89 protein-coding genes, 3 tRNA genes and 2 pseudogenes (1 of these 94 cut by a window edge) are annotated in these 83,846 nt (G+C 66.9%); 30 read left to right on the forward strand and 64 right to left on the reverse strand.

Translation table 11 applies throughout. The features are described from left to right. Positions 1–162, forward strand: partial view of an SDR family NAD(P)-dependent oxidoreductase gene (locus tag PARHAE_RS10580; RefSeq protein WP_126154580.1) — the 3' portion only. It extends 561 nt beyond the left edge of the window; only the last 162 of its 723 coding nucleotides appear in the window; its start codon lies beyond the left edge, outside the window; its stop codon occupies positions 160–162. 94 nt (positions 163–256) lie between these two features. Beyond that, the gene (locus PARHAE_RS10585; RefSeq protein ID WP_126154581.1) at positions 257–1,297 is read left to right on the forward strand and encodes an ABC transporter substrate-binding protein; all 1,041 of its coding nucleotides are present in this window, start codon (positions 257–259) and stop codon (positions 1,295–1,297) included. A gap of 74 nt (positions 1,298–1,371) precedes the next feature. On the opposite strand, the gene metH is transcribed toward PARHAE_RS10585, so the two are convergent. From metH to xdhA, 7 genes and pseudogenes are all read right to left on the reverse strand, one after another. After that, positions 1,372–4,086 (reverse strand): methionine synthase, encoded by a 2,715-nt coding sequence (gene metH / locus PARHAE_RS10590; RefSeq protein WP_126154582.1) that lies wholly within the window; start codon positions 4,084–4,086, stop codon positions 1,372–1,374. Continuing rightward, positions 4,079–5,125, reverse strand: coding sequence for a homocysteine S-methyltransferase family protein (locus PARHAE_RS10595; RefSeq protein WP_126154583.1), 1,047 nt, complete (start codon positions 5,123–5,125; stop codon positions 4,079–4,081). Before PARHAE_RS10595 ends, metH begins: the two co-directional genes overlap by 8 nt. 212 nt (positions 5,126–5,337) lie before the next feature. After that, positions 5,338–6,771 carry a mannose-1-phosphate guanylyltransferase/mannose-6-phosphate isomerase gene (locus PARHAE_RS10600; protein WP_126154584.1) on the reverse strand — a complete coding sequence of 478 codons (1,434 nt, stop codon included), beginning with the start codon at positions 6,769–6,771 and terminating at the stop codon, positions 5,338–5,340. A gap of 76 nt (positions 6,772–6,847) precedes the next feature. After that, positions 6,848–8,131, reverse strand: coding sequence for a guanine deaminase (gene guaD / locus PARHAE_RS21665; protein WP_241232773.1), 1,284 nt, complete (start codon positions 8,129–8,131; stop codon positions 6,848–6,850). A gap of 51 nt (positions 8,132–8,182) precedes the next feature. After that, a pseudogene (xdhC, locus tag PARHAE_RS21670) lies at positions 8,183–8,860 on the reverse strand (xanthine dehydrogenase accessory protein XdhC); the annotation flags it as partial. Then, the gene (xdhB, locus tag PARHAE_RS10610; protein ID WP_126154586.1) at positions 8,857–11,163 is read right to left on the reverse strand and encodes a xanthine dehydrogenase molybdopterin binding subunit; all 2,307 of its coding nucleotides are present in this window, start codon (positions 11,161–11,163) and stop codon (positions 8,857–8,859) included. The gene xdhB and the pseudogene xdhC, both read right to left, overlap by 4 nt. A 1-nt stretch (position 11,164) precedes the next feature. Then, positions 11,165–12,616, reverse strand: coding sequence for a xanthine dehydrogenase small subunit (gene xdhA, locus PARHAE_RS10615; protein WP_126154587.1), 1,452 nt, complete (start codon positions 12,614–12,616; stop codon positions 11,165–11,167). A gap of 114 nt (positions 12,617–12,730) precedes the next feature. On the opposite strand from xdhA, the gene PARHAE_RS10620 reads away from it, so the two are divergent. Continuing rightward, on the forward strand, positions 12,731–13,624 hold the full coding sequence (locus PARHAE_RS10620) for a LysR family transcriptional regulator (RefSeq protein WP_126154588.1): 894 nt from the start codon (positions 12,731–12,733) through the stop codon (positions 13,622–13,624). A gap of 42 nt (positions 13,625–13,666) precedes the next feature. Here PARHAE_RS10620 and PARHAE_RS10625 read toward each other — a convergent pair whose 3' ends face one another. The 8 genes from PARHAE_RS10625 to bhcA form a co-directional block, all read right to left on the reverse strand. Further along, positions 13,667–14,929 (reverse strand): urate hydroxylase PuuD, encoded by a 1,263-nt coding sequence (locus PARHAE_RS10625; protein WP_420899401.1) that lies wholly within the window; start codon positions 14,927–14,929, stop codon positions 13,667–13,669. A 3-nt stretch (positions 14,930–14,932) separates the two neighbouring features. Then, on the reverse strand, positions 14,933–15,286 hold the full coding sequence (uraH, locus tag PARHAE_RS10630; RefSeq protein WP_126154671.1) for a hydroxyisourate hydrolase: 354 nt from the start codon (positions 15,284–15,286) through the stop codon (positions 14,933–14,935). 174 nt (positions 15,287–15,460) lie between these two features. Then, positions 15,461–16,810, reverse strand: coding sequence for an 8-oxoguanine deaminase (locus PARHAE_RS10635; RefSeq protein ID WP_126154589.1), 1,350 nt, complete (start codon positions 16,808–16,810; stop codon positions 15,461–15,463). Continuing rightward, positions 16,794–18,272 carry a nucleobase:cation symporter-2 family protein gene (locus PARHAE_RS10640; RefSeq protein ID WP_126154590.1) on the reverse strand — a complete coding sequence of 493 codons (1,479 nt, stop codon included), beginning with the start codon at positions 18,270–18,272 and terminating at the stop codon, positions 16,794–16,796. Before PARHAE_RS10640 ends, PARHAE_RS10635 begins: the two co-directional genes overlap by 17 nt. Before the next feature lie 35 nt (positions 18,273–18,307). Beyond that, a complete protein-coding gene (bhcD, locus tag PARHAE_RS10645) occupies positions 18,308–19,270 on the reverse strand; it encodes an iminosuccinate reductase BhcD (protein WP_126154591.1) in 963 nt (320 codons plus the stop codon). Further along, positions 19,271–20,434, reverse strand: a complete 1,164-nt coding sequence (gene bhcC, locus PARHAE_RS10650) for a 3-hydroxy-D-aspartate aldolase BhcC (RefSeq protein WP_126154592.1) — start codon at positions 20,432–20,434, stop codon at positions 19,271–19,273. Positions 20,435–20,445: 11 nt separating this feature from the next. Then, positions 20,446–21,405 (reverse strand): beta-hydroxyaspartate dehydratase BhcB, encoded by a 960-nt coding sequence (gene bhcB, locus PARHAE_RS10655; RefSeq protein WP_126154593.1) that lies wholly within the window; start codon positions 21,403–21,405, stop codon positions 20,446–20,448. Beyond that, positions 21,405–22,592: an L-aspartate--glyoxylate aminotransferase BhcA gene (gene bhcA / locus PARHAE_RS10660; protein ID WP_126154594.1), complete on the reverse strand. Its 1,188-nt coding sequence runs from the start codon at positions 22,590–22,592 to the stop codon at positions 21,405–21,407. The genes bhcB and bhcA overlap by 1 nt, the downstream gene beginning before the upstream one ends. Positions 22,593–22,777: 185 nt before the next feature. On the opposite strand from bhcA, the gene bhcR reads away from it, so the two are divergent. Beyond that, positions 22,778–23,578, forward strand: a complete 801-nt coding sequence (gene bhcR, locus PARHAE_RS10665; protein WP_126154595.1) for an HTH-type transcriptional regulator BhcR — start codon at positions 22,778–22,780, stop codon at positions 23,576–23,578. A gap of 3 nt (positions 23,579–23,581) precedes the next feature. Here bhcR and PARHAE_RS10670 read toward each other — a convergent pair whose 3' ends face one another. From PARHAE_RS10670 to PARHAE_RS10680, 3 genes are read right to left on the reverse strand one after another with little or no spacing between them, the layout of a single operon-like run. Beyond that, positions 23,582–23,875, reverse strand: coding sequence for a type II toxin-antitoxin system RelE/ParE family toxin (locus PARHAE_RS10670; protein ID WP_164555215.1), 294 nt, complete (start codon positions 23,873–23,875; stop codon positions 23,582–23,584). Beyond that, positions 23,868–24,152, reverse strand: coding sequence for a type II toxin-antitoxin system ParD family antitoxin (locus tag PARHAE_RS10675; RefSeq protein ID WP_206436930.1), 285 nt, complete (start codon positions 24,150–24,152; stop codon positions 23,868–23,870). Before PARHAE_RS10675 ends, PARHAE_RS10670 begins: the two co-directional genes overlap by 8 nt. A 31-nt stretch (positions 24,153–24,183) precedes the next feature. Next, positions 24,184–25,485 carry an NCS2 family permease gene (locus tag PARHAE_RS10680; protein ID WP_126154597.1) on the reverse strand — a complete coding sequence of 434 codons (1,302 nt, stop codon included), beginning with the start codon at positions 25,483–25,485 and terminating at the stop codon, positions 24,184–24,186. 220 nt (positions 25,486–25,705) lie between these two features. Here PARHAE_RS10680 and puuE point away from each other — a divergent pair, with 220 nt between their 5' ends. Together puuE and PARHAE_RS10690 are read left to right on the forward strand one after the other, a co-directional pair. Further along, the gene (puuE, locus tag PARHAE_RS10685) at positions 25,706–27,112 is read left to right on the forward strand and encodes an allantoinase PuuE (RefSeq protein ID WP_126154598.1); all 1,407 of its coding nucleotides are present in this window, start codon (positions 25,706–25,708) and stop codon (positions 27,110–27,112) included. After that, positions 27,109–28,002, forward strand: coding sequence for a bifunctional allantoicase/(S)-ureidoglycine aminohydrolase (locus tag PARHAE_RS10690; protein WP_126154599.1), 894 nt, complete (start codon positions 27,109–27,111; stop codon positions 28,000–28,002). Before puuE ends, PARHAE_RS10690 begins: the two co-directional genes overlap by 4 nt. Positions 28,003–28,036: 34 nt before the next feature. Here PARHAE_RS10690 and PARHAE_RS10695 read toward each other — a convergent pair whose 3' ends face one another. From PARHAE_RS10695 to PARHAE_RS10705, 3 genes are read right to left on the reverse strand one after another with little or no spacing between them, the layout of a single operon-like run. Further along, the gene (locus PARHAE_RS10695; protein WP_126154600.1) at positions 28,037–29,509 is read right to left on the reverse strand and encodes a carboxypeptidase M32; all 1,473 of its coding nucleotides are present in this window, start codon (positions 29,507–29,509) and stop codon (positions 28,037–28,039) included. Beyond that, entirely contained in the window at positions 29,506–30,666 is a 1,161-nt protein-coding gene (gene ctaA / locus PARHAE_RS10700; RefSeq protein WP_126154601.1) for a heme A synthase, read from the reverse strand. Before ctaA ends, PARHAE_RS10695 begins: the two co-directional genes overlap by 4 nt. A 38-nt stretch (positions 30,667–30,704) precedes the next feature. Continuing rightward, the gene (locus PARHAE_RS10705; protein WP_126154602.1) at positions 30,705–31,433 is read right to left on the reverse strand and encodes an RNA methyltransferase; all 729 of its coding nucleotides are present in this window, start codon (positions 31,431–31,433) and stop codon (positions 30,705–30,707) included. 68 nt (positions 31,434–31,501) lie between these two features. Here PARHAE_RS10705 and PARHAE_RS10710 point away from each other — a divergent pair, with 68 nt between their 5' ends. Continuing rightward, positions 31,502–32,113 carry a thiamine phosphate synthase gene (locus PARHAE_RS10710; protein WP_126154603.1) on the forward strand — a complete coding sequence of 204 codons (612 nt, stop codon included), beginning with the start codon at positions 31,502–31,504 and terminating at the stop codon, positions 32,111–32,113. Here PARHAE_RS10710 and purN read toward each other — a convergent pair. Together purN and purM are read right to left on the reverse strand one after the other, a co-directional pair. Beyond that, on the reverse strand, positions 32,110–32,700 hold the full coding sequence (purN, locus tag PARHAE_RS10715) for a phosphoribosylglycinamide formyltransferase (protein ID WP_126154604.1): 591 nt from the start codon (positions 32,698–32,700) through the stop codon (positions 32,110–32,112). The genes PARHAE_RS10710 and purN overlap by 4 nt on opposite strands. Next, the gene (purM, locus tag PARHAE_RS10720) at positions 32,697–33,737 is read right to left on the reverse strand and encodes a phosphoribosylformylglycinamidine cyclo-ligase (protein ID WP_126154605.1); all 1,041 of its coding nucleotides are present in this window, start codon (positions 33,735–33,737) and stop codon (positions 32,697–32,699) included. The genes purN and purM overlap by 4 nt, the downstream gene beginning before the upstream one ends. A gap of 105 nt (positions 33,738–33,842) precedes the next feature. Here purM and PARHAE_RS10725 point away from each other — a divergent pair. After that, positions 33,843–33,918, forward strand: a tRNA-Ile gene (locus PARHAE_RS10725). An 83-nt stretch (positions 33,919–34,001) separates the two neighbouring features. Here the strand turns inward: PARHAE_RS10725 and PARHAE_RS10730 are convergent. Then, on the reverse strand, positions 34,002–34,454 hold the full coding sequence (locus PARHAE_RS10730; protein WP_126154606.1) for an Hsp20 family protein: 453 nt from the start codon (positions 34,452–34,454) through the stop codon (positions 34,002–34,004). Between the two features lie 180 nt (positions 34,455–34,634). After that, positions 34,635–34,880, reverse strand: coding sequence for an HP1242/YdcH family protein (locus PARHAE_RS10735; RefSeq protein ID WP_126154607.1), 246 nt, complete (start codon positions 34,878–34,880; stop codon positions 34,635–34,637). 91 nt (positions 34,881–34,971) lie between these two features. On the opposite strand from PARHAE_RS10735, the gene PARHAE_RS10740 reads away from it, so the two are divergent. Next, entirely contained in the window at positions 34,972–35,733 is a 762-nt protein-coding gene (locus tag PARHAE_RS10740; protein ID WP_126154608.1) for a DUF599 domain-containing protein, read from the forward strand. Here PARHAE_RS10740 and PARHAE_RS10745 read toward each other — a convergent pair. Beyond that, the gene (locus PARHAE_RS10745; RefSeq protein ID WP_126154609.1) at positions 35,654–36,838 is read right to left on the reverse strand and encodes an MFS transporter; all 1,185 of its coding nucleotides are present in this window, start codon (positions 36,836–36,838) and stop codon (positions 35,654–35,656) included. The genes PARHAE_RS10740 and PARHAE_RS10745 overlap by 80 nt on opposite strands. A 96-nt stretch (positions 36,839–36,934) precedes the next feature. Next, positions 36,935–37,333: a hypothetical protein gene (locus PARHAE_RS10750; RefSeq protein WP_126154610.1), complete on the reverse strand. Its 399-nt coding sequence runs from the start codon at positions 37,331–37,333 to the stop codon at positions 36,935–36,937. 56 nt (positions 37,334–37,389) lie between these two features. Here PARHAE_RS10750 and PARHAE_RS10755 point away from each other — a divergent pair, with 56 nt between their 5' ends. Beyond that, positions 37,390–38,163 carry an alpha/beta fold hydrolase gene (locus PARHAE_RS10755; protein ID WP_126154611.1) on the forward strand — a complete coding sequence of 258 codons (774 nt, stop codon included), beginning with the start codon at positions 37,390–37,392 and terminating at the stop codon, positions 38,161–38,163. Here PARHAE_RS10755 and PARHAE_RS10760 read toward each other — a convergent pair. The 3 genes from PARHAE_RS10760 to PARHAE_RS10770 are packed head-to-tail and all read right to left on the reverse strand — an operon-like array spanning position 38,141 to position 39,340. After that, a complete protein-coding gene (locus PARHAE_RS10760) occupies positions 38,141–38,467 on the reverse strand; it encodes a hypothetical protein (RefSeq protein ID WP_126154612.1) in 327 nt (108 codons plus the stop codon). The two genes, PARHAE_RS10755 and PARHAE_RS10760, sit on opposite strands and share 23 nt — an antisense overlap. Before the next feature lie 34 nt (positions 38,468–38,501). Beyond that, positions 38,502–38,864: a cell division protein ZapA gene (locus PARHAE_RS10765; RefSeq protein WP_126154613.1), complete on the reverse strand. Its 363-nt coding sequence runs from the start codon at positions 38,862–38,864 to the stop codon at positions 38,502–38,504. Further along, complete coding sequence (locus PARHAE_RS10770) at positions 38,864–39,340, reverse strand: hypothetical protein (RefSeq protein WP_206436931.1); 477 nt, start codon at positions 39,338–39,340, stop codon at positions 38,864–38,866. The genes PARHAE_RS10765 and PARHAE_RS10770 overlap by 1 nt, the downstream gene beginning before the upstream one ends. Before the next feature lie 117 nt (positions 39,341–39,457). Between PARHAE_RS10770 and hisB the strand changes: the two genes are divergently transcribed. From hisB to PARHAE_RS10785, 3 genes are all read left to right on the forward strand, one after another. Next, a complete protein-coding gene (gene hisB / locus PARHAE_RS10775) occupies positions 39,458–40,045 on the forward strand; it encodes an imidazoleglycerol-phosphate dehydratase HisB (protein WP_126154614.1) in 588 nt (195 codons plus the stop codon). Next, entirely contained in the window at positions 40,045–40,674 is a 630-nt protein-coding gene (gene hisH, locus PARHAE_RS10780) for an imidazole glycerol phosphate synthase subunit HisH (protein ID WP_126154615.1), read from the forward strand. The genes hisB and hisH overlap by 1 nt, the downstream gene beginning before the upstream one ends. A gap of 106 nt (positions 40,675–40,780) precedes the next feature. Then, positions 40,781–41,923, forward strand: coding sequence for a Hint domain-containing protein (locus PARHAE_RS10785; protein WP_164555216.1), 1,143 nt, complete (start codon positions 40,781–40,783; stop codon positions 41,921–41,923). 34 nt (positions 41,924–41,957) lie between these two features. Here the strand turns inward: PARHAE_RS10785 and PARHAE_RS10790 are convergent, their stop codons facing one another. Further along, positions 41,958–43,559, reverse strand: a complete 1,602-nt coding sequence (locus PARHAE_RS10790) for a bifunctional metallophosphatase/5'-nucleotidase (protein WP_126154617.1) — start codon at positions 43,557–43,559, stop codon at positions 41,958–41,960. A 123-nt stretch (positions 43,560–43,682) separates the two neighbouring features. Between PARHAE_RS10790 and PARHAE_RS10795 the strand changes: the two genes are divergently transcribed. Continuing rightward, positions 43,683–44,018 carry a DUF952 domain-containing protein gene (locus tag PARHAE_RS10795; protein ID WP_126154618.1) on the forward strand — a complete coding sequence of 112 codons (336 nt, stop codon included), beginning with the start codon at positions 43,683–43,685 and terminating at the stop codon, positions 44,016–44,018. Then, positions 44,015–45,079, forward strand: a complete 1,065-nt coding sequence (locus tag PARHAE_RS10800; RefSeq protein ID WP_126154619.1) for a quinone-dependent dihydroorotate dehydrogenase — start codon at positions 44,015–44,017, stop codon at positions 45,077–45,079. The genes PARHAE_RS10795 and PARHAE_RS10800 overlap by 4 nt, the downstream gene beginning before the upstream one ends. Here the strand turns inward: PARHAE_RS10800 and cysE are convergent. The 24 genes from cysE to nth form a co-directional block, all read right to left on the reverse strand. Continuing rightward, entirely contained in the window at positions 45,070–45,894 is an 825-nt protein-coding gene (gene cysE / locus PARHAE_RS10805) for a serine O-acetyltransferase (protein ID WP_206436933.1), read from the reverse strand. The genes PARHAE_RS10800 and cysE overlap by 10 nt on opposite strands. 73 nt (positions 45,895–45,967) lie before the next feature. Continuing rightward, on the reverse strand, positions 45,968–46,678 hold the full coding sequence (locus PARHAE_RS10810) for a DUF2793 domain-containing protein (RefSeq protein ID WP_126154621.1): 711 nt from the start codon (positions 46,676–46,678) through the stop codon (positions 45,968–45,970). Further along, positions 46,668–50,552, reverse strand: a complete 3,885-nt coding sequence (locus tag PARHAE_RS10815) for a baseplate multidomain protein megatron (protein WP_126154622.1) — start codon at positions 50,550–50,552, stop codon at positions 46,668–46,670. Before PARHAE_RS10815 ends, PARHAE_RS10810 begins: the two co-directional genes overlap by 11 nt. A gap of 21 nt (positions 50,553–50,573) precedes the next feature. Next, positions 50,574–51,002, reverse strand: coding sequence for an NlpC/P60 family protein (locus tag PARHAE_RS10820; RefSeq protein WP_126154623.1), 429 nt, complete (start codon positions 51,000–51,002; stop codon positions 50,574–50,576). Continuing rightward, the gene (locus tag PARHAE_RS10825; RefSeq protein WP_126154624.1) at positions 50,995–51,828 is read right to left on the reverse strand and encodes a DUF2163 domain-containing protein; all 834 of its coding nucleotides are present in this window, start codon (positions 51,826–51,828) and stop codon (positions 50,995–50,997) included. Before PARHAE_RS10825 ends, PARHAE_RS10820 begins: the two co-directional genes overlap by 8 nt. Beyond that, positions 51,825–52,457: a DUF2460 domain-containing protein gene (locus tag PARHAE_RS10830; protein WP_126154625.1), complete on the reverse strand. Its 633-nt coding sequence runs from the start codon at positions 52,455–52,457 to the stop codon at positions 51,825–51,827. The genes PARHAE_RS10825 and PARHAE_RS10830 overlap by 4 nt, the downstream gene beginning before the upstream one ends. A gap of 13 nt (positions 52,458–52,470) precedes the next feature. Beyond that, positions 52,471–53,127, reverse strand: a complete 657-nt coding sequence (locus tag PARHAE_RS10835) for a phage tail tape measure protein (protein ID WP_126154626.1) — start codon at positions 53,125–53,127, stop codon at positions 52,471–52,473. Positions 53,128–53,139: 12 nt separating this feature from the next. Then, positions 53,140–53,343: a rcc01693 family protein gene (locus PARHAE_RS10840; RefSeq protein ID WP_126154627.1), complete on the reverse strand. Its 204-nt coding sequence runs from the start codon at positions 53,341–53,343 to the stop codon at positions 53,140–53,142. Further along, the gene (locus PARHAE_RS10845; RefSeq protein ID WP_126154628.1) at positions 53,340–53,654 is read right to left on the reverse strand and encodes a gene transfer agent family protein; all 315 of its coding nucleotides are present in this window, start codon (positions 53,652–53,654) and stop codon (positions 53,340–53,342) included. The genes PARHAE_RS10840 and PARHAE_RS10845 overlap by 4 nt, the downstream gene beginning before the upstream one ends. Next, positions 53,654–54,067 carry a phage major tail protein, TP901-1 family gene (locus tag PARHAE_RS10850; RefSeq protein ID WP_126154629.1) on the reverse strand — a complete coding sequence of 138 codons (414 nt, stop codon included), beginning with the start codon at positions 54,065–54,067 and terminating at the stop codon, positions 53,654–53,656. The genes PARHAE_RS10845 and PARHAE_RS10850 overlap by 1 nt, the downstream gene beginning before the upstream one ends. A gap of 12 nt (positions 54,068–54,079) precedes the next feature. Beyond that, positions 54,080–54,499: a DUF3168 domain-containing protein gene (locus PARHAE_RS10855; protein WP_126154630.1), complete on the reverse strand. Its 420-nt coding sequence runs from the start codon at positions 54,497–54,499 to the stop codon at positions 54,080–54,082. Further along, positions 54,496–54,834 (reverse strand): head-tail adaptor protein, encoded by a 339-nt coding sequence (locus PARHAE_RS10860; RefSeq protein ID WP_126154631.1) that lies wholly within the window; start codon positions 54,832–54,834, stop codon positions 54,496–54,498. The genes PARHAE_RS10855 and PARHAE_RS10860 overlap by 4 nt, the downstream gene beginning before the upstream one ends. Continuing rightward, positions 54,831–55,448, reverse strand: coding sequence for a head-tail connector protein (locus PARHAE_RS10865; RefSeq protein ID WP_126154632.1), 618 nt, complete (start codon positions 55,446–55,448; stop codon positions 54,831–54,833). Before PARHAE_RS10865 ends, PARHAE_RS10860 begins: the two co-directional genes overlap by 4 nt. Before the next feature lie 188 nt (positions 55,449–55,636). Next, positions 55,637–56,800 (reverse strand): phage major capsid protein, encoded by a 1,164-nt coding sequence (locus PARHAE_RS10870; protein WP_126154633.1) that lies wholly within the window; start codon positions 56,798–56,800, stop codon positions 55,637–55,639. A gap of 104 nt (positions 56,801–56,904) precedes the next feature. Further along, positions 56,905–57,432, reverse strand: coding sequence for an HK97 family phage prohead protease (locus PARHAE_RS10875; protein ID WP_126154634.1), 528 nt, complete (start codon positions 57,430–57,432; stop codon positions 56,905–56,907). 3 nt (positions 57,433–57,435) lie between these two features. Further along, positions 57,436–57,669, reverse strand: a complete 234-nt coding sequence (locus PARHAE_RS10880; protein ID WP_126154635.1) for a GTA head formation protein, RCAP_rcc01685 family — start codon at positions 57,667–57,669, stop codon at positions 57,436–57,438. Positions 57,670–57,673: 4 nt separating this feature from the next. Further along, complete coding sequence (locus PARHAE_RS10885; RefSeq protein WP_126154636.1) at positions 57,674–58,858, reverse strand: phage portal protein; 1,185 nt, start codon at positions 58,856–58,858, stop codon at positions 57,674–57,676. A gap of 171 nt (positions 58,859–59,029) precedes the next feature. Continuing rightward, entirely contained in the window at positions 59,030–60,370 is a 1,341-nt protein-coding gene (locus PARHAE_RS10890) for a DNA-packaging protein (RefSeq protein WP_126154637.1), read from the reverse strand. Beyond that, the gene (locus tag PARHAE_RS10895; protein WP_241232770.1) at positions 60,321–60,746 is read right to left on the reverse strand and encodes a permease; all 426 of its coding nucleotides are present in this window, start codon (positions 60,744–60,746) and stop codon (positions 60,321–60,323) included. The genes PARHAE_RS10890 and PARHAE_RS10895 overlap by 50 nt, the downstream gene beginning before the upstream one ends. Positions 60,747–61,013: 267 nt before the next feature. Next, the gene (locus PARHAE_RS10900; protein ID WP_126154638.1) at positions 61,014–61,472 is read right to left on the reverse strand and encodes a hypothetical protein; all 459 of its coding nucleotides are present in this window, start codon (positions 61,470–61,472) and stop codon (positions 61,014–61,016) included. A gap of 120 nt (positions 61,473–61,592) precedes the next feature. Further along, positions 61,593–62,777: an endolytic transglycosylase MltG gene (gene mltG / locus PARHAE_RS10905; protein WP_126154639.1), complete on the reverse strand. Its 1,185-nt coding sequence runs from the start codon at positions 62,775–62,777 to the stop codon at positions 61,593–61,595. After that, positions 62,774–64,036 carry a beta-ketoacyl-ACP synthase II gene (fabF, locus tag PARHAE_RS10910; RefSeq protein ID WP_126154640.1) on the reverse strand — a complete coding sequence of 421 codons (1,263 nt, stop codon included), beginning with the start codon at positions 64,034–64,036 and terminating at the stop codon, positions 62,774–62,776. The genes mltG and fabF overlap by 4 nt, the downstream gene beginning before the upstream one ends. 164 nt (positions 64,037–64,200) lie before the next feature. Further along, a complete protein-coding gene (locus PARHAE_RS10915) occupies positions 64,201–65,214 on the reverse strand; it encodes an adenosine kinase (protein ID WP_126154641.1) in 1,014 nt (337 codons plus the stop codon). Then, positions 65,211–65,873 (reverse strand): endonuclease III, encoded by a 663-nt coding sequence (gene nth / locus PARHAE_RS10920; RefSeq protein WP_126154642.1) that lies wholly within the window; start codon positions 65,871–65,873, stop codon positions 65,211–65,213. Before nth ends, PARHAE_RS10915 begins: the two co-directional genes overlap by 4 nt. Positions 65,874–66,080: 207 nt before the next feature. Here nth and PARHAE_RS10925 point away from each other — a divergent pair, with 207 nt between their 5' ends. After that, positions 66,081–66,740: a YiaD family glycine zipper/OmpA-like lipoprotein gene (locus tag PARHAE_RS10925; protein WP_126154643.1), complete on the forward strand. Its 660-nt coding sequence runs from the start codon at positions 66,081–66,083 to the stop codon at positions 66,738–66,740. Between the two features lie 85 nt (positions 66,741–66,825). Here the strand turns inward: PARHAE_RS10925 and PARHAE_RS10930 are convergent, their stop codons facing one another. The 5 genes from PARHAE_RS10930 to PARHAE_RS10950 all read right to left on the reverse strand — a co-directional run bounded on the left by PARHAE_RS10930 (position 66,826) and on the right by PARHAE_RS10950 (position 69,453). Then, positions 66,826–67,386 (reverse strand): F0F1 ATP synthase subunit B, encoded by a 561-nt coding sequence (locus PARHAE_RS10930; protein ID WP_126154644.1) that lies wholly within the window; start codon positions 67,384–67,386, stop codon positions 66,826–66,828. Next, a complete protein-coding gene (locus PARHAE_RS10935; RefSeq protein WP_126154645.1) occupies positions 67,383–67,973 on the reverse strand; it encodes a F0F1 ATP synthase subunit B' in 591 nt (196 codons plus the stop codon). Before PARHAE_RS10935 ends, PARHAE_RS10930 begins: the two co-directional genes overlap by 4 nt. Before the next feature lie 76 nt (positions 67,974–68,049). Further along, complete coding sequence (locus tag PARHAE_RS10940) at positions 68,050–68,286, reverse strand: F0F1 ATP synthase subunit C (protein ID WP_089343169.1); 237 nt, start codon at positions 68,284–68,286, stop codon at positions 68,050–68,052. Between the two features lie 61 nt (positions 68,287–68,347). Then, on the reverse strand, positions 68,348–69,103 hold the full coding sequence (locus PARHAE_RS10945) for a F0F1 ATP synthase subunit A (protein ID WP_241232771.1): 756 nt from the start codon (positions 69,101–69,103) through the stop codon (positions 68,348–68,350). Between the two features lie 2 nt (positions 69,104–69,105). Next, positions 69,106–69,453 carry an AtpZ/AtpI family protein gene (locus PARHAE_RS10950; RefSeq protein ID WP_126154646.1) on the reverse strand — a complete coding sequence of 116 codons (348 nt, stop codon included), beginning with the start codon at positions 69,451–69,453 and terminating at the stop codon, positions 69,106–69,108. Between the two features lie 205 nt (positions 69,454–69,658). Here PARHAE_RS10950 and PARHAE_RS10955 point away from each other — a divergent pair, with 205 nt between their 5' ends. The 4 genes from PARHAE_RS10955 (at position 69,659) to PARHAE_RS10970 (ending at position 71,923) form a co-directional block, all read left to right on the forward strand. After that, positions 69,659–70,018: an ArsR/SmtB family transcription factor gene (locus PARHAE_RS10955; RefSeq protein ID WP_126154675.1), complete on the forward strand. Its 360-nt coding sequence runs from the start codon at positions 69,659–69,661 to the stop codon at positions 70,016–70,018. Then, a complete protein-coding gene (locus PARHAE_RS10960) occupies positions 70,002–70,883 on the forward strand; it encodes a PfkB family carbohydrate kinase (protein ID WP_126154647.1) in 882 nt (293 codons plus the stop codon). The genes PARHAE_RS10955 and PARHAE_RS10960 overlap by 17 nt, the downstream gene beginning before the upstream one ends. Further along, on the forward strand, positions 70,880–71,797 hold the full coding sequence (locus PARHAE_RS10965; protein WP_126154648.1) for a pseudouridine-5'-phosphate glycosidase: 918 nt from the start codon (positions 70,880–70,882) through the stop codon (positions 71,795–71,797). Before PARHAE_RS10960 ends, PARHAE_RS10965 begins: the two co-directional genes overlap by 4 nt. 43 nt (positions 71,798–71,840) lie before the next feature. After that, positions 71,841–71,923: transfer RNA gene (locus tag PARHAE_RS10970), tRNA-Leu, on the forward strand. 48 nt (positions 71,924–71,971) lie between these two features. Here the strand turns inward: PARHAE_RS10970 and PARHAE_RS10975 are convergent. Beyond that, on the reverse strand, positions 71,972–72,352 hold the full coding sequence (locus PARHAE_RS10975; RefSeq protein ID WP_126154676.1) for a translation initiation factor 2: 381 nt from the start codon (positions 72,350–72,352) through the stop codon (positions 71,972–71,974). 206 nt (positions 72,353–72,558) lie between these two features. On the opposite strand from PARHAE_RS10975, the gene PARHAE_RS22250 reads away from it, so the two are divergent. The 8 genes and pseudogenes from PARHAE_RS22250 (at position 72,559) to PARHAE_RS11015 (ending at position 81,638) form a co-directional block, all read left to right on the forward strand. After that, complete coding sequence (locus PARHAE_RS22250) at positions 72,559–73,158, forward strand: twin-arginine translocation signal domain-containing protein (RefSeq protein ID WP_126154649.1); 600 nt, start codon at positions 72,559–72,561, stop codon at positions 73,156–73,158. A 12-nt stretch (positions 73,159–73,170) separates the two neighbouring features. After that, complete coding sequence (gene fdnG, locus PARHAE_RS10985) at positions 73,171–75,645, forward strand: formate dehydrogenase-N subunit alpha (RefSeq protein WP_206436932.1); 2,475 nt, start codon at positions 73,171–73,173, stop codon at positions 75,643–75,645. Further along, positions 75,642–76,637, forward strand: coding sequence for a formate dehydrogenase subunit beta (gene fdxH, locus PARHAE_RS10990; protein WP_126154651.1), 996 nt, complete (start codon positions 75,642–75,644; stop codon positions 76,635–76,637). Before fdnG ends, fdxH begins: the two co-directional genes overlap by 4 nt. Continuing rightward, positions 76,637–77,323: a formate dehydrogenase subunit gamma gene (locus PARHAE_RS10995; protein ID WP_126154652.1), complete on the forward strand. Its 687-nt coding sequence runs from the start codon at positions 76,637–76,639 to the stop codon at positions 77,321–77,323. The genes fdxH and PARHAE_RS10995 overlap by 1 nt, the downstream gene beginning before the upstream one ends. Before the next feature lie 36 nt (positions 77,324–77,359). Then, the gene (fdhE, locus tag PARHAE_RS11000) at positions 77,360–78,274 is read left to right on the forward strand and encodes a formate dehydrogenase accessory protein FdhE (protein WP_126154653.1); all 915 of its coding nucleotides are present in this window, start codon (positions 77,360–77,362) and stop codon (positions 78,272–78,274) included. Further along, on the forward strand, positions 78,274–79,641 hold the full coding sequence (gene selA / locus PARHAE_RS11005) for an L-seryl-tRNA(Sec) selenium transferase (protein ID WP_126154654.1): 1,368 nt from the start codon (positions 78,274–78,276) through the stop codon (positions 79,639–79,641). The genes fdhE and selA overlap by 1 nt, the downstream gene beginning before the upstream one ends. Continuing rightward, a pseudogene (gene selB, locus PARHAE_RS11010) lies at positions 79,638–81,449 on the forward strand (selenocysteine-specific translation elongation factor); the annotation flags it as partial. The gene selA and the pseudogene selB, both read left to right, overlap by 4 nt. Positions 81,450–81,542: 93 nt before the next feature. After that, positions 81,543–81,638, forward strand: a tRNA-Sec gene (locus tag PARHAE_RS11015). A 131-nt stretch (positions 81,639–81,769) separates the two neighbouring features. Here PARHAE_RS11015 and PARHAE_RS11020 read toward each other — a convergent pair. From PARHAE_RS11020 to PARHAE_RS11030, 3 genes are read right to left on the reverse strand one after another with little or no spacing between them, the layout of a single operon-like run. Further along, entirely contained in the window at positions 81,770–81,958 is a 189-nt protein-coding gene (locus PARHAE_RS11020) for a hypothetical protein (protein ID WP_126154655.1), read from the reverse strand. Continuing rightward, on the reverse strand, positions 81,955–82,164 hold the full coding sequence (locus tag PARHAE_RS11025; protein WP_126154656.1) for a hypothetical protein: 210 nt from the start codon (positions 82,162–82,164) through the stop codon (positions 81,955–81,957). The genes PARHAE_RS11020 and PARHAE_RS11025 overlap by 4 nt, the downstream gene beginning before the upstream one ends. Next, entirely contained in the window at positions 82,161–82,481 is a 321-nt protein-coding gene (locus PARHAE_RS11030; RefSeq protein WP_126154657.1) for a hypothetical protein, read from the reverse strand. Before PARHAE_RS11030 ends, PARHAE_RS11025 begins: the two co-directional genes overlap by 4 nt. 141 nt (positions 82,482–82,622) lie before the next feature. Between PARHAE_RS11030 and PARHAE_RS11035 the strand changes: the two genes are divergently transcribed. Together PARHAE_RS11035 and PARHAE_RS11040 are read left to right on the forward strand one after the other, a co-directional pair. Then, on the forward strand, positions 82,623–82,802 hold the full coding sequence (locus PARHAE_RS11035) for a hypothetical protein (protein WP_126154658.1): 180 nt from the start codon (positions 82,623–82,625) through the stop codon (positions 82,800–82,802). Then, positions 82,795–83,070: a hypothetical protein gene (locus PARHAE_RS11040; protein WP_126154659.1), complete on the forward strand. Its 276-nt coding sequence runs from the start codon at positions 82,795–82,797 to the stop codon at positions 83,068–83,070. The genes PARHAE_RS11035 and PARHAE_RS11040 overlap by 8 nt, the downstream gene beginning before the upstream one ends. Positions 83,071–83,846 lie beyond the last annotated feature (776 nt).

The following is an 83,846-nucleotide window of genomic DNA, read 5'->3' on the forward strand; positions in this document are numbered from 1 at the left end:
GGGCTGCCCCAGGACGTGCAGGACGGGCTGGCCAGCGAAGTCACCTTCCCGCCCCGCCTGGGCGATCCGCAGGAATTCGCCCGCATGGCCGGCCATATCGTCGAAAACGCCTATCTGAACGGCGAGGTGATCCGCCTGGACGGCGCGTTGCGGATGCGGTGATCAACGGCCCGTCAGCGCCGCGCGATGCCCTTGCGCCAGGGTTTGGCCGCCGCTAGCGTTCGGGTCGAACCGCCCAACAGGAAGGCCCGATTTCATGCGCTTGCTGACCACCACCGCCATCGCCACCCTGATCGCCCTGCCCGCCTTTGCGGCGGACAAGGAACTGACAGTCTTCGACTGGGCAGGGTTCGAGGAACCGTCGATCTTCCAGGCCTATATCGACAAGCACGGCGACAGCCCGACCTATGCCTTTTACGGCGACGACGACGAGGCGTTCCAGAAGGTCGCCTCGGGCTTCAAGGCCGACGTGGCCCATCCGTGCAGCCAGATGGTCAGCAAATACCGCGACGCGGGCCTGATCGAGCCTTGGGACACCGCGAAAATTCCGAATTTCGACAAGATCGACCCGCGCTTCCTGGATTCGCCGGTCTTCAAGGATGACGGCGGCGTCTGGTTCATCCCGACCGACTGGGGCGCGGCGGCCATCGCCTATAACACCGAAACCGTCCCGGCCGAGGATGTGGCGACGCTTCAGGTCTTTACCAATCCGAAATACCAGGGCCGCACCTCGCTGCCGGATTCGTCGGACGACGTGTGGGCGCTGGCCTATCTGGCGACCGGCACGACCGACTGGACCGACGTGACCGACGAACAGTTCCAGGCCGCCGCCGATTGGCTGCGCCAGGCGCACCAGAACGTCGCCGCCTATTGGGCCGATCCCTCGGAACAGGCGCAGCTGATGGCGTCGGGCGCGGTGGATGTCACCTGGTCCTGGAACGATGTCCTGTCGCTGTTGCAGGCCGAGGGCTATCCGGTCGGCTTCCAGCGCGAGGCGACCGAGGGGTCGTCGACCTTCTTCTGCGGCTACGTGAACCTGAAGGGCGGGCCGGGCAGCGAAGACAAGGCCTATGACTTCATCAACGCCTGGCTGGAACCGTCAGCGGCCAAGGGGCTGCTGGACACGATCGGCTATGGCCATACCTCGACCGAGGCGATGGCGACCATTGCCGATGAACCCGCCGTCGCCATGGGCCTGGCCCAGATCGACGCCCCGGTCCTGGCGCAGACGCCCAACGATCCGGCGCAGCGCGAGAAGCAGTTGGCCGAGTTCGAGAAGATCAAGGCCGGGTTCTGAGTGGCGAAGGCCGGGGGACTTCACGTCCCCCGGACCCCCTGTGGGATATTTAAGCAAAAGTGAAAGGGCGAGGCTTACGCAGCCTCGTCCTTTTTTCGGGGCGTGTAGTTCAGGATCGGCGCCAGCCAGCGTTCGACCTCGGCCAGATCCATGCCCTTGCGCGCGGCATAGTCGCGGGCCTGGTCCTCCTCGATCTTCGCCACGCCGAAATAGTAGCTGTCGGGATGACCGATATAGAGGCCGGACACGGAGGATCCCGGCCACATCGCCATGCTTTCGGTCAGCCGCACGCCGGTCGCGCTTTCCGCGTCCAGCAGCCGGAACAGGGTCAGCTTTTCGGTATGATCCGGCTGGGCGGGATAGCCGGGCGCGGGACGGATGCCCTTGTAGGGTTCCGCGACCAGTTCCTGCGGGGTGAAGGTTTCGCCGGAAGCATAGCCCCAGAGATCCTTGCGGACCCGTTCGTGCAGCATCTCGGCCATGGCCTCGGCGATGCGGTCGGCAAGCGCTTTGACCATGATCGCGGCGTAATCGTCATTCGCGCGTTCATAGCGCGCGGCGATCTCGGATTCCTCCGGTCCCGCCGTCACCACGAAGCCGCCGACGTAATCAGGGCATCCCTCGGGGGCCACGAAATCGGACAGCGCCACGTTGGGGCGGTCGCCGCGCTTGGTCACCTGCTGGCGCAGGGTGTGCAGCGTCGCAAGGGGTGTCGTGCGCCCGTCATCCGTGAACAGGCGGATATCGTCGCCGACCGTGTTCGCGGGCCAGAAACCCACCACGGCGCGGGGCTTGAACCAGCCCCCCTCGACGATCCGGGCCAGCATCTCTTGCGCGTCGCGGAACAGGTTGCGCGCGGCCTCGCCCTGCTTTTCGTCGTCGAGGATCCGGGGATAGACGCCCTTCAGCTCCCATGTCTGGAAGAACGGCGTCCAGTCGATATAGCGCGCGATGTCCGCCAAGTCCCAATCGTCGATGATACGGGGGCCCAGGAATTGCGGCCTGGTCGCCTGATAGCCGGACCAGTCCACCTTCAACGCATTGGCCCGCGCAGCGGCCAGTGGCAGGCGCTGCTTGGCGGCCTCTGCGCGTTCGTGGCGCTCGGCCACGTCCAGATATTCGGCGCGAATGTTGTCGACATAGGCCGCCTGCTGCGAGGGCGACAGCAACGACGACACCACCCCCACCGCCCGGCTGGCATCGGTGACATAAACCGCGGCGCCCTTGTGATAGCGCGGCGCGATCTTGACCGCCGTGTGGATCTTCGAAGTCGTGGCCCCGCCGATCAGCAGAGGCACCTGAAAGCCCTCGCGCTCCATCTCGGAGGCGACATGCACCATCTCGTCCAGGGACGGGGTGATCAGGCCGGACAGGCCGATCACGTCCACCTGCTGTTCGCGCGCGACTTCCAGGATCTTCTGCGCGGGAACCATCACGCCCAGGTCGATGACCTCGTAATTGTTGCAGGCCAGCACGACGCCGACGATGTTCTTGCCGATGTCGTGGACATCGCCCTTGACCGTCGCCATCAGGATCTTGCCCGCCGCCTGCCGGTCGCTGCCCCCGTTGGCGGCCTTCTCGGCCTCCATATAAGGCAGCAGAACGGCCACCGCCTGCTTCATCACGCGGGCGGATTTCACCACCTGCGGCAGGAACATCTTGCCCGCGCCGAACAGGTCGCCCACCACGTTCATCCCCGCCATCAGCGGGCCTTCGATGACATGCAGCGGGCGTTCGGCGGCAAGCCGGGCTTCTTCGGTATCGGCCTCGATATATTCGGTGATGCCGTTGACCAGGGCATGTTCCAGCCGCTTCTCGACCGGCCATTCTCGCCAGGACAGATCCTTTTCGCGCTTTTGCCCAGCCCCGTCGCCCTTGAAGCGCTCGGCGATCTCCAGCAGGCGTTCGGTCGCGTCCGGGCGGCGGTTGAGCACCACGTCCTCGCAAGCCTCGCGCAGATCGGGGGCGATCTGGTCATAGACGGCAAGCTGCCCTGCGTTGACGATGCCCATGTCCATCCCCGCCTGGATGGCGTGATAGAGGAACACGGCATGCATCGCCTCGCGCACGGGTTCGTTGCCGCGAAAACTGAAGGACAGGTTCGACACCCCGCCCGAGACATGGGCATGGGGCAGGTTCTGGCGGATCCAGCGGGTGGCCTCGATGAAATCGACGCCATAGTTGTTGTGCTCCTCGATCCCCGTCGCCACGGCGAAGATGTTGGGGTCGAAGATGATGTCCTCGGGCGGGAAGCCGACTTCCTCGGTCAGGATGCGATAGGCGCGGGCGCAGATTTCGATCTTGCGGGCGCAGGTATCGGCCTGGCCCTGTTCGTCGAAGGCCATGACCACGACCGCCGCGCCATAGGCCAGGCACAGGCGCGCCTGCTGGCGGAACTGCTCCTCGCCCTCCTTCATGCTGATCGAGTTCACGACCGGCTTGCCCTGCACGCATTGCAGCCCGGCCTCGATCACCTCCCATTTCGAACTGTCGATCATCACCGGGACGCGGGCGATGTCGGGTTCGGCGGCCAGCAGGTTCAGGAACTCGACCATCGCGGCGCGCGAGTCGATCAGCCCCTCGTCCATGTTGATGTCGATGATCTGGGCGCCGTTCTCCACCTGGTCGCGCGCGACCTCCAGCGCCGCCGCATAGTCGCGGTTGGTGATCAGCTTGCGGAAACGGGCGGAGCCGGTGACGTTGGTGCGTTCGCCGATATTCACGAAGGGAATGTCGGGGGTCAGAACGAAGGGTTCCAGGCCCGACAGGCGCAACTGGCGTTCAAGCATATTCGGGAACCTTCCGGGGGCTGTATGGGGCCACGGCCTCGGCAATGGCGCGGATATGGTCGGGCGTGGTGCCGCAGCAGCCGCCGACGACGTTCACCAGCCCCTCTCGCGCGAAATCGGCAACCTGCACGGCGGTATCATCGGGGCCTTCGTCATATTGCCCGAAGGCATTGGGCAGGCCCGCGTTCGGATAGGCGCAGATATGGGTGTCGGCCACCGCCGACAGTTCCGCGAGATGCGGGCGCATGGCCGATGCGCCAAGCGCGCAGTTCAGCCCCACCGACCAGGGCCGGGCATGACGCACCGAATGCCAGAAGGCGGTCGGCGTCTGGCCCGACAGCGTGCGCCCCGAGGCGTCCGTGATGGTGCCCGAGATCATCAGCGGCAGCGCCCGGCCATGCGCCTCCATCGCCTGGATGCAGGCGAAGATCGCGGCCTTGGCGTTCAGCGTGTCGAAGATCGTCTCGATCAGCAGGATATCGGCGCCGCCCTCGATCAGCGCCCGCGCCTGTTCGTGATAGGCGCTGCGCAGATCTTCGAAGGTGACGGCGCGATAGCCGGGATTGTTCACGTCCGGGCTGATCGAGGCGGTCCGGTTCGTCGGCCCGATCGCGCCCGCGACGAAACGCGGCCTGCCGTCCTGGGCGGTGGCGCGGTCCAGGGCGCGGCGGACGATGCGCGCGCCTTCGACATTCAGGTCGCGCACCGCCGCCTGCATCCCGTAATCGGCCTGGGCGATGGTGGTGGCGGAAAAGGTGTTGGTTTCCACGATGTCCGCGCCCGCCATCGCATAGCGGTAATGGATCTCCTCGACCGCCTCGGGCTGGGTCAGGATCAGCAGGTCGTTGTTGCCCTGCTGGGGATGGTCCGAGTGATGGCGGCAGGCATGGCCCGACCCGTGGCCGGTATAATCGTCCTCGCCCAGCCGAAGCTGCTGGATCTGCGTGCCCATCGCCCCGTCCAGGATCAGGATCCGCTCGGCGGCCAGCCGGTTCAGCGCCTCGAAGGCGGGGGACGGGGTCAGTCTGCCGGTCATCATGTCATCCTTGCCAGAAGGCGCAGATATAGCGCGCCCCGCCCGCAACGACAAATTCATAATCCTACAGAAGATTATGAACGCCAGGCATGTCGTTTGCCTTGGTCCAAATATCCTCTGGGCTTCCGAGCGCCCGGAAAAAGGTCCGGTGGACCTTTTTCAGCGAGGAAGGGGCCGGCAGGCCCGAGGGGGGCGAAGCGCCACCGGCTTGCGGATCAGTCCGCGCTGCTGCGGGCATAGACATCCTCGTATCGGATGATGTCGTCCTCGCCCAGATAGCTGCCGGTCTGCACCTCGATGAGGACCATCGGCACCTTGCCGGGGTTCTCCATCCGGTGGACGGCGCCCAGGGGCACATAGATCGACTGGTTTTCCGTGACCAGCGTCACCTTGTCGTCCACTGTGACCTTGGCCGTTCCCGACACCACGATCCAGTGTTCGGACCGATGCACATGGCTTTGCAGCGACAAGGCCGCGCCGGGCTTCACGACGATGCGCTTGACCTGGAATCGGTCGGCCAGGGCCAGCGTCTCGAACCAGCCCCAGGGGCGGTGGTCGCGCGGAAAGGCCGTTGCCTGCTTGCGGCCCTTGGCCTTCAGCGCGCTGACGGCATGGCGCACGTCCTGGGCGCGGGATTTGTCGGCCACCAGCACCGCGTCGGCGGTGGCGACCACCATCACGTCGGTCAGCCCGATGCCCACCACCTCCAGATCCTCGCTGTCCGACCGCAGCAGCACGTCATGGCAGTCGATGGCGGTGGAATGGGCGTCCGTCACCACCCCGTTGTCCGAAGGCGCCTCCAGCAGCGCCTCGCGCCACACGGCGTCCCAGCCGCCCAGATCCGACCAGCGTTCCGAGAAGCGCACAACGGTCAGGTTGTCGGCCTTTTCCATCACCGCATAGTCGACGGACTGGTCCGGCAGGCTGTCCCACGGACCCTTGGCCAGCCGCAGAAAGCCGATGTCGTCCTTGGCCTCGTCCAGGGCGGCCAGGACGGGGGACAGGTATTCGGGGGCATGGGCGCGGAACGCATCGATCATCACCCCGGCCTTGAACACGAAAATGCCCGCGTTCCACAGGAAATTTCCCTGCGCCAGCATCTGCGCCGCCGTCGCCGTGTCGGGCTTTTCCACGAAGCGCGCCAGCGGCTGCGGGCCGTCGCCCTGCCCAGCCAGTTCCAGATAGCCGTATCCGGTTTCGGGCCGATCCGGGGTGATGCCGAAGGTGACGATCCGGCCTTCGGCGGCCGGTTCGACGCCCTGACGGACGGCGCGGGCAAAGGCGGCGGCATCCGGGATGACGTGATCGGACGGCGCGACCAGTAGCAGCCCCTCGGGGTCTTTCGAGGCGACCATCAGCGCCGCCACCAGGATCGCAGGCGCCGTGTTGCGCCCCGAAGGCTCGATCACGATGGCGCCGGGCTGGATGCCCGCCTGGTCCAGCTGCTCGGCCACGATGAAGCGGAAATCGGCATTCGTCATCACCACCGGATCGGCGAAATCCGGTCCCGCCAGCCGCAGCGCCGAGGCCTGGAACAGCGTCCGGTCCCCCACCAGAGGCGCGAATTGCTTGGGAAAGCTTTTGCGCGACACCGGCCACAGCCGGGTGCCCGAACCGCCTGCCATCAGGACGGGGGTGATCTTGGTCATGGAAGGCTGTCCCTCGAAGGCTGATTTGCGCCAAGGGATAGCCTGCCCGCGCGCGCCGGAAAAGCCCGCGCGGCGGTCAAACCGCGGTTTTCATCGCCTGTCCCGCCACATAGGTCTGCGCGACGGACCGATCGTCGCCCATGATCTGGAGGATGAACAGTTCCTGCTCCAACGTCTCGGCCCGTTCCATCCGCAGCGCCATCGCCGGGGTTGCGCGGCTGTCCAGAACCACCAGATCGGCCATGCTGCCGGGCGCCAGGGTGCCGATCCGGTCCTCCATTCCCAAGGCAAGGGCATTGCCACGCGTGATCCAGTGGAAGGCCGACAGCGGCGTCAGCTTCTGGCCGCGCAGTTGCAGGATCTTGTAGCCCTCGTTCAGGGTTTGCAGCATCGAATAGCTGGTGCCGCCGCCGACATCGGTGGCGATGCCGCTGACCACGCCCGCCGCGCGCAGCCCGCCTTCGTCGAACAGCCCCGATCCCAGGAACAGGTTCGAGGTCGGGCAGAACACCGCCCGGCTGCCGGTTTCCGCCATGCGCGCGATCTCTCGCGGGCGCAGATGGATGGAATGGCCCAGCAGCAGCCTGTCGGACAGCAGGCCGTGGGTTTCGTAGATGTCCAGATAGTCGCGCGCCTGGGGATAGAGGCTCAGCGTGAAGTCGATTTCCTCCAGGTTTTCCGACAGATGGGTCTGGACGTGGCAATCGGGATGCTCGCGGACCAGTTGCCCCGCCATAGCCATCTGCTCCGGCGTCGAGGTGATCGCAAAGCGCGGCGTGATCGCATAACGCTGCCGTCCGGTGCCATGCCAGCGGGCGATCAGCGCCTTGCTGTCGTCATAGCCCCGCTGCGGGGTGTCCAGCACCGCGTCGGGCGCGTTGCGGTCCATCATCACCTTGCCCGCGACCATGGCCATGTTCCGCGCATGGGCGGCGGAAAACAGCGCCTCGGCCGATTCCGGGTGGACCGAACAGAAAGCGACGGCGGTGGTGGTGCCGTGACCCGTCAGCAGGTTCAGGAAGGCATCGGCCATGGCGGGGGCGTGGCCCTGCTGGTTGAAGCGCTCTTCCTCGGGGAAGGTATAGGTGTTCAGCCAGTCCAGAAGCTGGGCGCCCCAGCTGGCGATCACCTGGACCTGCGGGAAATGGATATGCGTGTCGATGAAGCCCGGCAGGATCAGGTGCGGGCGGTGGTCGATCTCGACCAGGCCCTCGCGCGCCAACGCGGTGTAATCATCAACGGCGAGGATCTTGCCGTCCTCGATCAGGATGGCGCCGTCCTGGATATAGCGGTGGTTGTCGGCGGTATCGTGGGGGTCGGCGTGGAAGTCGAGGACGCGGCCCCGGATCAGCTGTTGCATGGGTATTTTTTTCAAAGAAGAAGCTGCGGTCAGCCGCGTGATCAGTTCGGCGGCGGTGAAGGCGGCGATGACCGCCGGGCGTTTGTCATGGGTGAAGCCCGCGCCGATGGGGCAGATCAGGGGCGCGGGGTCGATGCCCTTCGCCCTGACGAAGCGGGTGAACTGGGCCCGCTTCGTGGCGCTGCCGATCATGCCGACATAGGACAGGTTGCCCCGCGACAGCGCCTCGGCCGCCAGCAGGAAATCCAGCGCATGGTCATGGGTCAGGATCACAACGGCGCTGCCGGGGCGGGCGGCGCGGATCTCGGCCTCGGGCAAGGGGGTCAACTTTGTAGAGATGCCGGGGGCGGTCTGGGCCAGTTCCTCGGGGCGGCTGTCGATCAGGGTGGCGTCGACCGGCAAAGGGTGCAGCGCGAGCGCCAAGGCGCGCCCGACATGGCCCGCGCCGAACACCAGCACGTCAGGGTGATCTTCGGGCGTCGGCCCCTGGCGATCCAGATGCAGGACCACCCGGCCGCCGCAGCATTGGCCGATCTCTGGCCCCAGGGGGATGTCCATCCCCGCCTCGGCCTCTCCGGCGGCCAGCATCTGCCGCGCGCGGTCGATGGCCATGTATTCCAGCTGGCCGCCGCCGATGGTGCCCTCGACCGATGCGGGGCCGACGAACATCTCGGCCCCGGCGTCGCGCGGGGTGGATCCGCGGGCCGATATGACCCGGACGCGGATCATTTCCGCAGCGCCTCGATCGCCATCAGCACGCGTTCAGGCGTGGCCGGGGCGTCCAGCCGGGGGTGTTCGCGGTAATCGCTGAACGAGGCCACGGCCATGTTGATCGCCTCGAACACGCTGATGCCCAGCATGAAGGGCGGCTCGCCCACGGCCTTGGACCGCTTGATGCTGCGTTCGCTGTTTTCCGACCAGTCGGCCAGACGCACGTTGAAGACGCGCGGCCGGTCCGATGCCAGCGGCACCTTGTAGGTGGACGGCGCATGGGTGCGCAGACGGCCCTTGTCGTCCCACCACAATTCCTCGGTGGTCAGCCAGCCCGCGCCCTGGACGAAAGCACCCTCGACCTGGCCCTTGTCGATGGCGGGGTTCAGGCTGCGCCCGACATCATGGATCACGTCGGTGCGGTCGATGACGTATTCGCCGGTCAGCGTGTCGACCGAAACCTCGGACACCGCCGCGCCATAGGCGTAGTAATAGAAGGGCCGGCCCCGTCCGGTCGCCCGGTCCCAGTGGATTTTGGGGGTCTTGTAGAAGCCCGCCGCCGACAGGTGGATCCGCGCCATATAGGCCGCCGCGATCACCTCGGTGAAGGGGATCTCGTGATCGCCCGCGCGGATATGGCCCGGCACGAAGCGGATTGCGTCCCTGGGCTGCTGCCAGCGTTCTGCCACGAAGTCGACCAGCCGCGCCTTGATTTGTTCCGCCGCGTCCAGCGCCGCCATGCCGTTCAGGTCGGTCCCCGAGGACGCGGCGGTGGCCGAGGTGTTGGGCACCTTTTCGGTGGTCGTCCGGGTGATCTTGATCTGGCCGATGTCGCACTGGAAGGCCTCGGCCACGACCTGGGCGACCTTGGTGTTCAGACCCTGCCCCATCTCGCAGCCGCCATGGTTGAGCGCGATGGAGCCGTCGTTATAGACATGGATCAACGCGCCCGCCTGGTTGAACCAGGTCGCGGTGAAGCTGATGCCGAACTTCACCGGGGTCAGGGCGATGCCCTTGCGGATCACGCCGCCCTTCGCGTTCCAGTCCAGCACGGCCAGACGACGGGCATGGTAATCGCTGCTCTCCTCAAGCTCCTGGAAGATGCGGGGCAGGATCTGGTCGGTGACCTCTTGGTGATAGGGGGTCAGCTGGCCGTTCTTATAAAGGTTGCGCTTGCGCACTTCCAGCGGATCGAGGCCCAGGGCATAGGCGATCTCCTCGACCATGCGTTCCGCGACGATCACCCCCTGCGGCCCGCCGAAACCCCGGAAGGCGGTGTTGCTGACGGTGTGGGTCTTCATGGGATGGCTGCTGACGCGCACATCCGGGTAGAAATAGGCGTTGTCGCAATGGAACAGCGCGCGATCCGTGACCGGGCCGGACAGATCCGCCGAAAAGCCGCAGCGGGCATACCAGTCGCCCTGCACCGCCAGGATCTTGCCGTCATCGTCGAAGCCCACCTCGTAATCCACGACGAAATCGTGGCGCTTGCCGGTGGCGGTCATGTCGTCGTCGCGGTCGGGGCGGATCTTCACCGCGCGGTTCCAGCGTTTCGCGGCGATGGCGGCGACGCAGGAAAACAGGTTCATCTGCGTTTCCTTGCCGCCGAAGCCGCCGCCCATCCGCCGCACGTTCACCACCACCGCGTTGTTCCGGCAGCCCAGAACATGAGCCACCATGTGCTGCACCTCGGACGGGTGCTGGGTCGAGACGTTGATGGTTACGTCCTCGTCCTCGCCCGGAATGGCCATGGCGATCTGGCCTTCCAGGTAGAAGTGGTCCTGCCCGCCGATATTGAAGCGGCCCTTGACGCGCCGGGGGGAGGCCGCCATGCCCGCATCGGCATCGCCGCGTTTCAGCGTCAGGGGATCGGTCACATAGCCCATGCCCGCATCGCGCGCGGCCAGGGGGTCCAGTGCGTGGGGCAGCACGTCATAGCTGATGCGCGCCTTGTGCGCCGCGCGCCGCGCCTGGTCGCGGGTTTCCGCGATCACGGCAAAGACCGGCTGGCCCCAGAACAGCACCTCGTCCTCGGCGAAGATCGGGTCGTCGTTCTTGCCGTTCGGCGAGACATCGTTGACGCCGGGAATGTCCTTGGCGGTCAGGACGCCGACCACGCCGGGCATCGCCAGAGTTTCGTTGAAATCCATGCCGGTGATGCGGCCATGGGCGCATTGCGACAGGCCCAGATAGGCGTGCAGCAGGCCGTAAGGCTCGACCAGGTCGTCGGTATAGTCGGCGCGGCCGGTGACGTGCTTGATGGCGCTGTCGTGGATGGTGTCCTGATGCGCCTGTCCGCGGATGGTGGTGTCGTCTTTCATGTCACGCTCCTACGGCCTGGGTCAGGCGGACGGGCAGGCCCGGTTCGGATTGCTCCAGCCAGAAGCGGCGGAACAGGTTGGCGGCCACGGTGCGGCGGTAATCGGCGCTGGCGCGCCAGTCGGACAGCGGCTGGAAGTCGTCGGCCACGGCACGGGCGGCGGCCTCGAAGGTCTCGCGGGCGAAGGGTTGGCCGGTCAGCGCGGCTTCGGCCCTGGTTGCGCGCTTCGGGATGCCCGCCATGCCACCGAAGGCCACGCGGGCATCCGTGATGGTGCCATTTTCAACCGTCAGGCAAAAACCGGCGGCGACGGCGGTGATGTCGCTGTCGCGGCGCTTGCTGATCTTGTAGGCGGCGATCCGGGCGTCCGGGCGGATCGGGATGACGACTTCCTCCACGAATTCGCCGGGCGCGCGGTCCTGACGCCCGTATTCGATGAAATAGTCCTGCAAGGCCACCTCGCGCCGCGCCCCGCCCTTGCGCAGCACGATCCGTGCGCCAAGCGCGATCAGCAGCGGCGGCGTGTCGCCGATGGGGGATCCGTTGGCGATGTTCGCGCCGATGGTGCCCATGTTGCGCACCTGCCAGCCGCCGATACGCAGCCAATAATCGTATGCGGCGGGGATATGCTGGCGGATCAGGGGCGCGGCCTCGCTGTAAGTCACGCCCGCGCCCAGGCGGATTTCGCCATCCTCGACGCGCTTGCCCTTCATCAGGTGGCCGATGAACACGGCGGGGGAAATGTCGCGCATGAACTTCGTGACCCACAGGCCCACGTCCGTCGCGCCCGCGATGATCGTGGCCTTCGGCTCGGCCTCCAGCACCGCCGCTAGATCGTCCACATCGGCGGGAATGATGGCGCGTTCGCTGCCCTTGGACAGTTCGACCCGTTCGCCCGTCATGTCGCGCAGCGTTGCGGCCACCGCCTCGCGTTCGACCGCCAGGGCATCCGCCGCCTGCCCGCCCGCGCGGCCTGCGGCCAGGGCGGCCTTGATGATCGGCTCATACCCCGTGCAGCGGCAGATGTTGCCCTGAAGCGCCGTTTCGATCTCGGTCACGCCCGCGTCGGGGTTCGACATCCACAACCCGTACAGCGCCATCACGATTCCGGGCGTGCAGAAGCCGCACTGGCTGCCATGGTATTCCACCATCGCCGCCTGGATCGGATGCAGCCCGCCGTCCGGCCCGCGCAGATGTTCCACCGTCACCACATGGCAGCCGTGCAGCGAGGCCAGGAACCGGATGCAGGCGTTCACCGGCTCATAGACCAGCCTGTTGTCGGCCAGCCGCCCCACCAGCACCGTGCAGGCGCCGCAATCGCCCTCGGCGCAGCCTTCCTTGGTGCCGGTCAGGCGCCGGTCGATGCGCAGGAAATCCAGCAGCGTGTCGGACGCCCCGACTGCGGTCAGTTCGACCGGGCGGCCGTTCAGCAAAAAGCGCAGCGCGGGTGTCATGGCGTTCCTTTGTGGCTGTGGACCCGTAGGAAAAGGTATGGCGAAAATAAATGTTGCGAAATCCGTGCCGACCCGGAAGACTTTACACGAATCCTTGAAAGCGGCCTATCACCCATGTCCTATCTTGAAAGCCTGCGCGTCTTCGTCCGGGTGGTCGAACTGGGGTCGATCACCGCGGGCGGCAGGGATCTGCGGCTTTCCCCGGCAGTTGCGTCGAATCGCATCAAGGATCTGGAAAACCGCTTCGGCGTCAGGCTGCTGAACCGCACCACCCGCAAGCTGACCCCGACCGAGATCGGCCGCGCCTTCTATGACAACGCCCGCCGCGTGATCGACACGCTGGACGAGGCCGAGGCGCTTGTGTCCAGTTTCTCGGGCCGTCCGCAGGGGGTGATCCGCCTGACCGCGCCGCTGGGCCTGGGGCGGCGGCTGATCGCGCCGCTGATCCCGCCCTTCTGCGCCGAAAACCCCGGCGTGGATTTCCGGCTGCGGCTGTCGGACCGCAACGTCAACATCGTGGAAGACGCCATCGACCTGGCCTTCTTCCTGGGTGAACCCACCGATTCGGCGCTGAAATGGCGCAAGATCGCCGATTGTCCGCGCGTCCTGGTGGCCTCGCCCGATTACCTGGCGCAGCGCGGCACCCCGCAGGTGCCAGAGGATCTGGCGGGCCACAACTGCCTGTTGCTGCGCTATCCGCGCAGCCCGGAATATTTCTGGGTGCTTCAGGACGAGGACGGGCCGCGCAAGATGATGGTCGGCGGGCGCTTCGACACCGACGACGGCGACGTGCTGACCGCCTGGGCGCTTGGCGGCGAAGGCATTGCCAACCGCCCGCTGTACGAGGTCGCGGCGGACCTTCAGGCCGGGCGGCTGATCGAGGTTCTGCCCCGGAACCGCCCCCTGCCCGCCCAGTTCGGCTGCCTGACCCCGCACCGGCGGTTGCAGGATCCCAAGGTCAGGATGTTCGCGGATTTCGCGGTGCGGGAACTGAAAAAGGTGTTCTGATGAAAACGGCCCCTCGCGGGGGCCATGGTTCTTTGCGGTCCGCTACAGCCCTGCCAGGCTGGCCCCACCCGCCGACCGGAACCAGCGGATAACCTGCGCCCGCTCCTGCGGTTCCATGAAGCTGACATTGGCGGGGGGCATGGCGTCGGTCAGACCCGCCTGGACATAGATTTCCAGCGCGTGTTTCGCGATGTCCTGCGGCGTTTCCAGGAACACCCCCTTGGGGGCGTGCAGGATGCCTTCGTACACGGGCTCGCGCGCGTGGCACATGGAACAGCGGCCAAGAACCACGTCACTGACGGCGCCGAAGCCCTCGGCATCGGCGAATTTCCGTTCGACCGGGGTCATGGCCCGCGCCTCGGCCTGTTCCAGGGTATCCTGGTTCAACCCGGCCGAGGACAGCCAAATCACCATGATGAACAGCACCACGGTCACCGCCCAGGTCCACCACAGCATCCCCTTGCGGGCGTGCATGGTGTTGAAGAAATGCCGGATCGTGACCCCCATCAGGAAGATCAGCGCCGCGATCAGCCAGTTGTACTGGCTGGCAAAGGCCAGCGGATAGTGGTTCGACAGCATCAGGAAGATGACCGGCAGCGTCAGATAGTTGTTGTGCGTCGACCGCAGCTTGGCGATCTTGCCGTATTTCGGATCGGGCGCCCGCCCGGCCTTCAGATCCGCCACGACGATCCGCTGGTTCGGCATGATGATGAAGAACACGTTGGCGGTCATGATCGTCGCGGTAAACGCCCCCAGATGCAGCAGCGCCGCGCGGCCCGTGAAGACCTGCGTATAGCCCCAGCCCATCACCACAAGCGCCACGAACAAAAGCAGCATCAGCACCGTCGGCGTCTCGCCCAGCTTGGACTTGCACAGCGTGTCATAGATCAGCCAGCCAAGCGCCAGCGACCCGGCCGAAATCAGGATCGCCTGCCAGGTCGCCAGATCCGCCTTGGCGGTGTCGATCAGATATAGGTTCGCCCCGGCCCAATAGGTGACCATCAGCAGCGCCGCGCCGCTGATCCAGGTCATGTAGCTTTCCCATTTGAACCAGGTCAGATGCTCGGGCATCCGTTCGGGGGCGACCAGGTATTTGTTGATGTGGTAGAAGCCGCCGCCATGGACCTGCCATTCCTCGCCATGGGCCCCCTTGGGCAGACCCGGCGCCTTGGTCAGGCCCAGGTCGAGCGCCACGAAATAGAAGGACGATCCGATCCAGGCAATGGCGGTGATGACATGGGTCCAGCGGATGGCGAAGGCCAGCCATTCCCAGATGACGATATGGTCGGGGATCAGGTGCAGCATGGCTCAGCTTCCCCGATAGGTCGAATAGCCGAAAGGCGATACCAGCAGCGGGACGTGATAGTGGTCGTCCCGCGACATGCCGAAGCGGATCGGAATCACGTCCAGGAAACGCGGGCTTTCCGGGTCCACCCCGGTCGCGTCCATCCAGGCCCCGGCGTGGAATTCCAGCTCATAGGTGCCGGTCGCGAAATCCGCCTGCGGCAGGATCTGGCTGTCGGTGCGGCCGTCGTGGTTGGTGCGCAGCCGCGCAAGCTCGGTCCGCTGCCCGCCCTCCAGACGGAACAGCACCACCTCCATCCCTTCGGCGGGCTTGCCGCGCGCCGTGTCCAGCACATGGGTGGTCAGGTATCCTGGCATCATCGCCCTCCCCTCATTATCGTGGTTTTCCTGATAACCGATCCCCTCGCGTCCGCACGAGAGGGACCATAAGCAAGGTAGTCTCAAGATTCCGTAGAAAATGCGCTTTGCCTTGGACAAATATCCTCGGGGGGGAACGCGCAAGGCGCGTGGGGGGGGCAGACAGCCCCCCTGCTACCCCGCCAGACGCGCGACGGCCTTTTCGGCGCGCGCCCGCAGATCGCGCGGGTCGGCAGTCAGCAGCCGGTGATCGTCAACCACCGCCCGGCCCGCGACATAGACCGCGCGCGGTCGCACCGGAGCGCAGAAGATCAGCGCCGCGACCGGATCCCATTGCCCGGCCAGAGGCAGGTCCGACACATCCCACAGCACCAGATCGGCCTGCATCCCCGGCTTCAACGCCCCGATGTCGGACCGCCCCAGCACCCGCGCCCCGCCCAGAGTCGCGATCTCCAGCGCCTCGCGCGCGCCCATCGCGGCGGGACCGTCGCGCAGCCGCGCGACCAGCATGGCCTGCCGCGCCTCCAGCCCCAGATGGCTGCAATCGTTGCTGGCCGATCCGTCCACGCCAAGGCCGACCGGCACCCCCGCATCCCGCATCGCCCGGACCGGGGCGATGCCGCTGGCCAGCCGGGCGTTGGAACAGGGGCAATGCGCGACCCCGGTGCCGGTGCGGGCGAACAGGTCGATTTCCGGGGCCGACAGCTTGACGCAATGGGCGTGCCACACGTCGTCGCCGGTCCAGCCCAGGCTTTCCGCGTAATCGCCCGGCAGCATCCCGAAATTGTCCAGGGAATAGCGGATGTCCTCGTCATTCTCGGCCAGGTGGGTATGCAGGCGCACGCCCTTCTCCCGCGCCAGGATCGCCGCGTCGCGCATCAACTCGCGGCTGACCGAGAAGGGCGAACAGGGCGCAAGTCCCACCTGCACCATCGCGCCCTCGCCCGCGTCGTGGAAGGCGTCCACCACGCGTTCGCTGTCGCGCAGGATCGCGGCCTCGTCCTCGACCAGCGAATCCGGCGGCAGCCCGCCCTTGCTTTCGCCGATCGACATGGCTCCGCGCGTGGCGGTGAAGCGGATGCCGATCTTTTGCGCGGCCTCGATGCTGTCGTCCAGGCGCGACCCGTTGGGGTAAAGATACAGGTGGTCCGACGAACAGGTGCAGCCCGACAGGGCCAGTTCCGCCAGGCCCACTTCGGCCGACAAGCGGATGTCGTCGGGCGTCATCCGCGCCCAGATGGGATAGAGCGTGCGCAGCCAGCCGAACAGCGCGGCGTCCTGGGCCGCGGGCACGGCGCGGGTCAGGGTCTGGAACAGGTGATGATGGGTGTTGACCAGCCCCGGCGTGACCACGCAGCCCGAGGCATCGACCACCTCGGCGCCGTCGCGCGGCAGGTTTTCACCCGCCGCGACGATCTTTCCATTCTCGACCAGGACATCGCCGCCCCGGATCTCGCGCCGGGCGTCGTCCATGGTGACGACGACCTCGGCGCCCCGGATCAGCGTTCTAGTGGTCCGCGACATGGCCCGCCTCGCGGATCGCGGCTTCGTCCACATGGGCCGCGCCGTTATAGAACCAGTTGAGGATCACCGCCGTGATCGCCGCCAGCAGGATGCCGGAATGGATCAGCGGGTGGATCGCGTGCGGCATCCACTGGTTGAAGTTCGGCGCCACCAGCGGGATCATCCCCATGCCCACCGAGATCGCGACGATGAACAGGTTGTGCCGGTTGGTCGCGAAATCGACCCGCGCCAGAATCCGCACGCCGGTCGCCGCGACCATGCCGAACATCACCAGCCCCGCGCCGCCCAGAACGGTCGTCGGCAGCGATTCCACCAAGGCGCCCATCTTCGGGATCAGCCCCAGCACGATCATGATCGCGCCCCCCGCCACGCAGACGAAGCGCGACCGGATGCCCGTCACGCCGACAAGGCCGACGTTCTGGGAAAACGACGTATAGGGGAAGGTGTTGAAGATCCCGCCGATCACGGTTCCCAGCCCATCCGCGCGCAGGCCGGCGGCCAGGGATTTCTGCTCCAGCGGCTTCTTGCAGATGTCGGACAGCGCCAGAAACATGCCCGTGGATTCGATCAGCGTGACCAGCATGACCAGCACCATCGTGGCGATCATGATCGGGTCGAAGGTCGGCATCCCGAAATGGAACGGCTTGATGACCGCGAACCATTCCGCCGCGCCCACCTTGTCGAAGCTCATCATGCCCAGCAAGGCCGCGACCACGCCGCCGACGACGATGCCCACCAGCACGGCGATGTTCGACAGAAAACCGCGCGCGAATTTCGACACCAGCAGGATCGTGCCCAGCACCAGCACCGCGATCAGGATGTTCTGCCCCGCGGCATAAAGCGGGTTCTGCACCGTCGGCGCCAGGGTCACGCTGGCGGGGACATTGCCCGCCGCGCGGGCGGTCTCCAGCCAGGCGGCGGCTTCGGGGTCGACGATCTTCGGGGCGGTCGGACCGGCTTGCAGGCCGAAGATCCAGTTGATGCCGATGGGCATCAGGCTGATGCCGATGGTCAGGATCAGCGTGCCCGTCACCACCGGCGGAAAGAACCGCAGCATCTTCGAGATGAACGGCGCGATGACGATGCCGATCACGCCCGCCGCGATGATGGCGCCGAACAGCGCCCGCGCGCCTTCATGCCCCGGCGTCGAGGTGGCGACCGCCACCATCGGCCCGACCGAGGCGAAGGTCACGCCCATCATCACCGGCAGCTTGATGCCGAACCACTGGGTCGCGCCCAGGCTCTGGATGATGGACACGATGCCGCAGACGAACAGGTCGGCGGAAATCAGGAACGCCACCTCCTCGGGCGGCAGGTTCAGCGCGCGGCCCACGATCAGCGGCACCGCGATGGCGCCCGCATACATGACCAGCACATGCTGGAACCCAAGCGTCAGCAGCTTGGGCGCGGGCAGCAGTTCATCCACCGGATGAACGCCCCCCTGATAGGTTGCATCAGACATTGCGGACCTCCCTTTCCACGGCTGCCTTGTTTTGTTCAGATCTCGACCTTGGTGGCCTTTCCCTGTTCTTTCGCCAGTTCGACCACGGCCCTCGCGACGGCCAGATCCTGCAAGCCCACGCCGGTGCCGTCGAAGATGGTGATCTCTGCATTGCCGCGTCCCTCGTGCTGGCCGGTGATGACCTGACCCAAGGGGATGACATCGCTTTCGGAAATCAGTTTCTGCGCCGCCGCGTGCTGGAATTCACCGATGCTGAGCGATTGGGCAACTTCGTCGGTAAACAGGCGCGCACGGGCGACAAGGGCGGGGTCCAGCTCCTGCTTGCCCTTGGTGTCGGTGCCCATGGCCGCGATATGGGTCGGGCCCTTGACGTGACCGTCCAGCAGAAGCGGCTCAAAGGCCGAGGTGATGCTGACAATCACGTCCGCCTGTTCGCCCAGGGTCGGCAGGTCCACGGCCTCGAACGGCAGGCCCAGCTCGGCGGCGGTGTCGGCCAGGCGGGTCAGCATGTCGGGATGCGGGTTCCAGCCGATGACCTTCTCGAAATTGCCGAAGCGCACGGCGGCGCGCATCTGGAAGGCGGACTGGTGGCCCGCCCCGATCATGCCCAGCACCTTGGCGCCTTGCGGCGCCAGGTATTTGCTGCTGACCGCGCTTGCCGCCGCCGTGCGCAGGGCGGTGAGCAGGTTCCCTCCGACCGCTGCCGACACGCGTCCCGTATCCGGGTCGAACAGGAACACGGTGGACTGATGGTTGATCAGCCCGTGACCCGCGTTGTTCGGCCAATATCCCCCGGCCTTCAACCCCAGCGTCATGCCCGCCCCGTCGAAGCCGCCCTTGAAGCCGTAAAGCGCATCCTCGTGCCCGATGGCCTCGCGCACGACGGGGAAGTTGCGGGCATCCCCCCGCGCCATGGCGGCGAAGACCGCCTCGACCGCGTCGAACGCGGCCTCGGGGGTCATCAGCCCGGCGATCTCGGATTCAGGAACGACCCACATTCAGAAGGCTTTCCCGCGCGCGGACACCGGCCACAGGGCTTCCACCTTGCCGTTGCGGACGCCCACATACCAGTCATGGACGTTGCAGGTCGGATCGCAATGGCCCGGCACCAGCCGCAGCTTGTCGTTGACCTTGAGGACGCCGTTCGGATCCTCGACCACGCCGTGTTCGTCGCTGCACTTGATGTATTTCACATCCGTGCGGCCATAGACGAAGGGCAGCCCACTATCGACCGACTGCGCCTTGAGGCCCGCGTCCACCACCGCCAGATGCGGCTTGGCGTGGGACATGACCGAGGTGAGGATGAACAGCGCGTTTTCCCATTCGCCCTGGTCGATGCGGCGGCCGTCCTTGTCGTGGATGCGGCCATAGTCGGCATCCATGAAGGCATAGCTGCCACACTGCAATTCGTTGTAAACGCCCGAATTGCTTTCGAAATAATAGCTGCCGGTGCCGCCGCCGGAAACGAACTGCGGCTCCAGCCCCTCGGCCTTCAGCGCGTCCACCGCATCCTTGACCTGCGCGATAGCGGCGTCCAGCTTGGCCTTGCGGTCGTCATAGCTGTCCATGTGCTGCATCGCGCCCTGATAGGCCTGGATGCCCTTGAAGGTCAGGTTCGGCGCGGCGGCGACGGCCTGGGCGATCTCGACCACTTCGGGCGTCGTCTTGACGCCGCAGCGCCCTGCGCCGCAGTCGATTTCCACGAAGACGCCCAGTTCGGTGCCGTGCTTTTGCGCCGCCGCCGACAGATCGGCCACGTTCGCCACGTCATCGACGCAGACCGTCACGGTCGCGCCCAGCTTGGGCATCCGCGCCAGACGGTCGATCTTGGCCGCGTCGCGGACCTGGTTGCTGACCAGAATGTCCTTGATGCCGCCACGGGCAAAGACCTCGGCTTCACTGACCTTCTGGCAGCAGACGCCGATGGCGCCGCCAAGGGATTCCTGCAATTTCTGCACGTCCACCGACTTGTGCATCTTGCCATGGCTGCGGTGGCGCATGTTATGCGCCTTGGCGTAATCGCCCATCTTCCTGATGTTGCGCTCCAGCGCGTCCAGATCCAGGATCAGGCAGGGCGTCTGGATGTCCGCCTCGTCCATGCCCGGCAGCGCGGGCACGTCGAAGCCGACTTCCAGATTGTCGAAGTTCACGGGTGCGTTCATGGTGGCGCTCCTTAGATCCAGGGCAGCTTGTCGAGATCGACATTGCCGCCGGTGATGATGATGCCGACGCGCTTGCCGGCGAATGCGTCCTTGTTCTTCAGGATGGTCGCCAGCGGCACGGCGCTGCTTGGCTCCATCACGACGCGCAGATGCTTCCAGATCAGCTTCATCGCGTCGATGATTTCCGCGTCGGATGCGGTGTAGATCTCGGACACGTGGTTGCTGACGAAATGCCAGGTCAGATCCTTCAGCGGCACCAGCAACCCGTCCGCGATGGTCTTGGGTGCGTCGTCGGCGATGATATGGCCCGCCTTGAAGCTGCGATAGGCGTCGTCGGCCTGTTCCGGTTCCGCCGCGATCACCTTCACCTCGGGCGCCAGCGTGGAAAGCGTCAGGCAGGTGCCCGAGATCATGCCGCCGCCGCCAATGGGCGCCACAACCATGTCCAGCCCGTCGGTCTGCTCCATGAACTCGCGCGCGCAGGTGCCCTGCCCGGCGATCACGCGCGGGTCGTTGTAGGGGTGGACGAAATCGCCGCCGGTCGCCGCCTGAACTTGCGCAAAGGTCGCCTCGCGCGAGCTGGTGGACGGTTCGCATTCGGTAATGACCCCGCCATAGCGGCGCACGGTGTCCTTCTTGGCCTGCGGCGCGGTGCGCGGCATGACCACGTTGCAGGGGATCCCCCGGCGCATCGCCGCATAGGACAGGCAGGACGCGTGGTTGCCCGAGCTGTGCGTGGCAACGCCCTTGGCCGCCTGCGCCTCGTCCAGGCCGAAGACCGCGTTGGCGGCGCCGCGGACCTTGAAGGCCCCCGGCTCTTGGAAGTTCTCGCATTTGAAGAACAGTTGCGCGCCGGTCAGGTCGTTCAGGTAATCCGACACGCGGACCGGCGTGCGGCGGATATAGGGCTGGATGCGGTCATGCGCGGCCAGCATGTCCTCGTAAGTGGGAATATCCATGGCGTCCCTCATCACGCGGCCTTTTGCAGGGCGGCGGCGCTGTGGCGGTAATGGTCCTGGGCGGCGGCGACACCGCTGCCCAGCGTCACGGGCAGGCCCAGATCGGCCATGACCATTTCCGCCGTGGCGATGCCCGACAGAGCCATGACATCGGTCAGGCTGCCCAGATGGCCGATGCGGAACACCTTGCCCGCAACATCGCCAAGCCCGGTCCCGAAGGCCACGCCATAGGCGTTCAGCGCGTGGCTGACGATCTTGTTGGCGTCGAACCCTTCCGGCGTGCGGATCGCGCTCACGCTGTCGGAATAAAGCTCGGGGCGCTTGGCGCAAAGCTGCATCCCCCAGGCCCCGACCGCGCGGCGCACGCCCTCGGCGATGCGGTGGTGGCGGGCGAAGACGTTCTCCAGCCCCTCGTCCAGCAGCATGTCGCAGGCGACGTTCAGCCCGTTCAGCAGCCCGACCGGCGGCGTATAGGGATAGCCGTTGGCGGCATAGCCCCTGGCCATGTCGCGGATGTCGAAGAAGGTGCGCGGCAGCGTCGCGGTCTCGACAGCCGCCATGGCCTTGGGCGAGAAGCCGACGATGGCGAGGCCAGGGGGCAGCATGAAGCCCTTCTGGCTGCCGGTCACGGCAATATCGACGCCCCATTCGTCCATGCGGAAATCATAGCACGCAATGGATGAAACCCCGTCCACGAACAACAGCGCCGGGTGGCCTGCCGCATCCAGGGCGCGGCGAACGGCGGCGATGTCGCTGCGCACGCCGGTCGCGGTCTCGTTATGGGTGGCCAGGACGACCTTGATCTGATGCGCCTTGTCGGCGGTCAGGATTTCCTCGAAACGGTCGGCGGGAACGCCCTCGCCCCATTCCTGGGCGACGACCTCAACGTCCAGCCCGTGGCGCTGGCACATGTCGATCCAGCGGTGGCTGAACATGCCGTTGCGGGTCGCCAGAACCTTGTCGCCGGGCGACAGCGTGTTGGTGATCGCGGTTTCCCAGCCGCCGGTCCCGGTCGAGGGGAAGACGAAGACCTGCCCCTGCGTGGTCTTCAGCACCTTCTTCACACCCTCCAGCGCGGGATGCAGGATCCGCCCGAAGACCGGGCTGCGATGGTCGATCGTGGGCATGTCCACGGCCTTGCGCAGCACCTCGGGGATATTGGTCGGGCCGGGAATGAACACGGGATTCTGGCTGGTCATGGCTGTTCCTCCTCTGATAAGCGCAGGATACCCCCTGCGGCCAGATGCCACAATTTTTCTGGAAAACATTTCCATTTTGGCGATAAAAGCCGAAATAGCGGAGCAGTTCAGGGACTTGGCATTTTTCAAAGGTGCCGCCACGATTTTCGCGCTTTCGGATATGTATTCTTTAGGAAGGGACGAAAATGTCAGAACCGACACGTCGCAGGGGCCGCCCCCGCAGCGCCAAGGACACAGGCGGCACGGTGCAGGTGCTGGACCGCGCGCTGGACATGCTGGATCTGCTGGCCGCCCATCCCAGCCTGACGTTGAGCGAGGTGGCCGAGCGGATGGAGCAGTCGCCCTCGACCGTGCATCGCCTGCTGCATTCGCTGGCGGCGCGCGGCATGGTGGAAAGCGACCCGGCCACGCAGGCCTGGAACATCGGCCCCGCGACCTTCCGGCTGGGGTCTGCCTTCATGCGCCGGTCGGGCATCGTCGAACGCGCCCGCCCGATCCTGCAAGCTCTGATGAAGCATACCGGCGAAACCGCGAACCTGGGGATCCTGAACGGCGACGCGGTGCTGTTCGTCAGCCAGGCCGAAACGCAGGAAACCATCCGCGCCTTCTTTCCGCCCGGCACCCGGTCGCCCCTGCACGCGTCCGGCATCGGCAAGGCGCTGCTGGCCTTCGGCCGCCCCGAGATTCTGCGCGGCTATCTGGACGGTCCCGGCCTGACACGGTTCACCGACCGCACGCTGACCACGCCCGATGCCCTGTCCGAGGACATGGCCCGCATCCGCGCCCGCGGCTTTTCCTTCGACGACGAGGAAAAATCGCGCGGAATGCGCTGCATCGCCGCCCCGGTCTTCGACCTGACCGGAGAGGCGATCGCAGGCGTCAGCGTCAGCGGCCCGACCCACCGGATCGGGCATGAACACGTCAAGACGCTGGGTGCGGTCGTGGCGGCGGCGGCGGCGGAACTGTCTGCGGCGATGGGGGGCTGAACCCTAAAGGTGCCGCTGGAAATCCATGCGCTGATGCAGGATGCGCAGGATTTCCACGGTCCCGACAGGGTCGCGGCGGAAGAAGATGACATGGCGGTTGCAGCGGCAGGACATGACGCCCGGACGGATGGCGGACCGCTGCTGGCCCGCAACAGCGCCATCCCGTATTCGGTCGAACATCGTCGCAAAATCGCCGAGATAGTTGTTCCGCTGTGCCACGCCCCAGTTCTGCTGATTATAGCGGCCGATGCCTTTCAAATCCTCTCGTGCCAGCGACGAAATCAGCAAGTCAGGCACGCTTCCGGTTTTCCCCATCGAGTTCGGACAGGATCATGTCCATGTCGAAGGGCGCCAGCTCCCCGCGCTCTGCCTCTTGCCAAGCAGGTTCAATCGCCTCGCGCAACCGTTGCAACCTGGCCTCGTCGCTTTCCTCGGTGGCGATCTTCAGGCGCAGCGCCTCTCGGATCACCTCGGAGGCGTTGTTGTAAAGGCCCGAGGCGACCTTCCGGCGGACATAGTCTTCCAGCTTTTCCGTCAGCGATACATGCATGGCGCAGGCTCCGTGTTCTGACACGAAGCCTACAATCCTTGTCAAAGCCTGTCCATCAATGCCCCCCGAAGAACGCGAACTTGATCACGAACAGCGCCGCCACGATCCAGGTCGCCAGGTGCACCTGCGACGCCTTGCCGGTCAGCAGCTTGATCACCGCATAGCTGATGAAGCCGAAGGCCAGGCCGTTGGCGATGGAATAGGTAAAGGGCATCGCCAGGGCGGTCAGGACGGCGGGGGCGGCCTCGGTCACGTCCTCCCAGGCGATCTCGGCCAGTTCGCGGACCATCAGGGTCGCCACATACAGCAGCGCGGGCGCGGTGGCATAGGCGGGCACCGATCCGGCCAGCGGCGCGAAGAACATCGCCAGCAGGAACAGCAGCGCCACAACCAGGGCCGTCAGCCCGGTGCGCCCGCCCGCCTGCACGCCCGACGCGCTTTCGACATAGGCGGTGGTCGACGACGTGCCCAGCATCGAGCCGACGGTGATCGCGGTCGAATCCGCCATCAGCGCGCGCGACAGGCCGGGATTGGTATGGGCCGGGCCTTCCTTCAGCAGGCCCGCGCGCTTGGCGACGCCGATCAGCGTGCCGGTGGCGTCGAAGACCTCGACCAGGACCATGACCAGGATGACGTGGAAGATGCCGTAATGCAGCGCCCCCATGATATCCAGTTGCAGCAGTGTCGGCGCGATGGATGGCGGCATCGACATCACGCCCCCGAACTGGCTGACGCCCAGCAGGATCGACGCGACCGTGACCACCAGGATGCCGATCAGGATCGCCCCCGTCACCCGCAGCGCGTCCAGCGCCACGATGATGAAGAAGCCCAGGATCGCCAGCAGGGTGCCCGCGTTGGTCAGGTCGCCCAAGGCGACCAGCGTCGCCTCGCTGCCGACCACGATGCCCGAGGATTTCAGCGCGATGATGCCCAGGAACATGCCGATCCCGGCGGCGACCCCGCTGCGCATCGACAGCGGGATCCCCGCCACCAGCCAGCGGCGGATGCCGGTAGCCGACAGGATCAGGAAGATGATGCCGCTGATGAAGACCGCGCCCAATGCCTGCTGCCAGGTGAAGCCCATGGCGCCGACGACGGTAAAGGCGAAAAAGGCGTTCAGGCCCATGCCCGGCGCCATGCCGATCGGCCAGTTGGCCCACAGCCCCATCACCGCCGAGCCGATGGCGGCAGCCAGGCAGGTGGCGATGAACACGGCGTTGCGGTCCATCCCCGTGGTCGACAGGATGTCGGGGTTGACGAAGATGATATAGGCCATCGTCAGGAAGGTGGTGATTCCGGCGATCACCTCCGTCCTGACAGTGCTGCCATGCTGCGACAGCTTGAAGTAGCGTTCCATGGGTTCCCTCCCGCGCGGCTTCCTCCGGCCGCCATGCGCGCAGCTTACGGGGGCCGTGACGGACGCAACAATCGGCCCCAGCCCGCAAGTCTTTCAATGGTCATTTGAAAGCGCAGGCGATCTTTTCCGATTCGTTGATACAGAATTGTGCCACTGCCCGCTTGCCGCGCAGGCCGTCGCGCGGTTTGCTGTGGCAATGCCGCCACGGAAAGGATGCCCCATGCGCTATAGCCGCGACCTGCGAGGATATGGAGAAACAACCCCCGACCCGCAATGGCCCGGCGGCGCCCGGATCGCGGTGCAGATCGTCGTCAACTACGAGGAAGGCGGCGAGAACAGCATCGAACATGGCGACGCCGCCAGCGAGGCCTTCCTGTCCGAAATCATCGGCGCCCAGCCCTGGCCGGGCAAGCGGCACTGGAACATGGAATCGATCTATGACTATGGCGCGCGGGCCGGGTTCTGGCGGCTGCACCGGCTTTTGAAGGACATCCCCGTCACCGTGTATGGCGTCGCCACGGCGCTGGAACGCAGCCCCGAACAGGTCGCCGCGATGAAGTCCGCCGGATGGGAGATCGCGACCCACGGGCTGAAATGGATCGACTACAAGGACATCCCGCGCGAGGTCGAGGCCGACCACATCGCCCAGGCCATAGCCCTGCACACCGCCGTCACCGGCGAACGCCCGCGCGGCTTCTATCAGGGCCGCACGTCCATGAACACGGTGGCGCTTGGCTGCGAGGAAGGCGGCTTCGAATACCTGGCCGACACCATCGCCGACGACCTGCCCTATTGGCATGTCCACAATGGCAGACCGCAGCTGATGGTGCCCTATACGATGGACGCCAACGACATGCGGTTCTCCAGCGGCCAGGGCTTCGGCACCGGGGTCGAATTCTTCGATTACCTGCGCGACAGCTTCGACGTGCTTTATGCAGAAGGCCAGGCGGGCGCGCCCAAGATGATGAGCGTCGGCCTGCATTGCCGCCTTGCCGGGCGTCCGGGCCGGGCCATGGCGATCCAGCGGTTCCTGGACCACTGCCGCGCGCATGAAGGCGTCTGGTTCGCCAGCCGCCTGGACATCGCGCGCCACTGGGCCGAGGTGCATCCCTGGCAGCCGCGCCAACGCCCGTCCGAGATGGATCGCGACAGCTTCGTCCAGAAATTCGGCGGCATCTACGAACATTCCCCCTGGATCGCCGAACGCGTCTGGGACGGCGAGATGGGCGCGGTCCATGACAGCGCGGCGGGGCTTGCCGCGCGCATGGCGCAGGTGTTCCGCAGCGCCTCGGACGAGGAACGGCTGGGCGTTCTGAACGCCCACCCGGATCTGGCGGGCAAGCTGGCGCAGGCCAAGCGCCTGACCGCCGACAGCACCGCCGAACAGGCCAGCGCGGGCCTCGACAGCCTGACGGACGAGGAACGCGCCACCTTCACCCGCCTGAACGACGCCTATGTCGCCAAGCACGGCTTTCCCTTCATCATCGCCGTGCGCGACCATGACAAGCCCGGCATCATGCGCGCCATGCAGGCCCGCATCGACAACGACACCCCCACCGAACGCGCCGAGGCCGAACGCCAGGTCGCGCGAATCGGCGAGCTTCGCCTGAAAGAGGCCCTGAAATGAACGATCTTCCCCCCGCCGGCGCGCCGACCGGCGACATCGCCGAAGTCCCCGTCGCCCAGCCCAACCGCGTGCCCTATGCCGGGCCGGTCGCCGGCCTGCCGCCGCAGACCGGGATGACCACCGACACCGCCGTCTTTACGGAAGCCTATGCGGTCATCCCCCGCACCGTGATGCGCGATATCGTGACCAGCTATCTGCCCGGCTGGACGGGGATGCGCATGTGGATGATCGCGCGCCCCTTGTCCGGTTTCGCCGAAACCTTCAGCCAGTACATCGTCGAACTGGCCGAGGGCGGCGGATCGGACAACCCCGACGACGACCCGGAAATCCAGCACGCCCTGTTCGTCACCGGCGGAGAGATGTCCGTCACCATCGACGGCGCCGAGCATCTGCTGCGTCCGGGCGGCTTCGCCTATGTGCCCCCCGGCACCATCTGGTCCGTGAAGAACACCACCCCCGGCAACACCGGGTTCCACTGGTGGCGCAAGCGCTGGCAGCCGGTCGAGGGCGTCAGGCGCCCCGACCCGATCATCGCCCAGGAACAGGACATCGCGCCGTCCATGATGCCCGACACGGACGGCGCCTGGGGCACCACGCGCTTCATGGACCCGGCCGACCTGCGCCACGACATGCACATCACCGTCGTGACCTTCAAGCCGGGCGGATCCATTCCCTTCGCGGAAACCCATGTGATGGAACACGGCCTGTTCGTGCTGGAGGGCAAGGCCGTCTATCGCCTGAACCGCGACTGGGTCGAGGTGGGCCCCGGCGATTTCATGTGGCTGCGCGCCTTCTGCCCGCAGGCCTGCTATGCGGGCGGGCCGGGGCCGTTCCGGTATCTGCTTTACAAGGACGTGAACCGCCACGCGCCGATGTGGCCCAACAGATAGGCGAAAGGCCGGGCCTGGTGCCCGGCCTTTGTCGTCATAGATCGTAAATCTGCCCGAACTTCTGTTCCAGATAGGCCAGCAGCGGCTCGGGCGTCACATCTCCGCCGGTCGCCTCCTCGATCAGCGTGCGCGGGCGCTTCAACCCGCCATGGCGCTGCACGGTCTCGCGCAGCCATTCGACGGCGGGCGCGGCATCGCCCGCCGCCAGCGAGGCGTCCAAGTCCGGCACCGCATCGCGCATCGCCCGATTCAGGCAGCCCGCAAAGACGTTGCCCAGGGCATAGGTCGGGAAATAGCCGAACAGGCCCACTGCCCAATGCACGTCCTGCAAGACGCCATTCGCCGGGCGGTCCACCACAACGCCGAAATCGCGCAGGAAACGGGCGTTCCAGGCCTCGGGCAGGTCGTCCACGCCCAGGCGCCCGGCGATCAGGTCGCGTTCCAGGTCGAAGCGCATCATGATGTGCAGGTTGTATTGCACCTCGTCGGCCTCGGTGCGGATGAAGCCGGGGGTGACGCGGTTCACGGTCGCATAGAAGGCATCCGCGTCGGCGATGTTCAGCCCGTCGAAGGCGTCCGACATGCGGTGGAACAGCCAGCCGGTGAAGGCCCGGCCCCGGCCCATCTGGTTTTCATAGATGCGGCTCTGGCTTTCATGGACGCCCATCGACACGCCCCGGCCCAGCGGCGTGAAGGCGTAATCCGGGTCGATGCCCAGCTCATAGCTGGAATGGCCGACCTCGTGGATGGTGGAATAGAGGCAGTTGAAGGGATCGGTCTCCACCACCCGCGTGGTGATGCGGCTGTCCTGCCAGCGGCCGCTGCTGAAAGGATGGACGGCGATGTCCATCCGCCCCCGCGTCCAGTCATAGCCAAAGGCCGTCGCGCAGATGCGGGCCAGCCGGATCTGGGTTTCCTGCGGGAAATGGCCGGTCAGCGGCTGCGGCTGACTGTCCGCACCCAACACCTGTTCGCGCAGCGCGACCAGACGCGGGCGCATGGCGTCGAACATGGCGGCGATTTCCGCGCCCGTCATGCCCTGTTCGTAATCGTCCAGCAGCGCGTCATACAAATCGCCGCCCTCGGCCAGGGCGGCCGCTTCCTCGCGCTTCAGCATCAGCACCTGATCCAGCGTCGGCAGGAAATCCTCGGGCGCGTCCTTGGCCCGCGCCTCGGCCCAGATACCTTGCGCCAGCGATGTCGTCCGCGCCAGTTCCTGCGCCAGCCGCGCCGGGATGCGGCTGGCCCGGCCGAAATCGCGGGCGATCAGTTCGACCGAACGCGACTCGGCCTCGGTCTGCGGCTCGGCGACCTCCAGCCATTCGCCGATGCGCGGATCGGTGCGGCGTTCGTGCAGCACCGCTTCGATGGCGGCCATCTCCTCGGCCCGCTGTTCGACCGCGCCGCGCGGCATCACGGTTTCCTGGTCCCAGCCCAGCCGTTCGGCAATCGAAGACAGCGCCTCGGTCTGGCGTTGAAAGGCAAGCAGGTCGTTGATGGCCGTCATCGGATGGTCCCCCTGACCGAAGTTTCATGCGGGTAACGCGCGTGATGCCGCGCCCGGATGATCAGCGCGAACAGCGCCACCGCGCCCAACTGGTGCGTCAACGCCAAGGCCAAGGGCGAGGCGTGGATCACGTTCATGATCCCCAGGCCAACCTGCACCGCAACGGCCACCAGCATGACGGTAAAGGCCCCCCGCGTCACGGGATGCGGCGACCGGCGGGCGCGCAGCCAGACGACCACGGCAAAGATCGCCAGCAGATATCCCACCATGCGATGGACGAACTGCACCAGGGCCGGGTTCTCGAACAGATTGCGCCAGCCAAGCGCGGCATCCCAGATCAGCGACGGGATCCATTCCCCGCCCATGGTCGGCCAGCCGGTATAGGTGCGACCGGCGTCGATGCCCGCGACCAACGCGCCGATCAGGATCTGGCAAAAGGCCAGGTGCATCAGGCCGGTGGACATGGAAAACAGCTTGGCTTCCCCGGCGCGGCGGGCGCGCAGCAGGTCGGCCTCGGTCCGGCCCAGCAGCAGGACATACCACACGATCAGGCCCAGGATGACGAAGGCAAGGCCAAGATGCGTGGCCAGGCGATAAGAGGCGACGCGAACCATGCCTTCCGTCAGGCCGGAACTGACCATCCACCAGCCGATGGCGCCTTGCAGCCCGCCAAGCGCGCCCAGGCCCAGAAGGCGCGGCGTCCAGCCGGTCGGGATGCGCCTGGTCGCCAGGAAGAAGGCGAAGCCCGCCGCCCAGACCAGGCCGACCAGGCGGCCCAACAGGCGGTGCGACCATTCCCACCAGTAGATCTGCTTGAAGCCCGCCAGATCCATGTCCGGGTTGACCTCGACATATTGGGGGATCTGCTTGTAAGCCTCGAATTTCGCTTGCCATTCCGCCTGTGTGGTCGGCGGGATGGTGCCCGTCACCGGCGCCCATTCGACGATCGACAGGCCCGATCCGGTCAGCCGCGTGGCCCCGCCCAGGGCGATCATCGCCAGGACCATCACGAACAGCACCATCATCCAGATGCGGATCGCGCGCCGCGCGCCGCGAGAGGCGCCATTGCGGGCGGCGTCGATCATGCCGGTCCGGGCGACGGGGCGGCTGCTGGCGGTGGGGTCAAGGACTTCCTCGAAAACGGGGCGCTTGGCCATCGCTTGCTCCTTCAGGTCGGGCAGAGGGTAGGTGGGGGTCAGCGCCGGGTCAACTGCCGCAGCATCCCGTGCAGGATGCGCACGTCGCCCCGCGTCAGGGCCAGGCGCGACCACATGTTGCGCAGGTTCAGCCGCATGGAGGCGGCCTTGGTCTCGGGGAAGAAGAAGCCCGCCTCGGTCAGGCGTTCCTCGAAATGATCGCCCAGTTTTTCGATCTCCAGCCGGTCGGCCGGGGCGATGGCCTCGGGGCGGGCGTGGTGGGGGGACGGCTCGGCGGGCAGCAGATCGCGGCCGTATTCATATCCCATCAGCAGCACCGCCTGCGCCAGGTTCAACGAGGGGAAATCGGGGTTCACCGGCACCGTCACGATGGCGTTGGCACGGGCCACGTCGTCGTTTTCCAGCCCCGTGCGTTCCGGGCCGAAGATGATCGCGCAGCGCCCGTCATGGTCGCGCGCCATCTGCATTGCGGTGGCGGGGGTGTGGACGGGTTTCGACAGCTCCCGTCCCCGCGCGGTGGTGGCGAAGGCGAAGTCGATGCCTTCCATCGCCTCGGCCAGGGTCGGATAGATGCGCGCGCGGTCCAGAACCTGCCCCGCCGCGCCGGACGCCATGGCGACGGCGCGCGGGTTCGGCCAGACGTCGCGGGGATCGACCAGCCGCATCTCGGTCAGGCCGAAATTCAGCATGGCGCGGGCGGCGGCGCCGATATTCTCGCCCATCTGCGGGCGGACGAGGATGACGACGGGCTGGCGATTGCTGTGCATGGTGGCCAGATAGTCCGTCTGGCGGCGGGCGGCAAGCTGCGCTATGGGCGAGCGAAAGGAGTGCCGCCATGTCAGACGCCCAAGACGCCCCGCAGCTTTACCTGATGACGCCCGCAGGCGCCCAGGCCTCGGCCCTGGGACCGCAGCTTGCGGCGGTGATGGACGCCTTTCCGGTGGCCTGCCTGCGCATCCGCGCGGGCGCCGAGGAGGACGAGTTGGGCCGTCTGGCCGACCTGGCCCGAGAGATCGCCCATGCCCGCGACGTGGCGGTGGTGATCGACGATCACGTCGTGCTGGCGCAGCGGCACGGGTTGGACGGGGTGCATCTGACGGATGGCGCGAAGGCCGTGCGCTATGCGCGCAAGGAACTGGGCGCGGATGCCATCGTCGGCGCCTTCTGCGGGTCGTCGCGCCACGACGGCATGACCGCGGGCGAGGCCGGGGCGGATTACGTCAGCTTCGGCCCGGTGGGCGCATCGGCCCTGTATCGGGGCGATCCCGTGGATTTGGACGTGTTCCAGTGGTGGTCCGAGACGATCGAGGTTCCGGTCGTGGCCGAGGGCGCGATCACCCGCGCCTTGCTGGAGCAGCTGTCGCCGGTCAGCGATTTCATCGCCATCGGACCCGAGATCTGGTCGGCCGAGGATCCGGTGGCGGCGCTGATAGCCCTGTGGGGCTAGATGTCGAAACGTTCGCGCGCCCCGGACGCGAAGCGGCGCAAGATCAACGGGTAAAGCTGGTGTTCGCGTTGCAGCACGCGGGCGGCCAGCGTTTCTGGCGTGTCGCCCGGTTCGACGGGAACGCGCGCCTGGCCCAGGATCGGACCTGAATCCAGATCGGTCGTCACCTCGTGGACGGTGGCCCCTGCCTCGGCATCGCCCGCCTCGATGGCGCGGGCATGGGTGTGCAGGCCTGGGTATTTGGGCAAAAGAGAAGGATGGATGTTCAGCATCCTGCCTTCGAAGCGGTCGATGAAGCCGGGCGTCAGGATGCGCATGAAGCCCGCCAGGCAGAGGATGTCGGGGCGCGACTCCAGCAGCGGTTCCAGAAGGGCGGCCTCGAACGCGGCGCGGTCGCCCTTGAAGGCGCGGTGATCCACGGCGGCGGTCGGCACGCCCAGGGCTGCGGCTTTCGCCAGACCGGCGGCGGTGGGGTCGTTGGACGCCACCAGCACCGGCTGGGCTGGATGGTCCTCCGACCGCATGTCCTGAACCAGGCGGACCATGTTCGATCCGCCCCCCGAGATCAGGATGGCGACCCGCTTCACGCAAGCGTTCCGCTGTAGCGCAGGCCCTGCCCTGCGGTGACTCGGCCCAGGCGGTGCACGGTTTCCCCCTGCTCCGCCAACAGATCGGCCAGCGCATCGGCACGGTCGGCGGCAACGGCCAGGATCATGCCGATGCCGCTGTTGAAGGTCTTGAGCATCTCGGCCTGGTCGATCCCGCCCGCCTGCGCCAGCCAGTCGAAGACCGGCGGCAGGGTCCAGGAGGACAGGTCGATCTCGGCCCCCAGGTCTTTCGGCAGGACGCGCGGCAGGTTTTCGGTGATGCCGCCGCCGGTGATATGGGCCAAGGCATGGACGCCGCCCGCGCGGATCGCCGCCAAAGCGGGTTTCACGTAAAGCCGCGTGGGCGTCAGCAGCGCCGCGCCCAGATCGCCATCGCTGAACGGCGAGGCCGCGTCCCAGCCAAGGCCCGCGCGCTCCGCCACCTTGCGCACCAGCGAATAGCCGTTGGAATGTACCCCGTCCGAGGCAAGGCCCAGCAGCACGTCGCCCTCGGCCACGCCAGCGGGCAGCGCCGTGCCGCGCTGCATGGCGCCGACCGCAAAACCGGCCAGGTCGAAGTCGCCGTCGTGATACATGCCCGGCATCTCGGCCGTCTCGCCGCCGATCAGGGCGCAGCCCGCCGCCTTGCAGCCGCGCGCGATGCTTTCGACGACGCGGGCGCCTTCGTCCACCGACAGCTTTCCCGTGGCGAAATAATCCAGGAAGAACAACGGCTCGGCCCCCTGGCAGACCAGATCGTTCACGCACATGGCGACCAGATCCTGGCCGATGCCGTCCAGATGGCCGGTATCGATGGCGATGCGCAGCTTGGTGCCGACGCCGTCGGTCGCCGCGACCAGAACCGGATCGTCGTATCCCGCCGCGCGCGGATCGAACAGCGCGCCGAAGCCGCCAAGCGCGTCCATCACGCCGGGACGCGCGGTCGCGGCGGCGGCGGGCTTGATGCGTTCGACAAGCGCATTGCCCGCGTCGATATCGACACCCGCGTCGCGATAGCTGATCCCGTTCTTGGTCATGGCGGCCCCCGGCTGGATTTGCGCCCCCGATAGCGGATGGCGCCAACCGGGGCAACGGTGATCGCGCTTGACCCAGGGGGCGCGCGCGATTAACCGGAAACCGCTGGGCCTGTAGCTCAATGGTCAGAGCAGGGCGCTCATAACGCCTTGGTTGGGGGTTCGAGTCCCTCCGGGCCTACCATCCCCCAAGCGTCGCCCGATGCAAAATGCCCGCCGGGGAGACCGACGGGCATTCGGGCCTTTCCGAAGCGGCCGCGCGGAGTCTTACGAATCCAGCTTTTCGACCTTCGGGATGGATTTCGCGATCTCGATCCGGCGGGGTTTCAGCGCCTCGGGGATTTCGCGGACCAGGTCGATATGCAGCATCCCGTCGGCATGGCTGGCGCCGTCGACGCGGACGTGATCGGCCAGGGTGAACTTGCGTTCGAAGGCGCGGGTGGCGATGCCGCGATGCAGATAGGTGCGGGTGTCGTCCTCTTCCGCCTTGCGGGCCGAGACGATCACGGCGCCGTCGCGAACCTCGACATTCAGGTCTTCGGGCGCGAAACCGGCCACGGCGATCGAGATGCGATAAGCATCCTCGCCGGTTTTTTCGATGTTGTACGGGGGATAGGTCGGGGCGGACACGTCGGCCGACAAGGCGCGGTCCATCACATCGGCAAGACGGTCGAAGCCGACCGAGGCACGATACAGCGGGGTCAGGTCAAAATTGCGCATAGGTCACATCCTTTACAAGCGATGCAGGTTTGCCCCCCGATTGCCGGGCGGGCCGTCGAAACCGGCGCCATCATGGCCGCCGGTAACGAAGATCTAGGATTGGACCTGCCCCCTTCAAGAGGGAAATGCGCGCTTTTTGCGGCAGGCCCGCCGCGCAATCGCGACGGGCAGGACCGCCGGTCAGGCGGCGGAATGCGCAGACAGCATCCGCGCGATTTCATCCTTCAGATGCGCGCGCTTGCGGCGAAGTTCTTTCTCGGCGGCTTCGCTGGTCGGTTGAATCAGCGATTCGGCCTGATAAACGGCATCATTGACCTGATCGTATTCCTCCAGAAGCCGCGCGAAATGCGCGTCCTTCAGCTTCAGGTCGTGGATGCGCGCCGCATCCTGGGGAAATTCCTCGTGAATGGCGTGGGGTGCAGCCATGAAGTCCTCCGATCCTGCGCGCTCCGTCCGGGCAGACTAGGCGGGGCGGAAGGGGGTTTCAAGATGGGGCGGCCCGTCCTAAACCGGGGCCATGACCATCCCGCTTGCGCTTCCCGACCGCATCCCCATCGCCGATCTTGCGGCGGTGGCCCTGCTGTTCGCCGTCTGGTTCGCCATCGGCTGGTTCACCGAAAGGCCGCCTGCGGGCAAGCCCTCGGTCTCGGTCCTGATGGTCCGGTTCCGGCGGGAATGGATGCTGCATTTCCTATCGCGCGACCCGCGCATCTTCGACGGCAACATCCTGGCCAGCCTGCGCGAGGGCACCGCCTTCTTCGCATCGGCCTGCATGATCGCGACGGGCGGGATCCTGGCGCTGATCGGCAATACCGAAAAACTGCGCGGGCTGGCCCAGGAACTGGCGCTGGAGGGCGGCGGAGAGATCCTGTGGGAACTGAAGCTGCTGGTGACGATGTTCTTCGTCGTCAATGCCTTCCTGAAATTCGTCTGGTCGCACCGGCTGTTCGGCTATTGCGCGATCATGATGGCGGCTGTGCCGAACGACCCGGATGATCCGATGGCGCGCGACCGGGCCATGCAGGCGGCGGATCTCAACATCACCGCCGCGCGCAGCTTCAACGCAGGGCTGCGCAGCGTCTATTTCGCGCTTGGATCGCTGGGATGGCTGGGCGGGCCGTGGGTGCTGATGCTGGGCACCGCCGTGGTGCTGTTCGTGACCTGGCGGCGGGAATTCGCCTCCACGTCGCGGCAGGTGATCATGCGCAGTCTGCCACCGCCCCGCTGGCCCGATCATGCCAGATCGCCATCGTCAGCACCAAGGCCCCCGCAGCCGTAAGCGCGATGCCGACATAGCCGCTGGAGGCCCAGCCCCAGCCCGCCGTCAGCGCCAGACCGGCCAGAAACGGTCCCAACGCGTTGGCGGCGTTGAAGGCGGCGTGGTTCATCGCCGCGGCCATGTTCTGCGCGCGGCCCGCGACATCCATCAGCCGGGTTTGCAGCGGGATCACCAGCCCCGCCCCCGCCGCCAGCAGGAAGGACGACAGCACCATCATCTGCCAGTTGCCGACCGCCAGGGACGCAAAACCCTGCGTGGCGGCCATCGCGGCCAGGCTGATATAGGCGGCACGGATCTGGCCCACGCGTTCGGTCAGCCGCCCCGCGACCCAGGTACCCAGCGTGCCGCCGACGCCGAAGACGCCAAGCGCCAGCGGGATCGCATAGGCAGGGGCCTGGGTGGTGGCGATCATCGCGGCGGTCAGGAAGGCATAGACGGCGAAGAAGCCGCCGAACCCAATGGCCCCCACGGCCAGCAGCCACAGCACACGCGGATTGCGCAGGGCCTGGAGTTCGTCCCAGGGCCGGGCGTCGGGGTTGCCGCCCACGCGCGGGGCGACCTTCAGGATCAGCCAGGCGGACAGCAGCGCGATGAAGCCCGGCAACGCGAAGCCCCAACGCCAGCCGACGCTCTGGCCCAGCCATCCGGCCAGGGGAACGCCGACGATATTGGCGACGGTCAGGCCCATGATGACCTGCGCCGCGCCCCGCGCCCGATGCTCTCGCGGCAGGGCGTCGGCCGCATACAGCATCGCCACCCCCAGAAACCCGCCATGCGGCAGGCCCGCCAGAAAGCGCATCGCGGTCAGCGCCGCCAGCCCCGGCAGCACCGCCGCCGCAAGGTTCATCACCCCATAGAACGCCATCAGCGCGGCCAGATACCGCCTGCGCGGCAGCCGTGCGCCCATGATCGAGGTCAGCGGCGCGCCGATCACCACGCCCAGGGCATAGGCGCTGATGACATGGCCCGCCTGCGGTTCCGTAATGCCCAGATCGCCTGCGAAATAGGGCAAAAGCCCCATCGCCGCGAATTCCGACGTGCCGATGGCGAAGGCGCCAAGCGCCAATGCCAGAATGGCATAGCGGAGATTTCCGTGTTCAGTCATGCGCGCGTTCCTGTGGGGGTTTGCCCTAACATCCCAGCGAATGCTGGGAATGCAAGACCTGCGCGCAGTAAACCCGCCCTGCGGGAAATGCAACCGCTAGAGATGGCCGCGCTTCAGCATGATCCAGATCACGCCTGCCGCCAGAACCAGCAGACCCAGCGTAACCGAGGCTGCGAAGCCGATCGCCCTGCCCCGCCACCGCGACAGTTCCCCAAGCGGTTGCAGATGGGCGGTCAGCGCCTGATGGGCGTGCGACAGCCGGACCAGATCCAGTTGCCGCGCGATCTTGGGCTGGGCCGACATCTCGTCCGCCCGCGCCAGGGTCCAGGCCTGCTTGCGCAACCGGCGCGGCAAGGCCCCGCCCCGACGGCGCAGCATCGCGGACAAGGGCGGCCTTTCGCCCCGGCGCGCGCCGCCGAACCGGGCGGCGATCAGGCGCGACACCTCGTCCGCCATGTCGCGGATGTCATCGGCACTGGTTGCGTGTCGTGTCATGGCGCGCAGTCTAGACGCTCTGGTCCGGGGGCGCCAGACGATCTAGGATCGCCCCCATGAAACTGAATCACAGCATCACCGGCACCGACGACGGCCTGCCCGTCCTGATGGTCCACGGCCTGTTCGGCCAGGGCCGCAATCTGGGGGCGCTGGCCCGCAGGCTGGCCGAACGGCGCCGCGTGGTGACGGTGGACATGCGCAACCACGGCGACAGCTTTCACGACGCCGACCACAGCTATCCGGCATTGGCGGGGGATCTGGCCGAGGTGATCGGGGATCTGGGCGGGCGCGCGGATCTGGTCGGCCATTCGATGGGCGGCAAGGCGTCCATGGTGCTGGCGCTGTCGCAGCCGGGCCTGGTGCGCAAGCTGGCGGTGATGGACATCGCGCCGGTCGCATACGGCCATTCCCAGACCGCGCTGATCGACGCGATGGAGGGGCTGGATCTGTCCTCCATCGACCGGCGCAGCGCCGCCGACGCCGCCCTGGCGCGGCAGGTCGCCGATCCGGGCGTCAGGGCCTTCCTGCTGCAATCGCTGGATCTGAAATCCGATCCGAAGGCATGGCGGCTGAACCTTGGCGCCTTGCGCGACCAGATGGACCGGCTGGTCGGCTGGCCCGAGGGCCTTCCCCACGCAGCCTTCGACGGCTCCGTGCTGGAGATCGCGGGCGAACGGTCGGATTACGTCACCGATGCCGGGCAGGCGGCGCTGCGCACGTATTTCCCGCAGGCACGGGTGATGCGCGTGAAGGGCGCAGGGCATTGGCTGCACGCCGACGCCCCCGAGGCGGTAGCCCAGATCCTGATCAGCTATCTGGGCGACGGCTGAGGGCGCCCCAGCAATCCAGGTCGAATCGCACCACGCCGGTATCGCGCGGCGCCAGGGCCTTGCCGCTGAAGGCGATCACCTCGCACCCTGTGGCCTGGGCGGCGGCCTGGGCCATCAGCGCCGGAATGTTCCGGCGCGACGGGCGTGCGACAAAGGTCATCCGCACGACCTCGGCCACCTCGTCCTTGTGAAAGATCGCGAAGTCGATTCCTTCCAGCCGGACATCGTGCCGCGACGCCCCCAGCATCCGGGGCGAGGGACTGGCGCAGGCGCACAGGATCAGCAACAGGACAAGGGCACGCATGTCCCCTGTCTGGCACCGAATGCTTAAGGCCGGGTTAACGGCTGCCCTGATCCTCCAGCCGCTCGGCCAGGGATTCGGCCCGTGCGGCCAGTTCGGCCATGGCTTCCTTCAGGTCGGAGGGGATGACCGGAACCTCGACCCGCGGGGGATTGGCTTGCAGCCGGTTCAGGTGGCGTTCGGCCTTTTCGGCGCGCTCTTCCAGCGTCGCCACGCGGTCGGCCAGCATCAGCCCGGCCAGCAGCAACAGGCGCGGTTCGGGGGTGCGGCCGGCCTGGGCCAGGATCTGCTGCGCCTCGGCGTCCAGAAGCGCAGCGGCGCGTTGCAGCAGCCGTTCCTCTCCGTCCTGGGCGGCGACGCGATATTCCTTGTGCCCGATGGTGAAATCGACCTCGGCCATTACCTGTCCTCCTCGATGCCGCCGTCCTGGATGCTTTCGGGAACGCCGCCCGCGTCGCCTGCGGCTTCGGGGGTGGCGACGGGCGCGGCGGCGTCTTCCGCCAGCAGCCGTTCCACCTCGGCCATCAGGGCGCCAAGCTGGGCCGCCTCGGCCGCGCGGGCGGCGCGTAGGGCCTCGATCTCGGCCTCCAACGCGCGGCTGACCGCCTCGGCCATATCCCCGCCCGCTTCCTCGATCAGCGCGCGGTTGGCGGCGATCAGGTCGTCATTGGCGGCGGCCAGACGGGCGGCCTGTTCGGCCATGTCCTGCCGCCCCAACCGATCCGTCAGCATCCTGATCTGCGCCTGGGCCGTCGCGAGGTCTTCACGCAGGTCCGGGCCGTGCCCCGCATGAACCGGGCCGCCGCGATCCAGAAACTGGTCGATGCGGTCCAATGCGGCACTCAGGCGGCGTTCGCTGACAGAGATATCGCTCATCGGCGGTCCTTTCGTAGCGTTTCCCCGGTTGTCGCATTGCCTCTGGCCCATGACAAGCCTGCCGCTTGGCGCGCCCCGCACGGACGCCTATAAGGCACCCGACGAAAGGACATTGCCATGCGCGAAGCCACCATCACCCGCACCACCGCCGAAACCCAGATCGAGGTCGCGCTGAACCTGGACGGGACCGGCGTCTATGACAACCAGACGGGCGTCGGCTTCTTCGATCACATGCTGGACCAGTTGGCGCGCCATTCGCTGATCGACCTGACCATCCGCGCCAAGGGCGACCTGCATGTCGACGACCACCACACGGTCGAGGATACCGGCATCGCCATCGGCCAGGCCCTGACCCGCGCGCTTGGCGACAAGAAGGGCATCCGCCGTTACGGCAGCTTCCTGCTGGCGATGGACGATTCGCTGGTCCGCGCCGCGTTGGATCTGTCGGCGCGGCCGTTCCTTGTGTGGAACGTCGATTTCCCGACCGAGAAGATCGGGACGTTCGATACCCAGCTTGTGCGCGAATTCTTCCAGGCGCTGTCCACGCATGGCGGGATCACCCTGCATGTGGACCGCATCCACGGCATCAACAGCCACCACATCGCCGAGGCCGCCTTCAAGGCCGTGGCCCGCGCCCTGCGCGAGGCGGTGGAACCCGATCCGCGCATGGCGGGCGTGCTGCCGTCGACCAAGGGGGCGCTGTGATGCGGGTGGCGCTGATCGACTATGACAGCGGCAACCTGCATTCCGCGGAAAAGGCGTTCCAGCTGATGAGCCGAGAGGCCGGGGCCGAGGTCGTCGTGACCTCGGATCCGGCGGTGGCGGCGCGCGCCGACCGGATCGTGCTGCCGGGCGACGGCGCCTTTCCCGCCTGCCGCGCCGCCCTGGGCGAGGTCGACGGCATGGCCGAGGCGCTGCGCGAAGCGGTTCTGGGCCGCGGCGTGCCGTTCATGGGGATCTGCGTCGGAATGCAGATGCTGGCGACGACGGGCCATGAATACCGGGAAACGCCGGGCCTCGACTGGATCGGCGGGCAGATTCAGGCGATCGCCGCGCCCGGCCTGAAGGTGCCGCATATGGGCTGGAACGATCTGGCGATCGACCGTCCCCATCCGGTGCTGGACGGCATCGCCACCGGCGATCACGCCTATTTCGTCCATAGCTGGCAGTTCCAGGTGGACGACCCCGCGCATCTGCTGGCGCATGTCGATTACGGCGGGCCGGTGACGGCGGTGGTCGGGCGCGACAATATCGTCGGCACCCAGTTCCACCCGGAAAAATCCCAGGCGGTCGGTCTGCGCCTGATCGCCAATTTCCTGGCCTGGAAGCCGTGACGGATTACCTTGCGGTAAACCGACATTAACGCTTCGTTAACCATCGCCGGATATGCGTTTGGGGGACGGCCGCGTTTCCGGCCGTCCAGCCAAGGCGGCGAGGCGCATGGATTACCAGTTCACGATGCTGACCGTCAGTCAGCAGATCACCACGAAACCTACCGGCACCGACGAACCGGCACCGTGGTCGAACATCACCACGGCCATCTCGATGCCCGGCGCCACGCTGTCGACGATCACCCTCAGCGACGACGACGGAAATTTCCAAAGCGGCCGCTATGCCCCCGACAGCACGGGACAAACGCTGACCACGGCGGTGACGTTCGGCAAGGACGCGCAGCCCACCCCGGCGGGAACGCCGCTGTCTTTCCACACCGCGACCATCATCCGCAGCGCCACGGCCAATCCCGACGGCAGCCATGACGAATTCAGGGCGCTGTTTCCCCGCAAGCTGATCCCCAACGCCGTCGGCACCGAACTGGGCGGGCGGTATTCGGTCCTGCTGATGCCCGTCGCGCGCGCCGACGGCACCTATCCCACCTTCAGCCTGGCGAATTCGTACACCGTCAAGGGCGTGCAGATCCTGGGCCGGGCCAACGATTCCGCCGCCTATCCGGTGAACGTGACCTGCTTCGGCATGGGAACCACGATCGAGACCGGCACCGGCCCGCGCCGGGTCGAGGATCTGCGCCCCGGCGACATGATCCTGACGCGGGATCGCGGGTTGCAACCCTTGCGGTGGCTGGGCGGATCGCATCTCGGACCCGAGGGGCTGGAGATGCGCCCGAACCTGCGGCCGATCCTGATCCGGGCGGGCGCCCTGGGCGCGGACAGTCCCGCGCGCGATCTGGTCGTGTCGCCGCAGCACCGGCTGCTGCTGCGGTCCCGAATCGCCGACCGGCTGTTCGAAAACGGGGAAATCCTGGTCGCCGCCAAGCACCTGATCGGCCTGCCGGGGATCGAGGTGACGGTTCCCGCCGGGGGCGTCACCTATTTCCACCTGTTGTTCGACCGGCACGAGATCGTGCTGTCGAACGGGGCCTGGTCCGAAAGCCTGTTCACCGGATCCGAGGCGCTGAAATCCGTCAGCGACGCCGCGAGGAGAGAGATTTTCGCCCTGTTCCCCGATCTTGTCGGCGGCAGCCCCCCTCGGCCGGCGCGCCGCTTGCTGACCGGGCGCGAGGCGCAGCAGCTCGCCGAACGGCAGCGCCGCAACCTGGGCCGGCGCCGCCTGGTCGAACCCCTGTAAGGGACGTCCCCGGTCCGGCCGGGGGCGGCGGGCATCACTTGACGGTGATGCGCCCGTCAAGTGCAGGCTTGTAGGCCCCCTCCTGCGCGCCCAGATAGGCGGCCACCACATCGGCCAGGTCGGGACCGAAATCATAGGCGTTCTGCGCCTTGGTCTCGAACACCTCGTAACCGTCGCCGCCCGAACGCATGTAGTTGTTCGACACCACGCCATAGGTCGCGCCCGAATCGATGGGCGCCCAGGCCCCGTCCTTCATCACCATCACCTCGCTGATCCGGCTGCCCGGTTCGGCCGCCGGATCGACGGTGTATTTCAGCCCCGCCACCTGGGCAAAGCGCCCCGCGCCTTCCTCGTACTGGCTGGCGCCGTTTTCCAGGGCCGCGATCACATCCGCGCCCTTCAACTGGAAGGTCGCCAGCGTGTTCTGGAACGGCAGGACGGTATAGACCTCTCCCATCGTGACCGGCCCTTGGTCGATCGAGGCCCGCAGGCCGCCGCCATTGGCGATAGCCAGGGTAATGCCCTGGTCCTTGACGCGATCCAGCATCGCATCGGCGACCAGGTTGCCCATCTCGCATTCGCGGACACGGCAACTGGCGCGGTCGCCGTCGATGGGCGCCGCGGCCTCGGCCACGACCTTCTGGCGCAGTTCCTCGATGGGGGCGGCCATCTCCTTGACCCGCGCGGCGATTGCCTCGTCCTCGGGGACCGAGTTGTCCAGCAGGATCGGCTGCCCCTCGGCCTTGGTCAGGGTGCCGTCCTCGTCGAAGGTCAGGGTCAGGTGGCCCAGGTATTTCGAATAGGCATAGGCGGTCGCGATCGGAACCTCGGCCCCGTCAGGCCCTTCGACCATGGTGGGATAGGGCCCCTCGGCCCCTTCCATGTCACCCAGCAGCGTATGGGAATGCCCGCCGACGATGGCGTCCAGGCCCGGCACCTGCCTGGCGAATTCCTGGTCGCGCAGATAGCCGACATGGGTCAGGGCGATGATCTTGTTCACCCCCTGGTCGGTCAGTTCCTGCACATCGGCCTTGAGGCTTTCGATATCGTCCTGGAAGATCACATTGGGACCGGGGGACGCCGTTTCCGGCGTATCCATCGCCAGGGCCGAGACGATGCCGATCTTTTCCCCGCCGACGTCCAGCGTCACGACATTCTCGATCTTGCCCTTCAGCACGTTGGACTGCGACAGATCCAGGTTCCCGGACAGGACCGGGAATTCCACCCCGTCCGCCAGCACCGCAAGGCCCTCGGGACCGTCGTCGAATTCATGGTTGCCGACCGCCATCGCGTCATAGCCGATGGCGGTCATGAATTCGACGACATCCTTGCCCTTGTAGGTCATGTAGAACAGCGATCCCTGATACTGGTCGCCCGCGTCCAGCACGATCACCTTGCCCCCATCGGCGGTGATCTGGTCGCGCAGTTCCTTGACCTTTGCCGCCACCCGCGCGACGCCTCCGAAGCATTCCCCTGCCTCCAGGGTTTGCGCGTCGCAGGTGCTGTCGTATTTGTTGATCGCCTCGATGCGGCTGTGCAGGTCGTTGGTGTGCAGGATGTGCAGGACCGTCTCCGCCTGGGCCGCGCCCGCGAAAAGCGCCGCGGCCGAAACGGCGGTCAGAAGGCGAAATGGCATAGGTGATTCCTTTCTCGTTCCGGTGGGTCGGATCGGAAGGAAGCTTGGCCCAGGGCGCAGAAAGGGTCAAATGCGCCATCGCCGCCGCTTGACCCGGCGCAGGGACAGGCGGCAAATGCGGGCATGATGATCTACAAGGTTCTCCGCCCGGCCGAATGGACCGATCTGCAAGCCGCCGGCGTCACCCAGGGCGCGCCAGTCGATCTGGCCGACGGGTTCGTGCATTTCTCGACAGCGGCGCAGCTTGCCGTCACATTGTCCAAGCATTTCGGGTCCGAGGGGGATTTGATCCTGCTGGCCTGCGATCCGGCAGCCCTTGGCGACGACCTGCGGTGGGAACCGTCGCGCGGCGGGGATTTGTTTCCCCACCTCTATCGCCCGCTGGCGATGCAGGATATCGCCTGGTCGCGCGTCATCGGACGCGGCGACAACGGCCACGAGACGGGACCGCTGGAATGAACCTTGTGGAAAAACTCGGCCTGGCCGCGCTGCACCGGCTGGACCCGGAACGCGCGCATGACCTCTCGATCCGCGCGCTGTCGTCGGGGCTGGTGCCCCTGCCCGGATCGCCCGTCACATCGGACAGGCTGCGGGTCACGCTGGCAGGGCTGGATCTGCCGAACCCCATCGGACTGGCAGCGGGATATGACAAGAACGCCAAAGCCGTCGCGGCGCTGATGCGGGCGGGCTTCGGCTTCATCGAGCTGGGCGCGGCCACCCCGCGTCCGCAGCCCGGCAATCCCAAGCCGCGCCTGTTCCGGCTGCCCGAGGATCGGGCCATCATCAACCGTTTCGGCTTCAACAACGATGGCGCGCAGGCAATCGCATCGCGGATGGCGGCGCGCCCTGCGGGCATTCCGGTGGGACTGAACATCGGGGCGAACAAGGACAGCGCCGACCGGGCGGCGGATTTCGCGGCCGTGGTGGACGTGGCGGGGGCATCGGCGGATTTCCTGACCGTCAACGTCTCGTCGCCCAATACCGAACGGCTGCGCGATCTTCAGGGCGCCGATGCCCTGGCCGCGCTGCTTCGCGGAGTGCTGGAGGCCAGGGACCGGCTGCCCTCGCGCCGTCCGGTCTTCCTGAAGATCGCCCCCGACCTGAGCAATGGGGAAATCGGCGACATCGCTGCCGTAGCCCTGGACAGCGGCGTCGACGGCATCATCGCTACGAACACCACCCTGTCGCGCACGGGCCTTGCAAGCCCGCATTCGGGCCAGTCGGGCGGGCTGTCAGGACGCCCGCTGTTCGAACGCTCGACCGCAGTTCTTGCCAGGCTGTATCGCGCCACGGGCGGCGCCCTGCCGATCATCGGAGTGGGGGGAATCTCATCGGCGGACGACGCGTGGGAAAAAATCCGCGCAGGCGCCAGTGCCGTGCAGATTTATTCGGCCTTGATCTATCACGGCTTTTCGCTGGTGACGCAGATGGCGACCGCCCTGGACACGCGGCTGCGCGACCAGGGCGTCACGTTGGAGGATCTGCGCGGCAGCGGAGCCACCGACTGGGCTCAGAGATAATCCTCGCCCAGTCCCAGCAACTGGTTCATGCTCTGCGACGGCTCGGGACATCCCGCATCGCCGATCACACGGGCGGGAACCCCGGCGACGGTCTTGCAGGACGGCACTTCGTGCAGAACCACAGAACCGGCCGCAATCCGGGAATGGTGGCCCACATGGATATTGCCCAGAACCTTGGCCCCTGCCCCGATCATCACGCCGTCACCGATCTTGGGATGCCGGTTGCCGTCCTCCTTGCCGGTGCCGCCCAGGGTGACCGAATGCAGCATCGACACGTCGTTGCCGACCGTCGCGGTTTCGCCGATCACGATGGAATGGGCATGGTCGATCATGACACCCGTGCCGATGACCGCCGCCGGGTGAATGTCCACGCCGAAGCATTCCGAACAGCGCATCTGCACGAAATAGGCCATGTCGCAGCGCCCTTCCTGCCACAGCCAATGCGCCATGCGATAGGCTTGCAGCGCCTGGAAGCCTTTGAAGAAAAGGACCGGCTGCAACAGCCGATGCGTCGCCGGATCGCGGTCATAGACCGCCATCAGGTCGGCCCGCGCCGCATCCCCCAGTGCGGGCGACATGCGATAGGCCTGGTCGGCGATTTCGCGCAGGATCTGCTCGCTCATCTCGCCGCTGGCCAGCTTCAGGGAAAAGCGATAGGCCAAGGCGGCTTCCAGGCTGTCGTGATGCAGCAGGCCCGCATGGATCAGCGATCCCAGCAGCGGCTCGTCGCGAACCGCCGCACGCGCCTCGTCCCGCAACTGCGCCCAGATCGCATCGGGATCAAGGCCCAGGTTCTTCTTGGTGCTGCTTTGCATGTTCATGTCACGGGTCCAGGCCAGTTCTTGGCCCTTCTTAGCGCGAACAGGCGGTCGGGAAAAGGGACGGGTCTCAGTCCGGCAACCGCAGGTCCAGCCAGTGAACCGCCAGCTTTACCTTTCCGCCGGTAAATCCCCCGCCCTCACCCGTCATCAGCAGGGTCGCGCCGCTGTAATAGGTCATCGGCGCGCCCAGCATTCCGCGCGCCCATGATCCGGCGGCCTTGCCCAAGCCCTGACCGAAGCGGTTGTTCGAGTCAGCCGTGCCCAGCCGCCAGGTCGTCAGCCCGCCGGTCAGGGCTTGAGTGACCTTGGCGACCGCGCCAACCACCATGGCGCCCGCCGGCATGGCGATGCCGGTGTTGAAGGTCGTGCCACTGCCGACGGTCACCTCGCCCTGGGCCATGCCAAAGGCCAGCCCCGAACCCATGCTGCCAAAGGTCGCGGCGCCCATGAACCAGCCTTGGCCGTCAAAGACGGCCTCGACCCCGCGATCCGCGACAAAGGCCCGCATCCCGCGCGACGGCGGCGCGAAGACCCAGCCGCCGTTCGCGCCCACCGCGATCCGTCCTGTCTGCCCCGCCCAGGCGCCGGACGCGCCCTGCGGCACACCCCAGGCCTGACCGTCGATCACCGTTTGCGGCGGGACCGCCACCGAAACGCTTTCCAGGACGGCGTTGGTCAGGCCGTCCAGGCGCATCAGCGCCTCGTTTACCGTTACATGCTTCTGCGCCTGGGCCGATTGCAGCAGCGGCAGTTGAAGACGCCTCGTTTCAGTTGTCATTGAAAATCCTCCTGACAAAGGGGCCCGGCCCGAACTGGTCGGACAGTTGGGCGACTGCGACGACAAAGGCGCCGCCTTGGAGGGCTGCGGTCCAGACCTGTTCGGGCACGGCATATTCCGGCAGGCCGACATCCGCCTGATGCAGGACGATGCCGTCCCGCAAGATACGGACGCGATAACGTTCGCGAACCTCGCCCAGGGGAATGTCGGCGCCGTCCCATCCATCCCCCTCCACACGGCTGCGGCGGATCCAGGACAGCGTGCGGCCCGAGGCGCGCAGATGACAGGGCGCATAGGGCCGCAAGCCTATTCCGCGCGCCTCGGTCATCTGGCCGCGATAGCTGGGATCGTCGAAGGCCCGCCGGGCCGGGCCGATGCGCCAGAACCGCTCCTGCCCCCTGGCCGAGGGCGGCAGATTCACCTGTTGCGCCGCACCGTCCAGCAGCACGACCACGCTGCCCTTGGGCCAGACCTCGGGCATGATGCCGTCGGTCCCGGCCTGGCCGCGCAGCCTGTCGCTGATCTCCCAGACATCCTTTTCCACGGGAACGGCCTTGGCGAACTGGAATACCTCCCAATTCTCCAATGACCCGTCTCCGATAGCCACCGCATTCGCACCAGCCAGCAGTGCCTTCTGGCCAATCGACCGCAGCGACGCATCCTTCAGCCGGATGCGCAGGGGCGCGCCGCGATCCATGACGCCGGACCGGGCGCGGCCCAACGCATTTTCCGTCCGGCCGATGAAGGCGCGCCGCGACAATGTGGTGTTCAACTCGAACCCTCCGTCGCTTTCGACCGACGCATAGGCGACCACCGAACCCGGCCAGGGCTTGGCGGTCGCCGCCAGATAGGGGGCGTGCGGCTGTTCGTCGCCCTTGAGCAGCGGCAGATCCAGAAACAGCGACCACACCGGCAGCGGCGGGCTGTAACGGGTGACGATGCCGTCATCCTCGTTGGTGACGGCCGGGCGATAGACGCCCGGCTCGACCCGGACGGCATCGACCGTCACCGCCCCGGCACGCTCGACCCGGTCGATCCGCCAGCGTTTGGGTTCGGCCTTTCCGTCATCCATGCGGATGACATCGCCCGGCCCCAGATCCCCTTGCGACGGTGGCAGAACAAGTCGCGCCGTATCCCGTGACACCACCGATTCCGCCAGCCAGCGTTCGGCAATGGCACGGCCCTCGGCACGCGTCAGCGACATGGGGAATTCGCTGTCGCTGGCCGTGTCGCCCAGGGTGTCGGCCAAACTGGCCTCGGTCGTGGCGGTGGTGTAATCGCCTCCGGCCTCCACATGCGTCACCCGCAGCCGCCCGGTCAGTTCCGCCTGGGCCAGGCGCACGGTTTCGAACCCCCGCACCTCATCGCCTGTCGCCAGATGCTGCTGCCCCAGATCCCGCTTGACCCGCCCGTCCCTGGGCAGGAAACACAGGCAGCCGTCGCGTTCCACCGCGTCGATGCCATGGGCAAGCAGGATCGGCTGCAAGGCCGCGCGCGAGGTTTCCCCGCCATTGACGTGAAAGCCACGCACCACACCCGTGACGCCGCTGACATCGAAATTGACGACACCCGCCTCGCGGCAGATATCCGCGATGACCGCCGCCAGCATCACCGACCCCGCGCGACCATTCAGCCAGTGGCCGCGCTCCCATGCGGGACCGTCGGACCACAGGTCGGTTCGCGCCGGGAATGCCGGATAGGGCCGCGCGTCCCAGCACCAGACATGCGCCCGGTCCAGAACCACCATGCGCCCACCGCCTTCCCTAGGCGGATTGTTCGCTGGCTTCGACCAATAGGACGTGACCGCCTGGACATAGGCGGCCTGGATCGCATCGTCGCGCTGCCCGTTCGAGTAATGCGGCAGCGTGCTTTCCGAACTCATGGCGTCCAGGAACTTGTTCGGCTGGTTGGTGGCCTTGTCCAGGGCCGCGCAGCCGTATTCGGTGAACCAGATCGGCTTCGATCCCGGCACCCATCCGGTCGCCTGCCGCGACCGCACGCCATTCGGGCGGTCATAGTGCAGGTTCTGCCACCAGCTTGCCAAATCCTTGTATTTCCAGACCCATGCCTCGTCATGGGCACCATCGGTGATCGGCGTGCGCCGCTGTGCATCGCGGTCGGCATCGCTGGCGTAATACCAGTCGTATCCCTCGCCGCCGCAGACATTGGACTCCAGATAGGCGGGATTGCCGATGCGACCCCAATGCGCGTCCAGATGATCCTCGTCATCGCGCCAATCGGACAGCGGCATGTAGTTGTCGATGCCGATGAAGTCGATCTCGGGATGCGCCCACAGGGGGTCCAGGTGGAAGAAAAGCTCTCCGTTGCCCGGATGATGGCCGAAATATTCCGACCAGTCGGCAGCATAGCCGATCTTGACCGTCGGACCCAGGATCGCACGAACGTCCTGGGCCAGACGGCACAGCTGCTGGACAGCGGGATAGCTGTTCCCCGCGCCGCGGATCTGGGTCATGCCGACCATCTCGGACCCGATCAGGAACGCATCGATCCCCCCCGCTGCCGCGCACAGATGGGCGTAATGCAGGATGAACCGGCGATAAGACCATTCATCCGGCCCGGTGTAGCGAACCTTGTCGCCATCGCGTGCGAAATCGCCGACTGCGGCCTTGCCGAAGAACGCATCGACCTCGGCCTTGGCCGCAGCCGTGCCATCGGTCGAGCCGGCTCGACCCGGCGCCGTCGACGTGGTGATCCGCCCGCGCCAGGGCATGACCGGCTGTTCACTCGCGCCATAGGGATCGGCCAGGCCGTTGCCTGCAAGCTGCTCCATCAGGATGAAGGGATAGAAAACCGCCTTCCGCCCCGACGCGGCGATTGCGCGCAGCCCCTCGACGACAGCCTGATCCGCAGGCGTCCCGCCATAGATCGGGCGGTCCTTCACCCGCGCGACCTGCGCCGCCGCGGACCGGCCGATACCGGCCACGGTCCAGGGCATCTCGGAGCCGTCGGTTTCCCTCTGCTCGACCTTGGGCTGAACCGTGCAGCGGCCGATCCGCAGGTCGCTGCCAAACCAGGACACGACCAACGACACCGACCCGACATTCGGCAACTCGCGCCCCAGGATGGTCATCGAGGCGGCGAAATCGGTCCCCCCCATGGGCGTGTTCACGTTGGTCGATCGCAGTTCGCCCAAGCCCAGATCCTGATTGACCGGCGTCGTCGCCAGCGAATATTCGCCGGTGCCGGGGATCAGCGCGATCGCGCGCACGTCGCGGCACAGACCGCTGCCGTCCTGCGCGGGGGACGTGACCTCGAAACTCAGCTGGGGCATCCGGTTGCCCCAGGCTTCCAGGTTCAGATCCTCCAGCACCACATAGGCCAACCCTCGATAGGCAGGCGCCAGATCGCCTTCATGCGCGGCGATGGCGGGGTCGGGACGCTGGTTTTCGTCGCCGTTATAGACCCGCATGTTCAGGTCGTTGGCCGAGATCTCCTCGCCATCTGCCCAGACGCGGCCCACCCCCAGGATCCGCCCTTCGCACAGCGCCAGCGCCACCGACAGGCGATAGCTGATCTGCGTGACGGTCGACCGCGGCGTCCCCTTGCCGCCGCCCGCATCCTCGGACCGCGCGATCTCCTCCAAGGGCGAAGCCCAGATGACATGGCCCGGCAGCCGCATCTGTCCCCAGATCCGCGGGATTGGTGCGCCCTCCCCTGCGGTTTGCAGGCGCAGGCGGTCGATGCGGCCGGTTTCCACGGCCTTGGACCCGCTGCCCAGCAGCCGCTGGTCGATGACCCGGCCGACCGTCGCGCCGACCGCGCGGCCGATGACGGCGCCCGACAGGCCCAGAACCGCGCCGCCGAAGCTTCCGCCAATCGACGCCCCTACGGCGGACAGCACGATGGTCGCCATGATGGCCTCCTTGTCTTGAAATCAGGGAAAGCGGAACCGGGCCGCGATCCGGTTCCGCCAGGGCGTCGTCAACGGGCTGTCGATGACGCCATGCGCGTTATAGGCATGAATGAAGCGCGGTGCCTCGCCCGCGTCGGACAGGATGCCCAGGTGCTTGGCGACCGCCCCTTCGCGCATCCGAAACAGCAGCACGTCGCCCGCCCGCATCGCATCCTCGCGCGGGACGGGCACCAGATGGCGCAGCGCGGCCGCCATCAGAACCTCTTGCCCGCCGCCCTCGCCCCAGTCGGGGGTATAGGGGGGCGGAGCCTCGGGTTCGGTGCCCAAACGGTCGCGCCAGATGCCCCGGATCAGGCCCAGGCAGTCGCAGGCGACGCCCCGAGTGCTGGCCTGGTGCTGATAGGGCGTGCCGATCCAGGCCCTTGCCACCGTCACGACATCCTCAACCACGACGCGACCCCGCTTGCGGCGCCATGATCCAGTCTTCGGACGGAAGATGAGGAAAGCCGCGAAAGTTGACGAAGTTGTTGAACTTGTTCAGGCACGTCGCGGCCCGCTTGTCGCAACCGGCGACAAGCCTGATCCGGTCCCCGGCAACCGGCGCGATGCCCAGACCCTGCCACAGCTCGATCTCTCGCCTGCCGTTCGGCAGCGCGGTGTCGTTCTTGACCGTGGCGCTCAGCCCCTCGGCGCTGCCGGTCAGGACCAGCAGGCTGCCGCGTTCGAACCAGCCAGCATCATAGGCCGGAAAGTCCGCGAAGCGCAGGATACGCCCATCCTTGATGTCCGCAACCTCTGTCTGGATGGCAAAGGTTTCCCCTGTCAGCGCCAGCTTGCAGCGCCCGTCCCCCAGCCGGGCCGAGCAGCGCGGATGAAACACCCGCCCCCGTGCGGCGTTCAGCGGTTCCGACAGACCCCGAAGCTCTGCCCGGAACGCGCCCTGGGATCGTGCGATTTCCCCCAGGCTGCCCGCAAACACCAGCCGCCGGGCGGACACGTCGGTCCAGTCCACCTCCCACATCCTGACCTCGGCGCCGTCCCAGCGGCCCGCAAGAACGTCCCGTTCCGTGATCGCGTCGTCGGACAGCGCCCCTTCCGCTTCCGAGTTGTCGACCGACAGCCCGGTGGCCTGGACCAAGGCACGGGCCGACATGCCATGGTCGGGCCGGAACCGGATCCCGTCAAAGGTCAACGTCGCATCATGGTCGGTGAAACCCAGCACCATTCCGTCCGCGCGGCGCACCATCCAGGCGCGCGCCCTTGTCGTCACCGTCATACCCGCACCTCGATCACCGGAATGGACGGCATCTCGCCCGCCTGGAAGGACGCGACCGAAACCGCGATCCGGTCGGTATCGAACCGCACCGGCACATCGAATTCAAAGCCGGCCGTGACGGGGGCACCCGGCTCGGGCGCGTCGGTAAAGGTGATCAGGCCGGCGGCGTGATCGACCTGGTAATGCGTGTCGGGGAAGACCTCGTTTCCACCGACCCCTGCGCGAACAGTGTCCTTGACCGGCTTGCCGATCGGCCGGGTATAGCGGCCCGGTCCCGAGATATAGGTCTTGGCCAGTTGAAAGACCCCCGTCACGCCGTCGCCCTGCGCGATGACCTGATCATCAAAGGCTGGGGCGCGCGACGGCAGGCAGCTTTTGTAATCCGTCCAGTCCTTCCAGCGAAAGCCGTGCAACTGGCCCGCCCGCGCCTCGAAGAAGGCGACCAGGGCGGACAGGTCGTCCAGGGACCGCAGTCCCATGCCCGCGTCATAGCGGCGGCGGGCATGCGCCCAGGGGGTGTTGCGCTCCTCGAACCCGTTGGCAAGGGCAACGATCTCGGTGCGCCGTTTAGGCCCGCCGACCGAACCGAAGGACAGGTTCGCCGGAAATCTTACCTCGTGAAATGCCATGTCGGTCCCTGTTTCAACTGTTGCGCTCGCCACGCGCCAGGACGCGGCCCAGTTGCGCGGCGATCTGGGATTGGCTGCGCTGGAAGCCCGCGACATCCGGCGTGGTGACGTTCACCGTCACGTTCATCGGCCGCGATCCGCCCCCGGCCGCAGCCACGCCCAGCCTGCCATCGGCACCCCGGCGCAGCGGCATGATCGCCTCGGGGCCGGCCTCGCCCATCAGGCCGGTGGCGCCACGCATCGGGAAATGCGTGGGCTGGCTGACCACGCCGCCCTTGGCAAAGGGCATCACCCGGCCCTGAACGAAGGCCCCGCCATTGGCAAAGGGCATGGCGCCGGACAGCATCCCGCCGATTCCCTGCGCGAGCGATCCGGCCAACGCATTCTCGACCGGCTTCATCGCCATCGAGAACACCGTGTCCGCGATCGACCGACCGATGCCCTTCAGCGACTCGGACAGCTTTTCGCCGTCGAAGATCAGGCCGTCGAAGGCGCGCCGCAGGCCGCCCTCGATCCCCGAACTCAGCGATCCGACCTCGCGCGCGGTGACCGTCACCGACTGCCGCAGCCGGTCCAGCTCCGCCTCGAAGGCGGCGGTCATGCGGCTGGTCTGGCCGAATCCCTGATCCAGGTCGTCCAGCGTCGTGCTGAACCCATCCTTGTTGGCCATAGCCCCTGCCCCTTATCCAGATGTTTCGCGCGGCCTGTCGGGAAAGCGCGCGGCCAGTTCCGCCAGCCGGTCCCGCGTCATGACGGGCGGCCCTGCCTCGACCCCCAGCATCAGCGCCAGTTCGGCAGGCGTCAGCGCCCAGAACTGATCCGGGCGCAAGCCCAGCCCGCGCATCCCGACCCGCATCAGGCCCGGCCAGTCCAGCCCCCCGCTCATGCGGCGATCCGAAACGCCCGCGCCAGCAATTCGGCGGCGGCGCGCCCCGCCGCGACCGGCCCGCCGTCGATCTCGACCGTCAGCAGGTCCGTCGCCGTGCCGCGCCAGCCGCCGCCGCGCAGCCCCGCCACCAGCACCGCCAATACGTCGCGGCTGCTGAAGCGGCCCGCCTCGAACCGCCCGGCGATCTCCATCAGGCTGTCGGCGCCCAAGTCATGCTCCAACTCGGCCAAGGCGCCCAGGGTCAGCCGGGCGACATGGGCGGTGCCGTCCAGCACGACCTCGACCTCTCCGCGCATCGGGTTCGCCATCACAGCGCCACGAAGGTCAGCACACCGGCCGAGGCCATCGTCACCTCATAGGTCGCCTCACCGTTATAGCTGCCCGCATATTCCAGCGCGGTCAGCTGGAACGGCCCCTCGACCGTGCCGAAATCCGGGATCACCACCTGAAAGCGCGGCACCTCTCCGTCGAAGAAGATCTGCCGCGCGCGCCCGTCGGTATCGGCATCGCGAAACACCCCCGACCCGGAAATCGAGGCGCTGCGCACCCCTGCCCCGCCCAGCAGTTCGCGCCAGCCGCCTTCGCTTTCCAGATTGGTCACATCGACCGTCTCGGCATTGAACGACAGGCGGGATGCGCGCAGCCCGGCAATCGTCTCGAACGCTCCGTCCCCGGTCATGTCCATCTTGATCAGCAGATCGCGTCCATTCTGTGCCGCCATGGCCCTTACTCCTCAGCCCAGGTCAATGCGCGCGCGAAAGGTCAGATCGACCCGCCGCGCCGCGCCTTTTTCAATCCGCCGCGCCCTGGCGCGTTGGAACCACAAGCCCGTCAGCCGTCCCCGGCTCAGCGCCAGCTGCGCCTGGTCCAGGGCATCGGCCACCGCCACGGCAGCGGCCTTGACCGCCGCGAAGCCCCCGCCCTGATCCGCGCCCGACAGGACCGAGACGACGAAATCGTGCTGCGACGCGGCCGCCGTCATGTCGCCCGCATCCCGCACATCCTCGGGACCAAGCGAGACGAAAACCCCCGCAGGCGACTCGACCGGCATCGCGTCGAAGATCGCATCCCCGACCAGGTCGTTCAGCGCGGTGTCGGCGCGCAGATGCTGATAGACCGCCCCTTGCAGGGCGACGCTTGCCGCAAAGCTCATGTCTGGTCCTCCTCGCGGGCGAAACATGTCAGCCAATGGCCGGTGGAGTCGCGTTCGGCGACCGCCTCGACTGCGAACAGGCGGCTGCCCATCCGCAGCCGCTGGCCCGCCATCGGGCGCCGGGGATCGCCCGCGCGGGCGCCCCGCACGGTGATCCGCCACGACACGACGCTTTCAGGCCCGACCTCGGCGCCGCGCTCCTGCCCGGCCCCGGCCTTCATCTCGGCCCACAGCGATCCGATCCGCTGCCAGACGGTGCGATAACCGCCCATCCCGTCGTCCTGCCGGACCGAGCCTTCCAGCTCCAGCCGCACGTTCAGGTTCGGCCCGTTCATCGCCGCGCCTCGCGGCTGCCGCGACCGGCCAGGGTGCGGACCTGCCGCCAGCGTTCGATCAGCGCGCTGACGCCGAATGGCATCGCGCCCTTGGCACCGTCATGGCTGCGGTCCTCGTAATACCGCGCCGCCAGCATCACCACCGCCTGCGCCAGATCCGCCGGAACCTTCGTCCAGGAATCGCCGAAGCCTGCGGTAAAGGTCACGCTGACCATGCCCCGGCGCGGCACATGCGGCAGGATCACCCCCGCGGGCAGGATCATCGGCCGCTGTCCATGCGGCAGCAGCCGCCAGTTTTCGGCCGGCACCTCGGTCACGGTGCCCATCCCGTCGTCGATTTCGATCTTGTCGACCGCGATCACCGGCGCCAGCGGCAGGGTCTGGCCCAGCCGGTCGCGCCAGTCGTCCAGCTGCATCCGAAAGCGCCGGGTCAGCAGCACCTTGCCCGTGCGCGCCTCGATCGTGGCGATCGCCGCGCGCAGGAACCCCGCCAGGGCCACATCCTCGGCCGTGTCATCCGCAATCTCGAAGCCCGTTCCAAGTCGCAAATGCTCGCGCAGCGCCGCGACAGGCAGCGCCTCGGCTTCGGGCGCCGTTTCCTCGATCAGCATCATCTCGCGAACCTCCCGTCTTGCTGTCCGCTCGTCATCCATCGGGACAAGGCCCGTCCGGGCCTTGCCGTCGCATCAAGTGGGAAAGACCGCGCCCGCGCGTCGGCCATCAGCGCGCGCGGACAGTTGCAAACCGGCATGGCCAGCGACCCGTGCGCGGTCTTTCCCTCACCTGATCCCTCGATCCGGGATCAGGCGAACTGCAACAGCTTGACGGCGCGGAAATCGGTCACGCCGCCGCCCACGCGCTTGGTCGCATAGAACAGCACATGCGGCTTGGCGCTGAAGGGGTCGCGCAGCACGCGCAGGTCGGGACGTTCGACGATGGTATAGGCGGCGCGGAAGTCGCCGAAGGCGATGGCCAGCGCATCCGCGCCGATATCGGGCATGTCCTCGCTGATCAGCACAGGATAGCCCAGCAGCTGCGGGGCCTGACCGGCGGCCAACGCATCGGTCCACAGGAACCGGCCGTCGGCATCCTTCATCTTGCGGATGGCGGCGGCGGTTTTCGAGTTCATGACGAAGCTGGCATTGACCCGATATTCGGCCCCCAGCGCATAGATCAGGTCGATCAGCGCGTCCGCCGGGGCCGCCGGATCGAACCCGCCCATGGCGCCGGTCTCGACGATGCCGATGGTGCCGTCGCCCGCCGTGGCAGTGGGCGCGGTCGGATAGGACAGGATGCCCTTGGGCTTGGACACGCCATCGCCGATGACGAAGGCCGCAGCCTCGGACCGGGCGAACTTGTCGGCGATGCGTTCGGCCAGCCAGGCCTCGACATCGAAGGCGCCGTCGTCCAGCAGACGCTGGCTGGCCTTCGGCATGGCCGACAGCTCGTGCAGCGGGATCGAGATGCGGTCGATGCCGCCCGGCGTGGTCTCGGCCGCCGCTTCCTCATCCGCCCAGCCCGCGCCCGTCTCGCCCTTTTCGACCAGCACTTCATAGCTGGCGGATTCGATGGTCACCACATTGGCCAGCTTGCGCAGCGACGCGCCCGAACGCAGCACGTTCTGCACCGTCTCGGCCACCTGCGGCGCGGCCAGGAAGCCGCCGTCGCTGGCGACCGTCAGGCCCTTTTCCTCGATGACCAGACCGCGCAGCCCGTCATCGTCGCCGCTGCGCAGATAGGCGTTGAACGCCTTCTGATGCGGCACCTCGACCTCGGCAGTGGTGGACAGGGGGGTGCGGCCGCGAAGGGCGGTCTTGCGATCAAGCATGGTCATGCGTTCTTCCTGTGCAGTGAACTTCTTCTGAATGTCGTCACGAAAGCCCCTGAGTTCGCTGACGAACCCCATCATGGCCCCCTTCAGGTCGGCGGCCGTGCCGCCGCCATCCGCGGCTTTCACCTCGGTCATGGTCTGTCTCCTCATCGCGATGATCGGGGCCGACCTGCCCCTGTTTTCGAACCGCCGAAGCGGCCCAAACCCGTGGGGCGAGGGCTGAACCCCACCCCGAAACCTCAAACCCGCAGCGCCTCGGCGGCCGCCGCGAACAGCGCCGCCACCTCGCGCAGGTCGTCCGCCTCCTTGCGGCCCACCTTGGCCTCGGGCAGCATCGGGAAGGTCACGAGCGACACTTCCCACAACTCGACCTCGGCCAGCACGCGGCGGCCCTGCTTGTCGCGCTCGGCGCGGATGGTGCGATAGCCGATCGACAGCCCGTCGATGGCGCCCGCCTGGATCAGCGCCGCCGCCTCTCGGGCCTGGGCCACCTCGGACAGCAGGCGGCCCTTGACCCACAGGCCCGTCTCGTCCTCGCGGATCTCCTCCCACACGCCGATGGGCTTGGCCGGATCGTGCTGCCACAGCATCCGCACCTTGTCGCCCTTGGCCGCCAGCCGCGCCAGCGACGCCGCAAAAGCCCCCGGCGCCACCGCGTCGCCCCCCTGGTCGGTCAGGCCGAACAGGCTGGCATAGCCCTCGATCACCTGCCCGTCCGACAGGACCGGCGCACCGCCCGCGAATTTCACCTCAAGTCCCGGAACCATCCGTCAGCCTCCTTTCGGCGCGTATTCCAAAATGCCCTGCACCGCCTGCGTCAGGATCACCGCGACGACGCCATAGACGGTCATCCACAGCCGCCGCTCCAGCCCCTCGATCAGCGCCTCGATCCGCTCCAGCCGCTTTTCCATGGTGCCGAATTGCAGCGCCATGATCCGCTCCTGCGCCTCGAAGCGCTGATCGTGCCAGCCGAAGCCATCCTTCACGAAACGCGACCCCTCCATGGGATCACGCCCCGGCCAGCGGCGGCAGACCCAGAAGCGCCCGCTTTTCCGCATCCGTCAGGAAGGTCGCCGCGCCGATCCTGGCCCATTGCTGGTCGCGCTCCTCGGCCAGCGCCGGGATGCGGTCGGGATCGGGGCGCAGAGCGATTTCCGCGCCCAGATGCTCGGACAGCCACCAAGCGACCGAGGCCGTGACCCGCGTCGCCAAGGGCAGCACCGTCAGGCGATAGAAGGCCCGATGCGCCTCGGCATAGTTCGCATATGTCGCGTCGCCGGGGATCCCCAGCAGCATCGGCGGCACCCCGAAGGCCAGCGCGATTTCCCGCGCTGCCGACAGCTTGGTTTCGTGAAACTCCATGTCGCTGGGGCTGAACCCCATCGGCTTCCAGTCCAAGCCCCCTTCAAGCAGCATGGGACGCCCCGCATTGCGCGCGCCCTGGTGGTTCATCTCGATCTCGCCCACCAGGCGGTCGTATTGCTCGGGCGACAGCACCCCCTGCCCGTCGATCCCCTTATAGACGATCGCGCCGCTGGGCCGCGCCGCATTGTCCAGCAGCGCCTTGGACCAAGCCGAGGCGCTGTTGTGGACATCCAGCGCCACCGCTGCCGCCTGCATCGGCGACAGCCCGTAATGGTCGTCCTGCGGATGGAAGGACTTGACGTGGCAGATCGGATCGGGACTGCCGGTCATGTCGAAGCGGTGCTTGCGCCCGCCGACCGCATAATCATAGGCCACCGGCCAGCCATCCGCCCCCGGAACGATGCTCATCCGGTCCGACCGCAGGACATGCAGCTCCTCGGGCAGGCCCTGCGCGCCCAGGCCCGCCGCCTCGACATAGCCGTTCCCGGACAGCAGCATCTGCCCAAACAGCGCCTCGAACAGCTCGGCCCGGCCCTGCCCCGGATTGGGCCGCCGCAGCAGGTCCAAAACCGGATGCACCTCGTAACGACGGTCGCGGTCCTCGCAGACCACCGGCACCGCCGCCGCCGCCTCGGCGATCAGCTTGACGCAGCGAAAGCCGACCGGGTTGCCGACAAATCCGCCGCGCGTCAGGCTGGCCGTGTCCCGTGACGACCAGACCGCGCGCCCCGCGCCGCTGGCAAGCGCCACCACCCGGCCGGTCGCACTGGCCTTTCTTTCCAGCGCAGGAGCCTGCTTCTCCGCCCGCGAAAACAATCGAAACGCCATCTCTTGCCTCCTTGCCACGAAAAAGGGGCCGCCCCGCAGGACAGCCCCTTTGCCTTGGTCCAAATATCCTCTGGGGTGAGCCGCGCCCGGAAAAAGGTCCAGCGGACCTTTTTCAGCGGCGAACGCCTGCCGCCCCGTCGGCAGGCTGGGGGCGAAGCGCCCCCGGCTTTCTCACAACCGCCGCATCTGCGGCCGCCGCCAGCTTGCCCCCGGCTCGATCACCAGTTCGTGGATCGCCCAGACCAGAGCGTCCAGCCGGTCCGGCGACCCGCGTCCCTCGAAGCCGCGCACCGTCATCTGGCACATCTGGTCCTCCAGCGCGCCAAGCCCGCGCAGGTGCTTGACCCGCCCCTGCTCGTACAGCGCCGCGACGGGTTCCGCCCGCAGCCCCTTGCCCCGGCCCGCCCGCAAGGCGCGGAACGGGACCAAGGGGTCCACCTGCCGGATCACGCTTTCCACCAGGTCGCCGCCCTGGTTCACCTCGGCCACCAGCCGCTCGGCGCCGTGGCGGTCCATCGCGGCGATGGCGGCGCGCGCCCAGTCCAGCGGCCCGCCCTTGATCGTGGCGTCCTCCAGCACATAGGCCCGCCAGTCGCCCGGCTCGCCCTCGGCCACGACGCCCGCGACCACGATGCCGCACTCGTCGCTGGCCTTTCCCGCCGTCACCGCCGGATCGACCGCCACGACAACACGCGACAGCTTCGGCGCGCGTTCCACCCGGCAGCCCTCCAGCATCGCCGTGGTCCACAGCGCGCCTTCCACGTCGTCCAGCAACACGCCGTCCAGTTCCTGCCGCCCCAGCCGGGTGCCGCCATAACGCTGCGCCACCTCGGTCAGGAAGCTTTCCGCCAGATAGGCGCGGTTCGCATCCGTCGGCGCATGGGTCGTGACCGCGGACGCATTGCCCAGGATCCGCTTCAGCACCCCCACATTGCGCGGCGTGGTCGTAACGACCTGCTGCGGATGCTCGCCCAGGCGCAGCGCGAATTGCAGCATGTCCCAGACATCCTCGGACTTCTTCCACTTGGCCAACTCGTCGGCCCAGGCCGCGTCGAACTGCGGCCCGCGCAAGGCCTCGGGCTCATGCGCGGAATAGACGGTGGCCGTCGCGCCATTGGCCCAGACCAGCCGCTTGCGCCCGGCCTCCCAGACGGGGCGCCGGTCGGGCGGAGAACAGGCCAGGATGCCGCTTTCGCCGAACACCATCACCTCGCGCACCTGGTCGAAGGTCTCGCCCACCAGGGCGACGCGGTGGCACCGGCCGGGTGCGGCGGCGGTCGGTCCCTCGACCATCCGCCGCACCCATTCGGACCCGGCGCGGGTCTTGCCCGCGCCGCGCCCGCCCATGATGACCCAGGTCTTCCAGTCGCCCTCGGGGGGCAGTTGGTGCGGCAGGGCCCAGAACTCGAACAGCCAGGGCAGCGCCATCAGCGCGTTTTCCGACAGCCCGCCCAGGAAGGCGTCAACGTCCTGAGGCGCGGCGGAGGCAAGCCAGGCGGCGCCCGATTTCATCTCGTGCCGCGTCAAGGTCGAGGCTGCCTCCTCCGACCGCGCCGGCGATATCCTTGCGTAACTTGTCAACCCTGTTCCTTTCCGCCATCAAAAGGCCGACCGCCTCGCGGACGACCTTTGCGGTTTGCATGGCTTCCTTCAGCTCGGCGGGATCGACGGCCCCACTCTGCCGGGCCTCCAACGCGGCCTCGTGACGTTTCAAATCCTTGACATAGGACCAGAACAACCCTTCGGCGACGGCAATGGCCTCGCTGGGGTCCATGCCTGCCTCCGCACTCGCAACCGGCTTCACGTCCGGCGCGGCCGGGTTCCGCCCGGCCGCGAACGGTCCTTCGGGATCACCGATGCCGATCCCGCGCCATTCCATATCGTTCATGCAAACTGTCCTGCCTCGTGTCCTGTCCGCACGAGCCGAAAAATGAAAAAGCGGCCCAAGGGTTGCCCCCGGCCGCTTGCCCACTTCTCCCAGCATGGAAAGGTTCTACCCCAGGGCGTTCGGTAAGTCAATCGCTAAACCGGGGCGCGCACGGTGCAGGCTTTGTTATCCATTCCGAACAAAGGCTTGCCCTGCGCAACACCCCTGCGCAACACCCGTCCTTCCCCGCGAAACAACCCGCCCGGAAAGCGCAACGGGGATTCGGTTTCAGGCGTCCTTCGTGCCCTTGCCGCGCGGCGCCTTGCCCTGTCCCTGGCTCTTTGCCTCGGTCGCGGCGGCGATGGCGTTGGCGGCCTCGTCCTGCATCTTCTGGGCGAATCCCACCATCTGCGCGGCATAGGCCTCGGCCCATTCCGGCAGATGCCCCGATTTCAGCGCGGCGGCGCGCATTTCCTCGCCCTTCTCGCGGATCTTCTCGAACTGCTCCTCCCAGGCGTTCTGCATCGCCTGCCACTGGTTGCGGACATTCTCGCCCGCTTCCTCGAAATAGCCTCTGAACTGGCGGTTCATCTCGTCCTGGCGTTGCAGGGCGGTTTCCTGCCATTTGCGGGCGCTTGCCAGCATCTCGTCGTTGCGGCTGTTCAGGTCGTCCTGCCATTCGGCCACGCGCTTTTCATAGGTGCGCGCATTTTCGGCCAGGGTCGAAAACATGTCGGACAGTTTCATGGCTCATCCTCCTGCAAGGCGATGGCCGGGCGCGATCCGCGCCACGAAAAAGCCCGCCCTTGCCTGCAATGCTGCGCAACGGGACGGGCTTTGTCAAATGCCCCGAACGGTTTGCGGCGCTCAGCCGTCGCCCTGGACCGGACTTGTCGGATCGCCGCCCTGCTGCCGCTCGATCTCGCGCCAGCGGGCGACGGCCGCGTTGTGCTCCTCCAGCGTGCGGGAAAACGTGTGCCCGCCCGTCCCGTCGGCGACGAAGAAGACGTAATCCGTGCTGTCGGGATTCAGCGCCGCATGGATCGCCGCGCGGCCCGGATTGGCGATGGGCGTCGGCGGCAGCCCGTCCACGCGATAGGTGTTATAGGGCGTCCGCGCCGCCAGTTCCGACCGCCGCAACCCGCGATCCAGAACCCCCTGCCCGTTGGTGATGCCATAGATCACCGTGGGATCCGTCTCCAGCCGCATCCCGCGTTCCAGCCGGTTGACGAAGACGCTGGCGACCTGCGCCCGCTCGTCCGCCACGCCGGTCTCCTTCTCCACGATCGAGGCCATGATCAGCGCCTCCTCGGGCGTCTCGTAGGGCAGGCCGAAAGGCCGCGCCTCCCATTCCTCGGCCAGGATCGCCGCCTGCCGCTGCGCCATCTCGGCCAGCAACGCCGAACGGCTGCGGCCCTTCTCGACCTCATAGGTGTCGGGCGCAAGGCTGCCCTCGGCCGGGATGTCCTCGACCTCGCCGGTCAGAAAGGGCGCGGCCTTCAGAGCCTCGACCACCTGCCAGCTGGTCACGCCCTCGGCCATGACGACGCGCAGCCGCGCGCCGGGCTTTTCGACCGCAACCGAGATCGCCTCGGGCGATTCCTCGGTCGCGGGGTTGAACCGCGCCATTTCCTCGAAGGCGCCGGTGTCGGGGTTCATGTCGCGCAGCAGCACGGTGTTCTCGCGCACGCCCACGCGCACCAGAACCTCGGTCCCGCAGGTCGATGGCCCGCCCGCCGTGATCACCCCGACGATCTGTTCCATGCTGGCATGGGGCGGCACCAGATAGCTGCCGAATTTCAGATCCCGCGCCTTGTCCAGATAGTCTGTCCCGGCCCGAAAGACATAGGAATTGCTGATCGCCCCCTGCTCCACCAGTTGCTGGCTGACCGCGTTCAGGCTGGCGCCGGGCGCCACCTGCACGCATTGCGCGACCGCGCTCGGCCCCGGCCCGCTGAACTGGTGCTTGGCCCAGGCCACCGCCGCCGCCGCCGCGATCAGCATCACGATCAGCAGCGTCAGGAAGTTTGACGCGATATTGCGCCAGATCATTCCCGGACCTTCCCGAGGACCAGCGAGGCGTTGGTGCCGCCAAAGCCGAAGCTGTTGGACAGCGCCACATCGACGCGCCGCCGCACCGCCGCATTCGCCGCCAGATCCAGCTGCGGCTCGACCGCCGGATTGTCCAGGTTGATCGTCGGCGGGCAGATCTGGTCGCGGATCGCCAACGCGCAGAAGATCGCCTCGACCGCGCCCGCCGCGCCCAGCAGATGCCCGATGCTGGACTTGGTGGACGACATCACCACGTTCTTCGCGTGATCACCCAGCAGCCGTTCCACCGCGCCCAACTCGATGGTGTCGGCCATGGTGCTGGTGCCATGGGCGTTGATGTAATCGACCGCCGAAGGCTCCAGCCCGGCATTCTTCAGCGCGTTGCGCATCGCCCGGAAACCGCCATCGCCATCCTCGCTGGGGGCGGTGATGTGATAGGCGTCGCCCGACAGCCCATAGCCCAGAACCTCGGCATAGATTTTGGCCCCGCGCGCCTTGGCGTGCTCGTACTCCTCCAGCACCACGCAGCCCGCGCCCTCGCCCATCACGAACCCGTCCCGGTCCGCATCATAGGGGCGGCTGGCCGCCTGCGGATCGTTGTCGCGCTTGGTGGACAGCGCCTTGCAGGCGTTGAAGCCCGCGATGCCGATCTCGCTGATCGGGCTTTCCGCGCCGCCTGCGACCATCACATCGGCATCGCCCAGCATGATCAGCCGCGCCGCGTCGCCGATGGCATGCGCCCCGGTGGAACAGGCCGTCACGACCGCATGGTTCGGCCCCTTGAAGCCGAAGCGGATGCTGACCTGCCCCGAGACCAGGTTGATCAGCGCCCCCGGAATGAAGAAGGGCGAGACCCGCTTCGGCCCGCGCTCCTTGATCAGCACCGCCGTTTCGGCGATGCTGGTCAGCCCGCCGATCCCCGACCCGATCATCACGCCGGTGCGCTCGCGGTCTTCCTCGGTGGCGGGTTCCCAGCCGGAATCCTTCACCGCCTGTTCCGCCGCGGCCATGCCGTACAGGATGAAGTCGTCGACCTTGCGCCGGTCCTTCGGCTCCATCCAGTCGTCGGGGTTGAAGGTGCCGTCGCTGCCATCGCCGAAAGGGATTTCACAGGCGTATTTCGTCACCACGTCCTTGGGATCGAAGCGCGTGATCGGCCCGGCGCCGGACTGCCCGGCCAGCAGACGTTCCCACGTCGCCTCGACGCCGCAGGCTAGCGGTGTGACCATCCCCAATCCGGTGACAACAACCCTGCGCATCCGCACTGTCCTTCAAGCTGCAAATTCGTTCCGGCCCTGATACACGCAGCGGCAGATCCACGCAACGCCGCGGCTACCGACCGGCAGCTCTTTGCATTGGACCTCAAATATCCCACAGGGGGTCTGGGGGACGTGAAGTCCCCCAGCGATCGCGGGACGCAAGCCTAGACCAACCCCTCGGCCCGGAAATCCGCCCGCAGGTCGCGTTCAGGCCTCGGCCCCACATGCCCGATCACCTCGGCCGCCGCGATGCAGCCCATCCGTCCCGCCACGGCCAGCGGCGCGCCCAGGGCCAGGCCATAGATCAGCCCGGCGGCGAACTGGTCCCCCGCCCCGGTCGCGTCCACCGGCACGACCCGATGCACCGGCGCCGTCACGCGCTCGCCCTCGCGGATCAGGATCGCGTCATCGCCCGAACGGGTGCAGATCACCGTGCCGCAATCCGCCGCCGCCAGACGCAGCGCCTCCTCCAGATCCTCGACCTGATACAGCGACTGCCATTCATGGACATTGCCGATCACGTAATCCATCGGCCCCGCCACCAGCCGCCGGAAATCCGCGCGGTGGCGGTCCACGCAGAAGGGATCGGACAGCGCGATCCCCGCCTGCCCGCCCGCCTCGTGGCAGGACCGCGCGGCCTTCAGGAACGCCTCCTTCCCCTTGGGCTTGTCGAACAGGTATCCTTCCAGGAACAGCCACCCGGCCCCTTGGAACACCGCAGGGTTCACATCGTCCGGCCCCAGTTCGGCCGAAATCCCCAGATAGGTGTTCATCGACCGCTCGCCATCCGGCGTCACGAAGATGATGCTGCGCGAGGTGGGCAGTTGCTCGCCCGCGACAGGAGGGTTCACGAACACCGTTCCCGCCGCCTCGGTCTGCTCGGCATAGGACAAGCCCAGCGGATCGTCCGCCACCCGGCCGATGAAGGCCGTCCGCAGCCCCAGCATTCCGATCCCGGCCAGCGTGTTCGCCACCGACCCGCCGGGCACCAGCCGCGACTGCGCCCGCCCCGGCCCGTGGTCGTCCGCCTGCGCGGCCATCAGATATTCCGACCGCTCGCGCTCGATCAGCTGCATGATTCCCTTGCGGATCCCCAGCGCGGCCAGCCGGTCGTCATCGGTGGGCGAGATCACGTCCATCACCGCATTGCCGATACCGATCACGTAAGGGGTGGTCATGCGGTCTTCTCCTCATAGGGGCACAGATCGTAAATCGGACAGACCGCGCAGCGCGGGCGGCGCGCCTGGCAGATATAGCGGCCGTGCAGGATCAGCCAGCGATGGGCATCCTGCTGGAAGCGGGCGGGCACGTTGTCCTCGATAGCGCGCTCGACCTCCTCGACATCGCGGCCGGGCGCGATGCGGGTGCGGTTGCCGACGCGGAAGATATGCGTATCGACGGCCTGCGCCGGAAAATGAAAGGCGCTGTTCAGCACCACATTGGCGGTCTTGCGCCCGACGCCCGGCAGGCTCATCAGCGCCGCGCGGCTGTCGGGAACCTCGCCGCCGAACTCCTCGACCAGGATGCGCGACAAGGCGATCACGTTCTTCGCCTTCTGGCGGAACAGGCCGATGGTCTTGACATGCTCGGTCACGCCCTCAAGCCCCAGATCCAGCATCTTCTGCGGCGTGTCGGCCACGGCGAACAGGCCCCTGGTGGCCTTGTTGACGCCCACATCCGTGGCCTGCGCCGACAGCGCCACCGCCACCACCAGCGTGAAGGGGTTGGAAAAGACCAGCTCGGTCTCGGGCTGCGGATTGGCCTCGGCCAGGCGCGAAAAGATCGCGACCTGCTGGGCAAAGGGCAAGGGCTGCGGCAGACGGCGGGGCTGGACCATGGCCCGATGCTTTTGGCCGTCCTCGCCCGGCAATGCAAGCCCGGCCCGGCCCCGACCCGGCGACCAGAGGTTTTTTCTGCCAATCCAGCATCTTCCACGCAGCCGTGACTTTCCTTTCCCCCGGAACTGGGCCAGCGTCGGCGCGTTGGGCGGCAACCGGAAATTTGCCGCATGATCAAAGCCGCAAGACCAGGAAAGGGAAATTCCATGAACCTTCGCGTCACCACCATCCTCGCCAGCGCCGGCCTTGTCGCCCTTGGCGCCTGCGCCCCAACCGACGGCACCGGCACGACCGGGATGAGCCGCACCCAGCAAGGCGCCCTGGCCGGGGCCGCCGTCGGCGCCGTCCTGGCGGGCACCCGCGACAGCGACAGCAACAACCAGGGCCGGGACGCCGCGCGCGGCGCGATCCTGGGCGCGGCGGCGGGCGCCATCGCGGGCAACATTCTCGACCGTCAGGCCCAGGCGCTGCAACAGTCCGTCAGCAGCAACGTCCAGGTCGTGAACCGGGGCGACCACCTGCAAGTCATCCTGCCCGAGGGCATCCTGTTCGCCACCGATTCCGCTGCCGTCACCGGCCAGGCGCAGAACGACCTCTATGCCGTGGCGCGCAACCTGAACCAGTATCCGAACAGCCGCGTCCAGGTCGTTGGCCACACCGACAACACCGGGTCGGCCGCGCATAACATGGACCTGTCGCAGCGCCGCGCCCAGTCGGTCGCCAGCATCCTGACCGCCGCAGGCGTGGCCCCGGCCCGCCTGACCGCCACCGGGCAGGGCTTCAACCAGCCGGTCGCATCCAACAACACCGCCGCAGGCCGCGCCCAGAACCGGCGGGTCGAAATCCTGATCTGGCCGACCCGCTGATCGCCACCCCGCAACGCAAAACCCCCGGTCGCAGGACCGGGGGTTTTTTCGTGATCACTGTCCGAATATCACCGTCCGAATGCCGTCAGTTCAACCGACGCGCCACGTCCTCGATGGCTTCGTCGATCCCGGCCGACCGCTGGCCAGCGCCCACCTGCTGCGCCAGCAGGCTGGAGGCCGCCGCGACCGCAGCCTGCACCGCCCGGTCGCGCACGGCACGCACCGCATCGGCCTCGGCGCTGGCGATCTGATCCTCGGCCCCCTTCAGGCGGCGTTCGATCGAGGTCTTCAGGTCGGCCTTGGCCTTGGCGGCCTGGGCCTCGGCCTCGCGCTTGGCATTGGCGACGATCTGATCGGCCTGGCCCGCCACCTCGCGCTGGCGGCGCTCATAGCTGGCATAGATCTCCTGCGCTTCCTCGCGCAGGCGCTTGGCCTCGTCCAAGTCGCGGCGGATGCCCGCAGCGCGGCTGTCCAGCAACGCGCCGATCCGGGCGGGCACCTTGAAATACAGCAGCACGCCCACGAAAACCAGGAACGACACCAGCACGATGAAGTCCGTGTTCCGCAACGAGAAGAACGGGCCCGACGCGGCGGCGGCCGGTCCGGCGGCCAGAACCGTGGCGGCAAGAAGGGAAAGTTTCTTCACTGCAAGGCCCCTTTCATGCGGCTGTCCACGGCCTGATCGACGGCGGCCTGATCGACCGTCCCGCCGAAGCTGCGCACCAGTTCGGCGGCAACGTCGCGGGCGACCTCGCGGGCATCGGTATCGGCGCTGTCGCGGATCTCGCGGATGCGCTTTTCCGATTCCGCCGCGCGCGCCGAAATCTCGGCATCGGCATGGGCGATGGCGGCGTCCAGTTCCTTCTGGATCTCGGCGCGGTTGGCGGCGACGATCTTGCCCGCCTCGGCCCGCGCGTCGGCCAGGGCCTTGTCATAGGCGGCCTCGGCCTCCTTGGCCTTCAGCTTGAATTCCTCGGCGGCCATCAGATCGCCGGTCATGGCGCCCTGGCGGTCGGACAACACGGCGCCGATGCGCGGCAGCGCGATCTTGGCCACGACCCAATACAGCACCAGCATGGTGACGATGAGCCAGAAAATCTGGTTCGCGAAAGTCGTCAGATCCAGCTGGGGCAGGCCCGTGGCTGTCTCGGTCTCGCCATGCGCGATCGAGCTTGCGACGCTTTCGGTATGTTCGGCCGCGGTATGGGCGGCCTCTTGCAACAGGCTGATCATGTCCAAACCCCTTGGCCTTGAAGGTCACGAAGGGGCGGGGGCCGGACCCCCACCCCGCCGCAAGGATGGCGTTGGATCAGACTGCGAACATCAGCAGAAGCGCGACCAGGAACGAGAAGATCCCCAGGGCTTCGGCGAAGGCCATGCCGATGAACAGCGTGGCGGTCTGGCCGGCGGCGGCCGACGGATTGCGGAGCGCGCCCGACAGGAAGTTGCCGGCGACGTTGCCCACACCGATGGCGGCCCCGCCCATGCCGATGGCGGTCAGGCCGACGCCGATGTACTGGCCCAGTTCTCCGATATTGCCTTCCATGATGATGCTCCTTGCGGTTGGAAGTTGTGGATTGGGGTGAAACCCGACCGTGCAGCCCGGCTTAGTGCGACGGGTGCAGCGCGTCCTTCAGGTAGACGCAGGTCAGGATGGTGAAGACATAGGCCTGGATGAAGGCCACCAGGATTTCGAAGGCATACATGCCGACCACCGCGATGATCGAGATCGGCGCGACGGCGGCGATGGCCGCGAAGCCCGCGAAGACCTTGATCACGGCGTGACCGGCGATCATGTTGCCCGCAAGTCGGATGGAATGGCTGACGGGGCGCACGAAATAGCTGATGACCTCGATCACGGCCAGCACCGGGCGGATGGCCAGCGGGGCCGAGCGGACCCAGAACAGGTCCAGGAAATGCGCGCCGTTCTTGATGAAGCCGATGGCCGTCACGGTCAGGAACACCGACAGCGCCAGCACGCCCGTCACCGCGATATGCGAGGTCACGGTAAAGGCCATGGGCAGCAGGCCCAGGAAGTTGGCGAAGACGATGAACATGAACAGCGTCATGATATAGGGGAAGTATTTCAGCCCGTCCTTGCCCGCGATGTCGGCGACCATCTTGTGGACCAGGCCATAGGCCAGTTCCGCGATGGACTGGCTGCGGCTGGGCACGATGGCCCGGCCGCGCGTGCCCATCACCAGCAGGGCCAGCGTGGCGGCGACGATCAGGAACAGCCACAGCGTGACATTGGTCGGCGTGTACCAGTGGACCGCGCCGTCCCCGAACAGCGGGCGCACGATGAACTGGTCCATCGGGTGGAAAGACAGGCCGGTTGCCTCGCCATGCGCTTCTGTCGCCACGATCAGTCCCTCTCGTCGGTGCCCGGCGGCTTGCCGGATGTGCTGCCAAGTTCGGCTGCCGTGCGCATCATCACCTTGATGCCGGCCACGAAGCCGAGAAGTATGAACAGGATCAGCATGATCGGCAGGGTGCCGAACAGCCAGTCCAACCCGTGTCCGATCCCGGCGCCCAGCATGATGCCCGCGACGATCTCGGTGACCATGCGCCAGGCGACATGCGCCTTGTCATAGCCCGCCATCGGCCCGGCGGCCTCTGGCTTCGCGGTCACCTTGGACAGCCGCTCCTCCAGGTCGCGCAGGCGGGCGGCATCCGCCTGCCGGTCCGCGCTGTCCCTGGGATCTTCGGCCATCTGTCGCGCCCGCTCTTCGTTGCCGGGCTGTCTAGGGTGGATCCCCCGCCAAGTCAAGCATGGGGAAAATCCCATCAACATATTGATTTACAATAAAATTGCAGGTTCCGGCGATGATGCGCCGCGCGGCGCCGGCCCTGCCCGACGCGGACAATATTCAACCGGACAGTTGACCATTCCCGCCATTCCGCGCCATCACGGGCGGATGAACGCCCCCGCGCCCGACCGGCTGGACCTGATCTTCGCGGCCCTGGCCGACCCCACGCGGCGGCGGGTGCTGTCGATGCTGCTGGAAGACGACATGGCCGTCAGCGACGTGGCCGCGCCCTTCGACATGAGCCTGGCGGCGATCTCCAAGCATCTGTCGGTCCTTGCGGCGGCCGGGCTGATCCGGCAGGAACGCCGGGGCCGGATCACCTGGTGCAAGCTGGACCCGGACGGGATGCGCGCGGCATCCGTCTGGATGCAGGGCTTCGGGCAGTTCGACCCGGTGGACCTGGACGATTTCGAACGGTTTCTAGAGGCGCAGATCAGCGAATGGAGCAGCGATGACGGCGCCCCCTGACATCCTCTGCATCGGCGCGATGCTGTGGGACGTGATCGGCCGCGCGCCGCGCCGGATGGCGCCGGGCGCCGACGTGCCGGGCCGCATCCGCCACATCCCCGGCGGCGTGGCCCTGAACGTCGCGGTGGCGCTGGCCCGCTGGGGGCTGCGCCCCGCCGTCCTGTCCGCCGTGGGCCGCGACCCGGAAGGAGCGGCCCTGGTGGCCGAGGCGGAACGTCTGGGCGTCCTGACCGCACATCTGGCCCGCGACACCGGCCTGCCGACCGACACCTATATGGGGATCGAGGACAGCGAGGGGCTGATTGCCGCCATCGCCGATGTCCACAGCCTGGAGGATGCGGGCATCGCGATCCTGGCCCCGCTGGACGGCGCGCTGTCCGGCTGGACCGCCCCGGTGGTCCTGGACGGCAACCTGACCGAGGATCTGCTGGCCAGCGTGGCCCGCGACCCGCGCCTGTCCCGCGCCGACCTGCGCGTGGTCCCCGCCAGCCCCGGCAAGGCCGAACGGCTGGAACCCCTGATCGCCGCCCGGCGCGGCTGCTTCTATCTCAACCGGCTGGAGGCCGAGATCCTCGCCGGTCGCGCCTGTCCCGACGCCGCCACCGCCGCGCAGGCCGTCGTCGCGCGCGGCGCCGCCCGCGTGCTGGTCACCGACGGCCCGCATCCGGTCGCCGAGGCGATGGCGGGTGCGCCGACCCTGACCTTCGCCCCGCCGCCCGTCACTGTCGCGCGCGTGACCGGCGCGGGCGATTGTTTCCTGGCCGCGCATCTGGCCGCCGAACTGAACCGACAGCCGCGCGACGCGGCCCTGCGCCAGGCCGCCTGTGCCGCCGCCGCGCATGTCTCTGGAAAGGATGTTCCATGACCGCCCCCCTCACCTTCTCGCCCGAAGTCCGCGACGCCCTGGCCGCAGGCCGCCCGGTCGTGGCGCTGGAATCGACGATCATCACCCACGGGATGCCCTGGCCGCAGAACCTGGACATGGCGCGGCAGGTCGAACAGGCGATCCGCGACAACGGCGCAGTGCCCGCCACTATCGCCGTGATGGGCGGGCAGATCCATGTCGGCATGGACGACAAGGCGCTGGAGGCCCTGGCGCAGACGCCGCCGGATCAGGCGATGAAGCTGTCGCGCGCCGATCTGGCGGTCTGCCTGGCCAATGGCCGCACCGGCGCGACCACGGTCGCCGCGACGATGATCTGCGCGCATCTGGCGGGCATCCGGGTCTTTGCGACCGGCGGCATCGGCGGCGTGCATCGCGGGGCCGAGTCCAGCTTCGACATTTCCGCCGACCTTCAGGAACTGGCGCAGACGCCGGTGACCGTGGTGGCGGCAGGCGCCAAGGCGATCCTGGACCTGCCCAAGACCTGGGAGGTGCTGGAAACCCTGGGCGTGCCCGTGATCGCCTATGGCCAGGACGACCTGCCCGCCTTCTGGTCGCGCGCCAGCGGCATCCGCGCGCCGCTGCGCATGGACAGCCCCGATCAGATCGCCGCCGCCGCCGCCATGCGCGCGCGCCTTGGCCTGAACGGCGGCCAGCTTGTCGCCAACCCGATCCCACCCGAGGCCGAGATCGCCGCCGAGGTGATCGGCCCGGTCATCGAACAGGCCCTGTCCGAGGCCGAGGCCCAACGCATCGCCGCGAAACAGGTCACGCCTTTCCTGCTGCAACGCATCTTCGAACTGACCGAGGGCCGGTCGCTGCACTCCAACATCGCCCTGGTCCTGAACAACGCCCGCCTGGCATCGCAGATTGCCGTCGCCATGACCCAGCGATGACCCGTTGACCGTCCCGCCCATCCCGGCGTAAGGCTGGCGACGTGCGCGGCTGGCGGAATTGGTAGACGCAGTTGGTTTAGGTCCAACCGCTTCGGCGTGGGGGTTCGAGTCCCTCGCCGCGCACCACAGCGCCGGGCTGGGCGCGGCACTGCTGCGCCGCAGTCCCCGCCAGCCTCAGTGGCAGTCCAGCGTCACCTCGACCGGGTTTGGCACCAGATCCAGCATCGCACCGCTGCTGGCATCCACACCGGCGCCGATGATGCCGCCGACCAGCACGTTGCCCGCCATGGCGGCGCTGCCGCCGTTGGCGACCTTGTTTGTCACGCGGACCTGCTGATGCTTGCAGCCGTCCTTCGTGATCAGGACATTCAGTTCCGACTTGCGCGGCACCTTGAACGTGCACGGCGTGTTGTTGCAGGTCTGCCCGTCGCTCATCTTCACCTGGGCGCCGGTGGGGGTCGAGTTGACGATAAGCGCGTCGTTGGACCCGCGCGTGATGGTGGCGCAGCCCGCAACGGAAAGAACGGCGCAAACAAGAAGGATTGGTTTGAACATCATGTCCTCGTAAAAGATTGCCGCTGCTTGGTCGCGCGAAATCGTGAACGGGACAACCAGCCATATAATTCTGTTTTTATTAGATTTCCGCAGACCTCTTGCCCTGCCGGAGCGACCGCGACAGGATCTGCCCCGCCTTGACTTTTGACCGCCCGGTCAGCAAACTGGCCCGGTACCTATCTATAGACAGGCAGCAGGAGGGTCTTATGAACATCGACCTTTCGCGCCGCGGCTTCTTGAGGCTGGCGGGTGCGGGGGTTGCGGCGACATCGCTGGGGGCCATGGGCTTCGGCGGGGCCGAGGCGGCGGAACAGGCGCATGTGCGCGCCTTCAAGCTGGCCACGACCACGGAAACGCGCAACACCTGTCCCTACTGCTCGGTCGCCTGCGGGATCATCATGTATTCCAAGGGCGACGTGAAAGCGGGCGAGACCGCCCAGCTTCTGCACATCGAAGGCGACGCCGACCATCCGACGAATCGCGGCACGCTGTGCCCCAAGGGCGCCGCGCTGAAGGATTTCGTCCATGCGCCCACGCGCCTGACCAAGCCGCGCTATCGCGCCGCCGGTGCCAGCGACTTCCAGGACATCACCTGGGACGAGGCCCTGGACAAGATCGCCCGCGCGATGAAGGACGACCGCGACGCCAACCTGATCCAGGTGAACGAGGCGGGCGTGCCCGTCAACCGCTGGACCACGACCGGCTTCCTGGCGGCATCGGCAACCACGAACGAAACCGCATGGCTGACCTACAAGACGGTCCGGTCCATGGGGATCGTCGGATTCGATAACCAGGCGCGCGTCTGACACGGCCCCACGGTGTCCAGTTTGGGCCCGACATTTGGCCGTGGAGCGATGACCAACTCCTGGACCGACATCAAGAACACCGACCTTGTGGTCGTCATGGGCGGCAATGCCGCCGAAGCGCATCCCTGCGGCTTCAAATGGGTGACCGAGGCCAAGCACCATCGCGGCGCCAAGCTGATCGTGGTCGATCCGCGCTATAACCGCACGGCGTCCGTGTCGGATTACTATGCGCCGATCCGTCCGGGCAGCGACATCGTGTTCCTGATGGGCGTGATCCGCTGGTGCATCGAAAACGACAAGGTGCAGTGGGATTACGTCCGCAACTATACCAACGCCAGCTTCCTGGTGAAGGACGAGTTCGGCTGGTCCGACGGGCTGTTCACCGGCTATGACGAGGAAAAGCGCGACTACGACAAGTCCAGCTGGGACTACAAGATGGGCGAGGACGGGTTCGTCCAGACCGATCCCACCCTGCAGGATCCGCGCTGCGTCTGGAACCTGCTGAAAGCGCATGTCGACGCCTATACGCCGGAATTCGTCGAACGCATCTGCGGTACGCCCAAGGACAAGTTCCTGCATATCTGCGGCATGATCGGCGAATGCTCGTCGCCGACCAAGACCATGACCTCGATGTATGCGCTTGGCTGGACCCAGCATTCCAAGGGCGCGCAGAACATCCGCGGCATGGCGATGCTGCAACTGATCCTGGGCAATATCGGCGTCCGGGGCGGCGGGATGAACGCGCTGCGCGGCCATTCCAACATCCAGGGCCTGACCGATATCGGGCTGATGTCGAACCTGATCCCCGGCTACCTGAACATCCCCACGGAAAAGGAAGCGGACTGGGCGACCTACATGTCCACCCGCGGCTTCAAGCCGATCGTGCCGGGGCAGACCAGTTACTGGCAGAACTATTCCAAGTTCATGGTCAGCTTCATGAAGGCGATGTGGGGGGATGCCGCCACCGCCGAAAACGACTGGGCCTATCACTATCTGCCGAAACTGGACGTGCCCGCCTATGACGGGATGCGCATGTTCGAGCTGATGGCCCATGGCAAGGTGAACCTGTATTTCTGCCAGGGCTTCAACCCGATCCTGTCCTTCCCCAACCGGGGCAAGATGACCGAGGCGTTTTCCAAGCTGAAGATGCTGGTGGTCATGGACCCGCTGGAGACGGAGACCTCGCATTTCTGGCAGAACCACGGCATCTACAACGACGTGGACACGGCATCCATCCAGACCGAAGTTCTGGAACTGCCCACCACCTGCTTTGCCGAGGACGAGGGCGCGTTGGTGAACTCGGGCCGGTGGCTGCAATGGCACTGGCCGGGGGCGACCCCGCCGGGCGAGGCCAAGCACGACACCTGGATCATGGCGCAGATCTTCCTGCGCGTGAAAAAGCTCTATCAGGACGAAGGCGGGGTCTTCCCCGACCCGATCCTGAACCTGACCTGGGACTATCGCGACCCGAACGATCCCAAGGCGGACGAGCTTGCCCGGGAAATGAACGGCCGCGCGCTGGCGACCGTCTATGACGCCGCCGACCCCACCAAGGTCGTGGCCGAGGCCGGGCAGCAACTGTCCAGCTTCGGGCATTACCGCGACGACGGGTCCACCATGGGCGGCTGCTGGATCTATGCCGGAAGCTGGACCGAGGCGGGCAACATGATGGCGCGGCGGGACAATACCGATCCCGACGACACCGGCGCCTTCCTCAATTGGGCCTTTGCCTGGCCGGCGAACCGGCGGATCCTGTACAATCGGGCGTCCTGCGACTTGCAGGGCAAGCCCTGGGATCCCTCGCGCAAGATCATCGAATGGACAGGCGAGAAATGGGAAGGCTATGACGTGCCGGACATTCCGGTCACGGCCAAGCCAGAGGAGGTCGGTCCGTTCATCATGAACCCCGAGGGTGCGTCCCGGCTTTTCAGCCGGGGGATGATGCGCGACGGCCCCTTCCCGACGCATATGGAACCGTTCGAGGCCCCCATTGCCAACGTCTTCAACCCGAAGATGCGCGGCAACCCGGTGGCACGGGTGTTCCAAAGCACGGCGGACCAGTTCGCCGAGATCGGGGATCCCGAATTCCCCTGCGTCGCGACCAGCTATCGCCTGACCGAGCATTTCCACTATTGGACCAAGCACAACCCGGTGAACGCCGCGTTGCAGCCCGAGTTCTTCGTGGAAATCAGCGAGGAACTGGCGGCGGAACGCGGCATCGCCAAGGGCGGCCGGGTCCGGGTCTGGTCCAAGCGCGGGCAGGTCTGGGCCAAGGCGGTCGTGACCAAGCGGCTGCGGCCGTTGCAGGTGGACGGCAAGACCGTCCATGTCATCGGCATCCCGCTGCATTGGGGCTTCATGGGATCGGCGAAAAAGGGCTTCGGCCCGAACAGCCTGACCTCTCAGGTCGGCGACGCGAACGTCGAGACGCCTGAATTCAAGGCCTTCATGGTCAATATCGAACCCGCAGAGGAGCCGGTGGCATGACCGAAACCGCGCCCCAACCCACCACGGCGGCGGCCAACCCGCCCGTCCAGCCGATCGGGTCGAACCTGCTGCCCTCCGACGTGGTCCGCATCTCGGCCACCAAGGACGTGCCGCAGCCCGACCGGCAGCTGACCAAGGTCGCCAAGCTGATCGACGTCAGCAAATGCATCGGCTGCAAGGCCTGCCAGTCGGCCTGCATCGAGTGGAACGACACCAAGCCCGAGGTCGAGACCAACGTGGGGGTCTATGAAAACCCCCACGACCTGACCCCGAACATGTTCACCCTGATGCGGTTCAGCGAATGGGTGAACCCGGAAACCGACAACCTGGAATGGCTGATCCGCAAGGACGGCTGCATGCATTGCGAGGATCCGGGCTGTCTCAAGGCCTGCCCGGCGCCCGGCGCTATCGTGCAGTATTCCAACGGCATCGTCGATTTCATCCATGAAAACTGCATCGGCTGCGGATACTGCGTGACCGGCTGCCCCTTCGACATCCCGCGCATCAGCAAGGTCGATCACAAGAGCTATAAATGCACCCTCTGTTCCGACCGCGTGGCGGTGGGCCAGGGTCCGGCCTGCGCCAAGGCCTGCCCCACCCAGGCCATCGTCTTCGGAACCAAAGAGGACATGATCGCCCATGCCAACGACCGGATCGAGGATCTGAAGTCGCGCGGCTATGACAACGCCGGGATCTATGACCCGCAGGGGGTGGGCGGCACGCATGTGATCTATGTGCTGCACCATGCCGACAAGCCGCAGATCTATGACGGGCTGCCGGAAAATCCGCGCATCTCGCCGGTGGTCGAGGGCTGGAAGGGCGTCACCAAGACCGCCGGTCTGGCGGTGATGGGGGTGGCCGCCGTGGGGGCCGCGATCCACGGGCTGTTCGCCCGCGCCAACCGCGTGGACGAACACGAGGAACAGGCCGCAGAACGGCTGGTCCAGGCCGATGCGCCCGCCACTGCGCCCCATGACAGGGGGGACGTGTGATGCCGCGCCCCCTCTATTCCGAACCGGGCGACCGGATCGAAAGCGTCAGGCCGGTGACGGTCAGCCGTTACCGGGGCTTCATCCGGGGCAACCACTGGCTGACGGCGCTGTCGCTGATCCTGCTGCTGCTGTCGGGTCTGGCGCTGTTCCATCCGTCGCTGTATTTCCTGACCGGCCTGTTCGGCGGCGGGCAGACGACGCGCTGGATCCATCCGATCATCGGCGTGGTGCTGTTCTTCAGCTTCCTGCTGATGTTCGTGCAGCTGTGGCGCCTGAACCTGCCCCGCCCCGAGGATACCACCTGGGTCGCCCAGATCGGGGATGTGGTCGCCGGACACGAGGAAAAGCTGCCCGAGCTTGGCAAATACAACGCCGGGCAGAAATTCATCTTCTGGGCCATGTCGATCCTGATCGTGGTGCTGATCGTGACCGGCGTGATGATCTGGGAACAGTTCTTCGGCGGGCTGGTGACGATCCCGACCCGGCGCATCGCCGTGCTGGTGCATTCGCTGGCAGCGGTGGCGATCATCCTGGTGTTCATCCTGCATGTCTATGCGGCGATCTGGACGCGCGGCACGTTGCGGGCGATGACGCGGGGAACCGTGACGGGCGGCTGGGCCTATCGCCACCACCGCAAATGGCTGCGCGAACTGGCTGGACGCCGCCAGAACGGCCCGGCAGAATAACGCAAAGACAAGTGGCCGGTCCGGCCCGGAGACGGTATGACAACCACCATGCAACCCGACCCTTCGGTCATCGGCGGCGTCCCCGTGGCGCCGCTGGCTTTTTTGCCCGACGCCGCGGCGGTCTTTGACAAGCGGGCCGGTCGGTTCGCCTTTCTGGCCGATCACGGCGGCAATCTGGCGCCCTATCTGCGCTTCCTGGCCGACCTGACCGGATTGCAGGCGCGGCTGGCGCGCGACCTGCCCACACCCGCGCCGATCCCCGCCGACCGCATCCGCATCGCCCGCGAAAGCCGGATGCCGCCCATCGACCGCGCCGCCCTGGCGGCGGACGAGACGATGCACGCCACGCTGGACCGCTTCCTGGCCGAGGCTGCGGTGCTGGACATGCCCGAACCCGCCCGCCTGGCCCTGTCCGCCGTCACGGCGGCGGGCATTGCCGACCGGCACTGGCTGCTGGAGAATATCCTGTCCGACCGCATCCCCGACGACAGCGCCGCGCCGCATCTGTTCGTCGGCGCTGCCGTGCAGGTCCATCTGGCGCGGCTGGCCGCCACGCTGGACGCCGCGCAACTGGTCAGGATCCGCACCGGCACCTGCCCGACCTGCGGCGGACGGCCCGCGACATCCTCGGTCATGGGTGCGGCGGGGATCGAAAGCACCCGCTATGCCGCCTGCGGCTGCTGCGCGACGCACTGGAACGAGGTGCGCGTGACCTGCCTTTGCTGCGGGTCGACCAAGGGCATCAGCTATCGCAGCGTCGAAACGGACGAGGCGACGGTGAAGGCGGAATTGTGTTCCGAATGCGGCAGTTGGGTGAAGATCCTCTATCAGAACAAGAACCCCAGCCTGGATCCCATCGCGGACGACGTGTCCAGCCTGGGCCTCGACATGCTGATGAAGGACACCGATTTCCGGCGCGGTGGCTTCAACCCCTTCATCGCCGGCTATTGATGACGGGGTTCCGCGCCCTGCCCTCGGTCGATCAGGTTCTGCTGTCCGACAGGGGCCGGGCGCTGATCGACGCGCATGGCCGCGCGGTGGTCACCGCCGCCCTTCGCGCCCGTCTGGACGCCGCCCGCGCCGCGATCAAGGGCGGCGCCGATGGCGAAACCGAGGCCGCCCGCCTGCCGCATCTGCTGGCCGCCGATCTGGCGGCGGGGGCGGCGTCGAAGCTGCGCCCGATGCTGAACCTGACCGGCACGGTGCTGCACACCAATCTGGGCCGGGCGATTCTGGCGGAGGAGGCGATCGAGGCGGCCTCGGCCGCCATGGCCGCGCCGCTGGCGCTGGAATTCGACCTGGACGGCGGCGGGCGCGGGCAGCGCGACGACCACCTGCGCGGGCTGCTGTGCGAGCTGACCGGGGCCGAGGACGCGACCATCGTCAACAACAATGCCGCCGCCGTGCTGATCGCGCTGAACACCTTCGGCCAGGGGCGGCAGGCCATCGTGTCGCGCGGCGAACTGATCGAGATCGGCGGCGCCTTCCGCATGCCCGACATCATGGCGCGGGCGGGCGCGCAACTGGTCGAGGTCGGCACCACCAACCGCACCCATCCGCGCGATTATGAAGGCGCGATCACGGCAGAGACGGGGCTGATCCTCAAGGTCCATACCTCGAACTACCGCATCGAAGGGTTTACCGCCGAGGTTCCCGCCCCCGCGCTGGCACAGATCGCCAGGAAAGCGGGCGTGGTGCTGCTGAACGACCTGGGGTCGGGGTCGCTGGTCGATCTGGCGGCTTACGGGTTGCGCCGCGAACCCACCGTGGCCGAGGCGGTGGCCGAGGGCGCGGACCTGATCACCTTTTCCGGCGACAAGCTGCTGGGCGGGCCGCAGGCGGGCTTCATCGTCGGGCGGCGGGATCTGATCGCGCAGATCAACAGGAACCCGCTGAAACGCGCCGTCCGCCTGGACAAGATCCGCATCGCCGCGCTGGAGGCGACGCTGCGCCTGTATCGCGACCCCGACCGCTTGGCCCAACGCCTGCCGACCCTGCGCCACCTGGCGCGCCCGCAATCCGACATCGCCGCGCAGGCCGAACGGCTGGCCCCGCGGGTGGGGGCGCTGCTGCCGGATTACAGCGTGACCGCGACCGATTGCGCCAGCCAGATCGGCTCGGGGTCGCTGCCGACCGATACGATCCCCTCGGCCGGGCTGCGGATCACCGGCCAAGGCGGTGACGCGCCCGACCGGCTGTCGGCCCGGCTGCGCGCCCTGCCCTGCCCCGTCGTCGGCCATATCCGCGACGGCGCGCTGATCCTGGACCTGCGCTGCCTCGACCGCGACGACGACCTGCTGCGGGCGCTGTCGGCATGATCGTCGGCACGGCCGGGCATATCGACCACGGCAAGACCGCGCTTGTGAAGGCGCTGACCGGCACCGATGCCGACCGCCTGGCCGAGGAAAAGGCCCGCGGCATCACCATCGACCTGGGCTTCGCCTATGCCGACCTGGGCGGCGGCAGGGTCACGGGCTTTGTCGACGTGCCGGGCCACGAACGCCTGATCCACACCATGCTGGCGGGCGCGGGCGGCATCGACATGGCGCTGCTGGTGGTGGCCGCCGACGACGGCGTGATGCCGCAGACGCGCGAGCATGTGGCGATCCTGGACCTGCTGGGCATCGCGCGCGGGATCGTGGCGCTGACCAAGGCCGACCTGGCCGACGATGCCCGCCGCGTGGCCGTGACGACCGAAATCCGCGATGCGCTGGCGGGCACCGCCCTGGCCGATGCGCCAGTCCTGCCCGTATCCTCGCTGACCGGCGAAGGCGTCGACGCCCTGCGCGCCGCCCTGATCGCCGCCGAGGCCGAGACGACCGCCCGCCACGCCGACGGCCCGATGCGGCTGGCCGTGGATCGCAGCTTCACCCTGTCCGGCGCGGGCACGGTCGTCACCGGCACCATGCTGGCGGGCCGCGTCGCGGTCGGGGATCAGGTGACCGTCAGCCCCCGTGGCCTTCCGGCCCGCGTGCGCGGCATCCATGCCCAGAACCGCCCCGCGACCGAAGGGCTGGCGGGCCAGCGTTGCGCGCTGAACCTGGCGGGCGAGGCGATCAGCAAGGACGCCATCCATCGCGGCGACGTGGTGCTGCCGCCCGCTCTGCACGCGCCCGCCGACCGCATCGACGCCTGGCTGACGGTGCTGGCCAGCGAACCCAAGCCCATCGGCACCTGGTTCCCTGCCCGCCTGCACAGCCACGCGGTCGAGGCCGGGGCGCGCATCGTGCCCCTGTCCGATCCCATCCAGCCCGGCGGCAGCGGCCCGGTGCAGATCGTGCTGGACCGTCCTGTCGCGGCGGCGGTGCATGACCGCTTCATCCTGCGCGACGTGTCGGCCAGCCGCACCATCGGCGGCGGGCGCTTCCTGGACCTGCGCGCCCCCGCCCGCAAGCGCCGCACGCCCGAACGGCTGGCGCTGATCGCCGCCGCCCGGCCCGAGGATCCCGCCGCCGCCCTTGCCGCGATGCTGGCCGTGGCGCCCGTCGATCTGCCCGGCTTCGCCCGCGACCGCAGCCTGTCGCCCGCTGCCCTGGCGGACGCCGCCCGCATCGCCCAGGCCGCCACCATTGGCGATCTGGCGATCAGCCGGGCCGTTCTGGCGGCGCTGCAAACCCAGTTGACCCAAATCCTGACGCAGTTCCACCAGGACAACCCGGACCTGCCCGGCCTGGGCCGCGAGCGCCTGCGCCTGACGCTGCAACCGCGCCTGCCCAAGGACGCCTTTCTGGCCTTCCTGCGCGCCGAATCCGATGCAGGCCGCGCGGTCCCCGATGGCGCCTTCCTCCGCCTGCCCGGCCACGAGGTCCGCCTGACGGCCGAGGACGAGGCGTTGTGGGACCGCATCGCCCCCGCCCTGCTGGGCGAGATGCGCTTCCGCCCGCCGCGCGTCCGCGACTTCGCCACCGACTTCGGCATGGACGAGCGAGAGGTGCGCCGCGTTCTGAAACTGACCCAGAAGCTGGGCCGCACCGACCAGATCGCGCATGATCATTTCTTCGCCCGCCCCGTCACGGCCGAGATGGTGGCGATCATTCTGGACGTGGCCGCGCAGGCCCCCGACGGCTGGTTCACCGCCCCCGCCTTTCGTGACCGGGTGCAGAACGGCCGCAAGGTCGCCATCGAAATCCTGGATTTCTTCGACCGCCACGGCCTGACCTTGCGCCGCGGCGATTTACGTCGCATCAACCCGCATCGCGCCGACCTGTTCGGCGACCCTGGAAGGGAATCGCCCCCGGTGGGGCGGCCGGACTTCAAATCCGGTTGGGGCAGCGAGACTGTCTCGGGTGGGTTCGACTCCCATTCCCTTCCGCCAGAAATTGATGACAACTAACCGTTTTATATCCATTATTTTTGTTCATGGCAGCCTCAATCCCCCAAATGCACCCCCACTCGGAAATTTACCGCCCGGTGGTTTTACGCCCGACCGAAGCCGGGCGCTGATGGTTAGACTTGAAGTGATTGCATCACCGCCTCGGCCTGGACCCTGATACTGTCAACGGCGCCTTTGATCCCTCGAACAGCCGGATCGTCCTCAAGCTTTAGCAGGTGATCGACATGGCCCATGATGACCGATGCGGCAGCGCACAGGTCGATGATGTTGCAGAGCGCCAGCATTTGCTCGTCCTCGGTCATGCTGCGTTCTCCCTGAGGATTGTTGCTGCATTGTCCAACTGCATCTTCGCTTCGCGTAATAGATCGACAACCTGCTGCGCGCCAACTGAGAAGCAGGCAGTATCCTTATCATGCAGATCGGCCAGGTAGATCAGATCGAGGAAGGACATGGCCTCGTTGATCTTGTCAGAACCATCGTTCACCATGTGGATCGGCTTGCGGCTCATGCTGCGTCCCCCTTGCGCCAGATCCCTGCCTTCTGGCGCCGAGACAGCAATTCGGTGCCGTTGGTAACAACAGCCATCAATGCGCCTGCCACGTTCAAAGTGCGCTCCACAGCATCGAGGCGTCCGGCTGTCATGATGTCGCCGCTGGTATCGTTGTCCAGCGCCAGCCTTGCTGTCAGGATCATCGCCTCCACATGATAGGCGAGTTGTTCGGCCCACTGTGCAGGGTCATCGACCTTGATCAGGTTATCGATGATCGGGAATTCAGATTGCGTTTCCCCAAGCATGCCGGGGGTGTTATGGCAATTCACAGCCATGCTCGATCTCCTTCTAAGATCGGGTTTCGGTTAGGGCCGGGTGGAAGCAGCAACTTCCTCTCGGTCCGCTCAACTTACACAACTTCAGCATGTCGTGTCAAGCAGATTGCATAACTTGTGTAAGTCGCGTATCATGCAGCCATGTCAGATGAGATTAAATCAGTTCGCCTTCAAATGGTCATCGCCCCCTCTCAGGTGGCGCAGATCGACGCATGGCGCAAAGCACAAGATGATCTGCCAAGCAGGTCCGAAGCAATCAGGCGGCTTGTCGATCTTGGATTGGCCGCTTCGGGAAAGGCCAGAGGAAGCGCTCGTGATTGAACCAAAAACGGTTACGCTGCCTGAGGCAATCCGGCATCTTGAAGATCGTCTAGACGCACTTCAAGCTTCAATCCGGGCAATATCATCTTCTATTTGCATGCTGGATGAGAATGGGCCAAGTCGTGCCATGATGAAGGCTATGCTAGAGGCCGCGAGAGATCACCTTACAGCTAACGGTGTAGAAAGCGGCGATATTGATGTTATTCTTACAACGCTTAGCGGTGCGGAGCCGCCGCCCCAGCGCCCTAAACTGCGCATCGTTACCTAAGCGTCCGGTTTATCGTCCTCGATAAACCTACGCCGCCTATGCCAGCCGCAGAAGCCATTCCAACATGGGCCAGAAGATGAACCACCCCGCAGCCGCCCAACAGGCTGCGAGGAATGCGGCGGTCAAGGATCGTTTCAGGAGTAGCATGAGGTTCAGGAGCAAGTTGATAAGTTTATTGGACCAGCGGTCGAATTCACTCTTCGCAGCAAATCCTTAAAAATTCACGAACGCTATCAATTCACTATTTACAAACGTCTTCCAGTCGCATTACCTGAAGTTGCAGAGCATGCAGGCACTCAACCCACGATCAACCCCCGGCGCCACGACACGCCGGGGGAAATTTCACATCGCGAAAAATTTTTCGGAACGATTGGCTTACGCTAACGTTAATCGCTGTCCGTACACGGTGGACAGTGATTAACGATTGACGCCCTGCCTGTTCTGGCAGGGCTTTTCGTTTTCGCTGGAACAGCTACCGCAGTTTTTGGTTGATAGTCTTATGAGGGTCAAACGCACAGTCCTTCATGGGAGGCCCTTGCATCCGGCGCGGTCGTGAGGGCCTTTCATGTCTGGCTAAGCTGCCGTCGCCACCCGCTCCAGCATGGCATCGAGGCGGGCCGGTGTAAGGCGCTTGTAACGCCGGACAGGCTTTATGGCGCCGCTGGCCCAGTGAGCTTTAGGGTCTGTGGGGATTCATCGTGAGTTGATAACGGCGGCAGCGAGGTAGATCATTGCTTCAAAGCTCCGGTCGGTCTTGCAAGCACGCATGGCGATGC

This window comes from Paracoccus haematequi, assembly GCF_900631945.1.
In the GTDB taxonomy this organism is placed as follows: Bacteria; Pseudomonadota; Alphaproteobacteria; order Rhodobacterales; family Rhodobacteraceae; genus Paracoccus; species Paracoccus haematequi_A.

Coding starts and splice junctions, on each gene's coding strand:
- PARHAE_RS10860 (WP_126154631.1), bottom strand. CDS start 54,834: ATGAACGGGCCGAACCTGAACGTGCGGCTGGAGCTGGAAGGCTCGGTC.
- PARHAE_RS10825 (WP_126154624.1), bottom strand. CDS start 51,828: ATGACGGTGACGACAAGGGCGCGCGCCTGGATGGTGCGCCGCGCGGAC.
- PARHAE_RS10745 (WP_126154609.1), bottom strand. CDS start 36,838: ATGACTGAACACGGAAATCTCCGCTATGCCATTCTGGCATTGGCGCTT.
- PARHAE_RS10695 (WP_126154600.1), bottom strand. CDS start 29,509: ATGACGGCCATCAACGACCTGCTTGCCTTTCAACGCCAGACCGAGGCG.
- PARHAE_RS10755 (WP_126154611.1), top strand. CDS start 37,390: ATGAAACTGAATCACAGCATCACCGGCACCGACGACGGCCTGCCCGTC.
- PARHAE_RS10965 (WP_126154648.1), top strand. CDS start 70,880: ATGACCGCCCCCCTCACCTTCTCGCCCGAAGTCCGCGACGCCCTGGCC.
- PARHAE_RS10620 (WP_126154588.1), top strand. CDS start 12,731: ATGTCCTATCTTGAAAGCCTGCGCGTCTTCGTCCGGGTGGTCGAACTG.
- PARHAE_RS10785 (WP_164555216.1), top strand. CDS start 40,781: ATGGATTACCAGTTCACGATGCTGACCGTCAGTCAGCAGATCACCACG.
- PARHAE_RS10585 (WP_126154581.1), top strand. CDS start 257: ATGCGCTTGCTGACCACCACCGCCATCGCCACCCTGATCGCCCTGCCC.
- PARHAE_RS10890 (WP_126154637.1), bottom strand. CDS start 60,370: ATGAAATCGGGCGCCGCCTGGCTTGCCTCCGCCGCGCCTCAGGACGTT.
- PARHAE_RS10925 (WP_126154643.1), top strand. CDS start 66,081: ATGAACCTTCGCGTCACCACCATCCTCGCCAGCGCCGGCCTTGTCGCC.
- PARHAE_RS10935 (WP_126154645.1), bottom strand. CDS start 67,973: ATGATCAGCCTGTTGCAAGAGGCCGCCCATACCGCGGCCGAACATACC.
- PARHAE_RS10875 (WP_126154634.1), bottom strand. CDS start 57,432: ATGGTTCCGGGACTTGAGGTGAAATTCGCGGGCGGTGCGCCGGTCCTG.
- PARHAE_RS10865 (WP_126154632.1), bottom strand. CDS start 55,448: ATGATGCTGATCGAGGAAACGGCGCCCGAAGCCGAGGCGCTGCCTGTC.
- bhcC (WP_126154592.1), bottom strand. CDS start 20,434: ATGAACGCACCCGTGAACTTCGACAATCTGGAAGTCGGCTTCGACGTG.
- PARHAE_RS10915 (WP_126154641.1), bottom strand. CDS start 65,214: ATGACCACCCCTTACGTGATCGGTATCGGCAATGCGGTGATGGACGTG.
- hisB (WP_126154614.1), top strand. CDS start 39,458: ATGCGCGAAGCCACCATCACCCGCACCACCGCCGAAACCCAGATCGAG.
- PARHAE_RS10850 (WP_126154629.1), bottom strand. CDS start 54,067: ATGGCGGCACAGAATGGACGCGATCTGCTGATCAAGATGGACATGACC.
- nth (WP_126154642.1), bottom strand. CDS start 65,873: ATGGTCCAGCCCCGCCGTCTGCCGCAGCCCTTGCCCTTTGCCCAGCAG.
- PARHAE_RS10895 (WP_241232770.1), bottom strand. CDS start 60,746: ATGAACGATATGGAATGGCGCGGGATCGGCATCGGTGATCCCGAAGGA.
- PARHAE_RS10790 (WP_126154617.1), bottom strand. CDS start 43,559: ATGCCATTTCGCCTTCTGACCGCCGTTTCGGCCGCGGCGCTTTTCGCG.
- PARHAE_RS10760 (WP_126154612.1), bottom strand. CDS start 38,467: ATGCGTGCCCTTGTCCTGTTGCTGATCCTGTGCGCCTGCGCCAGTCCC.
- PARHAE_RS10845 (WP_126154628.1), bottom strand. CDS start 53,654: ATGGCGAACCCGATGCGCGGAGAGGTCGAGGTCGTGCTGGACGGCACC.
- PARHAE_RS10635 (WP_126154589.1), bottom strand. CDS start 16,810: ATGTCGCGGACCACTAGAACGCTGATCCGGGGCGCCGAGGTCGTCGTC.
- PARHAE_RS10735 (WP_126154607.1), bottom strand. CDS start 34,880: ATGGCTGCACCCCACGCCATTCACGAGGAATTTCCCCAGGATGCGGCG.
- PARHAE_RS10795 (WP_126154618.1), top strand. CDS start 43,683: ATGATGATCTACAAGGTTCTCCGCCCGGCCGAATGGACCGATCTGCAA.
- PARHAE_RS10960 (WP_126154647.1), top strand. CDS start 70,002: ATGACGGCGCCCCCTGACATCCTCTGCATCGGCGCGATGCTGTGGGAC.
- cysE (WP_206436933.1), bottom strand. CDS start 45,894: ATGCAAAGCAGCACCAAGAAGAACCTGGGCCTTGATCCCGATGCGATC.
- PARHAE_RS10940 (WP_089343169.1), bottom strand. CDS start 68,286: ATGGAAGGCAATATCGGAGAACTGGGCCAGTACATCGGCGTCGGCCTG.
- PARHAE_RS10830 (WP_126154625.1), bottom strand. CDS start 52,457: ATGGCATTTCACGAGGTAAGATTTCCGGCGAACCTGTCCTTCGGTTCG.
- PARHAE_RS11030 (WP_126154657.1), bottom strand. CDS start 82,481: ATGGCTGTGAATTGCCATAACACCCCCGGCATGCTTGGGGAAACGCAA.
- PARHAE_RS10625 (WP_420899401.1), bottom strand. CDS start 14,929: ATGCTGCACCTGATCCCCGACCATATCGTCATCTGGGAATGGCTGGCC.
- hisH (WP_126154615.1), top strand. CDS start 40,045: ATGCGGGTGGCGCTGATCGACTATGACAGCGGCAACCTGCATTCCGCG.
- fdhE (WP_126154653.1), top strand. CDS start 77,360: ATGACAACCACCATGCAACCCGACCCTTCGGTCATCGGCGGCGTCCCC.
- PARHAE_RS10740 (WP_126154608.1), top strand. CDS start 34,972: ATGACCATCCCGCTTGCGCTTCCCGACCGCATCCCCATCGCCGATCTT.
- PARHAE_RS10840 (WP_126154627.1), bottom strand. CDS start 53,343: ATGAGCGGGGGGCTGGACTGGCCGGGCCTGATGCGGGTCGGGATGCGC.
- PARHAE_RS10955 (WP_126154675.1), top strand. CDS start 69,659: ATGAACGCCCCCGCGCCCGACCGGCTGGACCTGATCTTCGCGGCCCTG.
- metH (WP_126154582.1), bottom strand. CDS start 4,086: ATGCTTGAACGCCAGTTGCGCCTGTCGGGCCTGGAACCCTTCGTTCTG.
- PARHAE_RS10810 (WP_126154621.1), bottom strand. CDS start 46,678: ATGACAACTGAAACGAGGCGTCTTCAACTGCCGCTGCTGCAATCGGCC.
- puuE (WP_126154598.1), top strand. CDS start 25,706: ATGCGCTATAGCCGCGACCTGCGAGGATATGGAGAAACAACCCCCGAC.
- PARHAE_RS10710 (WP_126154603.1), top strand. CDS start 31,502: ATGTCAGACGCCCAAGACGCCCCGCAGCTTTACCTGATGACGCCCGCA.
- bhcA (WP_126154594.1), bottom strand. CDS start 22,592: ATGACCAGCCAGAATCCCGTGTTCATTCCCGGCCCGACCAATATCCCC.
- bhcD (WP_126154591.1), bottom strand. CDS start 19,270: ATGTGGGTCGTTCCTGAATCCGAGATCGCCGGGCTGATGACCCCCGAG.
- selA (WP_126154654.1), top strand. CDS start 78,274: ATGACGGGGTTCCGCGCCCTGCCCTCGGTCGATCAGGTTCTGCTGTCC.
- PARHAE_RS10885 (WP_126154636.1), bottom strand. CDS start 58,858: ATGGCGTTTCGATTGTTTTCGCGGGCGGAGAAGCAGGCTCCTGCGCTG.
- xdhB (WP_126154586.1), bottom strand. CDS start 11,163: ATGAAAGACGACACCACCATCCGCGGACAGGCGCATCAGGACACCATC.
- mltG (WP_126154639.1), bottom strand. CDS start 62,777: ATGATCTGGCGCAATATCGCGTCAAACTTCCTGACGCTGCTGATCGTG.
- PARHAE_RS10640 (WP_126154590.1), bottom strand. CDS start 18,272: ATGTCTGATGCAACCTATCAGGGGGGCGTTCATCCGGTGGATGAACTG.
- PARHAE_RS10750 (WP_126154610.1), bottom strand. CDS start 37,333: ATGACACGACACGCAACCAGTGCCGATGACATCCGCGACATGGCGGAC.
- PARHAE_RS10950 (WP_126154646.1), bottom strand. CDS start 69,453: ATGGCCGAAGATCCCAGGGACAGCGCGGACCGGCAGGCGGATGCCGCC.
- PARHAE_RS10800 (WP_126154619.1), top strand. CDS start 44,015: ATGAACCTTGTGGAAAAACTCGGCCTGGCCGCGCTGCACCGGCTGGAC.
- PARHAE_RS11035 (WP_126154658.1), top strand. CDS start 82,623: ATGTCAGATGAGATTAAATCAGTTCGCCTTCAAATGGTCATCGCCCCC.
- PARHAE_RS10705 (WP_126154602.1), bottom strand. CDS start 31,433: ATGCACAGCAATCGCCAGCCCGTCGTCATCCTCGTCCGCCCGCAGATG.
- PARHAE_RS10870 (WP_126154633.1), bottom strand. CDS start 56,800: ATGACCGAGGTGAAAGCCGCGGATGGCGGCGGCACGGCCGCCGACCTG.
- PARHAE_RS10835 (WP_126154626.1), bottom strand. CDS start 53,127: ATGGCCAACAAGGATGGGTTCAGCACGACGCTGGACGACCTGGATCAG.
- PARHAE_RS11020 (WP_126154655.1), bottom strand. CDS start 81,958: ATGACCGAGGACGAGCAAATGCTGGCGCTCTGCAACATCATCGACCTG.
- xdhA (WP_126154587.1), bottom strand. CDS start 12,616: ATGACACCCGCGCTGCGCTTTTTGCTGAACGGCCGCCCGGTCGAACTG.
- bhcR (WP_126154595.1), top strand. CDS start 22,778: ATGTCAGAACCGACACGTCGCAGGGGCCGCCCCCGCAGCGCCAAGGAC.
- PARHAE_RS10855 (WP_126154630.1), bottom strand. CDS start 54,499: ATGAGCTTTGCGGCAAGCGTCGCCCTGCAAGGGGCGGTCTATCAGCAT.
- PARHAE_RS10770 (WP_206436931.1), bottom strand. CDS start 39,340: ATGAGCGATATCTCTGTCAGCGAACGCCGCCTGAGTGCCGCATTGGAC.
- uraH (WP_126154671.1), bottom strand. CDS start 15,286: ATGCCAGGATACCTGACCACCCATGTGCTGGACACGGCGCGCGGCAAG.
- PARHAE_RS10690 (WP_126154599.1), top strand. CDS start 27,109: ATGAACGATCTTCCCCCCGCCGGCGCGCCGACCGGCGACATCGCCGAA.
- bhcB (WP_126154593.1), bottom strand. CDS start 21,405: ATGAGGGACGCCATGGATATTCCCACTTACGAGGACATGCTGGCCGCG.
- PARHAE_RS10730 (WP_126154606.1), bottom strand. CDS start 34,454: ATGCGCAATTTTGACCTGACCCCGCTGTATCGTGCCTCGGTCGGCTTC.
- fdxH (WP_126154651.1), top strand. CDS start 75,642: ATGACCGAAACCGCGCCCCAACCCACCACGGCGGCGGCCAACCCGCCC.
- ctaA (WP_126154601.1), bottom strand. CDS start 30,666: ATGGCCAAGCGCCCCGTTTTCGAGGAAGTCCTTGACCCCACCGCCAGC.
- purM (WP_126154605.1), bottom strand. CDS start 33,737: ATGACCAAGAACGGGATCAGCTATCGCGACGCGGGTGTCGATATCGAC.
- PARHAE_RS10680 (WP_126154597.1), bottom strand. CDS start 25,485: ATGGAACGCTACTTCAAGCTGTCGCAGCATGGCAGCACTGTCAGGACG.
- PARHAE_RS10815 (WP_126154622.1), bottom strand. CDS start 50,552: ATGGCGACCATCGTGCTGTCCGCCGTAGGGGCGTCGATTGGCGGAAGC.
- PARHAE_RS22250 (WP_126154649.1), top strand. CDS start 72,559: ATGAACATCGACCTTTCGCGCCGCGGCTTCTTGAGGCTGGCGGGTGCG.
- guaD (WP_241232773.1), bottom strand. CDS start 8,131: ATGCAACAGCTGATCCGGGGCCGCGTCCTCGACTTCCACGCCGACCCC.
- PARHAE_RS10595 (WP_126154583.1), bottom strand. CDS start 5,125: ATGATGACCGGCAGACTGACCCCGTCCCCCGCCTTCGAGGCGCTGAAC.
- PARHAE_RS10975 (WP_126154676.1), bottom strand. CDS start 72,352: ATGTTCAAACCAATCCTTCTTGTTTGCGCCGTTCTTTCCGTTGCGGGC.
- PARHAE_RS10765 (WP_126154613.1), bottom strand. CDS start 38,864: ATGGCCGAGGTCGATTTCACCATCGGGCACAAGGAATATCGCGTCGCC.
- PARHAE_RS10900 (WP_126154638.1), bottom strand. CDS start 61,472: ATGAAACTGTCCGACATGTTTTCGACCCTGGCCGAAAATGCGCGCACC.
- PARHAE_RS10995 (WP_126154652.1), top strand. CDS start 76,637: ATGCCGCGCCCCCTCTATTCCGAACCGGGCGACCGGATCGAAAGCGTC.
- PARHAE_RS11025 (WP_126154656.1), bottom strand. CDS start 82,164: ATGAGCCGCAAGCCGATCCACATGGTGAACGATGGTTCTGACAAGATC.
- PARHAE_RS10600 (WP_126154584.1), bottom strand. CDS start 6,771: ATGACCAAGATCACCCCCGTCCTGATGGCAGGCGGTTCGGGCACCCGG.
- PARHAE_RS10880 (WP_126154635.1), bottom strand. CDS start 57,669: ATGGAGGGGTCGCGTTTCGTGAAGGATGGCTTCGGCTGGCACGATCAG.
- fabF (WP_126154640.1), bottom strand. CDS start 64,036: ATGCGCAGGGTTGTTGTCACCGGATTGGGGATGGTCACACCGCTAGCC.